The sequence below is a fragment of the Thalassovita mediterranea genome, assembly GCA_019448215.1.
Classification (GTDB): Bacteria; Pseudomonadota; Alphaproteobacteria; order Caulobacterales; family Hyphomonadaceae; genus Henriciella.
The window spans coordinates 1967888-2083230 of record CP080408.1 but is presented as its reverse complement, the minus strand read 5'-3'; the positions used below and the strand labels follow the sequence as shown (position 1 = coordinate 2083230).

Annotated in this window: 96 protein-coding genes, 3 tRNA genes and 3 rRNA genes (2 of these 102 running past the window's edge); 52 read left to right on the top strand and 50 right to left on the bottom strand. The window is 60.3% G+C overall.

Annotated elements, in window-relative coordinates:
- From KUV46_10385 to KUV46_10370, 4 genes are all read right to left on the bottom strand, one after another.
- Positions 1–393: the 5' portion of an acyl-CoA dehydrogenase family protein gene (locus KUV46_10385; GenBank protein ID QYI99753.1), read on the bottom strand. The gene continues 765 nt to the left of window position 1, outside the view; only the first 393 of its 1158 coding nucleotides appear in the window; the start codon lies at positions 391–393; the stop codon falls past the left edge of the window.
- 33 nt (positions 394–426) lie between these two features.
- On the bottom strand, positions 427–1071 hold the full coding sequence (locus KUV46_10380) for a hypothetical protein (protein ID QYI99752.1): 645 nt from the start codon (positions 1069–1071) through the stop codon (positions 427–429).
- 2 nt (positions 1072–1073) lie between these two features.
- Positions 1074–2270 carry an acyl-CoA dehydrogenase family protein gene (locus KUV46_10375; GenBank protein ID QYI99751.1) on the bottom strand — a complete coding sequence of 399 codons (1197 nt, stop codon included), beginning with the start codon at positions 2268–2270 and terminating at the stop codon, positions 1074–1076.
- Positions 2271–2385: 115 nt separating this feature from the next.
- On the bottom strand, positions 2386–3399 hold the full coding sequence (locus KUV46_10370; GenBank protein ID QYI99750.1) for a nicotinate-nucleotide--dimethylbenzimidazole phosphoribosyltransferase: 1014 nt from the start codon (positions 3397–3399) through the stop codon (positions 2386–2388).
- 112 nt (positions 3400–3511) lie between these two features.
- On the opposite strand from KUV46_10370, the gene KUV46_10365 reads away from it, so the two are divergent.
- Both KUV46_10365 and KUV46_10360 read left to right on the top strand, forming a co-directional pair.
- Entirely contained in the window at positions 3512–3718 is a 207-nt protein-coding gene (locus tag KUV46_10365) for a DUF1289 domain-containing protein (protein ID QYI99749.1), read from the top strand.
- A gap of 19 nt (positions 3719–3737) precedes the next feature.
- Positions 3738–4268, top strand: coding sequence for a TIGR02281 family clan AA aspartic protease (locus tag KUV46_10360; protein ID QYI99748.1), 531 nt, complete (start codon positions 3738–3740; stop codon positions 4266–4268).
- Here the strand turns inward: KUV46_10360 and KUV46_10355 are convergent.
- The 5 genes from KUV46_10355 to KUV46_10335 all read right to left on the bottom strand — a co-directional run bounded on the left by KUV46_10355 (position 4255) and on the right by KUV46_10335 (position 9853).
- Positions 4255–5079 (bottom strand): sulfite exporter TauE/SafE family protein, encoded by an 825-nt coding sequence (locus KUV46_10355; protein QYI99747.1) that lies wholly within the window; start codon positions 5077–5079, stop codon positions 4255–4257. The genes KUV46_10360 and KUV46_10355 overlap by 14 nt on opposite strands.
- Positions 5079–6074, bottom strand: coding sequence for a tRNA dihydrouridine(20/20a) synthase DusA (gene dusA / locus KUV46_10350; GenBank protein ID QYI99746.1), 996 nt, complete (start codon positions 6072–6074; stop codon positions 5079–5081). Before dusA ends, KUV46_10355 begins: the two co-directional genes overlap by 1 nt.
- An 83-nt stretch (positions 6075–6157) precedes the next feature.
- Positions 6158–7684, bottom strand: a complete 1527-nt coding sequence (locus KUV46_10345; protein QYI99745.1) for a leucyl aminopeptidase — start codon at positions 7682–7684, stop codon at positions 6158–6160.
- Positions 7685–7882: 198 nt separating this feature from the next.
- Positions 7883–8569, bottom strand: a complete 687-nt coding sequence (locus KUV46_10340) for a protein-L-isoaspartate(D-aspartate) O-methyltransferase (protein QYI99744.1) — start codon at positions 8567–8569, stop codon at positions 7883–7885.
- Between the two features lie 105 nt (positions 8570–8674).
- Positions 8675–9853, bottom strand: coding sequence for an acyl-CoA dehydrogenase family protein (locus KUV46_10335; GenBank protein ID QYI99743.1), 1179 nt, complete (start codon positions 9851–9853; stop codon positions 8675–8677).
- 94 nt (positions 9854–9947) lie between these two features.
- Between KUV46_10335 and KUV46_10330 the strand changes: the two genes are divergently transcribed.
- Together KUV46_10330 and KUV46_10325 are read left to right on the top strand one after the other, a co-directional pair.
- Entirely contained in the window at positions 9948–10832 is an 885-nt protein-coding gene (locus KUV46_10330; protein QYI99742.1) for an ROK family protein, read from the top strand.
- A gap of 84 nt (positions 10833–10916) precedes the next feature.
- On the top strand, positions 10917–12092 hold the full coding sequence (locus KUV46_10325; GenBank protein QYI99741.1) for a CoA transferase: 1176 nt from the start codon (positions 10917–10919) through the stop codon (positions 12090–12092).
- A gap of 59 nt (positions 12093–12151) precedes the next feature.
- On the opposite strand, the gene KUV46_10320 is transcribed toward KUV46_10325, so the two are convergent.
- Complete coding sequence (locus KUV46_10320) at positions 12152–13132, bottom strand: nitronate monooxygenase family protein (protein ID QYI99740.1); 981 nt, start codon at positions 13130–13132, stop codon at positions 12152–12154.
- A 157-nt stretch (positions 13133–13289) separates the two neighbouring features.
- Here KUV46_10320 and KUV46_10315 point away from each other — a divergent pair, with 157 nt between their 5' ends.
- The 7 genes from KUV46_10315 (at position 13290) to KUV46_10285 (ending at position 32361) form a co-directional block, all read left to right on the top strand.
- Positions 13290–14372, top strand: coding sequence for a DUF2855 family protein (locus tag KUV46_10315; GenBank protein ID QYI99739.1), 1083 nt, complete (start codon positions 13290–13292; stop codon positions 14370–14372).
- A 140-nt stretch (positions 14373–14512) separates the two neighbouring features.
- Positions 14513–17332 (top strand): phosphoenolpyruvate carboxylase, encoded by a 2820-nt coding sequence (locus tag KUV46_10310; GenBank protein QYI99738.1) that lies wholly within the window; start codon positions 14513–14515, stop codon positions 17330–17332.
- Positions 17333–17573: 241 nt separating this feature from the next.
- Positions 17574–19037: a PfaD family polyunsaturated fatty acid/polyketide biosynthesis protein gene (locus KUV46_10305; protein QYI99737.1), complete on the top strand. Its 1464-nt coding sequence runs from the start codon at positions 17574–17576 to the stop codon at positions 19035–19037.
- 27 nt (positions 19038–19064) lie between these two features.
- Positions 19065–22973, top strand: a complete 3909-nt coding sequence (locus tag KUV46_10300) for an acyltransferase domain-containing protein (protein ID QYI99736.1) — start codon at positions 19065–19067, stop codon at positions 22971–22973.
- A 92-nt stretch (positions 22974–23065) separates the two neighbouring features.
- A complete protein-coding gene (locus KUV46_10295; GenBank protein ID QYI99735.1) occupies positions 23066–24475 on the top strand; it encodes an SDR family NAD(P)-dependent oxidoreductase in 1410 nt (469 codons plus the stop codon).
- Positions 24468–31787, top strand: coding sequence for a polyketide synthase dehydratase domain-containing protein (locus tag KUV46_10290; protein ID QYI99734.1), 7320 nt, complete (start codon positions 24468–24470; stop codon positions 31785–31787). Before KUV46_10295 ends, KUV46_10290 begins: the two co-directional genes overlap by 8 nt.
- Positions 31780–32361, top strand: coding sequence for a GNAT family N-acetyltransferase (locus KUV46_10285; GenBank protein QYI99733.1), 582 nt, complete (start codon positions 31780–31782; stop codon positions 32359–32361). Before KUV46_10290 ends, KUV46_10285 begins: the two co-directional genes overlap by 8 nt.
- On the opposite strand, the gene KUV46_10280 is transcribed toward KUV46_10285, so the two are convergent.
- From KUV46_10280 to KUV46_10270, 3 genes are all read right to left on the bottom strand, one after another.
- Positions 32339–32839, bottom strand: coding sequence for a 4'-phosphopantetheinyl transferase superfamily protein (locus tag KUV46_10280; GenBank protein QYI99732.1), 501 nt, complete (start codon positions 32837–32839; stop codon positions 32339–32341). The genes KUV46_10285 and KUV46_10280 overlap by 23 nt on opposite strands.
- Positions 32840–33000: 161 nt before the next feature.
- Positions 33001–33594 carry a sigma-70 family RNA polymerase sigma factor gene (locus tag KUV46_10275; protein ID QYI99731.1) on the bottom strand — a complete coding sequence of 198 codons (594 nt, stop codon included), beginning with the start codon at positions 33592–33594 and terminating at the stop codon, positions 33001–33003.
- 41 nt (positions 33595–33635) lie between these two features.
- A complete protein-coding gene (locus KUV46_10270) occupies positions 33636–33761 on the bottom strand; it encodes a hypothetical protein (protein ID QYJ02390.1) in 126 nt (41 codons plus the stop codon).
- 393 nt (positions 33762–34154) lie between these two features.
- On the opposite strand from KUV46_10270, the gene KUV46_10265 reads away from it, so the two are divergent.
- Positions 34155–35921, top strand: coding sequence for an autotransporter assembly complex protein TamA (locus KUV46_10265; protein ID QYI99730.1), 1767 nt, complete (start codon positions 34155–34157; stop codon positions 35919–35921).
- Complete coding sequence (locus KUV46_10260) at positions 35921–40123, top strand: translocation/assembly module TamB domain-containing protein (protein ID QYI99729.1); 4203 nt, start codon at positions 35921–35923, stop codon at positions 40121–40123. Before KUV46_10265 ends, KUV46_10260 begins: the two co-directional genes overlap by 1 nt.
- Here the strand turns inward: KUV46_10260 and mmsB are convergent.
- From mmsB to KUV46_10235, 5 genes are read right to left on the bottom strand one after another with little or no spacing between them, the layout of a single operon-like run.
- The gene (gene mmsB / locus KUV46_10255; GenBank protein QYI99728.1) at positions 40120–41010 is read right to left on the bottom strand and encodes a 3-hydroxyisobutyrate dehydrogenase; all 891 of its coding nucleotides are present in this window, start codon (positions 41008–41010) and stop codon (positions 40120–40122) included. The genes KUV46_10260 and mmsB overlap by 4 nt on opposite strands.
- 15 nt (positions 41011–41025) lie before the next feature.
- Complete coding sequence (locus KUV46_10250; protein QYI99727.1) at positions 41026–42051, bottom strand: enoyl-CoA hydratase/isomerase family protein; 1026 nt, start codon at positions 42049–42051, stop codon at positions 41026–41028.
- Positions 42048–43163, bottom strand: coding sequence for an acyl-CoA dehydrogenase family protein (locus KUV46_10245; protein QYJ02389.1), 1116 nt, complete (start codon positions 43161–43163; stop codon positions 42048–42050). The genes KUV46_10250 and KUV46_10245 overlap by 4 nt, the downstream gene beginning before the upstream one ends.
- A gap of 33 nt (positions 43164–43196) precedes the next feature.
- Entirely contained in the window at positions 43197–43949 is a 753-nt protein-coding gene (locus KUV46_10240; protein QYI99726.1) for a hypothetical protein, read from the bottom strand.
- A gap of 9 nt (positions 43950–43958) precedes the next feature.
- A complete protein-coding gene (locus KUV46_10235) occupies positions 43959–45455 on the bottom strand; it encodes a CoA-acylating methylmalonate-semialdehyde dehydrogenase (protein QYI99725.1) in 1497 nt (498 codons plus the stop codon).
- 110 nt (positions 45456–45565) lie between these two features.
- Here KUV46_10235 and KUV46_10230 point away from each other — a divergent pair, with 110 nt between their 5' ends.
- Positions 45566–46462, top strand: a complete 897-nt coding sequence (locus KUV46_10230) for a LysR family transcriptional regulator (GenBank protein ID QYI99724.1) — start codon at positions 45566–45568, stop codon at positions 46460–46462.
- A gap of 5 nt (positions 46463–46467) precedes the next feature.
- Here KUV46_10230 and KUV46_10225 read toward each other — a convergent pair whose 3' ends face one another.
- Complete coding sequence (locus KUV46_10225) at positions 46468–47661, bottom strand: acyl-CoA dehydrogenase family protein (protein ID QYI99723.1); 1194 nt, start codon at positions 47659–47661, stop codon at positions 46468–46470.
- Between the two features lie 84 nt (positions 47662–47745).
- Complete coding sequence (locus KUV46_10220) at positions 47746–48987, bottom strand: MFS transporter (GenBank protein ID QYI99722.1); 1242 nt, start codon at positions 48985–48987, stop codon at positions 47746–47748.
- A 342-nt stretch (positions 48988–49329) separates the two neighbouring features.
- On the opposite strand from KUV46_10220, the gene KUV46_10215 reads away from it, so the two are divergent.
- The 9 genes from KUV46_10215 to KUV46_10175 all read left to right on the top strand — a co-directional run bounded on the left by KUV46_10215 (position 49330) and on the right by KUV46_10175 (position 57828).
- Positions 49330–50526, top strand: a complete 1197-nt coding sequence (locus tag KUV46_10215) for a tyrosine-type recombinase/integrase (GenBank protein QYI99721.1) — start codon at positions 49330–49332, stop codon at positions 50524–50526.
- Between the two features lie 3 nt (positions 50527–50529).
- Complete coding sequence (locus tag KUV46_10210; GenBank protein QYI99720.1) at positions 50530–51291, top strand: hypothetical protein; 762 nt, start codon at positions 50530–50532, stop codon at positions 51289–51291.
- A gap of 131 nt (positions 51292–51422) precedes the next feature.
- Positions 51423–51650, top strand: a complete 228-nt coding sequence (locus tag KUV46_10205; protein QYI99719.1) for a helix-turn-helix domain-containing protein — start codon at positions 51423–51425, stop codon at positions 51648–51650.
- A gap of 184 nt (positions 51651–51834) precedes the next feature.
- Positions 51835–52185 carry a DUF736 domain-containing protein gene (locus KUV46_10200; protein ID QYI99718.1) on the top strand — a complete coding sequence of 117 codons (351 nt, stop codon included), beginning with the start codon at positions 51835–51837 and terminating at the stop codon, positions 52183–52185.
- 60 nt (positions 52186–52245) lie between these two features.
- On the top strand, positions 52246–53379 hold the full coding sequence (locus KUV46_10195; GenBank protein QYI99717.1) for a hypothetical protein: 1134 nt from the start codon (positions 52246–52248) through the stop codon (positions 53377–53379).
- Positions 53380–53521: 142 nt separating this feature from the next.
- A complete protein-coding gene (locus KUV46_10190) occupies positions 53522–55231 on the top strand; it encodes a hypothetical protein (GenBank protein QYI99716.1) in 1710 nt (569 codons plus the stop codon).
- Positions 55232–55260: 29 nt separating this feature from the next.
- Entirely contained in the window at positions 55261–56271 is a 1011-nt protein-coding gene (locus KUV46_10185) for a hypothetical protein (GenBank protein ID QYI99715.1), read from the top strand.
- 136 nt (positions 56272–56407) lie between these two features.
- Entirely contained in the window at positions 56408–56725 is a 318-nt protein-coding gene (locus tag KUV46_10180; GenBank protein ID QYI99714.1) for a thermonuclease family protein, read from the top strand.
- A gap of 149 nt (positions 56726–56874) precedes the next feature.
- Entirely contained in the window at positions 56875–57828 is a 954-nt protein-coding gene (locus tag KUV46_10175; protein QYI99713.1) for an HNH endonuclease, read from the top strand.
- Positions 57829–57927: 99 nt separating this feature from the next.
- Here KUV46_10175 and KUV46_10170 read toward each other — a convergent pair.
- From KUV46_10170 to KUV46_10140, 7 genes are all read right to left on the bottom strand, one after another.
- Positions 57928–58004, bottom strand: a tRNA-Met gene (locus KUV46_10170).
- Positions 58005–58183: 179 nt separating this feature from the next.
- Positions 58184–58298 (bottom strand): 5S ribosomal RNA (gene rrf, locus KUV46_10165).
- Positions 58299–58440: 142 nt separating this feature from the next.
- Positions 58441–61218 (bottom strand): 23S ribosomal RNA (locus KUV46_10160).
- 287 nt (positions 61219–61505) lie between these two features.
- Positions 61506–61581: transfer RNA gene (locus tag KUV46_10155), tRNA-Ala, on the bottom strand.
- A 53-nt stretch (positions 61582–61634) separates the two neighbouring features.
- Positions 61635–61711: transfer RNA gene (locus KUV46_10150), tRNA-Ile, on the bottom strand.
- A gap of 183 nt (positions 61712–61894) precedes the next feature.
- A 16S ribosomal RNA gene (locus tag KUV46_10145) occupies positions 61895–63348 on the bottom strand.
- The 16S, 23S and 5S rRNA genes sit together here with 3 tRNA genes alongside, the layout of an rRNA operon.
- A 1143-nt stretch (positions 63349–64491) precedes the next feature.
- Entirely contained in the window at positions 64492–64920 is a 429-nt protein-coding gene (locus KUV46_10140; GenBank protein ID QYI99712.1) for a CBS domain-containing protein, read from the bottom strand.
- Positions 64921–65189: 269 nt separating this feature from the next.
- Here KUV46_10140 and hfaA point away from each other — a divergent pair, with 269 nt between their 5' ends.
- The 4 genes from hfaA to KUV46_10120 all read left to right on the top strand — a co-directional run bounded on the left by hfaA (position 65190) and on the right by KUV46_10120 (position 68427).
- A complete protein-coding gene (gene hfaA / locus KUV46_10135) occupies positions 65190–65606 on the top strand; it encodes a holdfast anchoring protein HfaA (protein ID QYI99711.1) in 417 nt (138 codons plus the stop codon).
- The gene (gene hfaB / locus KUV46_10130; protein ID QYI99710.1) at positions 65603–66601 is read left to right on the top strand and encodes a holdfast anchoring protein HfaB; all 999 of its coding nucleotides are present in this window, start codon (positions 65603–65605) and stop codon (positions 66599–66601) included. Before hfaA ends, hfaB begins: the two co-directional genes overlap by 4 nt.
- Before the next feature lie 41 nt (positions 66602–66642).
- Entirely contained in the window at positions 66643–67941 is a 1299-nt protein-coding gene (gene hfaD, locus KUV46_10125) for a holdfast anchor protein HfaD (protein ID QYI99709.1), read from the top strand.
- 102 nt (positions 67942–68043) lie between these two features.
- Positions 68044–68427 (top strand): DUF4345 family protein, encoded by a 384-nt coding sequence (locus KUV46_10120; protein ID QYI99708.1) that lies wholly within the window; start codon positions 68044–68046, stop codon positions 68425–68427.
- Between the two features lie 60 nt (positions 68428–68487).
- On the opposite strand, the gene KUV46_10115 is transcribed toward KUV46_10120, so the two are convergent.
- On the bottom strand, positions 68488–71019 hold the full coding sequence (locus KUV46_10115) for a TonB-dependent receptor (protein ID QYI99707.1): 2532 nt from the start codon (positions 71017–71019) through the stop codon (positions 68488–68490).
- 230 nt (positions 71020–71249) lie between these two features.
- A complete protein-coding gene (locus KUV46_10110) occupies positions 71250–72218 on the bottom strand; it encodes a hypothetical protein (GenBank protein QYI99706.1) in 969 nt (322 codons plus the stop codon).
- A 205-nt stretch (positions 72219–72423) separates the two neighbouring features.
- Between KUV46_10110 and KUV46_10105 the strand changes: the two genes are divergently transcribed.
- Positions 72424–72972 (top strand): PAS domain-containing protein, encoded by a 549-nt coding sequence (locus tag KUV46_10105; protein QYI99705.1) that lies wholly within the window; start codon positions 72424–72426, stop codon positions 72970–72972.
- A gap of 4 nt (positions 72973–72976) precedes the next feature.
- Here the strand turns inward: KUV46_10105 and KUV46_10100 are convergent, their stop codons facing one another.
- Complete coding sequence (locus tag KUV46_10100; GenBank protein QYI99704.1) at positions 72977–73510, bottom strand: gamma carbonic anhydrase family protein; 534 nt, start codon at positions 73508–73510, stop codon at positions 72977–72979.
- Between the two features lie 241 nt (positions 73511–73751).
- Between KUV46_10100 and KUV46_10095 the strand changes: the two genes are divergently transcribed.
- Positions 73752–74552, top strand: a complete 801-nt coding sequence (locus KUV46_10095) for a PhoH family protein (GenBank protein ID QYI99703.1) — start codon at positions 73752–73754, stop codon at positions 74550–74552.
- A 64-nt stretch (positions 74553–74616) separates the two neighbouring features.
- Here KUV46_10095 and KUV46_10090 read toward each other — a convergent pair whose 3' ends face one another.
- From KUV46_10090 to KUV46_10065, 6 genes are all read right to left on the bottom strand, one after another.
- On the bottom strand, positions 74617–76185 hold the full coding sequence (locus KUV46_10090) for an ABC transporter permease/substrate-binding protein (protein QYI99702.1): 1569 nt from the start codon (positions 76183–76185) through the stop codon (positions 74617–74619).
- Complete coding sequence (locus KUV46_10085; GenBank protein QYI99701.1) at positions 76182–76904, bottom strand: ATP-binding cassette domain-containing protein; 723 nt, start codon at positions 76902–76904, stop codon at positions 76182–76184. The genes KUV46_10090 and KUV46_10085 overlap by 4 nt, the downstream gene beginning before the upstream one ends.
- A gap of 53 nt (positions 76905–76957) precedes the next feature.
- The gene (locus KUV46_10080) at positions 76958–77179 is read right to left on the bottom strand and encodes a DUF3126 family protein (GenBank protein QYI99700.1); all 222 of its coding nucleotides are present in this window, start codon (positions 77177–77179) and stop codon (positions 76958–76960) included.
- 73 nt (positions 77180–77252) lie between these two features.
- A complete protein-coding gene (locus tag KUV46_10075) occupies positions 77253–77642 on the bottom strand; it encodes a hypothetical protein (protein ID QYI99699.1) in 390 nt (129 codons plus the stop codon).
- 63 nt (positions 77643–77705) lie between these two features.
- Positions 77706–78509, bottom strand: coding sequence for a serine O-acetyltransferase (gene cysE / locus KUV46_10070; GenBank protein ID QYI99698.1), 804 nt, complete (start codon positions 78507–78509; stop codon positions 77706–77708).
- A 77-nt stretch (positions 78510–78586) separates the two neighbouring features.
- Positions 78587–79189, bottom strand: coding sequence for a PilZ domain-containing protein (locus KUV46_10065; protein QYI99697.1), 603 nt, complete (start codon positions 79187–79189; stop codon positions 78587–78589).
- Between the two features lie 150 nt (positions 79190–79339).
- Between KUV46_10065 and KUV46_10060 the strand changes: the two genes are divergently transcribed.
- Complete coding sequence (locus KUV46_10060) at positions 79340–80983, top strand: choline dehydrogenase (GenBank protein QYI99696.1); 1644 nt, start codon at positions 79340–79342, stop codon at positions 80981–80983.
- On the opposite strand, the gene KUV46_10055 is transcribed toward KUV46_10060, so the two are convergent.
- From KUV46_10055 to KUV46_10040, 4 genes are all read right to left on the bottom strand, one after another.
- Complete coding sequence (locus KUV46_10055; GenBank protein QYI99695.1) at positions 80980–81516, bottom strand: hypothetical protein; 537 nt, start codon at positions 81514–81516, stop codon at positions 80980–80982. The two genes, KUV46_10060 and KUV46_10055, sit on opposite strands and share 4 nt — an antisense overlap.
- Positions 81517–81607: 91 nt before the next feature.
- On the bottom strand, positions 81608–84739 hold the full coding sequence (locus KUV46_10050) for an efflux RND transporter permease subunit (GenBank protein QYI99694.1): 3132 nt from the start codon (positions 84737–84739) through the stop codon (positions 81608–81610).
- An 18-nt stretch (positions 84740–84757) separates the two neighbouring features.
- Positions 84758–85924 (bottom strand): efflux RND transporter periplasmic adaptor subunit, encoded by a 1167-nt coding sequence (locus KUV46_10045; GenBank protein QYI99693.1) that lies wholly within the window; start codon positions 85922–85924, stop codon positions 84758–84760.
- A complete protein-coding gene (locus KUV46_10040) occupies positions 85921–86583 on the bottom strand; it encodes a TetR/AcrR family transcriptional regulator (protein QYI99692.1) in 663 nt (220 codons plus the stop codon). The genes KUV46_10045 and KUV46_10040 overlap by 4 nt, the downstream gene beginning before the upstream one ends.
- A 161-nt stretch (positions 86584–86744) precedes the next feature.
- Here KUV46_10040 and KUV46_10035 point away from each other — a divergent pair, with 161 nt between their 5' ends.
- Positions 86745–87374: a nitroreductase gene (locus KUV46_10035; protein ID QYI99691.1), complete on the top strand. Its 630-nt coding sequence runs from the start codon at positions 86745–86747 to the stop codon at positions 87372–87374.
- Here KUV46_10035 and KUV46_10030 read toward each other — a convergent pair.
- Positions 87371–89137 (bottom strand): acyl-CoA dehydrogenase, encoded by a 1767-nt coding sequence (locus KUV46_10030; protein ID QYI99690.1) that lies wholly within the window; start codon positions 89135–89137, stop codon positions 87371–87373. The two genes, KUV46_10035 and KUV46_10030, sit on opposite strands and share 4 nt — an antisense overlap.
- 119 nt (positions 89138–89256) lie before the next feature.
- On the opposite strand from KUV46_10030, the gene KUV46_10025 reads away from it, so the two are divergent.
- From KUV46_10025 to KUV46_09985, 9 genes are all read left to right on the top strand, one after another.
- Positions 89257–89898: a YceI family protein gene (locus tag KUV46_10025; GenBank protein QYI99689.1), complete on the top strand. Its 642-nt coding sequence runs from the start codon at positions 89257–89259 to the stop codon at positions 89896–89898.
- Between the two features lie 28 nt (positions 89899–89926).
- A complete protein-coding gene (locus KUV46_10020) occupies positions 89927–90682 on the top strand; it encodes a YceI family protein (protein QYI99688.1) in 756 nt (251 codons plus the stop codon).
- 6 nt (positions 90683–90688) lie between these two features.
- Positions 90689–91891 (top strand): cytochrome b/b6 domain-containing protein, encoded by a 1203-nt coding sequence (locus KUV46_10015; protein ID QYI99687.1) that lies wholly within the window; start codon positions 90689–90691, stop codon positions 91889–91891.
- A 22-nt stretch (positions 91892–91913) separates the two neighbouring features.
- Complete coding sequence (locus tag KUV46_10010) at positions 91914–92849, top strand: threonylcarbamoyl-AMP synthase (GenBank protein ID QYI99686.1); 936 nt, start codon at positions 91914–91916, stop codon at positions 92847–92849.
- A gap of 9 nt (positions 92850–92858) precedes the next feature.
- Entirely contained in the window at positions 92859–93464 is a 606-nt protein-coding gene (locus tag KUV46_10005) for an FMN-binding negative transcriptional regulator (GenBank protein ID QYI99685.1), read from the top strand.
- Positions 93461–94870, top strand: coding sequence for an FAD-binding oxidoreductase (locus KUV46_10000; GenBank protein ID QYI99684.1), 1410 nt, complete (start codon positions 93461–93463; stop codon positions 94868–94870). Before KUV46_10005 ends, KUV46_10000 begins: the two co-directional genes overlap by 4 nt.
- 125 nt (positions 94871–94995) lie before the next feature.
- Positions 94996–95274, top strand: a complete 279-nt coding sequence (locus KUV46_09995; protein QYI99683.1) for a DUF2218 domain-containing protein — start codon at positions 94996–94998, stop codon at positions 95272–95274.
- 182 nt (positions 95275–95456) lie between these two features.
- Positions 95457–96353, top strand: a complete 897-nt coding sequence (locus KUV46_09990) for a hypothetical protein (GenBank protein ID QYI99682.1) — start codon at positions 95457–95459, stop codon at positions 96351–96353.
- Positions 96350–96934, top strand: a complete 585-nt coding sequence (locus tag KUV46_09985; GenBank protein QYI99681.1) for an NUDIX domain-containing protein — start codon at positions 96350–96352, stop codon at positions 96932–96934. The genes KUV46_09990 and KUV46_09985 overlap by 4 nt, the downstream gene beginning before the upstream one ends.
- A gap of 65 nt (positions 96935–96999) precedes the next feature.
- Here KUV46_09985 and KUV46_09980 read toward each other — a convergent pair whose 3' ends face one another.
- The 4 genes from KUV46_09980 to KUV46_09965 all read right to left on the bottom strand — a co-directional run bounded on the left by KUV46_09980 (position 97000) and on the right by KUV46_09965 (position 100064).
- Positions 97000–97335, bottom strand: a complete 336-nt coding sequence (locus tag KUV46_09980) for a YegP family protein (GenBank protein ID QYI99680.1) — start codon at positions 97333–97335, stop codon at positions 97000–97002.
- A gap of 104 nt (positions 97336–97439) precedes the next feature.
- A complete protein-coding gene (locus tag KUV46_09975; GenBank protein ID QYI99679.1) occupies positions 97440–97598 on the bottom strand; it encodes a hypothetical protein in 159 nt (52 codons plus the stop codon).
- Entirely contained in the window at positions 97591–98631 is a 1041-nt protein-coding gene (gene cydB / locus KUV46_09970) for a cytochrome d ubiquinol oxidase subunit II (protein QYI99678.1), read from the bottom strand. Before cydB ends, KUV46_09975 begins: the two co-directional genes overlap by 8 nt.
- Positions 98632–98645: 14 nt before the next feature.
- Positions 98646–100064 (bottom strand): cytochrome ubiquinol oxidase subunit I, encoded by a 1419-nt coding sequence (locus KUV46_09965; GenBank protein QYI99677.1) that lies wholly within the window; start codon positions 100062–100064, stop codon positions 98646–98648.
- A 135-nt stretch (positions 100065–100199) separates the two neighbouring features.
- On the opposite strand from KUV46_09965, the gene KUV46_09960 reads away from it, so the two are divergent.
- Both KUV46_09960 and KUV46_09955 read left to right on the top strand, forming a co-directional pair.
- Positions 100200–101000, top strand: coding sequence for a hypothetical protein (locus KUV46_09960; GenBank protein ID QYI99676.1), 801 nt, complete (start codon positions 100200–100202; stop codon positions 100998–101000).
- Positions 100997–101620 (top strand): HAD-IA family hydrolase, encoded by a 624-nt coding sequence (locus KUV46_09955; protein ID QYI99675.1) that lies wholly within the window; start codon positions 100997–100999, stop codon positions 101618–101620. Before KUV46_09960 ends, KUV46_09955 begins: the two co-directional genes overlap by 4 nt.
- On the opposite strand, the gene KUV46_09950 is transcribed toward KUV46_09955, so the two are convergent.
- Together KUV46_09950 and KUV46_09945 are read right to left on the bottom strand one after the other, a co-directional pair.
- Positions 101617–102108: an MgtC/SapB family protein gene (locus KUV46_09950; protein QYI99674.1), complete on the bottom strand. Its 492-nt coding sequence runs from the start codon at positions 102106–102108 to the stop codon at positions 101617–101619. The two genes, KUV46_09955 and KUV46_09950, sit on opposite strands and share 4 nt — an antisense overlap.
- Positions 102109–102149: 41 nt before the next feature.
- Positions 102150–104273 carry a TonB-dependent siderophore receptor gene (locus KUV46_09945; GenBank protein ID QYI99673.1) on the bottom strand — a complete coding sequence of 708 codons (2124 nt, stop codon included), beginning with the start codon at positions 104271–104273 and terminating at the stop codon, positions 102150–102152.
- 158 nt (positions 104274–104431) lie between these two features.
- Here KUV46_09945 and KUV46_09940 point away from each other — a divergent pair, with 158 nt between their 5' ends.
- The 10 genes from KUV46_09940 to KUV46_09895 all read left to right on the top strand — a co-directional run bounded on the left by KUV46_09940 (position 104432) and on the right by KUV46_09895 (position 112866).
- Positions 104432–105811 (top strand): sel1 repeat family protein, encoded by a 1380-nt coding sequence (locus KUV46_09940; protein ID QYI99672.1) that lies wholly within the window; start codon positions 104432–104434, stop codon positions 105809–105811.
- A gap of 93 nt (positions 105812–105904) precedes the next feature.
- Positions 105905–107083 carry a tRNA 2-thiouridine(34) synthase MnmA gene (mnmA, locus tag KUV46_09935; GenBank protein QYI99671.1) on the top strand — a complete coding sequence of 393 codons (1179 nt, stop codon included), beginning with the start codon at positions 105905–105907 and terminating at the stop codon, positions 107081–107083.
- Between the two features lie 211 nt (positions 107084–107294).
- Complete coding sequence (locus KUV46_09930) at positions 107295–107573, top strand: DUF1153 domain-containing protein (GenBank protein QYI99670.1); 279 nt, start codon at positions 107295–107297, stop codon at positions 107571–107573.
- 122 nt (positions 107574–107695) lie between these two features.
- On the top strand, positions 107696–108361 hold the full coding sequence (locus KUV46_09925) for a hypothetical protein (protein ID QYI99669.1): 666 nt from the start codon (positions 107696–107698) through the stop codon (positions 108359–108361).
- Positions 108358–109299 carry a hypothetical protein gene (locus KUV46_09920; GenBank protein ID QYI99668.1) on the top strand — a complete coding sequence of 314 codons (942 nt, stop codon included), beginning with the start codon at positions 108358–108360 and terminating at the stop codon, positions 109297–109299. Before KUV46_09925 ends, KUV46_09920 begins: the two co-directional genes overlap by 4 nt.
- Positions 109296–109664: a hypothetical protein gene (locus tag KUV46_09915; GenBank protein ID QYI99667.1), complete on the top strand. Its 369-nt coding sequence runs from the start codon at positions 109296–109298 to the stop codon at positions 109662–109664. Before KUV46_09920 ends, KUV46_09915 begins: the two co-directional genes overlap by 4 nt.
- Before the next feature lie 95 nt (positions 109665–109759).
- Positions 109760–110017 (top strand): FliM/FliN family flagellar motor switch protein, encoded by a 258-nt coding sequence (locus KUV46_09910; GenBank protein QYI99666.1) that lies wholly within the window; start codon positions 109760–109762, stop codon positions 110015–110017.
- Between the two features lie 144 nt (positions 110018–110161).
- The gene (locus KUV46_09905; GenBank protein ID QYI99665.1) at positions 110162–111169 is read left to right on the top strand and encodes a hypothetical protein; all 1008 of its coding nucleotides are present in this window, start codon (positions 110162–110164) and stop codon (positions 111167–111169) included.
- Between the two features lies 1 nt (position 111170).
- On the top strand, positions 111171–112022 hold the full coding sequence (locus KUV46_09900; GenBank protein ID QYI99664.1) for an AAA family ATPase: 852 nt from the start codon (positions 111171–111173) through the stop codon (positions 112020–112022).
- Positions 112023–112146: 124 nt separating this feature from the next.
- Positions 112147–112866 carry a response regulator transcription factor gene (locus KUV46_09895; GenBank protein ID QYI99663.1) on the top strand — a complete coding sequence of 240 codons (720 nt, stop codon included), beginning with the start codon at positions 112147–112149 and terminating at the stop codon, positions 112864–112866.
- Between the two features lie 77 nt (positions 112867–112943).
- On the opposite strand, the gene KUV46_09890 is transcribed toward KUV46_09895, so the two are convergent.
- The 3 genes from KUV46_09890 to KUV46_09880 all read right to left on the bottom strand — a co-directional run.
- A complete protein-coding gene (locus tag KUV46_09890) occupies positions 112944–114425 on the bottom strand; it encodes an aldehyde dehydrogenase family protein (protein ID QYI99662.1) in 1482 nt (493 codons plus the stop codon).
- A gap of 94 nt (positions 114426–114519) precedes the next feature.
- Positions 114520–115032, bottom strand: a complete 513-nt coding sequence (locus KUV46_09885; protein ID QYI99661.1) for a hypothetical protein — start codon at positions 115030–115032, stop codon at positions 114520–114522.
- Positions 115029–115343: the final stretch of a mechanosensitive ion channel family protein gene (locus KUV46_09880; protein QYI99660.1), read on the bottom strand. Its footprint extends 1023 nt past the window's final position; only the last 315 of its 1338 coding nucleotides appear in the window; its start codon lies beyond the right edge, outside the window; it ends in the stop codon at positions 115029–115031. Before KUV46_09880 ends, KUV46_09885 begins: the two co-directional genes overlap by 4 nt.

Sequence of the window (115343 nt, the reverse complement as noted above, 5' to 3'; positions counted from 1 at the left end):
GCGGCCGCGCGGCTCTGCATAGGCGAAGGCGAACACGCGCTCGCCGCCAATGATGGCTTCGAGGTGCTCGGACTTCTGCTCTGGCGTGCCGGCATGCTTCAGGAAACCGCCAGCGCAGACAATGGTCGGCACATATGGCTCAACGACGAGCGCCTTGCCGAACTCTTCCATGATGACCATGGAGTCGATCGAACCGCCCCCAAGGCCGCCATCTTCCTCGGAGAAAGGCGCTGCGAGCAGGCCGAGCTCTGCGAACTGCTGCCACATTTCCGGACGCCAGCCGCTTTCGCTGCCGACAACCTTGCGGCGCGTGTCGAAATCGTACTGGTCGCGCAGCAGCCTTGCGAGGCTGTCGCGGATCATTGTCTGTTCGTCTGAGAAATTGAAATCCATTACGGTCTCCTCCGGGAATTTCTTTGGTTTTGTCTAGTTCAGAAGCGCCGCGCAATTCCCGAGCATATCGGGTGAGGGCACATCTTGTGTTTCGTCTGACTGCGCGATCAGCGTAACGCGGTCCTTACCGCTTTCACCCCAATCGAGCGCCACTGTGTAAGGTTTGTCGGTGAGCACGAACACCGTTTCGTCTTCGCGCTCCTCGTCATTTTCCGGAAAGTCGAACACGACCTTGTTGGCGCTGACCGTCTCTCCCATCAGGAAGAAGTCCTCGCTTGCGCCGATCCGGATAATAGGGCTGCCGGTATAGGTCGTATCTTCCAGGGTGCTGCCCTCTTTGAGGGGGAAGAGCGCGGCAAGACGGCCCCTCTCGGCCTGATCTGGCATCGCGTCTTCGCTGCAGTCGCGATAGTCGATGCCTGAGAAAAGCGCATAGAAGTCATCTGGACCGACTTCGTCGCTCTCAGAAATCCCGTCATCAGCCAGGAGCTGATAGATCGCCCAATCCTCATCTGCTGCCACGATGCGTTCCCGATAGCTTGAATCGTAGCCGTCATAATGGCTGACCCAGAAAAGGGATACGCCTGCCTCCACGTCAGGAATGTCCTGACCTGCAGCGGGAAGAGCCGGGGCAGCAATTGCGATGACAAGTGAAGCGATTGCTGCCCGGGCCATCATGTCTAGAGCCCCAGGATCATCTTGGTGATGATGTTGCGCTGGATCTCGTTAGAGCCGCCATAGATCGACGTCTTGCGCATGTTGAAATAGCTCGGCGCTGCCTGGTGGGCATAGTCCGGGCCAATCGGGAACTCGTTGGAGCCGTCTTCCGGGAATCCGCGGAAGTATGGGTGGCCGTAGTGGCCGACAGCTTCAAGCGTGAGCTCGGTCAGGCGCTGCTGGATCTCGGTGCCCTTCACCTTGAGGATGGAGCTTTCCGGACCAGGACCCTTGCCCTGTGCTTCACCGGCCAGCGTGCGCAGCTCGGTGAATTCCAGCGCCGTGAGGTCGATCTCCAGCTGCGAGATCTTGCGCAGGAAATCGTCGTCATTGATCAGCGGCTTGCCTTCGAGAAGCTCGGTCGAAGCAATCTGGCGAAGCTTTTCAACACCGCGCTTGGAACGGGCGACGCCAGCAATGCCGGAGCGCTCGTGAGCGAGCAGGAACTTGGCGTAGGTCCAGCCTTCGTTTTCCTTGCCGACAAGGTTCTCTACAGGCACGCGAACGTCGGTCAGCCAGGTCTCGTTGACCTCATGGCCGCCATCGATCGTCTTGATCGGCTTCACCTCGATGCCCGGGGTGCGCATGTCAGCCAGGATGAAGGAAATACCTTCCTGCGGCTTGGACGCAGTCGGGTCCGTGCGGCAGAGGAAGAAGCCCCAGTCAGCGTGCTGGGCGAGCGTGGTCCAGGTCTTCTGACCGTTGATCACATAATGGTCGCCGTCGCGGACAGCCGTCGTCTTGAGCGAGGCAAGGTCAGAACCGGCACCCGGCTCGGAATAGCCCTGACACCACCAGACAGACCCGTCGCGGATACCCGGCAGGTGCTTGGCTTTGATTTCCTCAGAGCCAAACGTGTAGATCACCGGGCCGACCATGGAGACGCCGAAAGGCAGCGGCATGATCGTGTCCATGCGGGCGTTCTCTTCCGACCAGATGTATTTCTGGGTCGGGGTCCAGCCGGTGCCGCCATACTTTTCTGGCCAGGCAGGAACGGACCAGCCTTTTTTGCCAAGGATCTGGTGCCAGGCCAGCATGTCTTCCTTGCTGAGGTCCTCGCGCGCGCCAACGCCGCGGAGATGCTCAGGATAATTGTTCTCGATGAATTCGCGGACTTCCTTGCGGAAGGCCACTTCTTCGGGCGTGAATTCCAGATTCATGTGCGCGCTCCTCTAGTGTTTTTTGGTCTTACGCAGGTCTTCTGCCTCTCGCCTTCCACGAAAGCAAGGTGACGCGAACGTCAACGTAAATCATGTCGCACCTAAAACGCAGCGATTAGCTGCCCGGCTGCTCCGGTTTTCCCAGGAATGGTGCGCAAGCTGTCCGCAGCAGCCCGATCGCAGCGACCGATCCCATGCCGCCGCCTGTATTGAATTCCATCGGCAGCAGCGGCGTCATGTCGAGACGGTCCAGCGCGGCCTGATGGGCCGGGCGGCGCGTGACATGGCCCGCCAGCACGTGCTCAACAGCGCTCGGGTTCATCGCATGCACAATACCGGCAGCGATCGTCGTCGCGAATCCATCGAGCACGACCGGCACAGACTGGATGCGCGCGGCCAGAATCGCACCGACGCAAGCGGCAAGCTCTCGCCCGCCAAGACAACGCAGCGCCTCGAGCGGATCGTCCAGATGACCGCGGTGGCGCGCAAGGCCGGCATTTACCGTCTCAATACGGGCTGCGCTTATTTCCTTCGGTGTCGATGGTCCGGGCCTCACCCAGTATTCCGGCGTGCCACCATACAGGCCGCAGGCCACGGCCGCAGCCGCCGTACCGATACCAGCCCCAACAACGCCGAGGGCCAGAAGGTCTGGTTTGCCCTCGAGCGCTTCAAAGCCGTAAGCGATGGTCGCGGCGCATTCGCGCTCGCTCATGGCGGCGCCGTCGGTAAAGTTCGCTGTGGGTTGCTCGATGGCCAGTTCGAAGATGCGGATATTCGCCTGATTGGCGGCGGCGATGGCCGAAAGCGGCGCCCTACCGGCGCGCAGATCCTCGACCCGCGTCTTGGTGTTCTCATCCGACGACAGCGACACAGCACCATCAATCGCGGTTACGCCATGAGAGCCTGCAAAGACTGCCAGTGTCGCGTTTTCAATGCGCGGCGGATAGCGGCGCTGCCAGCCGGCCAGCCATTCGGCCGCCTTGCCAAGCTTGCCGAAGTCGCCCTGACGCCCCATGCCGAGCAGCGCGTTGTGCACCTGTTCACTGCAGGACGCATCCGGAGCGATATCGCGCATGGCGAGCTCGCGGACGTCACTGAAAGGTGTAGAAGATTCAAGCGCCTTGCTCACACGATTCCCTCTCACTGGATTTAACGGGAAACCGCATGATCCAGCCGTCGAAGTCAACGAAACTTTCGTGAATTTTTGACATAGTCCTTTTGCTGCTGAAGAACAGGCCCTGATGACCACACCCCGCCCCACCCCTATTGTCTCGCCCTGCAAGAAGGTTTGCGCCGTAGACGGACAGACCGGACTTTGCCTCGGCTGCGGACGCACCTTGCGTGAAATCGGTGGCTGGTCGAGCTTCACCCCCGATCAACGCGATCAGGTTATGAGCGAGCTCGATGAGCGGATGGAGCGCCTCAAGTCGCTCGGAAAACTCGGCTGAGACGAGGACGCAAGGGCGAATGAACCATAAATTCTTCAGTCTGATGGCAAGCGCTGGCGCAATTGCGGCGGCGCTGGTGCTCATCCTCATCCCGAAGATTGAGAAGGCCGAAGCTGCGTCCGAGAGCCAGGCCGTCGAGACGGTGAATGTTGTCGACACGGAAGACCCCGGCGAAATGCGCCGCACCGCCGTCATGCTCATCAAGTCAGACGGCCATTATTGGGCGCGCACTCTCGTCAATCGGAAGGCCAGCGTCGACTTCATGGTCGATACGGGCGCGAGCACTGTCGCGCTGACGCAGGAAGATGCCCAAAAAATGGGTCTGCGCCCGCGCGACCTCACCTATGACATCGAGATCCGTACTGCTGGTGGCATCACCTATGGCGCAGATGTGATGATCGATTCGATCAGGATTGGCGAAGTGGAAATCCGCGATGTGCGCGGCGTCGTCATGCAGGATGTGCTGACCCAATCCCTGCTCGGCATGAGCTTCCTGCGCGAGCTTTATTCCTATGAGTTTCGCAGCGACCGGCTGATCATCCGGCAATAGTCTTCCAGATCATCCGCACCGAAACGAGCACGAGCAGAACGCCGAACAGCTTCCGCAGCAGTCCTGCATCGAGCTTGTGGGCCAGCGCTGCGCCAATCGGTGCCATCGTGACCGTACAGACAGAAATCAGTGCGAAGGCCGGCAGATTCACATGGCCGAGCGAGAATGGCGGCAGGCCTTCGCGGCCAAGCCCGTTGAGGATCGCAACGATTGCGCCCGGCAAGCCAATGGCGACACCGAAGCCTGCAGCTGTGCCGACCGCCTGATGGATCGGGCGGCCACAAATCGTCATCAGGCTGACACCGAACGTGCCCCCGCCAATGCCCATGATTGCTGACAGCGCACCAAGCCCGGTGCCAAGCCCTGCACGCGGCGCACCGCCCGGAAGGTCATCTGCCAGCTTCCAGGTCGGCCGCCCGAAATAGAGCTGCAGCGCAAGGATCAGCAGGAGCGAGCCAAAGGTCAGCGTCATTGCATCCTTGGAGACAAACCCCGCCACCAGCTGCCCAAGGCAAGCCCCGATCACGATCCATGGGGCCCAGCCCTTCAGCACAGCCCAGTCCACCGCGCCGCGCTGATTGTGCGACATGACAGAGCGGATCGATGTCAGGATGATTGTGGCAAGCGAAGTCGCTACGGCGACATGCATGGCCGTCTCGCCATAGCCGAGCGCCGTCAGCAGGAAATAGAGAACCGGCACGATGACCGCGCCGCCCCCAATGCCGAACAAGCCTGCCGCCAGCCCGGCGACGATCCCGGCAGCAATCAGAGAAATTGTGAGCACACCATACTCGGCGAGAAACGCGTCCATCAGGCATCAACCTCTACGCCGGCAACATGCGACAGGGCTTCGTCCAGCACGTCGAGGTCAGCGCCTTCCTTGACGGCTTTCTCAGAAAGTGTACGGCGCCAGGCACGCGCGCCCGGCTGGCCAGCAAATAGCCCCAGCATGTGCCGTGTCATGGATGAGAGCTTCACGCCCTCTTCGAGCCGAGCCGCCATATATGGCCGATAGCGTTCAAGAGCTGCGAGCGCGCCGTCCATGTTGAAGCTGTCATCGCCGATGCCCTCATGGATCAGCTTGTCGGCCGCCAGCAGGCAGGCCGGCGTCTGATAGGCCGCCCGGCCCAACATTACGCCATCAAATGTCTCAAGATGGCTGGCTGCATCCGCCATTGTCTTGATCCCGCCATTGAGGATGAGCGTCAGGTCAGGCTGCTCGGCTTTGAGGTCTGCGACAAGGCCATAGTCGAGCGGCGGGATATCGCGGTTTTCCTTCGGACTGAGGCCAGACAGCCAGGCCTTGCGCGCATGGACAGTGAAGACTTCGCAGCCAGCATCCGCAACCTGGTCGACAAAACCGAACAGCGTCTCACGCGGCGGGTCATCATCGACCGCGACCCGGCATTTCACCGTGACCGGGATTGAGACTGCCGCACGCATTGCCGCGACGCAGGCAGCAACTGTCGCAGGCTCCTGCATCAGGCAGGCGCCAAACCGCCCCGACTGGACACGGTCTGATGGGCAGCCGCAATTGATGTTTACCTCATCATAGCCGAACTCTTCGGCGATGCGGCTCGCCTCGGCGAGCTTGGCAGGATCAGACCCGCCCAGCTGCAGCACGACAGGGTGTTCTGCGTCACTGAAACCGATCAACCGCTCGCGGTCACCATGGATGACGGCGTCCGCGGTCACCATCTCCGTCCAGAGCAGCGCTTCTTTTGACAAGGCACGGTGAAACATCCGGCAATGCCGGTCCGTCCAGTCCATCATCGGCGCGACGCTGAAAGAGTAGTTCAATGACATGCGCCGTTGCGTACGGCCCGGCTCACATCAGATCAAGCGCCGAAGTCGTAGCGATGCCGAGGTTTGAGACTGGATATGCGGTCTCAGTTGGCTTCGCGGCGGACGAGTTCATCGAGAAACCGAACGCCCCAGCCAGCATGACCAACTGGCGCCGTTGGCGTGGCCTCATCACGCCAGTCTACACCCGCAATATCAAGATGCACCCATTCCAGGTCTTCATCGATGAACGTGCCGATGACAGCCGCGCCTATAGACGCGCCAGGTATGCCGGCGACATTCTTGATGTCCGCGATCTTGCTTTCGATTTGCTTGAAGTGGTTGGCATGAAGCGGCAGCGGCCAGACGTCTTCGCCAGCATCTTTGCCGACTTCCATCATTTCGAGGCTCAGCGCGATATCACGCGTGATGACTGCAGCATACTCGGCGCCTGTTGCCCGCACGGCAGAACCGGTCAACGTGGCGATATTCACCAGCATGCGGGGCGCGTGCACTTCCTGCGCATATTGAACGGCATCGAGAAGAAGGAGGCGCCCTTCCGCGTCCGTATTCAGGACTTCAACGGTCTTGCCGGACATTGAAGTCAGGACGTCGCCGGGACGAATTGCGTCCTGCGAGGGCATGTTCTCGGCAAGCGGCATGACCCCGACGAGATTGATCGGCTCTCCACGTTTTGCTGCCGCTAGGACGGTACCGGCCACTGCTGCCGCACCGGACATGTCGGCCTTCATGTACCACATGTTCTCGCTGGGCTTGATGGAGATGCCGCCCGTATCAAAAGTGATCCCCTTGCCGACGAGAGCGATGGGCGCCTCCCCGTCAGCACCGCCAGAATACTCAACGACCATGAGGCGGGGGTCGTGGATTGATCCCTGACCGACGCCCATGAGCGCGCCCATGCCCCGCTCGCGGATTCCATCTGCGTCAAGCACAGTAACGTTCACATTCGCCGCGCCTTCAAACGCAGTCTGCACGCGATCAACAAAAGCTTGCGGCCACAGGGCGTTGCCAGGCTCTGAACCAAGGTCACGAACAAGCTCGATGCTGCTGGCCAGATGTTTCAGGTCATTCTCGAACAGCGAAGCGGCGTTCGGCTGCGAGGCGATAAGCGTCACCTCGCCGTCTTCTTCCATATCGGGATCGGTCTTGTACGTCGTGAAGCTGTAGTCCCCGAGCGCGTAGCCAAAGGCGATCTGCGCCGCCGCATTCTCAACCCCGTCGAAGCCGTCTGCGAGGATGCTGAGACCTTTTTCGTCATCTGCCGCCATCGCCGCGTGGCCGCCGAGATCGTGCAGCTGGCGGGCCTCCAGGGCTTCATCTCCCTTACCGATCACGACGATCTGCGCGTAGGGCGCAAGACCGGCGAGGCTCAGCGTTTCGCCAAACTCACCTTTCATCTCCATCTCGCGGATTGCCGTCGATAGCCGCCCGCCCGTTGCGGCGTCCATTTCAGCACCTAAAGTGCTTAGCGCGCCGTCAGGCCCCACATAGATGACGACCCGGCCATCATCTGGGGCGGTCGCGTCGACAAAACTGAAATCGGGCATGGCCATAGCAGGCGCGCCGAGGGTGAGCGTTGCAGCAGCAGCGGCGAGGAGGCGGGATTTGAGCATGATTGATTTCCGGGAAGCTGTGTTCAGTGGACAGAGTTAAGTCTGTCTGTCACCCCGATCCACGTCGACCGCGACACATTCCTTGAATGAGATTGATAGCTTAAACCTATCAAACCTGCGCGCTCGGACGCCGACTCACAATTTTTCGGCTGCCATCAAATTGGCGGTCACGGGGCCACGCGATTTGAAAAGCACCACCTACTCTGCAGGCGCGAACGCTTCTTCGCCAATCAGCGGTACGAAGTGAACGCCGCCCAGATCTTCTTCTGAGAAGTCGTCTTCACCCCGCCGTGTGACCCTGATCAGTCGTTGATCGTCAGCCCCACGCGCCACCGGCACGATGAGCCGGCCATCAGGTGCCAGCTGGCTTAGCAAAGGCTCGGCGATGTGCGGTGCAACGGCCGACACGATGATTGCATCGAAAGGCGCTTCATCAACCCAGCCAGCAGAGCCGTCGCCCGCGCGGATTTCGGTGTTCTCGCAACCAAGTTCGGCAAGCCGGACAGGCAGCTCGCTCGCCAGGGCTTCATTTCTCTCTATGGCAAACACCTTGCCGGCGAGCCGGGACATGATTGCAACGCAGTAGCCAGACCCCGCGCCAATTTCGAGCACGCGCGACTGCGGCGTCAGTCCGGCGGCCTCGATCATCAAGGCGACGACATAGGGCTGAGAGATGGTCTGCGCCTCGCCGATCGGAAGCGGACCATCATCATAGGAAAACTCTCTCAGATTCTCTGGCACGAAACGCTCGCGCGGAACGGCTTTCATTGCGCGCAGCACTGCCTTGTCGCGTATCCCGCGACCTTTCAGCTGGCGCCGCACCATTCTGTGTCTCTCGGAGGCAAAGAGCTTCTCATTTTTAGCCTCTGTTTTCGAACGTTTCATGCCAGACAAACGGCCGTTCACGAGACAGCGTTCCTCTGTCTCGCCATCCAGCAAGGCGAAAGAAGGCGCTAATACATTGTTTTAAAGAGGCTAAGTAAGGCGCTTTTATTTCACGCCAGTCCTGGCCAATTCAGCTTTCTTGATCTTTTTCGCCAGCGACCATTTGTGCACTTCGGTCGGTCCGTCATAGATGCGGAAGGCGCGAACTTCGCGGAAAAGCTGCTCGACAATCGTGTCCCGGCTGACGCCCATACCGCCCATGACCTGGACGCAGCGGTCGGCCACGCGGAACAGCGCTTCGGACACAGCAACCTTTGCCATAGAGCTTTCGACATTGCCGTTCTCACCGCGGTCGAGCGCATCGGCGCACCAGTCGATCATCAGCGAGGATTGCTGCAGGTCGATCTGGTTTTCGGCCAGCATGAAGCCGACGCCCTCATGGTCGACCAGCAGCTTGCCGAACGCCTGGCGCTTGCACGCATATTCGGTCGCGATTTCCTGCGCCCGGGTCGCCACGCCGTGCCAGCGCATGCAGTGCGACAGGCGCGCGGGCGCAAGGCGGATCTGCGCATAGCGAAAGCCCTCGCCCGGATTGCCCAGCATGTCAGTCGCCGGCACGCGCAGATTATCGATAATGACTTCGGAATGGCCGCCCGGCATGGAGCTGTCGATCGTGTCGAGCACGCGCTCAATCCGGATCGCGTCATTCGGCAAATCGACAAGGAACATGCATGCGCCCTCATCAGACTTCGCCATTACAATGCCGACCTTTGCGCCCTCAGCGCCCGTAATGAAGGTCTTGCGGCCATTGATGACCCAGTGATTGCCGTCCTGCTTTGCGGTCGTCTTCATCATGGACGGGTCAGACCCGGCGCCGCCATCCTCGGCTGGCTCGGTCATGAAGAAGGCAGAGCGCGCCTCACCAGAGACAAGCGGCTTCAGGAAGCGCTCATGCTGTTCTGGCGTCGCGACCTTGCCGAGCAGGAACATGTTCCCCTCATCCGGCGCGCCGGTATTGCATGCCACGGGGCCGAGCGGCGACAGGCCTGTCTTCTGCAGCACATAGGCGGTGCCGCGTTGCGAAAGGTGGCTGCCATCTTTCAGGATATGCGGCGTCATCACGCCAGCCTCGCGGGCTTTCGCCCGAATCTCGACGACCAGATCTTCCGATGGGCCATGGTCGCCAAGGCGCGGGTCGCGCTCATATGGCGCCACGACATCGCGCACAAAGGCTTCCACACGTGCGCCAATTTCCTCGGCAAGTTTCTGGTCGGGATAGGTCATGGGGTCTGTCTCCTTGAAGCGGACAAAGACCTATCCATTGAAGCGCGGGCTGCATAGTCTGGCAGGTCTGATAGGGTAAAAGGTCACAAGGCAGATGTCGGATAACGCGCTTCATGGCGGCATTGACGCAGGCGGCACGACCTTCAAATGCGGTCTTGCTGATGCGTCAGGTGCGCTGGTCGCGACACACCGTGTGCCCGTGACCACGCCGCAAGAGACGCTGGCTACCGCCGCAGGCTGGTTCATCGAACAGACTGGGCCCGGCAGTCTGAAGAGCTTCGGCATTGCCAGTTTCGGCCCGATAGATGTCGACCCAAGCTCGGCGAGCTATGGCACAATCACCGGGTCGGCAAAGCCGGGCTGGTCCGGCACGAACCTCCGCGTTCATTTTGCCGAAACGCTCGGCCTGCCAGTCACCCTGGATACGGACGTGAACGGCGCCCTCCTCGCAGAGATGAGCCACGGCGCCGCGCGAGGCTGCGCCTCAGCCGCCTATGTCACGGTCGGGACAGGCATCGGGGCCGGGCTCTATGCCAATGGCGATTTTCTGGGGCGGCCATCACACCCCGAATTTGGCCATATCGCGCTGCGCCGTCGTCCTGGCGACGAAGACTTTGAGAGCGTCTGCCCCTTCCATGGCGACTGTCTTGAAGGCCTCGCATCCGTGCGCGCCATTCGTGCGCGGGCCGGTGCGCCGGAAGACCTCCCTGCCGATCACCCCGTCTGGGATATCGTGGCCGACTATCTCGCGCAGGCCGCCCGCGCCCTCACCCTCACCTTCCGGCCAGAGCGGATCATCCTTGGCGGCGGGCTTATGCTCACGCCACACCTGATTTTCCGCATCCGTAAGTCCTTCGACCAGCAAATGGGCGGCTATCTCGAACACGCCCCCTCAAGCGAACTGATCAGCACGCCGGGCCTTGGCGACAATGCCGGGCTCATCGGCGCCATCCTGCTCGGTCAGCAAGGCGCGCAGTGAGCGGACGCGGGGTCAGCCTGTGCTGGAATGAACTCCCGGTCTAGAACGCTTGCAGCAAAAAAAGACCAAGAGGGAGCATGCATCATGGACATAAAGGGATTTCCACTCGAAGGACTGAAAGTCCTTGATCTTTCACGTGTTCTGGCCGGCCCTTTTGCGACGCGGATGCTTTCTGACCTCGGCGCGGACGTCCTCAAGATCGAGCCGCCCGAAGGCGATGTCACCCGCCATTTCGGCAAGTCGGATGAGGGCGTCGCTGGCTTTTACCTTCAGCAGAACATCGGCAAGCGGAATATCTGCATCGACCTCAAGGCCGAAGGCGCACATGAGCTGGTGCTGGAGCTTTGCAAACAAGCCGACATGCTGGTGGAGAATTTCCGCCCCGGCGTGATGAAGCGCTTTGGTCTCGACTGGGAGAGCGTGCACGCGGTCAATCCGAAGCTCGTCATGCTGTCCATTTCTGGCTTTGGCCAGACGGGGCCGGAGGCAAAGCGCGCCGCCTATGCGCCGGTCGTACATGCAGAAGCGGGGCTTATCGCCCGTCAGGCAGAGATTAGCAGCGGACAGCCGACTGACCTTCAATACTCTCTCGCCGACAGCTATAGCTCGCTGCACGGCCTCGTCGGTCTGCTCGCCGCCCTGCGCGTCGCCGAGAAGACGGGCGAGGGCCAGCATGTCGATATCGCCATGATCAACGTGATTCATGCGACGGACGACTACGCCCACTGGGCGCTTGACGGCGTCTGGCCGAAACCGAAGGAGAACCAAGTCTGGGACGCGCCGGAAGGCAAGCGCATCCTGATCGCGTCTGACATGAAATGGATCTGGATCGTGCTGTCCGAAAAGGCGGGCCTCGTCGACCCAACCCCGAAAGGCGCGGACCTCGAAGCGAAAGTCGCTGCCCGCCACAAGGCGGTCACCGAACACATCCTCTCCTATCCAAGCTTTGAGGCACTGACCAAGGCGCTGGACGGAATGAACCTCGCCTGGGGTCTGGTACGCAAGTTCGGCGAGGAGTCCTTCTCGCAGACCAGTGTTGGGCCGAATGGCATTCTGGTCGATGTCGAGGACGACAAGGGCAATGCGCGACGCACGGTTCAGTCACCCTACAAGTTCTCTCAGTCGAAGAGCGGCATCACCGCAGGCATGCGACCACCACGCCGGGGCGAGCACAATGTCGATGCCCTGAAAGACTGGATCGGTGCTGATGAAGCCCGCGTGTCTGAGCTGACGGAAAAAGGCGTCCTGCTCAGCGAATAAAGAAAAAGGGCGCCGGGTTGAAACAATCCGGCGCCCTTCAGCAATCAGTCTATTCTGGCTTAGCTGACGACGAAATTCGCCATCCGCTTTTTGATGATCTCTTCAGCGTCGGAAACGATCCGGTCGATCAGTTCCTGCACGCTTGGAATGTCGTGGATGAGACCCTGGATCATGCCGGCCGACCAGATGCCATCATCTGCATTTCCCTCTTCCATCGCCTTGCGGCCACGGACACCTGCAACGAGGTGCTGGACGTCCTCGAACTTGGCGCCGCCCTTGGATTCGATCGCGACGACCTCTTCCGACACCTTGTTCTTCATCACGCGGGCCGTGTTGTGTAGCGTGCGGAAGATGAGCTTGGTGTCGCGCTCATCATTCTCGACCATCTGCTTCTTGAAGTTTTCGTGGATCGGCGCCTCTTTGGTGACGCAGAAACGCGTCCCCATATTGATGCCGTCAGCGCCGAGCGCCAGAGCCGCAGCAAGACCACGGCCATCGCCGATACCGCCAGAAGCCAGCATCGGGATCTTCACCTTGTCGGCAGCCGCCGGGATCAGGATGAGGCCTGGAATGTCGTCCTCACCCGGGTGACCGGCGCACTCGAAACCGTCGATCGAGATCGCGTCGACGCCCATACGCTCAGCCGAGAGCGCGTGGCGCACAGCGGTACATTTGTGGATGACCTTGATGCCGTGCTTCTTGAACTCGTCGACATGCTCCTGCGGCTTGTAGCCAGCGGTCTCGACGATCTTGATACCGCCCTCGATGATCGCCTGGCGATACTCTGCATATGGCGGAGGCTTGATGGCCGGCAGGATGGTGAGGTTCACACCGAACGGCTTGTCGGTCATGTCCTTGGTGCGCTGGATTTCCTTGGCGAGGTCTTCCGGCGTTGGCTGCGTCAGCGCGGTCAGAAGGCCAAGGCCGCCAGCGTTCGAAACAGGCGCTGCCATTTCGGCATAACCGACCCACTGCATACCGCCCTGAACGATCGGATGCTCAATGCCGAGCAGTTCGGTGATCCGTGTCTTGATGGCCATGTCGTCTCCTCAAATCATGTTTTCCCGCCCTTGATAGGACAATCATTCGCCCCTGCGAAGGATTGCCCTCGCGGCAGCAAATCACCCGCCCCTTGCACTCGCCTTCAGACAGTTCATTCTTGCGCCAGATAAAAGATTTAAGGGAAGGACCGACCCGATGGCTGATGTCAGCGAGCTCTGGATAAATCGCAGCGACTACCGGAAGACGAAACCTGTCACCCGGCCACAAGCCCCACTCGAGGACGGACAGGTCCGGGTCGCCATCGACAAGTTCGCGATCACCTCGAACAATGTGAGTTATGCGATCTCTGGTGACGCCATTGGCTATTGGCGCTTCTTTCCGGCCGAAGACGGCTGGGGCAAGGTCACCGTCTGGGGCTTTGGCGACGTCGTTGAATCGCGCAGTCCGGACATTGCGGTGGGTGAACGGCTCTATGGCTTCTTCCCGATGGCGAACGAAACAGTGCTCAACGTCGGGAGCGTTAAGGACGACTATTTCATGGACGCCGCCCCGCACCGTGCGGACCTCGCTGCGGTCTACAACCAGTACCGCCGCCTGTCCGGAGAGCCGGAAGCCCTGCGAACTATGGAAGATGAGCGCAGCCTCTATTTCCCGCTCTTCATCACCTCCTTCGTTCTCTACGACTATCTGACCGACAATGATTATTTCGGAGCGGAGCAGGTCGTGATCGGCTCGGTTTCATCGAAGACGGGCTTTGGCCTTGCCCAGTTCATCAAGGAGGATGGCAAGGCGGGCAAACGCGTCATCGGGCTGACTTCGGCGGGCAACAAGGCGTTCGTGGAAAACCTCGGCTGCTGCGATGAGGTCCTCCTCTATGGCGAGGAAGAGAAGATCGATCAGTCGGTAAAGACCGCCTATGTCGACATGTCCGGCAACCGCGACCTCACCGTGACGCTTCACAACCATCTTCAGGAAAACATGGTCGAGAGCTGCATGGTTGGCGCGACCCATTGGGAGAGCGCAGGCCGGGCGAGCGGCCTCCCTGGGGCAGAGCCGCGCTTCTTCTTTGCGCCGTCGCAGATTGCCAAGCGCAACAAGGATTGGGGCCCCGGCGTGCTCTATATGAGAGCCAGCGAGGCGAGCGCGCGCCTTGCCCGCGAGGCGTCGAAAGAGATCGAGGTTGAACGGGTAAAGGGCGCCGATGCGGTCGCCGCCATCTGGCGCGACTTCCTCGACAACAAGGTCGCCCCGAGCCGCGGCATCATGGCGTCGCTCTAGTGAGTTCTGCGCTGTCGGCAGGCAGATGCGGGATCGGTCCCGCGCCTGCCCGCCCTCAGCCTTGACCGGCACTGGTCAGACCGTCCTGCTGAACAAGATGAGCGTTCAGACGCTATCTTGCTTTCAGGGAGACCGATCACATGCCGACCAGAAAGACGCCGCTTGACCCGGCCCGCATCCGCAAATTCCTGCGCGACCATGCCGAGGGCATTGATCGCGACCCGCTGACCAATTCGGTTTTCTCCTTCGCACTCCAGCTTTTTCAGGACCTTGAGGCCGGTCGCACCAGCCTCTCTAGCGTCGCAGAAACGGTGGACGTGCTGCACTTTGACCTACTGCAGGCGCGCGCCGACCAGTTCAGGGCCCAGCACACCGAGATCGGCAAACCGAAAGATGCGTTCGCCGGGGTGAGCGCGCAGCTCTCGGCTCTCGCGAAGTCGGACCCAGAGCGGTTTCGCGAAATCGTGACACGCAATGCGGGCGGCATCGTCTTCACAGCTCACCCGACCTTCGCGCTCTCCCAGCGTCTGCGGCGTGCCTTCGCGGACTATGCAAGCCAGCCCGGCAAGAGCGAACTCGCCACCCTCAAATCTGTCGCCAGCGACCCGCAGCCGGACTGGCCGGACCAGATCACGCTGACCCATGAGCATGAAGAGGCGCAGGACGCGATCGCGAATGCGCAGGACGCCGCCGGTCATTATGCCAGCCTCGTCGTGCACACGGCCCGAAAGTCCCTCGACGATTGGCGTAGCTTGCGCCCGGTCCTCCCCACACTCGCAAGCTGGGTCGGCTATGACCTTGATGGACGCACGGATATTCACTGGTCCCAATCGATCACGCTGCGCCTGCGCGAGAAGGCAGCCCAGCTCGCCTATTATCGCGGACGTCTCTCCAACTTCGCAGAATTCGAGACGCTGGCCGCGCTCGAGAAGAAACTAGCCGCTGCGCAGGCCCATACCGAAGCAGCCGCCGAAAAGTTCGGCCAGGACCTGTCAGACCCGGACGTTCTCAGCGACGCGGCCAATTTCCTGACCGCCGCCTCCGACGCAAAGATCACAGACGCGGCCATCCTGACCGATCCGCTGACGTCCTTGATCGAAAATACGGAAACACCTGACGAGACAGCCGCCGCCCTGATGATCCTGCGCGCCGAAATTGACGCGCTCCAGCTTGGCACGGCCCGCATCCATCTTCGCGTGAACGCCGCGCAAGTGCGCACCGTCCTTCAGCGCGACCTCGACCTCGAAACCGAAGACAGCGAGCTTGGCCGCCTTGCCCTCAGCAAGCTTTCTGAGATGGCCGGAAAGACCGAGGTGCGCCCTGTAAACTTCGCGGACCTCTTCCTCGAACAGTCCACCGCGCGGCGCCAGTTCATGATGTGCGCGCAGATCCTGAAACACATCGATGCGGGCTCACCGATCCGCTTCCTCATCGCAGAGAGCGAGAACCCCGCTACAGTGATGGGGGCGTTGCACCTTACCCGCCAGTACGGCGTCGACCACGCCCTCGATATCTCACCCCTGTTCGAAACACCGGAAGCGCTGGAAACTGGTGGGCGTTTCGTCGAGCGGCTGCTCGAGGAAGCCTCCTTCAGGGACTATGTCAGAACCCGCGGCTATCTCTCTATCCAGCTTGGTTTTTCAGACTCAGGCCGCTTCATCGGACAGGTCGCCGGCAATATGGCGATCGAGCGGATACACAGCCTGATCGGACGCGCGCTGGGCGACGTCCTGCCCGGCACGGGCCTCCTCGTTTTCAATACGCACGGCGAGTCGATCGGACGCGGCGCCTATCCCGGAACCTTCCAGCAGCGCCACGATCATCTGTTGACGCCATGGACACGCGGCGAACTTTTCGCCCGAGACATCCAGCCCATCCACGAAGTGAGCTTCCAGGGCGGCGACGGCTTCCTGCATTTTGCAACGCCAGAGCTTTCGCGCGCCACCTATGCCGCCTTCTGCGAACACATCCTGTCAGAGCCACCATCCACTGAGGATGACGCCTTCTACACACAGACAGACTTTGTCTGGGACGCCTACCGCGCGCTCCGAAACTGGCATGAGACGCTGTTTGTCGACCACGACTATGAGGAAATGCTGGGCGGTTTCACCTCTGGCTTCCTGGTCAAGGCAGGCTCGCGTCCGGTCAAACGCGCGGGCGGGCCAAGCGGGCCGTCTGCCATCCGCGCCATCTCCCACAATGCCATGCTCCAGCAGCTTGGCGTGCCGCTGAATTCCGCCTGCGGGATTGGCTCTGCCATGCCGCGCGAGAAAGAGCGGATGCGCGACATCATCAATGCCTCGCCGCGCCTCCATGCTCTCATCATGCTGGCCACCCGCGCCCGGATGCTGACCAGCCTGCCCGTCCTGCGTGGTTATGCCAGTGTCTTCGATCCGCATGTCTGGCTCGCAGTGTCGCGGCATGGCGATGTCTCACAGGCGGGCGCCCTTCGCCGTGTCGCAGATACGCTCGGCGAAAACCATACTGCCGCCAGCCTGCAGAAGATCGCCAACCGCCTCAGCGTAGACCTGATTGAGTTCGATGCACTGATCGCGTCGCTCGACGATGCGCCGAGTGTTGAGAGCCGGCATGAGAACCGGCTCGACTTCCATGCCCTGCACGCCATCCGTCAGGCGTTGATGCTGTACGCGCTCAGCCTCACGGGCCGCCTCAGTGACCTCTCTGCCCGCCACGACACCAGCCGCAGCGACATCATCTCGCTCGTTCTCGCCATGCGGATCGATGAAGCCGCTGATCTGCTGGAGGAAATCTATCCGCCGTCACGCGGCGAAGCTGACCTGTTCCAGCACATCAATGAGCCCGGCCATGAAAGCGGCGCGCAAAGCCGGGCGGGCTATGACAGAATCCACCAGGAATTGATAGAACCGCTGCGCCTCTGCAGCGGCCTCATATCGCGGCTATCAATCGCGACAAGTCATGCCTTCGGCGCATGGGGATAGGGCACAACCTGTCCCATATATAGACATTTATACTTCGGCGTTATCTGTTGCATTTGCAACAGCTTAGCCCGCATCATGGTATTCGCGCCACGCCTCCATCGAACTTTTGCTGCATCTGCGAAAAATGGTGGCTTGTACATTGCAACTCCCCCCGAAACAGGGTCTAATCCACAACCTGTAGGGGAATAGCTGACGGATGCGGATTCAGCATTGGGAACCTAGTCAACATAGCGGCCCGGCCATGAAGGTTGAGACGCGACAGCCCCCCTTAACCAAACAAGACGATCAGAACGACGCTGCAGCGGTCTACGCAGACTGGCTGGGCGATCATGCCTTTACCAAGACGCATGGCAGCCGCTTTGCCTATATCGTCGGCGAAATGGCGCGCGGCATTGCGACCCCGCGCATGGTCATTGCCGCGGTGCAGGCCGGGCTTGTCGGCTTTTACGGCAGCGCGGGCCTCAAGCCGGAAACGATTGCCGCAGGTCTTGATGAGATCGAGGCTGCCCTCGGCAAAGGCGCGCCCGCCTGGGGTGCCAACCTCATCCATACGCCGCAGCAGCCGGGCTATGAACGCGCCGTCGTCGACCTCTTCCTTTCGCGCGGTGTGGCCCGCGTCTCGGCCTCTGCCTTCATGCAGCTATCGCCTGAGATCGTCCGCTACAGTGCAGCAGGCCTGTCACGCGCCGCCGATGGCAGCATCAAGCGTAGCACGCACGTCTTCGCCAAGGTCTCGCGCGCCGAAGTTGCGCGCCAGTTCATGGCCCCTGCCCCCGATGCCATTCTGAAACAGCTTGTCTCCCGGGGGGACATCACACCCGAGCAGGCAGAGATCGCCGCCACCGTTCCGGTCGCGCTCGACATCACTGCTGAAGCCGATAGCGGCGGGCATACTGATAACCGCGCCGCTGGTCCGCTTTTTTCCTCGCTGGTTCAGGCGCGCCGCCAGGTCTGCGAAGAGCATGGCCTCAACGCCGACGATATCCGCATCGGCCTTGGCGGCGGTATCGGCACGCCCTGGGCCGCCGCCGCCGCTTTCCAGATGGGCGCAGCCTACATCATCACCGGCTCGGTCAATCAGGCTGCCGTGGAATCCGGTCTCTCTCTCGCCGGGCGCAAACTGCTCGCCGAAGCAGGCCCGGCAGATATCGCCATGGCTCCCGCCGCCGACATGTTCGAACAGGGTGTAGAGGTGCAGGTTCTCAAGCGCGGGACGCTGTTCGCCATGCGCGGCAAGCGGATGCGCGAGATTCACAAGACACGCGCCAGCTTTGCCGACTGTACGGCGCAGGAGCAGGCCTTCATCGAAACTGCGCTCGGTGAGCCCTATGCCACCGCTTGGGAGAAGACCCGCGCCTATATGAGCGGCACCAATCCCAAAGAGCTCGCAAAGGCCGAAGCCGACCCGCACCACCAGCTGGCGCTCGTCTTCCGGCGCTATCTGTTCTTCGGCGCGCAATGGGCGCGCGAGGGCGATGAGAGCCGGCTGCGCGACTATCAGATCTGGTGCGGCCCGGCGATGGGCGCCTTCAATGAATGGGTAAAGGGAAGCCCCCTTGAAGCGCTCGAGACGCGCACCGTGAAACAGATTGCGCTCAACCTGCTCGACGGGGCCGCGCATCTCACAAGGCTCCAGGCGCGGCGCGCGTGCGGAGAGAACATTCCACAATCTGCTTTCGACTACAGGGCGGGGCTTTTCGAGTAATCTCTGGCTGAGGGGCTGAGACACAAAATGGCAGACAGAACGTCAGGACCAGCAGACATCGCAATCGTGGGCTATGGCGCCATGTTCCCGGGCCGCGGGGACACGCCGGGCTTCTGGCGTGATATCGCAGAAGGCGTCGATACGCTGGGGCCGGTCCCACCGACCCATTGGCTGATCGAGGACTATTACGATGCCAACCCGCGCGCCCGCGACAAGACCTATGGCGAGCGCGGCGGCTTTCTCTCGCCGAAGGGCTTCGACCCGCTCTCCTTTGGAATCCCGCCGAACCAGATCGACGCGACTGACAGCGCCCAGCTGCTCGCCCTCATGGTCGCCCAGACCGCACTGGATGAGGCTGAGAAGGCGACCAATGGCACGATCGACCGTAAGCGTACCTCTTGCATCCTCGGCGTTGCATCCGCGACCGAACTCGTCGGCCATATGTCAGGCCGCCTTCAGCGCCCCTCATGGGTAAAGGGCCTGCGCGAGGCCGGCCTGCCAGAAACGCAGGTGCAGGCAATCGCCGACAGGATTTCAGAGAATTTCTCCGAATGGAAGGAAAGCACCTTCCCCGGCCTTCTCGGCAATGTCGTTGCCGGGCGGATCGCCAACCGGATGGACCTTGGCGGCTCGAATTATGTGACCGATGCGGCCTGCGCCTCATCCCTCTCCGCGCTGCACGGCGCCATTCATGAGCTTCGCGCTGGCGACAGCGACCTTGTCCTGACGGGCGGTGTCGACGCGCTGAACGACATCCTCATGTATATGTGCTTCTCCAAGACGCCGGCCCTGTCGCCGACGGGCGATTGCCGTCCCTTCTCCGACAAGGCCGACGGCACCATGCTTGGCGAAGGGATCGGCATACTGGCGCTCCGCCGCCTCGCCGATGCTGAACGGGATGGCAACCGTATCCACGCTGTCATCAAAGGTATTGGCGCAGGTTCTGATGGCCGCGCCACGGCGATCTATGCGCCGCTGCCTGATGGGCAGGCCCGCGCGCTTGAGCGCGCCTATGAACAGGCGGGCTATGACCCGCGCTCCGTCGAACTGGTCGAAGCACACGGCACCGGCACGAAGGCTGGCGACGCCGCCGAAATCTCCGGCCTCAAGCTCGTCTTCTGCGAGGAAGGCGAAAGCGTCTCCGATCCGTGGTGCGCCATTGGCTCTGTGAAATCGCAGATCGGCCACACCAAGTCAGCTGCAGGCTCAGCCAGCCTCATCAAGACCGTCATGGCGCTTTCGCGCAAGGCGCTGCCGCCGACGCTGAAAGTCGACCAGCCCGCACCTGCGCTCGCTGGGTCACCTTTCTATGTAAACCGCGAGCTGCGCCCCTGGATCAGGGACAAATCGCATGCCCGCCGCGCCTCTGTCAGCTCCTTCGGCTTCGGCGGCTCAAACTTCCACGTCACGCTGGAAGAATATACCGGCAAGCTCGCCCCTCACCCCGACCGCATTTTGCCAGCCGAGCTGGTCATGGTTTCGGCCGATACGCCGGACAACCTCGCCAAGTCTATCGAGGCCATCGCTTCGAAGCTGGTGCATGAGGAAGACCTCGCCATCGCGGCCAGCGACAGCCACGCCTCATTTGCCGCTGACGCGGTCTGCCGCGCGGCCATTACGGCCAGCGACAATAAGGACTTCGCGACCAAGGCCGCAAAGCTTGCCTCGCTCATTCGCGCAGGCACAGCCGAAACTGCGCCCCTGCCGAAAGGCGCCAGCATCAGCCTCAGCAAGGCTGCGCCCGGAAAACTCGCCTATCTCATGCCCGGTCAGGGCAGCCAGTATGTCGGCATGGGCCGTGAGCTCGCGCTCGCTTTCCCTGAGGCGCGCGCCGCATGGGACTTTGCGGCAAGCCACAAGAAAGCGGGCAAGCTCGGCCTCCACCGGCTTGCCTTTCCACCATCTGCCTTCAATGACGCGGACGCCAAGGCGCAGGCAGATACGCTGACCGCGATGGAGAACGCACAGCCCGCGCTCGCAGCCGCGTCGCTGGCGGTTCTCGCTGTGCTGGAGAAGTCCGGCCTAAACGCCGACATGGCTGCGGGTCACAGCTTTGGTGAGATCATGGCGCTCAATGCCGCCGGCGTGCTCTCTGACAAGGACGCCCTCTCGACCGCCGTCAAACGCGCCAAGCTGATGAGCAAGGCCGCCGCCGACAATGAAGGCGCCATGCTGGCGACGCAGGCATCAAGCGAGCAACTAGCGCCAATTCTCAAGAACCACCCGGACGTCGTCATCGCCAATGACAATGCGCCGACCCAGACTGTGCTTTCCGGCCCAGTCGACGCCATCGAAACGGCCCGTCTCGCGATTGAAGCAGCAGGCATCAAGGCGCGCCGACTGCCGGTCGCCTCGGCTTTCCACTCGCCCATCGTCGCAGGGGCCGTTGCCCCGTTCCGCAAGGCGCTCGGCAAGACGGACTTTGCCAAGGCTGAATTCCCGGTCTTCGCCAATGCCTCGGCCAAACGCTACCCGCTTGCCTATGACAAGCAGCGCGACCTCCTCGCCGGACAGATCGAGAGCCCTGTGCGCTTCCGTGAGATCATTGAGGCGATGCATGAGGCCGGCGTCACCACCTTTGTTGAGGCTGGCCCCGGCACGGTGCTGACCGCGCTTGTCGGCCAGATTCTTCCCGGCAAGGCGACCGCCGTCGCGCTCGATGACAAGAAGGGCAGCGGCCTCGCCGCCTTCCTCGCTGGCATCGGCAAGCTGGCTGTGCTCGGCCATGAAGTCGACCTCGAAGCACTCTTTGCCAACATGCCAGCATCCGAACCGCGCAAACCCCGCTCCAAGCACGCGATCGATCTTACCGGCGCCAACTACAACAAGCCGTATCCGCCCAAAGGCGGCGCAGCGGCCCTCCCGCCGCCAAATGCAGAGAAGGTCCGGCCCAGGACTGTCGATACCTTATCAGCCCCTCCAGACCCGATTGCTTCAAAGCCAACGCCGCCAACACCTTCTTCTGTAAAGTCACCCCAGCCAGGACCTTCGCCCATGACTGAGCCCCGCCAGACCGCTCCCGCCTCCACCGCCGCGCAGATCCACGCGCAGATGACGGAGGCGCACAATGCCTACATGCAGACACTTCAGGCGGCGCATGCCCAGTATATGCAGGCAACGCAGGCGATGCTCGCCTCAGCCAGCGCCGTCCCTGCCGCCGCGCCGCAACCGCAGGCCGCGCCAGCGCCTCAGCCTGTGGCCCCGCCCGCGCCAGCACCAGTCGCAGCACCGCCTGCACCTCAACCTGCGCCAGCCCGCGCCCCGGCTGCGCCGGCACCTTCACCTGCACCGGTAATGGCAGCGCCTGCTCCCGCTCCAGCGCCAGCCCCTGCCGCGCCAGTGGCTCAGGATTTCACCGCGCTCGTAACCAGCCTGGTCGCTGAAAAGACCGGCTACCCGTCCGACATGCTCGAACCCGATATGGACCTTGAGGGGGAGCTCGGCGTCGACTCCATCAAACAGGTCGAGATCCTCTCTGCCCTGCGCGAAAAGATGCCGAGCCTGCCGGAAATCGAACCTGAACAGATCGCAGAGCTTCGCACGATCGCAAAGATCGCAGCCTTCCTCAGCCCATCGGCCAGCGCCGCGCCTGCTCCAGCGGCCCCGACCGTTCACGCCAATGGCAATGGCTATGCGAATGGCAACGGTCACCACGTCGCCGCGCCAGCGCCTGCCCCGGCAGCGCCACCCGCAGCAGGCCGGGCGGGCGTCAACATGACCGAACTTGTCCGCAATCTCATCGCTGACAAGACGGGCTATCCCCCTGAAATGCTTGAGGACGATATGGACCTTGAGGGCGAGCTTGGCGTCGACTCCATCAAGCAGGTCGAGATCCTCTCTGCCCTGCGTGAGCAGATGCCGAACCTGCCAGAGGTCGAACCGGAACAGATCGCAGAGCTGCGCTCCATCCGGAAGATCGCCGATTTTTTTGGCTAGGGGGCGCGCCGGCGTCGCCTGACGCTGCCCGCCCCGCTTCGCCAGCTCCCGGGCAGGAAGCCGCAACGCTTCCATCCCTGCCGCTCAAGGCTGTGGCCTATGTCAGCCAATCCGCCATCGGGCGGGTGACACCGGGCCTGCGCGAAGCGTCGCTGATTGAGTGGGTGACCCCGGACCTTGTGGCCGCGCAGCCTTTCGTCGCCGCGCTCAACGCATCGGGCTTCAGGGTCAACGCCGTCACCAGCCCCAGCGGGACAGCCAGCGCCCTCCTCCTCGCCCACGGCCTCGCCAGCTCGCGAGAGACTTTGCACGCAGACGCCGTCGCAGCGCTGAAAATCAACGCCTCGCAACTCGAGTCCCAGGGCGGCACCGTTATCCTGCTTCAGGACACAGGCGGGAGCTTCCAGCCGCACGACCATCGGGCATGGCGCGGCGGGCTTTCTGGGCTTGCCCGCACCGCCGCACGGGAATTCGCTGCCGCCACAATCCGCCTTATCGATATCGACGTGGCTGGCTTCGGCACAGCCCTCGCGGCCAGCCATCTCGCCGAAGAACTGCTCACGGGCGGCACCGCGCCCACCGCAGGCCTCAGCCCTGCCGGTCGATACGTGCCACAGGACACAGACTTCACCCTGCCTCGCAACCAGCCCGGACGGCTGGGCGCTCAGGACGTCATCCTCGTCACCGGGGGCGCACGCGGCGTCACAGCTGATTGCGTGATTGAGCTCGCCCGGCGCACAGGCGCGCGCTTCGCGCTGCTTGGCCGCTCAGAAATTACGCCATGGCCCGCAGGCCTTCCTGTCACCACAGATGAAAAGGCGCTGCGCGGCGCCCTCGCCAAGGCGGCCAAGGACGCTGGCGAAAAGATCACGCCCGCCGCCCTGAACAGCCGCGCTCGCGCCCTCCTGTCTGGCGCTCAAATCCGCGAAACGCTGGACGCAATCGCCCGCGCTGGTGGTGAGGCGCACTACATCCCTGCAGACGTTTCCGACCCCACCGCCCTTGGCGCTGCCCTCGCCAATATCCGCAGCCAGCTGGGTGAGATTACAGGTCTCGTGCATGGCGCAGGTGTCCTTGCCGACAAGCTGATCCGCGAGAAGACGCCCGAACAGATCGCTCGCGTCTTCGGTCCCAAGATTGGCGGCCTCGAAGCCCTCATCTCGCAGCTCGACACGAGCCAGCTAGAAACCGTTGTCTTCTTCTCATCGGTCGCCGCCCGCTATGGCAATGCAGGCCAGGTCGACTACGCCATGGCGAACGAAATCCTGAACCGCATGGCCTGGTGGCTGAAATCGACCAACCCGGCCGCCGCCATCACCTCCATAAACTGGGGCCCATGGGATGGCGGCATGGTGGATGACGGCCTGCGCGCAAAATTCGCAGAACTTGGCGTCCCGCTGATCTCCAAGGCCGCCGGGGCCAACGCTTTTGCTGACGCGGTTCTCGCGGGCGCCGCCTGCCCGGTTGAACTCGTTGCCGGTGCGGAGATCGCGCATGTCTGAGGCGAAATTCGACCCGATCGCCATTGTCGGACGTGGCTGCGTCCTCCCCGGCGCGTTGTCGCCTGCTGAGCTCTGGAAGGCCGTGCTTGAGGAAAAGTCCCTCATCACCGACGCCCCGCCCGGCAAATGGGGCGTCACCGACGCCGAGCAGGAAGCGATGGGCTACAAAGGCGCCTTCGTCAGCGGCTTCGACAAGGTCTTTGACCCTGCCGCCCATGATCTGGATGGCATTGATGCCGCAGACCTCGACCCTGTCTTTCAGTGGCTGCTGCATGCTGGCCGCGAAGCCTGGCGCGAAGCCGGACAGCCCAAGGCGCGCAAGAACCGGATCGGCGTCATCGCCGGCAATCTCGGCTATCCGAGCCGCGCCCTCTCTGACTATGCCGCAGACATCTGGCTGGACGGCACCTCAGACATAGACCCGCAGAACCGCTTCAACACAGGCGGCCCGGCGCAGCTTCTTGCCCGCTCGCTTGGCGCGGCAGGCCCAGCCTTCGCCATCGATGCCGCCTGCGCTTCTTCGCTCTATGCCATCAAGCTCGCCTGCGACCGCCTTCAGGACCACAGCCTCGATATCGTCGTCGCCGCGGCCGTGAACGGTGCAGACAATCTCATCCTCCATCAGGGCTTTTCCGCCCTCAACGCGCTCTCGCCGACAGGCCGCTCGCGGCCCTTCGTGGACGGTGCAGACGGCCTCGTCCCGGCAGAAGGCGCCGCCGCCATCGTCCTCAAACGCCTGTCAGACTGTGACCTTGCCGACCGCGTCTTCGGCGTCATTCGCGGCATCGGTCTTTCCAATGATGGCCGCCGCAAATCCCTGCTCGCGCCAGATGGCGATGGCCAGCGCGAAGCCATGGCCGCCGCATGGGCGGGCGCAGGCCTCGACCCGTCACGCGACATTGGCCTCGTCGAAGCGCACGCCACCGGCACACGCACGGGCGACGCCGTCGAACTGGCCGCGACCGCCGCCCATTTCGGAGGCGTGGACGGCCTGCCCATCGGGTCGCTCAAGGGCAATCTTGGCCACCTCATCACCGCAGCGGGCATGGCGAGCCTCATCAAGCTCACTTATGCCGTCAATCAAGGCATTATCCCGCCAACCCGTCTTGAAGGCGACGCCATCGCGGGCTTTGACGCAGGCGGCCTTACCCCCGCCCGGCAAGGCAAGTGGCCAGACGACCGCCCGCGCATCGCTGCCCTCTCCAATTTCGGTTTTGGCGGCAACAATGCCCATCTGATCCTCGCCGCCGATGACGGTCATCGCGCCCGCCGAAAGGCCGCGAAGCCCGATCAGAAGCCGCCCCATATCGCCGTCACCGCCACCGGCCTTTCCCTTGGCCCGGATCGCGGCGCCGCGCGTGTGCTTCAACGCCTGATGCGTCCGCCAAAGGATGCACGCGGTCCGATGACGGAAACCCATGCCAACCCGAAAGCCCTTCGCGCGCCGCCATCGGACCTGTCTTCCGCGCAGGGCCAGCAGGTCGCGCTATGGGACGCCGTCGACGAAGCGCTTGCCCGCACGTCCCTCCCGGAGGGCGCGCGTGTCGGCGTCTACACCGGTTTCAGCTGCGCCCCCGAAGCGACCCGCTGGATGCTCCGTGCACGGATTGCGGAGCGTTTTGGCCTCAGCCCGACATCGCCAGAGGCGGACGCTGCCCGCAACGCCATTGCCGCGCCGCTGAAAGCTGGCGACGTCCTCGGCGCCATGCCGAACGTCTCGGCAAACCGGCTGAATGTGCGCGGCGACTGGCGCGCGCTCGGTTTCGCCGTGATGGAGGAGGAAGCCTCCGGCCTTCGCGCCGTAGAGCTTGCCATCCGCGCGCTTCAGGCGGGCGAGATCGACGCCGCCATCGTCGCCGCCGCCGATCTTTCCAGCGATGTGGTTCACGCCGCCACGGGCAGTGCGCGCACAGGTGACGCCGCCGCCGCCCTTATCCTGCAGCGCAGCGCCGATGCGACGTCGGCAACAGAAATCCGCACGCTCCGCATTGAAGCGGGCCAGGCGCCAAACGCCCTCATCTCCCGCATCTATGGCCACGCCCATGCGGCGGGCAGCGTCGTCGAACTTGGCCTGCAGGCCGAAGCCGCCGCACACGGGCTGGAGCTTGCCGATACGGGTCTCGTGCCGCGCCTCGACAGCTCCGCCACTCACCCCGCCGTCGCAGGGGCCGCCGTCAAACTGAAGACGCGCCCGCACCCCTCGCCAGACCTGCTGCGCCCGCCGCCGCGGCTCGAAACCTATGGGGCAGACAGCCACGACGCGCTCATCACCTGTCTCGAAGCTCAGGAACAGGCAAGCGAAGGCAGCCACCGGGTCGCGCTGCTCGCCTCCCGGCCTGAGGAGATGACGGCACTCCGCCTCGAAGCGGCCTCGCGCCTTCGTTCAGGCAGGCTTGAAAGCGGCGACGGCATCCATTTCGGTGAGGGCACGCCGAAGGGCGATCTCGCCTTTGTCTTCACCGGAGCTGCAGCTGCCTATCCCGGCATGGGACGCGATCTATTTTCGGCCTTCCCGTCCCTTGGCAAGCTCGTCACCCAGCGTTTTCCGGCCGCTCAATCTGTGGCGGACACGCTCGCCACTGGCCTTGAAAGCGCCTTCAGCCAGCTGCGCGCCACGACGCTCATCTCGCAGGCCCAGCATCTCCTCCTGACGAAGAAACTTGGCCTCAGCCCGACCGTCGCCATGGGGCTTTCCTCCGGCGAGACCAATTCGCTCATCGCCTTTGGCGCATGGGTGGACGCTGACGGGCTGATGGGCACGATTGGCGAAAGCGGCATGTATGACCGCTACCTCGCAGGCGCGTTTGAAACCGCCCGCAAGGCCTGGGGCGAGAAGGCCCAGATCGAATGGGCGACATGGCGCCTGCGCACCAGCGAGGCCGCTGTCCGTGATGCCATCAAGCCAGAGCCGCGCTGCGACATCACCATCATCTATAGCGCCAGCGATGTCGTCATTTCCGGTGAGGCATCCGCCTGCCAGCGCGTCATAAGGCGGCTCGGCGCGGCGGCGATCCGCGTGCCGCACGATCTCACCGTGCACACCCCGGCCATGCTGCCCTATGAGAAGACCTGGCATCAGCTTCACTTCAGAAAGACGAAGGCACCGGCGGGCGTGCGCTTCTACGCCAACGCCATAAACGGCGCTTACGAAGTCTCCGCCGATAGCGCCGCCAATATGCTGACCGGGCAGGCCATCGCGCCAATCGATTTTCCGGCGACGCTCCGCGCCGCGCATGCCGACGGCGTGCAGACCTTCATCGAGATCGGCCCCCGCGACACGCTCACAGGCGCCATTCAGGAAACGCTGGGCGCTTCTATCACGGCGCTGCCAACAGACCGGTTCGGCACGCCCGCCCTCGACAGTATCGCGGCCCTCACCGCACGCCTCTTTGCCGAAGGGCACACCCTCAATGTCGACTGGCTGAAGGCACAGTTGGGTGAGGCCTCCGCCAACACGCTGCCTTTGCGAGTGAAGGACAAGAGCGCCGTTACCTTCAATGCACATGTCGAGCCGCCGCGCCTGCCACAGCTTCCATATGGCGCTCGGCAGACCGCTCGCCGCCGCCTCACTCCACCCAAACGGCCATCCTTCAAGCCCGGCCCGCTTCCAGCTGCAAAACCAGCGCGTGCGCGCACGCTACCCCTGCCGCCCGGCGCAAGCTGGGTCCCGCCCGTTGTGAAGACAGTGGGCACCGCCGTTCTTGAGCGGAGGCGTCCTACACCGGCCGCGACGCCTGCAGCCGCGATGACCTCCGCACCAAAACCGGCCCCGGCCAAGCGCATTTCGCCCGCGCCGGCAGAGGCCCGTAAATCCGTCACACCGCTTGAGCGTCGGTCGCCCACAGGCCCATCCTTCACCCGGGCCCAGATCGAAGAGGCCGCCGTCGGCAATATCTCCGAAGTCTTCGGCGAGGCTTTCGCCGCGCAGGACAAATACCGCCGTCAGGTGCGTATGCCGCGCCCGCCCATGCTGCTCTGTGACCGGATCACCGGCATCGACGCAGAGGCTCTCGTTCAGGGCAAAGGCACCATCTGGACCGAAACCGATGTGGCCGCCGACCTCTGGGCAGTCAGTGATGGCATGCTGCGCCCCGGCCCCCTGATTGAGGCGGGGCAGGCAGACCTTGCGCTCATCTCATGGATGGGCGCGGACATGCTGAACTGCTCGGACCGCGTCTACCGCCTGCTCGGCTGCGAGCTCACCTTCCACGAAGGCGGCCTGCCGCGTGTGGGAGAGACACTGCGCTTCCAGATCTCCATCAAGGGCCATGCGGAGCTGTCCGGCGTGCGCATGTTCTTCTTCGAATATGACTGCTACGCCGATGAGCGGCTGCTCCTGTCTGTCCGCAATGGTCAGGCAGGCTTCTTCACCGATGAGGAACTCGCCAACTCCAAAGGCGTGCTCTGGGATGCCAGCGAAGGCGCGCCGACCGCAGACCCGCGCCTCGACAAGACATCGCCGACCAGCAAACGCAGTTTCAGCGCCGCCGACGTCGCTGCCTTCCGCGCTGGCGACACGTATCGCTGTTTTGGCGAAGGGTTTGAGCGCGCGGCTCCGCACACACGACCTGCCCGCCTGCCAGCGGGCAAGCTGTCGCTATTCGATGACGTACCCGAGTTCGATCCTACCGGCGGCCCATGGGGGCGCGGTTATCTCAAAGCTCGCCACCGCGTCGCCAAAGACGCCTGGTTCTATGACGGCCATTTCCATGAAGACCCATGCATGCCCGGCACGCTCATGGCCGAAGCGGCGGTCCAGGCGCTCGAATTCACCGCCGCCGGGCTTGGCCTGACCATTGAGCGTGACAGCCATGTCTTTGAACCGGCACCGGGCGCGCCTGCGACCTTCTACTGCCGGGGTCAGGTCACGCCCGATGCGGACCACGATGTCACCTATGAGGTCTTCGTCGATGAGGTGATCGACGGCGAAGAACCAGTGGTGTTTGCCAGCCTGCTTGCCCGCTCTGATGGCCGAAAGGTCTTCTACTGTCCGCGCTTTGGCATCCGCCTTCGCCGCCAGTGGCCAGACCAGCCAAAAGCCGCCGCCCAGCCGCATTATGTGAACGCTGATTGCGACGTGCGCGGTGACGAAGCGGCCCTCATGGAATGTGGCTCTGGCGCGCCGAGCAACGCGTTTGGCAGCATGTATGCGCCCTTCGACACCAAAGGCGCCGTCCCGCGCCTCCCACAGCCGCCCTATCACATGGTCAGCCGTGTCCTCTCTGTCTCCGGCCCTGCTAGCCAGCAGTCGGCTGGCCTGAAAGCTGTCGCCGAATACGATGTCCCGAAAGACGCATGGTATTTCGAGGATGGCGGCACGGGCACGATGCCTTTCAGCGTGCTGACCGAAGTCATCCTTCAGCCCTGCGGCTGGCTCGCCTCCTATTCAGGCTTTGCCCTGTCCGGTGAAACGCGCTTCCGTAATCTCGATGGCAGCGGCAAGCTGCATCGCCAGGTCCGCCCCGGCGACGGCATGGTCCGCACGACGACCACGCTGACCCGTTGTTCGCGCGTGGGGCCGATGACCATCGTCTTTTTCGCGCTCGAAGCCACGCTCGCCGACGGCACCCCCATCATCACGCTGGAGACGAGCTTTGGCTTCTTCACCAAAGCCTCGCTCGCCGCGCAGGCCGGCCTCAAGCCAACAGACGCCGACCGCGACTTCGTCAACGCGCCAGCCGACCCACCGAGCGAGGACGGCACCCGCCTGCTGGCCTCCCGTAACCGATTGGCGCTGTTCGACGTCATCGACCGGTTCGAGCCAGAAGGCGGCAGCGCCGGTCTCGGCCAGATCCGGGCGCGGCAGGCCGTCGATCCTTATGCCTGGTACTTCAAGGCGCACTTCTTCTCTGACCCGGTCCAACCCGGCTCACTCGGCCTCGATATGCTGGTTCAGCTTCTCGCCCGCGCCGCCGACCTCAAAGGTTTCGCGGACCGGTTTGAGCATCCTGTCTGGGAGCCGATTGCCGAAACCAATGACGTGAACTGGACCTATCGCGGCCAAGTCATGCCAACGGCGAAACAGGCGACCCCGATGGTCGAGATTCTGGCCGTCGAAGAGGGCGATGACGCAACCATCGTGGACGGGCGCGGCGTGCTCTGGGTCGATGGGCTGAAGATCTATGAGATGCGCGAACTGAGTGTCCGGATATGCACCGCCCATACACCGTCACTGCACCGCCACTGCACCGTGTTTTCTGCTGGAAACGAGGGCTGGCTACAGTCGCATCGTCCAACCCATACCCTCCCCTCTCTCCCCCTTCTGGCCCAAGCCGGCATGGCCCTGCAGCAGGCGAGAGCGGCAGGCTTTGAAGGCTATCCAATTGAACTGAAAGCGTTTTCTCCAAAGCGCTGGGGAAGCCTCAGCGGTGATGGCCTGAGCGTAGAGACGAGGGTAACACCAGACGGGAACGCGAGATTGCGCGGCCGCGATGCCGTCTCTGGCGACGCGCCATGGTACGAAATTTCCGCCGGAAAGATCAGCCAGCCGGTTCGCGGCCCGAAGCCGAAACTTGGGCCCGAAAAGCATGGAAAGAAGCGGGCTGATCCTTATTCATCCGGCGACCTTTTCCATGGGCCTGCCATGCAGCCTGTGGTCTCGATGCGCCGTGACGCAAAAGGTTTCGAAGCTGTTCTGGACCTCGCCGCCGCCATCAATCCCGGGGACCCGTTCGACCCGGTCATACTGGATGGCCTCGTCCATGGCCCGCCGCACGAAACGCCTGAAGAATGGTTCGAGGGTGCGGAAAACACCGCCATCTACCCGGTCCGCATCGACCGCTTCACTGTGCTCGGCCCGCTTCCGGAAAACGGTAAGCTGACCGTCAGAGGCCGCCCGCAACCCCGGCCTGAAGGCTCTGATGATCTGCCCGTCCTGATTGAGGCCTATCTCGAAGACGGCACGCTCTGGGCGAGGCTGGACCTCATCGAGAAGGCTTATCCGAAAGGCAAGCTCGGCGCGCTCAACCCATTGGCCAGAAAGGTTTTTCTGACAGGCACCAATGACGAGGTGGTCGCACCGCTTAGCTGGCAGGAAGGCGATCGCAGCCTTGTGGCGCCCGCCGATGTCATGGCTTGCGACTGGCTGCCCGGCACGGTCGCCGCCGCTTGGGGGCTGGAGGGGCTGACGGGGGCTGATCTCATCAAGGGCGTCGCCGTGAAGGAATTCTTCGCCCGCAAATGGGGCATTCATCCGCAAAAGCTGACGCTGGACCCGCCATTCGTCATCGGCCCGAACGCCCGCAGCCGTTACGATCTGCGCTTCGATACCGCAGCGCGCGCCTGGTCTGTGGGAGATGACCCCCATGGATAATTTTGAGATTATCCCCGTCACCGATGCCACCCTGCCCTTGGTCCAGCACCTGCGCTACCGCGTCTATTGCGCCGAGAAACAGTTCGCCATGAAAGGCGCCGATCATGAAAGCCGGCTGCTTCGCGATGAGGCGGATCTGCTGGGCGAGACGTTCGCTCTATTTGATGGGGCCAACCTTGTCTCCAGCACGCAGGTCATCCCTGTGCATGCAAACGAAGCATCTGAAAGATTTCAGGTTTTTGATCTTGGATCAGTCCTCGCCGAAGGGGAAAGCTGCGTCGTTGTATCGAAACTCGTCACCGCGCCAGAGCGGCGCGGCTCCAAAACGCTCGGCCCGGTGATGCGCGCCGTCCTCGACTATGTGGCCCGCAACAAACACCGCTATATCGCCATTCTGGCCGAAGCACAGATGCGTGAGTTTTATGGCTCGATGGGCTTTGACATCCGCAAGGAAGGCATCGACGCGCCGCCCTTCGGCACTGTTTCGCTTATGGTTTTTGACATGCAGGATGAGCGTCACACGAGCGGCAGGTCCCTCGCAGGCTGGATGTTCAAATCGATTTTTGCGCGCTGAACGCGGCCGTACAGACCGCGCCAGGGCCGGCGTCGATCACTGACAGCTTCAGCGACAAGCCGCGATCTTCGATGTCGGTTTCATCCACGCGCCCGAGAATGAAATCCGACAGTATTTCAACGCTCTTCGCGCCACCGCGTAGCCCCTCTCCCCGGCATTTGAGGACCGCTTCCTTGGCCGTCCATAGACGATAGAAGGCGACGAGACGCGCAGCTTCGTTGCCTGCCGAGGCAACCGTCTCAGCCTCGCTATCGCTCGCGGTCATGGAAAGGATCGCGCCTGTCTCACGCGGAATCAGGCGCTCGATATCGATACCAACCACGGCGTTCTCAATCAGCGCCGCCGCCGCGACGGGCCCAGACTTCGACCAGCTTATAGCTAGCTCAGGCGCGCCAATGATCTCCGGGCGGGCGTCGTTATAACTCTGAAGAACGGGCGTTCCAGCATGTGGCCGTCGCTGCTTAATAAGCTGCCGCATCAGCCATCTGCCATGCAGAAAGTCAGCAGCGTCGTCGCTACGTCTGAGCCTGGATGTGCGGGTTTTCTCGGCCTCGTCAGCAGGCTCGAAGCCATGCTGAACATCCCGCCTGTCGGAAATCGCCCAGACCGGGCCAGCAGCTATAGAGCCGCCGCGCATCGTCAAAGCGGGTGCCGGGCTGGCCCTGCCAATTCGTCGAGCCGGTGAAGCAGTGCAGGCAGCCCCTGCCCTTCGGGGCGTTTGACGGTGTAGGAGGAGCGCTCGCTCGACACGAAACGCCGTTTCACAGTCTCACGTGCGCGGCTGACGCGGCTCTTGATCGTGCCTGCAGAGCAGCCGCAGACTTCGCCCGCCTCATCATAGGTCATGCCCGCCGCCAGGATAAGGATAAGCGCATCGCGCTGGTCGTCTGGCAGCTGGCTGATCAGCCGCTCCATCCGCGCAAAATCCTTGGCCGTTTCTTGCTGGGCTTCAGCGACCAGCGTCGCTGCGATCACATCCGGCTCCAGATTGACCGAACGCCATGAGCGGCGCTTCTGCATGTAGAATTCGTTTCGCAGGATACGGAATAGCCAAGGACGCATGGGCTGGTCCGGCTCAAACATTTCCTGCGAGCTCCAGGCCTTCAGGCAGGTATCCTGTACAAGATCGTCAGCGAGCGCGGCATCGCGGCTCAGCCCCCTTGCGAACGCTCTAAGCTCTGGAATGAGAGCTTCGAGTCGAGCGACGAAGGACGCTTCTATTTTCTCAACCAAACCACCCAACTCCAACGCACGGGGCCGACTATTGCCGTGCCCTATCTTGTCTTGTTCTCCTGCTCGCGCAGGCGCCGGATCAGGTCCTGCAGACGCTCCGGGACTGGCTCTTCAGCCACGTCCCGATAAGCCTTTCGCAGGGCTTCACCGACAGGCGGTTCCTTCATCCAGGGTGATGGCGATTTGCGAACCGGCCGGGAGGGCGACTTCTTTTTGGTCACGGTTTCGTCCCGGGAATAGAAAATCAGGTCCGCTCTGGTGCCACACACCCCTTCAAGTCGCAACTATGCCTGTCGCCATCTAACACCTATTTTCCTAATCCCTTTCTAAATTCAGATGAAAACTTCCATCTTTGCTGCAAGTGGGCCCCGGTTCAGCAAGGTTGCGCACGCGCGGTGCCACATGTCCGAACTGTAAATTGCGCACCGAAAGCGGAAACATAACAACGTAAACGGCGTTGAATTGCGGTGCATTCAACATATCGCTTAAGGTAGTCGTCGGCGTCCCAAGGCAGCCGCTGTCGATAGCGGTGTAGAGTTGCCTGAAGAGCCAAGGAACTAATGATCAATCGACTTGTCTTCTTTCTTGTCGCCGCATTGGCGATGGCAGCATCTGCTGCCGCCGAGAAAGTCGACATCGAATTTGTCGGCGACAGGCCAAATGAGGAATTGCGGTCGACACTTCAGGACGCCCTCGCCGATGAGAGCACACCGCAAACAGCGCTGGAGGCGCGCCGGCAAGGCAGGCGCGCGGCCGATGCTGTCCGCAGCGCGCTGAACAGTGAAGGCTATTACGACCCGCAGATCGATCTTGCTGTGACCGGCACGGATGCACCCGAAGCGCGGCTTCGTATCGATACGGGCCCGCGCTTCGCGCTTGGCCGGGTGAAAGTCTCATTTGTCGGCACACGCCCGACCGAGGCCGATCAGGAGCTGATACGGGAGGGTCTTCCTGTTCGCGCTGGCCGCCCCGCTATTCCAGCAGATGTGATCGATGCGGAACGCTGGATCACGAACGAGCTGCGCAATGCCGGCTACCCCTATGCCGAAGTGGACGAACGCCGCGTCATTGGAGACCGCGATGCAGAAACGCTGAGCGTCACCTATGAGACAAGAAGCGGCCCCCGTGTCGTGTTCGGCGAGACCCGCTTCCCGAACGAGAAGATGAAGACCAAGGCAAGCTATCTCGACCGCCTAATCCCGTATGAAACCGGGGCTGTCTATGATCCTGCCGAACTCTCGCAGTTTAACACCCGTCTTGCCGAAACGCGCATGTTCAAGGTTGCCCGCGCCGACCTCGCAAACGAGCCGTCCGGGGAGACCGAAGACGGCCAGGAAATCCGCGATGTGGTCGTCACGCTTACCGAGCGGCCGCAGAACTCGATCGGGCTCGGCGGCAAGTACTCGACCAGCGAAGGCTTCGGTCTCAACGCGGAACTGACCCGCCGCAATCTGACCCGGCGCGGCGATGTATTAAGCGCAGACCTTACCGTGGCCGAGCTCGAGCAGTCTCTGGAAGTCATCTGGCGCCGCCCGAATGAGTTCGGCTATGGCCGCGGGCTCGTCCTGTCTGCGGGCGTCAGGAATGAGACGACAGACGCCTATGATCGGCAGTCCATATTTGCCGGTGTTGGCTTTGAAGTCGTCCGGAGCCCGGAGTTTACCTATTCCTATGGCGTTCAGGGCGAAATCGCGAAGGAAGAAGACGAATATGGCGAGCGCGATCTTCAGATCGTCTCCGTCTATGCCGACGCCCGCCTCGACAAGACTGACAGCCTGCTCGACCCGCGCTCAGGCTGGCGCGCCAATGCCCGGGTCGAACCAAGCTATGCATTCGGCGACGAGGTGAGCCCCTATGTGCGCTCGGTCGGACAGGTCAGCGCCTATGTGCCTTTCGATGAGGACAAGCGCTTTGTCCTGGCCGGACGTTTCAAGGCGGGCGCCGTCGTCGGGGCTGATGTCGAGAATCTGCCTGTCGATACGCGCTTCTATTCCGGTGGCGGCGGCAGCGTGCGCGGCTATGCCTATCAGGCGATTGGGCCACGCGCTGATGACGGCACGCCGCTTGGCGGAAGCTCGGTAATCGAAGCCTCGATTGAGGGCCGGTATGCGATCCGGCCGAACATCGGGGTGGTGGCCTTCGTCGACGCCGGCACGGTTTCGACCAGCCAGTTCTCCGATTTCAGCGATGCGCGCTATGGCGCAGGCGTCGGCGTACGCTACACCACGCCGGCAGGCCCAATCCGCCTTGATGTGGCGACACCGCTGAACCCCACAGACTTTGACGACCCGGTCCAGATCTACATCTCGATCGGTCAGGCGTTTTAATGAGCACCACTGACCCGACCCCGAGCCAGCCCGCCCAGAAGCGGAGCCTGACCCGCCGCCTACTGAAATGGACGGCGATCGTCCTCGGCGTGCTGCTGGCGCTGATTATTATCCTGATACTGGCAGCGAGATATGCGGCGCAGTCCGGCTTTGGCCGTGAATTCGTCGAGACGCGGATCGAAGCGGCTGAGCCGTCCGGGCAGGAAATCGAGGTCGAAGGCCTGTCAGGCGACCTTCTCGGCACATTCCGGATCGAGCGGCTTACCGTAGCCGATGAAGACGGTGTCTGGCTGATCGCGGAAAACCTGCTCGCCGACTGGAAGCCGTTTGACCTGCGCAGGCGCGCGCTGACGATCGAGGCGCTGGAAGCGGACCTTATTCACGTCCTGCGACGCCCTATCCTAGAGCCGTCCGAGCGCGAACCTTCGTCCGGTGGCTCCATGCCACTGCGCGCAGGTGAGCTTGGGCGCCTGCGGATTGAAGAGCTGCGAACCGACGAGGGCGTCATTCCGCGCGCTCTGTCGCTGAATATCGAAGCCCAAGGCCGTATTGGCCGCGATGGCGGTCGGACCGAAATGGCGGTCGTCCCGCTGGACGGCAATGGCGATGAGCTGCTCGCAGACCTCACCTGGTCGGACGACTTCCGGGTTCAGGGCAATCTGGCGCTCGAAGGCCCCGCAGGCGGCCTGTTCGCGAGCCTTGCCCGCCTCGACCCGGACCAGTCGATCTCTGCGACACTGGATACGCAAGGCGCGCTGAATGACTGGCAGGCCGATGCCGATGTCGAGATTGGCGGGTCGTCGCTCATCACGCTTGATGCAGAAGCACGCGATGAGATCATCAGCTTCCAGTCAGACATCCAGCCAGCGCTGCACCCGCTGACCCGGCAGATCTCAGACACGTTGGGTGATACACTCTCCATCGAGGGTGACCTGTCGCGCGGCGACGAAGGCCCGACGCTGGACGTCACGGCCATCGCCGAAGGCCTTGAGCTGAGCGCGATAGCGCAGCAGGCCGAAGATGGCGGCTACCGTGCTGACCTGCGGCTGACGGCGGATAATCCGACCCGCTATGCCAATGTCGAGAATGTAAACATCGGCGAAGCCATGCTGAACGGCGTGCTCGTCTATGCCGATGGCACGGCGCGCTTTGACGGTGATGTGCGGGCGTCGAACGTCGATGTGCCGTCCTTTGCCGCCGACACAGTGTCCGGCCCGATGACAGCCATCTATGGCGACAGCCGCGCGAGCGTGCGCACCACGCTGACCGCCGCAGGTGCGAACCTGCCGGGGATTAGCGGACAGATTGCCGGCCGCGCGCCGGTGCTCGTGCTGAACGGCGACTACAATATCGCAGACCGGACCATTGAGCTGCGAGAGACCGTCGTGCGCGGACGCGCGGGCCGTATCGCCGCCCAGGGCGATATCGCCCTGTCGCCATCGCTGAGCGCCAATGTCTCGGGCAGCTTCCAGCTTGATGGCGGCGCCGCCAACCTCGCCCGACCGGTAAACTTGCAAGGTAATTTCGAAGCCAGCCGCGCTGGCGCAGGCACGACCCGGTTCAATACGCAGATCAATGCGAGCGAGCTTGGCGCCCTGCCTGCCCCCTTGAGCGATTGGGCATCAGACGCAGCCCTGCTCAATGTGAACGGCGTGCTACAGCCAGATAATGCCGTGGACCTCAACCAGATTTCGCTGGAGAGCGGGACGCTGTCACTTAACGGTTCGGGCCGGCTCAGCAGCGAGCAGGCCATATCTGCGTCACTGCAGCTGCAGGCGGGCGAAGCGAATGTGGCAGGCTATGCGCTGGAGAGCGTGAGCGGGCGCGCGGACGTTTCCGGTACGCTCGACGCGATGGACTTTGTGGTGAACTTCAATGCGCCGCAGCTTGCGAGCGAGAGCCTGACCTTCACAGATATCGGCCTTGGCGCGGATGGCACCTATGGCGGCGGCGCGCTCAATGCCACCGTTTCGCTGGATGCCGGCACGACGAACGGCCCGCTTGATATCCAGACCGGTGTCGCCCTCGACGGGTCGGACTGGCAGGTTGAAGGGCTTGAGGCGAGCTGGGGTCCGCTTGCAGCGAACGCGACCGTCAGCGGCTCTGCCGGTGAGCTCGGCACGATCCGCGGCGAAGCGAACGTTCGCGGCGACCTGCCCGAAGGCCTGCCTGCCCGCCGCGTTGACGCCAGTGCCTTTATCGAGGGCGAAGCGCTAACCATAGATGCGACGCTGGAAGAGGTCGCCGCCGGGCCGACGCGTGCAGACGCGCTGGTCATCCGCGCGACGGGTACGCCAGACAATGCCGACTTCATCGTCGAAATGGATGGCAGCACCGAAGTCGACGGCCTCTCCTATCGCACGCTTTTGAATGTCGACGGCAATGTCAGCGGGCTGACCAGTGGGGCGATGGAGCTGACTGCAGGCCTCGATGCAAGCCTTGGCGACCTGACACTGGTGACGCAGGAACCGCTTCGCTACGCTTCGTTCGAAGACGGGATGGAAGTGTCGACAGAGCTTGCCGCACTTGGTGGTTCGCTGTCGGCCAGCCTTACGACACGCGGGGATACACAACTGCGCGCGTCAGCAGGCGGTCTAGAAGTGGCGCCACTCCTAGTCCTCCTGGGACGCCCGGCGCTTGATGGCGCACTGGACCTGTCGCTCGCCTTTGACGAGACGGCAGAAGGCGGACTGAGCGGCCCCATCGAAGCGGAGATGCGCGGTGTCGCGCGCCCGGGCTCAGATCTTCCACCGGTGGATTTGTTCGTCAGCGGCACGCTGCAGCCTGACCTCCTCGATCTGGCGCTACGTGCGCTCGATAATGAGACGCTGGAAGCGCGTGCGGCGATTGAAGTGCCAGTGAACACCTATGAAAGCGCGCCTTTCATTCAGCCGGTTGCGGGCGCGAGCATGCCGTTCTCGGCGAATGCCAGCGGTCAGATTGAGGCGATTGCTGCGCTGTTTATTCCGCCACAAATGGTGCTGCAGGGTGTGGTGAATGCCGATCTGTCTGGTGAGCTGCCATCCCTGAATGAGAGCTTCTCCGGCACGGTGCAATTCTCCGAAGGCGTCTTCGAGCATGGTGACCTCGGCATGGTCCTCAACCGGATTTCGGCCGATGCGCGCCTAGGCAGTGGCACAGTCACGCTGGACAGCTTTGCGGCGCGTGGCCGGTCTGGAGGTACGCTTGAGGGCAGCGGCTCGATGGCGGTGGATGGGTCTGGCCGCAGCGATGTCGAAATCCGCGCCAATCGCCTCGTCGTCACAGAGCGTCGTGAAGGCTCCGCCACGGTGAGCGGGACACTGTCGCTGAACCAGCAGCCGGACCTGTTTGAGATCACTGGTGACCTCACGGTCGACGAAGGCTCTATCAACCTCGCAAATCTGCCGCAGGGCGGCCCGCCGACGCTGGACGTCACTTTCCGCGAGCCTGATGAGGATGAAGAGGAAGAAGAAGCCGAGGAGGCCGCGACGCGGCTCGACATCAGCCTCAACGCGCCTGGCCGCATCGATATTAGTGGGCGCGGCGTCAATGCGGAGCTTGCCCTCGACGCCGACATTGAAGGCCCGATTGGCAGCCCAGTCATCACAGGCGAGGCGGAGATTGTGCGCGGCCGGTTTGACCTTATCGGCAAGCGGTTCGAGTTCGGGGAGAGCACGGTGCGCCTGTCGCCAGACCTTGGTGAAAGCCGTCTGGCTGTGCGCGCCGAACATGAGACGCGCGACGACATCACCGCCATCCTGAACGTGGTCGGCACGGTTTCACGGCCCGAGATCGAGCTGACCTCTGAGCCTGTCCTGCCGGAAGACGAAGTTCTTTCGCGCGTGCTGTTCGGGCGCTCACCAACGCAGCTGACGGCGCTGGAAACCGCGCGTCTGGCAGCGGCGCTCGCCCAGCTATCCGGCGGCGGCGGCTTTGATTTACTCGGCGGCATCGAAACCGCACTCGGCCTCGACACATTCGATGTCGGCAGCGGCGCGAGCGGCGGCGTGGAAGTCACCAGCGGCAAGTACCTTACCGACAATGTCTATCTTGAAGTGCGCTCAGGCGCGACCGGCGCGCCTGGTATCGCTATTGAGTGGGAGCCGATCGAGAATATCGAGGTCGAGGCCGCCACGAACACGGGCGAGGACCAGGGTCAGGAACTCTCGATCCAGTGGACGCGCGACTTCGATGACCCCGGCAGCGGTGACGACGACTAGAGCTCGCCCTTGAGACGGCGCATCACGCCGGAAAAGTCGATATCGCCGAAGCCGTCCTCGTCCAGCTTCGCGTAGATTTGCTGGGCGTGATTGCCGAGCGGCGTGTCAGCGCCGACATCATCGCCCGCACCCATGGCAAGGCGAAGGTCCTTCAGCATCATCGCCACGGCAAAGCCCGGCTTGTAGTCGCGGTTGGACGGCGCGGTCGGCACTGGCCCCGGCGCCGGGCAATAGCTGGTCATGGACCAGCACTGGCCAGACGCGGTCGACGAGATGTCGTAGAAGGTCTGCGCATCGAGACCGAGCTTTTCAGCAAGGTTGAACGCTTCGCAGGTGCCGATCATTGAGATGCCAAGCAGCATATTGTTGGCGATCTTCGCGACCTGCCCATTGCCCGGGTCGCCCGCATGGAAGACGTTCTTGCCCATGACATCGAGGATCGGCTTTGCCTTCTCGAACCCGTCCTTCGGGCCGCCCACCATGAAGGTCAACGTGCCTGCTTCGGCAGCTGCAACACCGCCTGATACCGGCGCATCCATATAGGAGAAGCCTGCTTCGGCGGCTTTCCCGGCTGCATCGCGCGCCTCTTCAACGGCGATGGTCGAACAGTCGAGGAAAAGCGTGCCCGGCTTTGCGTGGGCTGTGACCCCACCCTCACCGAAATAGACCTGATGGACGTGCTTGCCGGCAGGCAGCATGGACACCACGACGTCGACATCGCTCACCGCCTCGCCGACCGTGGCAGCAGCTTTAGCGCCTGCCGCGACAGCGGCCTTTACCGCGTCGGCATTGAGGTCAAAGGCGTGCACGTCATGTCCCGCCTTGGCGAGGTTCGCGCACATGCCGGAGCCCATATTGCCAAGGCCAATGAATGCAATCTTCGTCATGGTGAGGTCTCCTCCCTAGAGAAATGTAAGCTCGTCCGCCCCTAGTGGCGCAAAGAAGCTGTCGACCAGCTTCTCATCCACGGAGGCTAGATCGGCCGGGACCCATTTCGGGTCATTATCGCGGTCCACGAGGACGGCGCGCACGCCTTCGATGAAGTTCTCGGTACAGACCATGCGGGCCCCGATCCGGTACTCCATCTTCATGTTCTCGCGGAAATCGTTCAGTTTGCCGCCTTCGCGAAGCTGGCGATGCGCGACTTTCAGCGTAAGCGGTGATTTGGTCTTCAGCGTCTCGGCCTGTTTTCGGGCCCAATCGCTGCCCCCTTCGAGGCAGGCGATGATCTCTTCGACCGTGTCCTTGCCAAAGCAGTCATCGATCTCGGACTGATGTTCGGCGAAGCTGCCTTCTGCCGACTGATCCAGCCCATCGAGAGCGGAAAGTCCCTCATCTGCGAGCTTCACAGCAAGGCCCGTGGCATCTTCGATGAAGTGCGTCGCGACGCCTGCGGCGAGGACATCCTTGCCCTTGAGGCGCGCGCCCGTAAGGGCCAGCCACTGGCCAAGCTCACCGTTCAGACGCGGCAGGAACCAACCGCCGCCGACATCCGGAAAAAGGCCAATGCCGCTTTCAGGCATGGCAAAAGTCGTGTTCGCTGTGGCAACGCGCACATAGCCGTGCACGGAGATGCCGACGCCGCCGCCCATGGTGACGCCATCAATGATAGCCACGTAAGGCTTTGGATATTCCTCGATCAGTGTGTTGAGGCGGTATTCGGCCGCGAAGAAAGCCTGCGCCTCCTTGCCGTCGGACTTGCCGGAATCCTGCAGCATGCGGATGTCGCCGCCTGCGCAGAAGCCGCGCGTATCTTCAAGATGATCGACAATGACAAGCTCAACCGCATCATCATCCCGCCAGGCCAGAAGCGCCTCGATCATCAGGTCGCACATTTCCTGATTGAGGGAATGGAGCGCTTTAGGACGGTTCAGCGTGATCCGACCGGCGCGGCCTTCCTTGCGGGCGATAACGGGTAGATCGGTCATACCTGGCCTTTCATCATTTCACGCGCGACGATGACGCGCATGATTTCATTCGTACCTTCAAGGATCTGGTGGACGCGAAGGTCGCGCACGATGCGCTCGACTTCATAGTCGCCGAGATAGCCATAACCGCCATGCAGCTGGAGCGCGTCATTGGCGACCTTGGAGGAAGTGTCCGTCACGAAGCGCTTTGCCATGGCACAGAACTTGGTCGCGTCAGGCGTCTTCTTGTCGAGCTTGGATGCGGCCTCATAGAGAAGCGCGCGGGCAGCCGCGAGTTCGGTTTCCATATCGGCCAGCTTGAACTGCGTCGCCTGGAAATCGATGATGGCGCGGCCGAACTGCTGGCGCTCCTGCACATAGGCGAAGGCGCGGTCCAGCGCGTCCTGCGCGCCGCCAAGGGCACAGGCAGCGATGTTGAGGCGCCCGCCATCAAGGCCAGCCATGGCGAACTTGAAGCCATTTCCTTCGTCGCCAACGCGGTTCGTCGCTGGGATGCGGCAATCATCGAAATTGACCATGGCGGTCGGCTGGGCGCGCCAGCCCATCTTGTCTTCGTGCTTGCCAAAGGAAAGACCCGGCGCGTCCTTGTCGACGATAAAGGTCGACACGCCTTTCGCCCCGCCATCATCGGTGCGGGCCATGACGACGTAGACGTCAGAGAAACCCGCGCCGGAGATGAAGACCTTGGCGCCGTTGAGGACATACTCATCCCCGTCGAGCCTGGCCGTCGTCTTGAGGCTCGCCGCATCAGAGCCTGCGCCCGGCTCTGTCAGGCAGTAGGATGCGATGAGTTCGGTGGCCGTCAGGCGGGGGACATATTTCGCGCGAAGCTGGTCATGCGCGAAGCTGTCGATCATCCATGTCGCCATATTGTGGATCGACAGGAAGGCCGCGTGACTGATGTCACCGCGTGAGAGCTGCTCGAAGATCAGGGCCGCATCAAGCCGCGTGAGGCCAGAGCCGCCATGCTCCTCAGTCGTGTAAATGCCACCAAAGCCAAGCTCACCCAGCGCTTCCAGTTTGGAGCGATCGAGAAAGCCTTCCTTGTCCCACTTGGCCGCGTTCGGCCGCAGCTCATTCACGGCGAAATTCTTCGCCATGTCGGAAATCATCGTCTGTTCTTCAGTGAGGATCATCTTGCGTCCCTATAGTATCGAGTATCGCTGCTTAAGTGCCGATGCGTGCGCGTGTAGTTCCGCATCTATCTCAGGCCATGTCTTCAACCAATCCGAATAGCTCGCGGCGGCGAAGTCCACCTCGTCGCCCGCGACCCTACTGGCGAAATCGCTAACTTCATCGCGGTGCCGTTTGAGGTCGGACGGTGGGATTGCTTTGCCTGACCGTTCAGTCGGCTCCAAAAAAATGTAGAAGAGAGCTGGCTTTAATTGATGCCGTGCGGCCTCGGTGACCAAGCCGAAGGCGTGTTTTACGAGCTGAGCCGCATCGAGGTGGCGATAGGTAAGTGAACCTTCGCGAAGGGCATCTCTGACCGTTTCGTACCTTCCCATGTTGTCGCCCCAGACTGGCCGATCGTAGGCATCGGACAAGGACGCAATTTTGCGATCGCGGAAAGGCTCGAATCTCTTGGACTCAATCCCTACAAGGACATCCGAGGTGAATGCTGCCGCGTCCAGCCAAGGATGTCTCCCCCCGCTCCACGGAAAGCGTGCCTGATATTCAATCTCCACTCTGTTCCAAGAAGACAACGGGAAAATTGATGGCAGGGTGGGGAGCCGCTCCGGTCTATCGAGAAACCAACCAAAACAATCCACAGCCAGAGCAGACGAACTCTCCGGACTATTGAACTTGCCAGTCGCTAGTTCCTTTCCGTCAGCCGCTTCCAAACGTGCGCGGACGCGTTGCGTGGGAACACCAGGTAACAGATTGAGGTCGGTCATCCCGAAAACTTATTGCATAGTCGGGATGATGAAAGCCTGATCGCCGACATCGCCTTCCGGCCAACGCTGGGTGACGGTCTTGATCTTGGTCCAAAACTTCACGCCTTCCGGGCCGTGCTGGTTCGTGTCGCCAAAGGCAGACCGCTTCCAGCCGCCGAAAGTGTGGTAGCTCACCGGCACCGGGATCGGCACATTGATACCGACCATGCCGACATTGACCTGTGAGGCAAATTCACGGGCGGCGCGGCCGTCAGAGGTAAAGATCGCAACGCCATTGCCGTACTGGTGGTTGGACGGCAGGGCGGCAGCTTCTTCGAGCGTTTCGGCGCGCACGACCTGAAGGACGGGACCGAAGATTTCTTCCTTATAGCTGCGCATGTTCGGCTTCACATGGTCGAACAGGGACGGGCCAACAAAGAAGCCGTTCTCATGGCCCTGCAGCGTGTGGCCGCGGCCATCGAGGCGAAGGTCTGCGCCTTCCTCCACACCCATGCGGATATAATCCTCGACCTTCGCCTTGTGGGCAGCAGAGACGACCGGGCCGTAATGGGCGTCAGCGTCGGTGGAGATACCGACTTTCAGGTTCTGGGCCGCTTCCAGCATACGCTCAACGAACTCGTCGCCGGTCTTCTTGCCAACGGTGACAGCAACAGGCAGCGCCATGCAGCGCTCGCCAGCTGAGCCATAAGCCGCGCCGACAATGTCCTTGACCGCCTGCTCCATATTACAGTCCGGCATGATGATGCCGTGGTTTTTTGCGCCGCCCATCGCCTGAACGCGTTTCCCGTGCGCCGTGCCGGTGGCGTAGACATATTGGGCAATATCGGACGAACCGACAAAGCTGACAGCCTTAACGTCCGGGTGCTTCAGGATCGCATCGACGGACGTCTTGTCGCCGTGCACCACGTTGAGCACGCCTTCCGGGGCACCAGCTTCGAGGAAAAGCTCTGCCAGGCGGACCGGAACGGACGGGTCCTTCTCGGATGGTTTCAGCACGAAGGTGTTGCCGCAAGCGACAGCGACCGCGAACATCCAGCACGGGATCATGGCCGGGAAGTTGAACGGCGTGATACCCGCGCAAACGCCGAGCGGCTGGCGCATCGAGTAAACATCGATGCCGGGGCCTGCGCCTTCAGTGTACTCGCCCTTCTGAAGGTGCGGGATGCCGCAGGCAAATTCGACCACGTCGATGCCGCGCTGTACGTCGCCCTTGGAGTCGGCAACGACCTTGCCGTGCTCAGAGGAGAGGAGCTCTGCGAGCTCGTCGATATTCTGCTCGAGCAGATCCTTGAACTTGAACAGGATGCGCGCGCGGCGTTGCGGGTTGGTCGCCATCCAGCCCGGCAGTGCAGCCTTGGCCGACTCGACAGCCATATCGACTTCAGCATCAAGCGCGAGGCCGACCTGAGCCTGAACTTCACCGGTGTTCGGATTGTAGATGTCACCGAAACGGCCAGAGGCGGTTTCGACGGATTTACCCGAAATGAAATGATGAACGCTGCGCATACGGCTTTCTCCCATATCTATCTGGCGGCAGTTTATCTTTGGCGCACACGCAGTTAAACACGCACATATGCAGGTTTAACCTGCATGATTGCAGCCAAGGACAAGCCCCCGTGAACTGGGACGACCTCAAACTCCTCCTTGAAATCAGCCGTCACGCGAAACTGTCTGACGCGGCGGCGCGTACAGGTCTGGACGCGACCACAGTCGGGCGGCGGCTTAGGCGGCTGGAGGCCGATCTCGGCCTGTCCCTGTTTGAACGGACACGGCGCGGCCACATCCTGACATCGGCGGGCGAAGCGATTGTCGCCAAGGCCGAGGCGATTGAGCAGTCTGCACTCGAAATCTCTGCGCAGGCCGACATAGGCGGGACGGAGGCCAGCGGCCGGGTGCGGCTGGGCGTCACTGAAGGGCTAGGAAATGCGCTGATCGCCCCTGCCCTTGCGGGCTTTCGCGACCGCTATCCATCAATCGCACTGGATCTTATCGCCATGTCCGGCTTTGCGAGCGTGCCGAAGCGCGAGGCCGATATGGCCGTCATGCTCGCGCGGCCGACATCGGGCCGGCTGAAAGTCCGCAAGCTCTCAGACTATGCGCTGCACCTGTTCGCGAGCCGGGATTACCTCTCGCGCTGGGGCGCGCCGCATTCGCCCGCAGATCTCTCGCGCCACACGCTGATCGGTTATGTAGACGATCTCATCTACTCCCCGCAGCTTCGCTATCATGCCGAAATTGCGCCGGACCTGACGCTGCAATTCTGCAGCCCGTCGATCATTGCGCAATTGCAGATGGCGCGGGCGGGGCTTGGCATCGCCGTCCTGCCGAACTTCATGGCGGCGCGCGATGAGGCGCTTCAGCCTGTCTTGAAGGATGAGGTTCGCGTCGAGCGGAGTTTCTGGCTGACGACGCATGAGGATCTGGCCCCCCTCGCCAGGATCCGCGCTTTGAGCGACTTTCTCGCCGAGCTCTTCGATACGCACCGGGACATTGTGCTGCCAGAAGGCGGCTGACGCCACTACAGCATCGCCGTGTCGGCAGGCTGGCCGAGATAGAGGCGGCCAGTGGTTTCCCACGTCGACGCACCAACCATGATGTGCTGGGTCGCGACGTGAATATCGCGGAAACGGCGCTGGATGGGCGACTGGCTATAGACCGCTGTGCCCCCGGCCAACTCGTAGACCCGGTCCACGGCACGCTTGGCTGACTGAACGGCGCTTGTTGTGGCGAGGCGAAGGTCGCGGCGAAGCTCCAGCGGTACCGGTCCGTCCTGTGCCGCCTGCCAGGCAGCCTCTATCGCTTCAAAGAAGAAGGCACGGCCCTGCCGGATATCTGCTTCGCTCATCGCCACATCGCGATGTGTGAGCGCCTTCTCAGACAGTGTCTTGCTGCTGCCTGACGGCTTTTTCGCGCCCGCAAGTTCATAGAAATCATCCATCGCGCCCCGCGCCGCGCCGAGTGCGACCGCAGCAATACCGATGGCGAGCAGGCCGAATGCCGGGAAGCGGAAAGCGGCTTCATCCTGTCGCGTGCGGCCAAATCCGCTGGTCACCCGGTCAGCCGGGACGAACACGTCTTTCACTTCGAAATCGGTAGAGCCCGTGCCTTTCAAGCCCGTGACATGCCAGGTGTCCACGAAACTGATCTGGTCGGCCGCAAAGACCGGGGCGATCTGGATGGGCCCGCCCTTGGGCGACATGATGAGCTGGCCGGCCGCATCGGCGAGGAAGCAGCCACCGCTGACCCAGTCGGCATTCTGGCTGCCAGACCCCCAGGCCCAGCGTCCTGTGACGCGGTAGCCCTTCTGGCCATCCTGTGCTGCCTCTACGGCGCGGCCCATTGGGGCGAAAACGCCAGCCGTCTTGACGCCAGACCGGCAAAGCAGCTCGCGCACAGTCGCATTGTCAGCGAAGGCCATGCCAAAGGCGGCAGTCGAGGCGATGAAGGCGCACCAGGCAGGCGCGGCGTCGCCGCGCGCTAGTGTTTCGATCAGTTCGGCGTATTCAATGGGCGTCGTGCCGGAGCCGCCATCGCTTTCAGGATGGCAAAGGCCATAGAGGCCATCGCGCGCGAGACCATCGGCGATATCCTGCGGCAGCTTTCGGCCCGCTTCGGCTTCATCTGCGCGCGCGGCAAGGATGGGACGCCAGGCTTCGGCCCGCTCAAAAAGGTCTGCCTTCATATCAAGCGAGTTGATCGTATCTGCCGGCATGGCGCGCCTCCCATTCTTCCTGCAGTATCAGAGCCTGCTTTGCCGGAAGGGTAGCACAGGAGCGGCGGCGTTGTCGCCGATCGCTCAAGTCTCGGCCGTCGCTTCTTCGCTCTGATGATGCGTTCTAAGATAGAGCGCACCGATGATGGCGGCCGAGAAGCCCGCAGCTGCGCCAGCGCCCAATCCCCAACGGGGGCCAAGCACATCCGCAATCCAGCCAATGATCGGCGCACCTAGAGGCGCACCGCCCAAGGCGACAGCGATACGCAGCGCCATGACACGGCCACGCATTTCCGGCGCGGTGGTAAGCTGCATCATGCTGTTCGTGGTGGTCATGAAGGTGAGGGCCGCCATCCCGGTGACCACAAGCGCAGCCGCAAACGTCCAGTAGCCGGGCGCAAGCGCGGCGCCGAGACAGCCAACGCCGAAGAAGGTTGCCCCCGTCACCATCAGGCCCATACTGTGAGTGCGGCGCCGTGCGGCGAGGAAGGCACCGGCAACCGTACCCACAGCAATGAAGGAGGATAGGACGCCAAAGCCCTGCGCATCAGTCTGGAAGACTTTCGCCGCCATCGTCGCAACAAAAATCGAGAACTTGAAGCCGAACGTCCCGATCAGGAAGAGCATGATAAGCGTGATGCGAAGATCCGGCCTCCGCCACACATAGATGAATCCCGCGGTGAAATTACCACGCTGACGCTCTGCCCGTTTCGCCTTGTGCAGCTCTCGCACCCTCAGAAAGAAGAGCGACAGAAGGACCGCGAAATAGGAAGCGCCATTGATAAGGAAGGCCCAGCCTGTACCGAAGGCAGCGATAAGGAAACCCGCGACGGCCGGGCCTGCAAGACGTGCGCTATTGAAGGAAGCAGAATTCAGCGCAACCGCATTTGGCAGGTCCGTATCGCCGACAAGGTCGCTTACAAATGTCTGCCTGACGGGCGCATCGATTGCGGCCGCGCAGCCGAACAGAAACGAAAAAACGTAGACATGCCAGAGCTCTACCAGCCCGGTCACCGTCAACAGGCCCAGCAGTAGGGCAAGAACGCCCATGGAGACTTGTGTGAAGACCAGCAGCTTTCGCCGGTCAAAGTAGTCTGCGGCAAAGCCGCTCCATGGCAACAGGAGAAGCTGCGGGGCGAACTGGCAGGCGACAACGAAGCCGAGCGCGGTCGCGTTGTGATCTGTCAGCTGGGTCAGGACGAGCCAGTCCTGCGCCGTACGCTGGATCCAGGTGCCGAAGTTCGAAACGACTGAACCACTCGCCCAGACGCGGTAATTAAAGCTCCGAAAAGAGCGGAGCGCACCGTCTGCCGAGATCCGTGTCATGAAGAGTGCGCCGCCATAGCCTGTGACTTAGACCAAACGACAGAGTCGGAAAACGGCTGGAAGCTGCCACGCCGGGACCAAAGCCCGAGCACAAACAAAAAAAGCCCCCGATCCTAAGATCAGGGGCTTATTTGGGTGCGGGAGTAGGATTTGAACCTACGACCTTCAGGTTATGAGATAGAGTCCGGCCATATCTCTTGTCGTCCCGCGTTGACGCTATGACGCCAAAAATAACAAAAATACAAAGCATTGCATTGACGCGCCCGACTCTATGCGTCACCAAGCCAACACGCGAAAGCGCTGCATCCTGCTTCCAATATGCTTCCAAATGGAATTGGCGCCATGGGAAAGATCACGAAACGTTCTGTCGACGCACTCGCTGCGAAGGACCGCGACTACTTTCTTTGGGACACGCAAATCCCAGGCTTCGGGGTCCGGGTTTCACCAAAGGGACGCAAGACGTACACGGTTCAGTATCGCCTCGGCGGCCGGACCAAGCGGGTCAGCCTTGGCGTCCACGGCGCAATCACGCCGGACGAAGCACGCGACCTTGCAAGACGCACTTTAGGCGATGTTTCGCGCGGCGCCGATCCATCCGGTCAAAAGCGTATCGAACGCCGTGCCCCGACCGTTTCCGCCCTGTGTGATCGCTTTCTGGATGAGTATGTGCCAGTGCGCTGTAAGCCGTCGACTGAGAAGGAATATAGGCGCTGCTGCGACCTTTTTATCCGGCCAAAAATCGGAGCAATGCGCGTTCAAGATATTGCCCGGCCAGATATCGCGACACTCCATCACGAGCTCCGAGACAAGCCCTATCAAGCTAATCGCGTCCTAGGCGTCCTATCCAAGATATTCAATCTAGCCGAAGTTTGGGGTCTTAGACCGGACGGATCGAACCCAACCCGCCACGTGCAGAAATACAAAGAGCAAAAGCGTGAGCGCTATCTTGATCCCGACGAGATTGACCGGCTTTGGCGTGTTCTCGACAGCAGCGTCGCGGCTGGGACTGAAACCGTTCACGTGGCCGGCGCCTTCAAACTCTTGCTTTTGACCGGCTGCCGCCTGTCAGAAATTCAGAAAGCAAAATGGTCCTGGGTCCGCGGCAACATTCTGCTTCTACCGGATGCAAAGACGGGCCCGCGACGCGTGATGCTCTCAAAGTCGGCTTTAGAGGTTCTGAGTGCCCTGCCCCGCTTGCCAGACAATCCTCATATCATTGCAGGCAAAGTTGAGGGACAGTTCGCAACTGATCTTCAAAAGCCATGGCGGCGCATCCGAAAGACTGCAAAGTTAGAAGACGTTCGCATCCACGATTTGCGGCACACTTATGCGTCCCTGGCGGCTGCGGCCGGACACTCTCTTCCTGTGATCGGAAAACTCCTGGGCCATACACAGGCCCAAACAACGGCCCGTTACGCGCACTTGGCAGATACAGTAACCCGCAACGCCGCCGATGATGTCGACGGGCTCATTTCCGGCTTTACAGGTCATGCGCCGGCTAGCCCCAATAATGTCATACCGATCAGCAGGGATGGATAGCCCATGCCTTCGAAAAAGCGAGCCAAGGGATACTCCGCTAATCTGTTAGATATGAGCGTGGCTCAAACGCTTTCGGACGAAGATGCTAAACGGCTTACCGACAGTTACGCTCTGCCAAGCTCCGAGACCCTCAAAGACGAATTCGCGCATTGGTCCCGTTCATATCGAAACGACCGCGCCATGTATGATGAGGCGCCATCCACTGCGACGGTGAGAGACACTGCACGAGAGCTTGCGAAACGCGCGGCCGCTCTTGCCGATGAGCTCAATGGATTGGATGGCAGAACGGCTTTTGCCGTGGCTTCGGTAAAGTTTGACGACACCACGCCAGCATACCTCTATGAGGATTTCGCGAAACTGAAAGCTCATCGCGCCGCAGTGGAGATAGCAGCTATCGACCAGCGTCACTTGGATTTAGAAGTTATCGCCGCAGGCGTCCGCGTCTTGCAGGACCAAGCCCAACGAACTGCAAGCCGTCTTGAGGCAATCATGGAGCAAACCGGACAACGCGAAGCCAAGCCGTTCAACTCAGCCTGGGCACTCATCGGGTTGATCGGCAATATCAAACGGTTTTGGGAACACAACGGACGGACGTATTCGCGATACTTCGATGATTTTGACGACGAGACCGGCGGACCAGCCGCGACCCCTAAAAACGACGCTACGAAGTTCACCGTCGAGCTTGCGTGTCTTATCGACCCAATCCTTTCCGCACATAAGATCGATCGTGCGATGAAAGAACACAGCCAACATTTCGACTCGTAGCCTCAAACCACTGGGCAATAAAACTCCCGGATCGGGATTTTTTCTGCCCTGTGACGGCTGAGCCAATAGGCGCGATTGTGACCTCAAGAGAGGCGCAAAGGGTGCGTCTCCATTGTCCTAGGAGACTCGCCATGAGTTCGAAATTGCCAACCGATCCCAATCAGCTTCTGGGCGAGTCCCAGGCCGCCAATTACCTCGCAGTATCGCCGCGAACGCTTCGGAATTGGCGCACGCGCGGCGGTGGACCCAAATTCGTGAAAGTGTCCGCACGGTGCATCCGCTATCGGCTTAAAGACCTTGTTGATTGGGCAGACAAGCGGACCCGTCGATCCACGTCGGACATGGGCTTTTTCCGGTAATCCCAGTTTTTGCCCGCGACGGAGTTAACCGCGCCTCGCGGGATTTTTGGAGAGCATAGCTCCTGAAAATGGGCTGAGCTTCAAGCTCAGCCCGCCAGGCGCGGCTTGCCTGCTCTCTAAAAACCAATGCGGTTTCTGCGCGAAGCGCCCCTCCAACCATCGCCACTTCAAGAAAGGAAATTCGATGAGCGAAATAGGAAAACTACGACCCGCGAATTCGGCCGACCCGCTTTCAAAGCTGACCGGGCATATTCACACTCTCAAACTCAATACGAAAATCACGATCGAACGGGATTACAATTCGACCAATCCCGATGCTCCATCGCATCGCGTCTACGTTGGTTCAGACGACACTTCGCCCGTCGAAGTCGGCGCCGCTTGGGCCCGAGAAATCAAACGCGGTCCGCGACAGGGGCAGACGTTTTTATCCGTCACGATCGATGACCCTTCATTCGACTCCGCCCTCAGTTTCGCGGTCTTTGAAGACGACGAGAACTCGTGGGTCGCCACATGGCGCCGTCGCCAAGCGGCATGAATTGTAATCCTAGGGGGGCGTCTCTGTACCACGCCCCCCTACATCTACATCGACCAATCAATGACCGATTTCATGTTTCTTCGAAGCGGCTTCGATACGCTCGAACTTGCGTATCAAGGTAAGGTGCCACCAACTTTCCTGGACGAGCTCGCGGACGCCAAAAAGCGTGCTGCTGAGACTCGCCAAGCAGAGCCGATTACCTTCAACGGCCTCACTATGATTGTCGAAGGGAGCGGCGGCCAAGGCGGGTATGCGTACCGCGTGAATACAGGCCCGTTTGGCGCCATCTGGAAATTTCGCGATCGGTCGTCCCATAATCAGTGGGATATTCACGTCAAAATTCGCGCATACGCCTTGGCGACGAAAGGCCTTCAAGCGGCGAAATCAGAATGCGATGAATTCCTGAAAAGAGTTGGCGCGATCTTTGACCCAATGAATGCGCGGGTCGGCCGGGCTGATTTTGCTTTTGATTTTCTGGCTCCCAATTTGGAGCTTAATTCGAATGAATTTGTAAGCCACGCGAGAACGACAAAAGCAGACCAAATTGACCGTGAAATCCACGGCGATCGAATTTCCTATCTGCGTATTGGAAAATTACCCGGAAAGCAGGTGTGCATTTACGATAAATCCAAAGCGATATCCGACAAGCACGATATTATTTGGGAAGAAATATTCAAAGCAACGTTTTCCGAATTGGGAATTTCGACAATCGATCGGAAGTCGCCAAAAGGAATTTGGCGGATCGAATTGCGTGCTGGGAAAAATCAAATTGAAAAGCTCATCAAGCCGCGGCGCTGGGATCAGTTCTTATCGAAGAATACAGAGCTCTTTAGAGATATCGCTACAACGATCAGCTGGCGACGCGCCGTATCCGATTCAAATCGATCTCGATGGCCATTGCGGAAGATATGGTTGCGGCTGTTCGAAGAGCTGGACCGCGCCCCAAAAGTGGCGAACTCAGATTTGAGCGAACAAGTTTTGTCGCGGCTTAGAATGGATTGCTTAGCTGGCCTGCAAGCTCAATTCAGAGGTGTCATGGCGACGATCGCGGCGCTAAACAACGTCGAAGCGAATAATCTTTCAATATTCCTCAACGAGCTTTCTTTAGCAGCCGCGCAAGAAATCAGTGACAACGATGACTGGGATTTAGAAAGCTCGCGGCGCCGGCTTCGTACTGGCCTTTATGGAAACTGACATTCCAATATTTAAGCAATGAAATCAGGAAGCTCTAACACTGAATGCGAACGCGACATTAATCTCAAAATTTAAATAGGCGTTCGATGAAGTGACCTTTACGCTGCGCTTGTCTGAAAATTCAAGCCACCGTGGGCAATGAATGCATAAGTATGAACACAAAAATATCGCCACCAAAATCATCGATCTCGACAGTGTCCCGGAAGAGCCAGGCGAATTTTCGAAGTGGATTCAAGCGAAAAGCCACCTTAAATTCTTGCAGGCAAATGCTGGCGACGACGAATTCATCGTCTACGCAAGCGGGCCGGCTACGTACATCAATACAATTCTCATCCCGCGAAGCACTGTTGAGCCTCCAGACATTAAAGATTTGATGCGCTGGAATGGCTGCAATCCATTCAGAAGTCGCAGCTCCTACGTTTCAGGTGGGGATATCAAAGGCACGACGATTGAAGACGGGCTTTGGGGCTCTGGCACTCGGTCTTTGGACTGCGGAAAGCTGCTTTTCTACATACGTTCGTTTAATGGCTGGACAGGGCTCAAAAATACCTCCGTCGAAGCTTTGCAGGAATTCATTCATATTCAAGGGCTCCACTGGGTCGAGGAGCAATCCGCCTATTGCAGACTCGATGACCAAGGCGAATTGGAGCCTGTGTTCTCGATTACCACGCGCTCGCGAGCGCAAGATGTGTCTCTAGCTTCTTTAGACCGCGAAACCCTTGATGAGTATCTATCCATTGCGAACTTGGCTGCGGTCCGAGTCTTCGAGTTCATGCTTGTTGGCGGCGCTTTCACTTATTGGACCGACTACGACACAAATGAGTACACCGATTACCAAGGCAGTTGGTATCGCCAGAAGCTAATGCCAGGACACGCCGGCCTCACTCGTGGTATTCAAATTGTGCAACCTTTCGACAATTACGCACCGCGTTCGCTTTGGTATTCCGATCGCAAAAAGTCGTCGAAAAACGATTTTGTAGACTTCCTCATCTTCGACTGGCGAAACGAGCGTATGGTTCAGGTCAGTACCGATCCAGCAGAGACCACCAATTATTTTGAAGCTGAAGGCAACAACCTGCCATTCGACATATCACCCGTGTTCTTCGATCCCGAGGTACTGTCAAAATATAAAGCCGACAAAGACAGGTATGAGATCGAAACTCGGAGATTGACTTGCAGGGGGGCCTGGGAACTGCGCACCTATGACGTTAATGAAGCTGGACAAGTTCACACATACATTTGCTACCTGCGCGATCTGCCCATTAGGGAACAGCTTCATTGGGCGCAATTCAACGAAAAACCCAAAGCATCTATTTCAGAACGTGCGTACACGACTGACATCGAGGGAAAATTCAGCGATATTATAGACCCATTAGATCAGCTGCGGGGTTTATTGAGGCGGTGGTATGAGGGTGAGGTTTCCTGGTGGAAATTGGCTGACGAGGAGTCGATACGCCGTGTTTGCACGCCGCTGACCTCTAGCCGAGATGAGTGGGCTGAGGCTTTTCTTGATCTTAACAAGCTAGTGAACGAAGGCTTTGTGGTGAAGGCTATTCGTAGCGAGCTAAATCGCCGCGGCATTGATTTTGATAAAAAAGACCGAAGTCTGAACTTGTTAGAGCGTCTCTGGGCAGCCGACGATCCAGCGGATCACGGAGTCTTTTCTAACTTGAAAAGCATTGCTCACATTCGATCGAAGACTAAAGGGCACGCCGGAACTAAGGATGCGAAAGTTCTCGCAGCAGCAGCAATTCAGGAGCACGGCAGCTTTCGACAGCACTTTAATGCGGTCTGCATCGCAACGGTTTCTGAGCTAGAACTCATCGAACGGCTTTTCAAAGATGGCTCTTAGAAAAACTGACATGGAAATGGTGGGCATAAATGTCAGTTAAAATGGAAGATGGACGGATCTTTATTCTCGGGGCCGGATTCTCGGCTTCGGCCGGCATCCACATGACCAATACGCTGCTTCCCGAAGCGCTGAATCTCATGCGCCGAGATATTCCAGGCATCTATGAAAGAATATCCGAGTACGCAAAAGCTGCTGGAATCAAATCGCTCAATGCAAGCTCTGCAGCAGACTTTGCGCGGTTGTGCACGCTTTTAGACTTCATCGAGCTGAGGGAGCATGGCGGAAACGAAAGATATAGCGAGCACGGAAGCAGAGAGCGCGTTCCTCTAAAGCGCTGTCTTGCACAAGCTATTGCGCTTTCAACCCCCGAAATTGCCGACACGCCACAGCTATACCTGAACTTCGCAGCCAACTTGGACAGCAATGATATCGTTCTTACGTTCAATTGGGACTGCCTATTAGAGAATGCCCTCGAACAAATTGGAAAACCTTTCTCTTATCTGTTTGAGGAGAACGCCATTCCGATCATTAAACTGCATGGCTCCATAAATTGGCATCGAACCCAACCAGAAGAAAAGCCGCCGGCTTCCACTAAAATTGACAACAACAAAATCGGTTTTGTCGCAGAAGGTTCAGAATACGAATTTTACGCCTCGAACAATTTGAGGAAACGTGTCACTTGGGAACAAAATCTCTTCAATTCACCAGCCGTACGTCCATTTCTCGTGCTTCCGGGTTTTGGTAAGGCCTACGACGTTAGATCGCTGGCGACGCTTTGGTATAGATTGGAATTCATAAATCTTCGGCGTGGCGGGGTTTCAATCATCGGACTCAACGTGTCCGAGGACGATTTTTTAGTAGAGGGTATGTTCCGTTATCTGCTCCAGCAGGTCTTTCCCTCCGATAGGGAAATCCGAATTCTAAATCCTGCACAGCATGTAAAAACGAAATTCGAGAATCTTGCAGGCGGAGAGGTCAAAATTGATTTCAACCAATCGCGTTTTGAAGATCGGACTCTAAACTATGCATTGCTGGTTTAGAACGAACAGGGCAACACCGCTGAGAGTGGGCGCTCTCGCGGTTATTGTGCTAACCGCGTGCGGCTCAGAATATCATACTGCAGACCGGGTTAGCAAAATCTATTGGTCGGACGGTGATAGCGGCCGTATCGACGGAATGGAATTCAGACTGGCGGATGTGGATGCACCAGAGACCGGCGGCGTCGGAGCTGCCATTGGCGGCGCGGAGTGCGAGCGAGAACGAGAGCTGGGATATGAAGCTAAACAGTTCATGGTCCAGCTTACAAATGACGCAGAACTCGCAATTACCGATCGCGACGCTACAGATCGTTACGGGCGCCTAGTGCTGTCATTGTCCGCTAATGGAGAGGACGTAGCTCAAGCGGGGATAAACGCCGGATACCTTGCGCCTTGGCCTCACGACGGAAGCCGAGCCCTCTCAGATAAGCCCAATTGGTGCGCGGGGACGGACTAGGCGAATTCACGAACTGCCTAGAGTCATTCGAGGCCGCGCCCTAAAGAATTAGAAGCTTAATTCCTCCCTATTGTGGGTTGGAATCTCAAGCGCGTTCATACATCAATGCAAGCCTGCAACAACGACCATTAAAGTTGAGGGCAATACGTTTGAGCGTTTGGTGGGTAAATCATAAATCTAAGTACAAATTCGAACGTAACGGCGGCTATCTCTGGTCACCAAAACGAAAAACGAATGGTAGCGCCAATCGGTTTTACTCGAATATGACGCTTGCCAGGCCTGGCGATTTCGTAATTTCTTTCGCAAGTACGGAAATTAAAGATATTGGTGTTGTCCGGTCTGAAGCGACGACCGCAGCAAAGCCGGCGGAGTATGACGACGACGGCAACGACTGGAATAATATTGGCTGGATGCTTCCAGTACGATGGCACTCACTGGGTGCGCCTGTGCGGCCACAAAACATTATTGCTGAACTAGCGCCAGAACTCCCTGAAAAGTACTCACCCATACGAGCGGTGAACGGCCACGGTAATCAAGCAGCATATTTGGCGAGCGTTTCAGAAGGCCTTTTGAGCGTCATCCTAAAGCATTGCTCTACGCAAGACGTAACAGCCCTCCAGAAATTGCAACAACAAACGTATCCATCCGACCCAATCGACACGACTGAGGATGTGATCGAAAATGCAATTACCGATGATGACGATCTAAGCACCTTGGAGAAAGAGAGCCTGGTTAAGGCTCGGCGCGGGCAAGGACAGTTCAAACAGAACGTGATTGAGACAGAAGGACGTTGCCGGCTGTCAGGCGTTGAGGACGTTAGGTATCTGATTGGTAGTCACATCTTGCCATGGCGCGCCTGCCGGACTGCTAGTGAGCGCCTAGACGGCAACAATGGGCTTCTGCTTTGTCCGAATGCCGATCGGCTTTTCGACCGCGGGCTCATATCTTTCGAAGACGACGGCACAGTGCTTGTTAAAGCTGAGGTCTCTGACGAGATACTAGATCAGCTTGGCTTTCCAGGTCTTAGAAGCCGTAATGTCGGTAGTTTCTCAGAGGGACAAAAAAAGTATCTCGCGTTTCACCGCGAGCTCTACGAATTTTGAAACGTATCCGACTGCTTCCAATATGCTTCCAAACTTTCCAGCCCGGTAAGCCACAAAAGAAAAAGCCCCCGAAATCCGTCAGGAAATCAGGGGCTTATTTGGGTGCGGGAGTAGGATTTGAACCTACGACCTTCAGGTTATGAGCCTGACGAGCTACCGGACTGCTCCATCCCGCGTCAGCTTTTTGTCAGCACCGGATTTCTCCAGCCCTGAAACATGAAATCCGGCCACTGGGGCCGGACTGCATCGCGGTCCGGCTTTAGGCGGCCGGCCACGCTCCGCCCGTAAGGCGGTAAATTGTAAGGAAAAGACTTGTCTGCAAGTGTCTAGTTTTGCGCATCGCCCGTTTCGGCGGACCCGGCAGCGACTTACTCTCCCACGTCTTAAGACGCAGTACCATCAGCGCGAGGGGACTTAACGACCGAGTTCGGAATGGGATCGGGTGGGGAACCCCTGCCATAACCACCGGGTCGGCGGAAACGGGCAATGGCGCAAATTCCAACATGTCACTCATGCTCATTCTCGAGCATGTACCACTTATATTTTATCAGAGGTGTTTTTGATCTGAAACTTCAAGCGGTGGTGCATTCACCACCGCACACGAAGCTTCGCAAGATCAAGCCTATCGAGCAATTAGTACTGGTTAGCTCCACGCCTCGCGGCGCGTCCACACCCAGCCTATCGACGTCGTCGTCTACGACGGCTCTCAAGGGAAACCTGGTTTTGAGGTGGGTTTCTCGCTTAGATGCATTCAGCGATTATCCCGTCCATACATAGCTACCCTGCTGCGCGGCTGGCGCCACGACAGGTCCACCAGAGGTATGTCCATCCCGGTCCTCTCGTACTAAGGACAGATCCTCTCAAGTTTCCAACACCCACGGCAGATAGGGACCAAACTGTCTCACGACGTTCTGAACCCAGCTCACGTACCACTTTAATCGGCGAACAGCCGAACCCTTGGGACCTGCTCCAGCCCCAGGATGTGATGAGCCGACATCGAGGTGCCAAACGATGCCGTCGATATGGACTCTTGGGCATCATCAGCCTGTTATCCCCGGAGTACCTTTTATTCGTTGAGCGATGGCCCTTCCACTCGGGACCACCGGATCACTATGACCGACTTTCGTCTCTGCTCGAGTTGTCACTCTCGCAGTCAGGCAAGCTTATGCCATTGCACTCAACAGACGATGTCCGACCGTCTTGAGCTTACCATCGCGCGCCTCCGTTACTCTTTGGGAGGCGACCGCCCCAGTCAAACTGCCCACCATGCTGGGTCCCGTCCCCATCCAGGGGAGCGGTTAGACATCACAAAGAATAAGGGTGGTATTTCAAGGACGGCTCCACTCAGACTGGCGCCCAAGCTTCAAAGCCTCCCACCTATCCTACACATACACTTTATGATGCCACAGCAAAGCTGCAGTAAAGGTTCACAGGGTCTTTCCGTCTGACCGCGGGTACCCCGCATCTTCACGGGGAATTCAATTTCGCTGAGTCGATGCTGGAGACAGTGGGGAAGTCGTTACGCCATTCGTGCAGGTCGGAACTTACCCGACAAGGAATTTCGCTACCTTAGGACCGTTATAGTTACGGCCGCCGTTCACCGGGGCTTCAATTCGGAGCTTGCACTCCTCCTTTTAACCTTCCGGCACCGGGCAGGCGTCAGACTGTATACGTCGCCTTACGGCTTCGCACAGCCCTGTGTTTTTGATAAACAGTCGCAACCCCCTGGTCTGTGCCCCTCATAGCTGGTTGCCCAGTATGAGGCCTCCTTCTCCCGAAGTTACGGAGGTAATTTGCCGAGTTCCTTCAGCATCGTTCTCTCAAGCGCCTTGGCATGCTCTGCCAGTCCACCTGTGTCGGTTTAGGGTACGGTCTATACGGGAGGGCTATTTCCAGGAACTCCCAGGCTGCCTATCCAATCCAATAAGGACAGACAACTTTCGGAATTCGTCACACACTCCCAGGCCACAGAATATTAACTGTGTTCCCATCGACTACGCCTTTCGGCCTCGCCTTAGGGGCCGGCTAACCCTGCGCAGATTAGCTTTACGCAGGAACCCTTGGACTTTCGGCGAGCGGGTCTCTCACCCGCTTTATCGCTACTCATGTCAGCATTCTCACTTCTGATACCTCCAGCACACCTCACAGTGCACCTTCACAGGCTTACAGAACGCTCCGCTACCGCTCCAATGGAGCCCACGATTTCGGTATATAGCTTTAGCCCCGTTACATTTTCGGCGCAGGGTCGCTTGATGAGTGAGCTGTTACGCTTTCTTTAAAGGATGGCTGCTTCTAAGCCAACCTCCTCATTGTCTAAGCAACCCCACATCCTTTCACACTTAGCTATAATTTGGGGACCTTAATCGGTGGTCAGGGTTGTTTCCCTCTTCACGACGGACGTTAGCACCCGCCGTGTGTCTGCCAGATATTACTTCCAGGTATTCGGAGTTTGGTAAGGTTTGGTAAGACGGTGAGTCCCCCTAGCCCATCCAGTGCTCTACCCCCTGGAGTATTCATCTGACGCTCTACCTAAATAGATTTCGCGGAGAACCAGCTATCAGCAGATTTGATTGGCCTTTCACCCCTAGGCACAAGTCATCCGAGCACTTTTCAACGTGCAACGGTTCGGCCCTCCAGTGGGTGTTACCCCACCTTCAGCCTGCTCATGCATAGATCAACTGCCTTCGGGTCTAATGCTACGTACTCAGTCGCCCTATTCAGACTCGCTTTCGCTACGCCTACACCTAACGGCTTAAGCTTGCACGCAACACTAAGTCGCTGACCCATTATACAAAAGGTACGGTGTCACTCCGAAGAGCTCCACCTGCTTGTAAGCATCCGGTTTCAGGTACTGTTTCACTCCCCTCGTCGGGGTGCTTTTCATCTTTCCCTCACGGTACTGGTTCACTATCGGTCGGTAAGGAGTACTTAGGCTTGGAGGGTGGTCCCCCCATGTTCAGACAGGATTTCACGTGTCCCGCCCTACTCTAAACGGTCTTCATTTTACGGATACGGGACTATCACCCACTACGGTTGAGCTTCCCAGCTCATTCTCCTTATTTCAGACCAGGCCTGGTCCGCGTTCGCTCGCCACTACTAACGGAGTCTCAATTGATGTCCTTTCCTCCGGGTACTTAGATGTTTCAATTCCCCGGGTTTGCTTTTCAACACCTATGTATTCAGTGTGAAATACCTCTCTAGTGAAATGAAAGACCAAGGGCTGACACGGATGCCAGCCTGCAGTCTCTCATCTCGGAGGTGGGTTTCCCCATTCGGAAATCACGGGATCAAAGGGTGCTCTCGCCTCCCCCGTGCTTATCGCAGAGTGCCACGTCCTTCATCGCCTCTTACCGCCAAGACATCCCCCGGATGCCCTTTTGACGCTTGATCTCATTCGAAACTCGTGTGCGGAGGTGAATGCACTTTGCAGTACATCACTAATCCGCTCACAATTTCAGATCAGACATGTTGGTTTCTTGCAGACTGACCCTTTGGCGCAAGCTGTGTTGCCATACTCCTATGGCACTTGCGTTATCGGCTATAAGCAGACACAGCGATCACGAGGATCGGCATGTCGGCCGGATCAGTCTTTCCCTTACGATTTACAAACATCCCGGACCGCAGTCCGGAAACTTATGACTTCTTTCATTCGCAACTTACGCACACCATTCAAGGAATGGTGGAGCCTAGCGGGATCGAACCGCTGACCTCCTGAATGCAAATCAGGCGCTCTCCCAGCTGAGCTAAGGCCCCAAAAGTACCAGTATCAAGCTGCAGCATAGGGCCCGGCGCACTCCCTTGGGTCGTGGTGGGCCGAGATGGAGTTGAACCATCGACCTCACGCTTATCAGGCGTGCGCTCTAACCACCTGAGCTACCGGCCCTTATACCAGGACCCGGGGGCTCGCTGAACTATGCCGTCCAGCTGGCCGGCACGGCGAATGAAGGAAGAGAAACGAAGACGGCACAAACAGCCGCATATGTTTTGCTGTCAGAGCAAGCTCTGCAGCTATGTCTATCAGAGCTTTCGAAGCCTGCGTGAGCAGACAATCAGAAAGCATCCTTAGAAAGGAGGTGATCCAGCCGCAGGTTCCCCTACGGCTACCTTGTTACGACTTCATCCCAGTCGCTGAACCTACCGTGGCCTGCTGCCTCCGAAGTTAGCGCACAGTCTTCGGGTAGATCCAACTCCCATGATGTGACGGGCGGTGTGTACAAGGCCCGGGAACGTATTCACCGTGGCATGCTGATCCACGATTACTAGCGATTCCAACTTCATGCCCTCGAGTTGCAGAGGACAATCTGAACTGAGACAGCTTTTTGGGATTATCCCATTGTCACTGCCATTGTAGCACGTGTGTAGCCCCGCGTGTAAGGGCCATGAGGACTTGACGTCATCCCCGCCTTCCTCCGGCTTAGCACCGGCAGTTTCCTTAGAGTGCCCACCCAAACGTGCTGGCAACTAAGGATAAGGGTTGCGCTCGTTGCGGGACTTAACCCAACATCTCACGACACGAGCTGACGACAGCCATGCAGCACCTGTGCACCTGCCAACTAAATGAAGGAAACCATCTCTGGTAACCAAACAGGGCATGTCAAACGCGGGTAAGGTTCTGCGCGTTGCTTCGAATTAAACCACATGCTCCACCGCTTGTGCGGGCCCCCGTCAATTTCTTTGAGTTTTAACCTTGCGGCCGTACTCCCCAGGCGGAATGCTTAATGCGTTAGCTGCGTCACCTGCACGCATGCGCGCAGACAACTAGCATTCATCGTTTACGGTGTGGACTACCAGGGTATCTAATCCTGTTTGCTCCCCACACTTTCGCGCCTCAGCGTCAGTACCAGTCCAGTTAGCCGCCTTCGCCACTGGTGTTCCACCGAATATCTACGAATTTCACCTCTACACTCGGTATTCCGCTAACCTCTCCTGGTCTCTAGGCTACCAGTTCCAAATGCAATTCCGAGGTTGAGCCCCGGGCTTTCACATCTGGCTTAATAGCCCGCCTACGCGCGCTTTACGCCCAGTAATTCCGAACAACGCTAGCCCCCTTCGTATTACCGCGGCTGCTGGCACGAAGTTAGCCGGGGCTTCTTTACCAGGTACTGTCATTATCATCCCTGGCGAAAGAATTTTACAACCCTAAGGCCTTCATCATTCACGCGGCATGGCTGCATCAGGCTTTCGCCCATTGTGCAAGATTCCCCACTGCTGCCTCCCGTAGGAGTCTGGGCCGTGTCTCAGTCCCAGTGTGGCTGATCATCCTCTCAGACCAGCTATAGATCGTAGTCTTGGTAGGCCATTACCCCACCAACAAACTAATCTAACGCGGGCCGATCCTTCACCGATAAATCTTTCCCCCGGAGGGCGTATACGGTATTACCTTCCGTTTCCAGAAGCTATTCCGTAGTGAAGGGTACGTTCCCACGCGTTACTCACCCGTCTGCCACTATGTCGTTCGACTTGCATGTGTTAAGCCTGCCGCCAGCGTTCGTTCTGAGCCAGAATCAAACTCTCAGGTTGAGTGCTCGATCTCTGACGTACTCGACCTCTTGGAATAGAGGCCGGAAATTGCTGATTGCAATTTTGCGTTTTGACGGGAAACCCTTTTCACAAAATCACTGGCCGAAACCAATAATAGTGAAAGGTATTTCCTTGAAACGCATCGTCATGATCGCATTGGAGCCCCTGAGGGCTCCGCAAGCTATTCATGCCGCCTGCGTTTCTCTTCCATAATCCTACGATGTCAAACAACCAGGGCCGGAGCCCGCTTCCCTCGGCTGGAGCAGTCTGCCCCGCTTCGGAAGTGGCGGCTTATATGAGCCACCGAATTCCCCGTCAACACCCTTTTTTGCGCTTTCTGCAGAACTTCGCAGTGACCCGCGAAACCTGCAATTTGAAGCGCGAAACCCGGCTTTCGATCTGTGCCGTGAGGCACCGTCTCAACCAGTTGAGCGTCTCAGGAGAGGGCGGCATATATGAGGCCGTCCAAACTCCGTCAACACCCTTTTTCGCACCCTCTGCAGTTCGCGGCACAAGGCCAGAAAACCGCAGAAACATAAGCGCTTACCGTCCGTCCAGAACCCCGAAAGGTCCCTTCAGTCTGGCAGGTCGTCTCCAAGAGAAGGGCGGCTCTTAAAGACCGGCCCGACCCCCGTCAACAACCTTTTCAGCACCCTCTGCAGTTCTCGGCACAAGGCCCAAAATCCGCAGAAACAAAAGCGCTTGCCGTCCGTCCAGAACCCCGAAAGGTCCCTTCCGTCTGGCAGGTCGTCTCCAAGAGAAGGGCGGCTCTTAAAGACCGGCCCAACCCCCGTCAACAACCCTTTTGCACTCTTCTGCAGCGACTGGCTGAAAGCCGGAAACTGCAGTGTTTGAAGCACAACCCGGATCCCGCGAAGTTCATGAGAACCTCGTTTTCACCGGAAGGTCTTTCCAGAAGAAGGGCGGCTTCTATTTGCCGGTCCGTCCTCCGTCAACAACCCTTCTGCACTTCTTTGACAGGCTTGGCAGTTCGCACCGCCACCCTGCCTTTTTGGCGCAAAACGCTGCCTTGCTGAGCCGACTATTCACCGGCCCCACATAGACAGAGGCGTTTCAGATGGAACCGATCATATAGAATCTGTTCGTCGTTCTTGGCAAGCCTTAATATCACCTGACAGGTGATTATTGCCCTTTGATATAGTCAGCCATGGCGTCGGCTTCGGCGCGCGTTTCCTCGATCTTCCATTTCACGAGGTCACCGATCGACACGATGCCAGCAAGACGTCCGTCCCGCATGACGGGCAGATGGCGCACGCGCCGGTCAGTCATACGGGCAAGGCACTGGTCGAGGCTTTCGGTCGGATTGGCTGTGATAACGCCGCGGGTCATCGACTCTTCGACTGTCATCTGCAGCGCATCCGCGCCGTGCCGTGCGACCTGGCGAAGAATGTCCCGCTCAGAGAGAACACCTGCAAGGCCCGAGTCATTAACGGCAACGACAGCCCCGATTTTCGCATCATCCAGAAATCTCGCTGCATCGCCCAGTGAACTTTGCGCGTCGATTGTAAGGACTTCGCCGCCCTTCGTTTTCAAGATCTGCTCAATCAGCATGTTCATCCTCCCTGTTCTCTCTGGCCAGTTTTCTGGCTCCGGTTTCGTCCTTCTATAACACACGCACACGTGCGCGCGAAGGAATCACTCGTTTTCCGCAAGCGTCAGTCTGATGCAAATCGGCACAATTTCCCCCGTCAGTTGCGCCCTGATGGCGCTAAAAGCCGGTGACGTGTTCCCCAAGGAGGCGAAAATAACTCTCGCCGCTCCCGCAAACTGGCACACCCATTGCAACCGATCCCTGCATCAACCCCAAAAGGGATCGGCAGATGAAACACACGACGCAAATTCTTACCGGCCTGGCAGGCCTTGTAATCGCAGCTGGTGCGGGCTTCGCGCAGCCAGCAGCCGCGCAAGCTGCCTCCAGCGCTTCGCAATTTGAGCGCCCGTACGGCTTCGCTCCTGGACAAGAAAGCCAGCCGTTTACCGCAACTTCACGTGATGCGAGCAATAATCGCGTCGTTATCAATGGCTTGATCAATGGCGGCACCGGACTCGGCACCGGCCTCTACACAAGCTGGGGTCAGACGGAAGGTGCACCGGGCATGCTCGGATCAGGAACAGCAATCGGCAATCAGCTCAACGTGGTCACGAACGGAAACTACAACACCGTGATCATTGATTCCACGCAGATCAACAATGGCGACCAGACGGTCGTTCTCAATGGGGAGCTCGACCTGCAATGATCAATCTCGGCAAGACAAAATCGACCGCAACCAAGCGGCTCTCCGGTGCAGTCCTGGCAGGCGCCATGCTCGCAACCGGCTGTGTCTCTCCGGTAGCAGGCCCGGGCGGCAACTATGCTGACCCGATTGGCAACGCCCCGGTGACCGCCAACCCGACGCCTTATTCCGACGGTCTCGTCTGCATGGGCCACTATGCCCGTCAGAGCGGATACGCCGCCCCGCGAATCGCGGTCGGCCGCATCCTCGACTATACCGGCAAGGCAGACTTTGAAGGTGGCCGCCGCGTGACCCAGGGCGCCTCGCTCATGGCAATCTCCGCTTTTGCGAAAGCCGGTGCCCGCCTGGTCGAACGATTCGATACCTCTGTTTCAGAGCTCGAGCTTAAATACGCCAATAACCGCCTGATCGGCGACGATGTGGCCCAGGACTTCCGCCGCATCAATGCCGGCTCCATCCCGGGTTCGGACTATTACCTGATCGGCGGCATCACCGAGCTGAACTACAATATCCGTTCGGTTGGCGGTGAAGCTTTTGTCGGCGACACCGACGCGATGGACACCAAAGGCTCCATCGGCGCCAAGCTCTATGTCATCAATGTGGGCCTCGACCTGCGTCTCGTTGAAACCGAGAGCCTCGAGGTTGTCGATGTCATTTCCTACCAGAAGCAGATCATTGGCCGCGAAGTTTCGCTCGGCGTGTTCGACTTCGCCAATGGCAATGTGTTCGACATCGGTATCGGTGGCCGCGCGCAGGAGCCTATCCAGCTTGCGATTCGCTCAGTTCTCGAGCGTGCCGTTCTGGAAATGATGGCGAATCTCTACGCTGCACCGACCTCTGACGTCTGTGCCCTGACGGCTGGCGGCATCTCGACCAACAGCGTCACCGGCGACTTCCGCCCGGCAGGTGCTCCGCTCGAGGAATATAACGGCCCATCGCGTCAGTCCGTCTCGGCCTGGCACAACCGCCGTGACCCTGTCCTTCGCGGCCGCAACTAGTCGCCCGCACGGATACAGATAACTGCTTCATGGAGGCCAGAATGCCCAAGACAGCAATCAGATTTTCGGCTCTTCTCGCGATCGCCGCCTCGACGACGGCCATCGCAGCCGCCCAGGACTGGGAATACATTCCTTATATGGGCGACGAGGCGACCGAATCGGAAGCTGAAAGCACGGCCAACGTCGCTTCCGGCACGATCGACCAGGTCCAGTTCGGCAATGTCTGGGCTGATATGGATGTCCAGCTGGACGATCACACGCCGAACGGCGTCTCCACCTCGACAACTGTCGGCAATCTCGCAAGCGCTACCCGCCATGCAGGTGATATCGATGCTGAGGTCCGCCAAAGCTTCGATGCGGCGGCAGTCGCGACGAATCGCCTACGCGGTTACTCGGCTGGCACAGCTGTCTCAACAACGACGGCCTATGCCAACGCGTCTTCGGGCGGCACGAATTACGGCTCGAACGGCTATTATGCGCAGCAGCAGGCCGCTGGCTCTGTCGATGCGTACAGCCGACTGGACCTTTATCAGGCTGATCAGGTAGCGAGCGCCACGACAGCGGTCGCGAACGTGTCGACCAATGACAATAATGAAGGCTTCAGCATTGCCGACCAGACGCAGTACAGCGCTGCGAATGTCACTGCAGAAACCGACGCTGACATGTGCTGCGATGGCACATCGGCCTCTTTTGCAACGACTGCTGGCGCAAATGCCTCGTCCTCGACCGGCTATTCGACCACGAATTATAACCGCGCCCTGCAGAAAACCGAGAGCGGCACCCGCGTTTCTGCGTCGACCGATGTCTATATGGGCAATGGCACGAACGTCATTGCAGCAACAAACAGCTTCGGTAACTCTGCCACGGTCCATAATGAGTGGGGCTATGCGACGCTTGGCGTTGATGGCGCGCCGACTCAGCAGGAAAACAATGCTGATATCGACGCACAGACCTATGTGACCCTTGATCACTGGAATGGCTATGCGAATGCAAGCTCCTACGGTGTCGGTAACTCCGCGCTGATCTCGAATGTCGGATCTGACACTGTTCTTTATGCCGACCAGTACAATAGCGGTACGGTTTACAGCTATGCAGACCTCAATGGCGCATCCTGGACCGGCGGTACGGGCATCGTGACCTCAACCGCTATCGGTAACGCCGCAACGGCTACGGTCTGTAATTTCTGCAGCGATGGCGCCGTCGGCGGCCGGATCAACCAGCACAATGCGGCCAATATCATCGCGCAAGGCCAGGCCAGCATCAGCTATGGCGGAAGCGTCTACGGCTCTGCCAGCGCTGTCGGCAATGCCGCAACCATTCAGTCGCTCGGCGAGCAGTAGCGCGCAAAACGACTGAGGATCTGCCGATCCAAGGCCCCTGCCCTCGCAAGATGGCAGGGGTTTTTGATTCGCCGCCGCAAATTCCGGCCTATATCGCCTTGCATGCTTACACGTATCTTTCTCGGCGCGATCGCCATTCTCTTCGTCGGCTTCGGCCTCTGGTCCATTATTGACCCAATCGGAATGACAGCCCGGCTGGATGTAACCGTCACCGGCTCCAATGCCGCGTTCGAGATGCGCGGCATATTTGGCGGGGTGAGCCTTGCAGCTGCAGGCCTCACCGGTGCCGGCGCGCTGATGCCAGCCCGATTTGAGCGCCCAGCGCTCTGGTTCCTGATTGTCTATATGGGCGGCTACACGCTCGCTCGGCTGGTATCGCTGATTATCGGCGACAGCCCGACCTTCAATGGCTGGGCCTTCGCCAGTTTCGAAGTGCTGAGCTTTATTCTGGCGTCTATCGCCCTCATCAAGCGCCCGAAACCATAAAAAAAGCCCCGCCAGTCAGGCTGGCGGGGCTTTCCCATTTCAGTTCGGAACGCTTGAGCCCTAGAAGTTCACCTTCAGCTCTGCGCCATACATGGCCGGAGTGCCTGGATAGACGGCATTGGTGCCGGTCTGCTCAGGAACACCAAAGGCGAGGAAGTTGTAGTACTCGTCGGTAATGTTCTCACCAAACACCGAAAGCTCCCACTGACCGTCGCGTGACTGGATGCCAACGCGCGCACCAAAGAGCGCGTAAGCGTCATTATCGGTCAGCCCAGCTGATGTCACAGACAGGGCGGTCTCGGAGTTGTAGCGCGCATTCACGTGGAACAGTGCTTCGAGATTATCGGAGACCGGGTAGAGATAGGTGCCCGATGCCGTCACCACGTGCTCTGGCACGTTGACGAGCTGCTCGCCGCCGGGGGCCAGCAGTGTCAGCGTCCCGGTGCCGGATGGCACGAGGATATCGCCCTGGCGCTCAGCCTTGGTGTACGCATAGCCACCCTGGAAGGTCAGCCCGTCAGCCGGTGCGATCGAGGTGTCGAGTTCCAGACCATAGCTTTCAACATCAGAGTTGAAGGTCCGGAAGTTCGTGCCCGTGAACAGGTTCTCCTGGAAGTCGGTCACATCCTGATAGAATATCGCGCCATTCATCGTCGCATTCAGGTTCGGAAAGCTCGATTTCCAGCCGATTTCATAGGCGTCGACCGTTTCGGAATCGAATTGCAGGTCGGATGGCTGTGGGCCATTTCCGCCAAACAGCACGCTGTCGAAACCAGAGCGGTCAAGATTGTAACCGCCGGCCTTGTAGCCGCGTGAGTAAGACGCGTAGGTCATGAAGTCTGGCGAGAACTCATAGGCGAGTTTCGCGGTACCGCTGACCGTGGTTTCGTCAAACTTGTCAGAATCCGAGACGCTGAACTCACTATTCACGGCCGGGTTACAGACGAGAAGCGCAAGCTGGCCGAGAGCGGCTGCGACACCCGGCTGGGCTGCGAAGAAGTTACATGGCGTGACGTTGCCATCGAGATCGTACTCGACCTCTTTCTCTTCATAGTTGCCGCGAACACCCACGGTCGCCGTCAGGCGATCCGTGATTTCGATTTCATTATGCGTGAAGAGCGCGAAAGCGTTCGTCGTCTGCTTGAAATCGTCGGTGTCCTGGCCCTGACCCGGCTGGAAGCCAGGAATGAAGAATGGCACCGTACCCGGCGTGCCCGGTGCAGCAGGTGCGCCAGTCAGCGGGTTGATATTGCCAAGAAGGGACGGGACGACCGTGCCCGTTGGGTCGAGGCTGCCAAAGATCTGGCCGCCAGCGGCACCGAACGCAACAAGGTCGGTGTAGAGGTTAGCCTGCGTCCCGACGCGGATCGTGTCGGTATAGGTCGTTTCCTGGTTCATGTAGAACGCGCCGACCAGCCAGTCGAGCCGGCCATAGGTGTCCTGCAGGCGAACTTCCTGCGTGAACGTCTTGTCGCCGATCGTCGTGCCATCGCGATAGGCGCGATCGATGCCCGAGAAGTCGATATCCTGATCGCGCAGGGCGTCCCAGTCACGGTACGACGTGATCGTCGTCAGGTTGGCATCGCCAAAGACGCGGTTGCGGTATTCAGCAGAGATGCCCCATTCCTCGACGTCGTCAGAGACATCACGGTTTGGAGAAATTGCGACTTTCAGATCTTCAGGGTCGGCGGACGGAATGCCGACCAGGCCGAGACGCGCAGCACCTGCATTGACGGCTGCGCCAAGCGGACCTGGGTTGAAGTTCACTGCGACACAGCAGTCTTCATTGGTCTTGCCGAAGTCGCCGATGACCCGGAGGCTGGCATCGCCTTCTTCAAACAGCATCTGCCCGCGCATAAGGAAACGGTCGAGATTGTTGAACTCGCGGCCGCTGTTTACGTCTTCGATATAGCCGTCGCGCGAACGCTTGAGCAGGTCGACGCGTACGGCGACATTGTCCGAAATCGGACCGGTAACCATCGCTTCGCCGCTATACATATTGTAGTTGCCAAAACCTGCCTTCAGATAGGCATCAGGCTCGAATTGCGGCTTGGCGGTATTGATCGAGACGACACCAGCCGACGTGTTGCGGCCATAAAGCGTGCCCTGTGGTCCGCGCAGCACTTCGATGCTGGCCAGTTCAGGCATTTCGGAAAGGGCGATACCCGTCTTTGTACGAACCACGCCATCGATCAGGACGCCGACGGCAGGCTCAAAGCCCGGATTGTTCGAACCGGTACCAACGCCGCGGATCGAAATGCTCGTGCCCGATGCTGCAGATTCAGACTGCGAAATCTGGACCGAAGGTGCGATCTGCTCAATGTCATTGAGACGCGCAACGCCAGTGTCTTCCAGGAGCGACGCGTCGAACGCCGTAACAGACACAGGCACATCCTGCACGGTTGTGCCGGCGCGGCGGGTTGCCTCAACAACCACAGCGTTCAGGCGGCGCTGGCCTTCTTCGGCCTGTTCGCCTTCCTGGGCGGAAGCAGCAAGCACCTGCGTGCTCATTAGTGCCGCAAGACCAACGCTGGCGCAGAGCGACAATTTTATCACCTTCGAGTTGACCGAAGGCTTGGGAAGAAACCTCATCTAACGTCTCCAAACTGTATGATTTATTATTTGAGCAAGCCTCTAACGGACTCTCCGCCTGATTAGCAGCGCTATGCAGAGATGCAACCCGCAATGCCAGAGCCGCGACATTTCAGCGGGTAGATTGTTCAAAATCAAAAAAAGAAACGCCGTGCAGCCACAGCACGGCGTTTCTCCCCCCACAAAGCGCGCAAAGAATACGCGTCCCTGCCTTTTAAATTACTGGTAGCCTAATAGACGCCCTGGCCAACGCCGCCATCGAACACCATCGGCTTGCCTTCAGCCTGGCGCACGCGCTGGACCTGACGGGTCACTTCGCGCATCACCGTGCGGGTCTGTGGCACGCAGACTTCCTGGGCAACGCGGGCTTCAACCACCTTGATACCCGGGCCGTAACGTCGAAGGAGCGAACGCTCATTGCAGTCGCGCTGCGGCGTCTGCGGGGCGCACATCAGGTCGCCGCCCGGACGGTGAACCAGCGCTTCGCCTTTGGCACAGGCCATGGTCTGGCCGCGGTTGAAGTCGGCGCGGCCATTCGAGATCTCGCCAAGCGTGACCTGAAGACGCGAACCAGCGACACAGCGGAAAACTTCGCCGTTATAATTGCCTGCGATATCGCGGCCACCATCAACCTGCGAAGCAGGATGCGGTGAGCCGGTGTCATCGATGCAGACAGCCTGAACGGCACGGTAAGCCATGCGATAGCTGACCTCGTCGACACAGTATTCTTCGGTCTCAGGGACCTGCTCGGTCACGGTGTCGGTATAGGTCTCTTCAGCGCCGCTCACATTGAGCTGGCCGATCGAGGTCACGCCAACCGGAGCCGGGCCGCCGAAACCGCCGCCGCCACCTGCATAGGCGATCACTTCGCTGGAAGACGATGCACCTGCGGTGACATTGAGATAGCTCTGCGCCGACACATTCAGGCTGCCGCCATGCACGTTCACATTCGTGCCGCCGATGGAAATGTTCGGACCTGCCACGTTCACGCCCGGCACGCGCAGGGCATGCTGCTTGCCACCGTCACAGCAGCCCGAACGGCCGCCATTATAAGTCGGAGGGGAAACCGGCTTTGCGGTACACGTATTGCAACCGCCATTACCGCCATTTCCACCGCCAGCCCAGGCGAGGCCTGACAGGGTTATGATGACTGCTGCACCAGCGCCGGCAAACAGGGTGTGTCGTGATGAAACGCGCATAAGGGGTCTCCGTGGCTCTTCCCCTCAGGAGATGCACACCGCGTGCCAGTTCTCGCCTGATCCGCGAAAAATGTTCCGATGGCGGAAAATCTGTCCCGCAGCGGAGCGAACTGAACTGGCCCGCGCCTTGCGATGAGGGGTGGGCGACAGCCTGCGGGCCGTCGAACGCTTTAGAGAAAACGCCAGAATATAGAAGCAGGTCAAAATGCTCGACAGAACCCTACATCCGAACAGCCAGACCCTGCTGTCTGCCTGGCAGCGCATGTCTATTGCTGCGTCGGACGTCCCGGCTGGGCCAACAACGAAGGACCATCCGGACCTGATCGAGCGACTTTTCGTGATCCAGCAGGAAGGTGACGACCAGTGGCTCTTCCGGACCGCTGGCATCCAGCTTCAGTCCTGTCTTGGCCGCGAACTGGCAGACCATGACTTTCTCGGCGTATGGACCGGCCATGACCGCGATATGCTGTCGAGCCTCCTGAAGATCATCTCACGTGAAAAGCTGCCCGGCATCGTTCGCGCACGAGGCGAATCCCTCACCGGGGAGCGCGTTGATATCGAAATGACACTCGCACCGCTGGCAAAACCGCCTCATATCGAGACAGGCGCGCGCATCCTTGGCCTTTATCAGGCCCTCGGCGGTGAGACCTTCCTGCGTGGTCGTCCCGTCTGGCGTCACCGCCTGACGGCAATCTACCCGCCAGACGCGCGCACCAAGGAACCACGCCTCAAACTCGTGGCCAGCAACGACTAGGCGACTAGCCGTCTATGCGGGTCAGTCCTGATTTGAACCGCTTCCAGTTTTCGACATAGACCTTGGCGGACGCTGCGATCATCTGCGCAGCGCCGTCGTCGAGCTCGCGCACCACCTTGCCTGGCGCGCCCATGACCAACGAATTGTCCGGGATCTCCTTGCCTTCGGGAATGAGCGAATGTGCCCCGATGATGCAATTCTTGCCGATTTTTGCGCGGTTCAGGATTGTTGAACCAATCCCGATCAGGGTCCCATCGCCAATCGTGCAGCCATGAAGCATGACCATGTGGCCGACAGTGACGTTCTTGCCGATGGTCAGCGGCACGCCGTGATCGGTATGCAGCACGCTGCCATCCTGGATGTTGGAATTCTCGCCGATCTCGATCGGGTCATTGTCCCCCCGCAGCACAGCATTGAACCAGACGCTGGCATTCTCCTTCAGAATCACGCGGCCAAGAACGGTCGCATTCTCGGCCACCCAGTAGTTGCCGCTGTCCGGTGTGACTGGTTTCACGCCATCGAGGTCAAATAGTGCCATATTGGAGGGCTCCCTTCTCATAAAACTTTATTGGCCCAAACCGACTGGTTAACCGGGCCTTAATACTGGTAATCTCTAATGGTGTTGAGATTCGCGAGGCAAGTGCTGATGGTCCAGAGACCATTCCTGACACCCACCCCGCCCGGCCCCTCTCTCGGGTCCGGAGCCAGTCACTCCCCGTTCTTCGTCGCCGCCCGGCATTCCGCCCGGCGGTTTTTTTGTGCCCGAAAAGGAGATCCTCATGGGTAAGCGTGCTGTGTCCAAGCGTCAGAAAGCCAGGAACGAGATTGAAGCCATGGGCTTCCTCGAAGAGATGGGCGGCAAGTCCAGACAGGAAGCACGCCTCTACGCGATCAATGGCGGATGGCACCCCGACGATGCGGACAAGGTCCGCAACCCGAACACGCCGCGCGATCAGCGCTATCAGAAGAATGTAAAGCCACGCTCTGAAAACCAGGCGCGTCTGATGAAGGCGCTCGAAACCAAATCGCTCGTCTGCGCCCTCGGCCCGGCAGGCACGGGCAAGACCTATCTTGCGATCTGCAAGGCCGTCGAAGCGCTACAATCCGGCAAGGTTGCGCGCATCATTCTCTCCCGCCCGGCCGTCGAAGCCGGGGAGCAGATCGGCTTCCTGCCCGGCGCCATGGAAGACAAGCTCGCGCCCTACCTGCGCCCCCTCTATGACGCCCTCGCCGACCGGCTCTCGCCGCAGCAGCTCAAACACATGATGAGCGAAGGCCTGATCGAGATCGCCCCGATCGGCTTCATGCGCGGGCGCACTCTGAACAATGCCTTTGTTGTCATCGATGAAGCCCAGAACTGCACCTACACCCAGCTCAAGATGCTGCTGACCCGGCTTGGCTGGCACTCCACCATGGCGGTGACGGGCGATCCGCAGCAGTCGGACCTCCTGCCATCCCTTTCGGGTCTCGCCCAGGCCGCCGAAAAGCTCGCCGGACTGTCAGACGCCGAAGTCATATATCTCGAGGGCCAGGACATCGTGCGCCATCCGCTCGTCGCGGAAATGCTCGGCGTTCTTTAGCGGTCAGAACATCTGAGGATAAAGACAGGCGGTCCGTGCGGGCCGCCTGTTTTCTTGTGCGTCTTTAGTCCGCCGGGAATATCTGCTCGTACAGCCACGCGCCAGCCTCTGTCGTGCTCTGGCGTTCCAGATCGACACGTGAGTTTGCCTTGCGCATCAGCGCTGTCGAGATCTCACCTTCCAGCGAGCCGAGAACATTCAGAAGCGCCGTGTTTTCGCGCGCTTCAGGCCCAACCAGCATGAAGGCGTCATAAGGCGGCAACACCGAAAAAGTGTCCTCCAGCAGGACAAGATTGAAAGCGTCGATACGGCCATCAGTTGTGTAGGCCGTGATCAGACCGACCTCGCCGCGCCGGACCGCATCATACATGAAAGCCGAATCCATGCTTCGCGGAGAAAGGCTCTCGAGCCCGTATGTGTCCCGCGTCCGCGTCCATTCAGGGCGGCCAAAGAATTCAGGATCGCTCGCTATCGATAGCGGCGTGCCCGGCAGGTCCCCGATTGTCTCAAGATCATACGTCTCGGCTGTCTCGGGACTGGTCGCGAACGCGTAGGCATTCTCAAAACCCAGCTTTCCGGCGCTGAGAACGCCGTGCTCTTCCAGCAGCCAGGCTGAAACCTGTGCATACATGTCGGCGCGCTGGGCGGGTTCTTCCCGCCCCATCAGGCTCGCCCAGACAGTCCCCGTGTAGTCGACATAGATATCGACCGAGTTCGCCGCGAGCGCGTCGAAGGCCACCGTTGTTCCGAGACCTTCCCGGATACGGACCTCAGCGCCCTGCGCTTCAAGAGTCCGGCGCAACAGGTCGGCGAGGATGTATTGCTCGGTAAACCCCTTGCTGGCGACAGTTATCGTTTGCCCTTCAAGCGGCAGGGCATTGCCGCTGTCAGCGACCTCGGCAGCAGGCGAAGAGGACGAAGCTGGCCCAGCGCGCTGTGGACTGAGGACAAGCAGCGCCGGAAGGATGATGAGGACGAGGCCCACCACCCCGGCAATCGCATGTGAGCGCTTGCGCTCGCTCGCAGATTTCTCGAACTGCGCGATGATCTGGTCCAGCGCGAGCGCCAGCGCAGCTGAGACGAGGCATCCGAACAGCACCGCTGTCCAGTTACGGGTCTGCAGACCCTGAAAGATATAATTGCCGAGGCTGCGCGCCCCGACCGGCGTCGAGAGGGTCGCCGTCCCGACCACCCAGGCTGATGCGGTACGCAAACCTGCAACAATAACTGGCGCCGCCAGAGGCAGATCCACTTCGCGCAGGCGCTGGCGCGCCGTCATCCCGACCGCCAAGGCTGCCTCACGCACGTCTTCATCCACACCGCGCAGCCCGACAATCGTGTTCCGAAGCATCGGCAGAATGGAATAAAGCGAGAGCGCAACGAAAGCTGGCCAGAAGCCGATCATCCCGCCCATCAGCGGCACCATGAGCGCCAGAAGCGCGATGCCCGGTATCGTCTGGATCACGCTCGCGGTGGCGAGCGCGGGACCTGCCACATATTTCTGACGCGCAGCGAGGATGCCGGCCGGGATCGACACCAGAAGACCCGTTGCGAGTGCGCCAAGCGCAAGCTTCAGGTGGCCCGAATAGTTGGCCGGGAACGCGGCAAGCTCTTCTGCCAGGAAGCCGCTCATGTCTCTTGCCCGGCAAAGGCGCGCCCGACCGTTTCAGCCAGCCGACGCGGCGCGGCCAACAGGTCGCGAACCGTATCCGTCGCGGGATTTGCGATCAGTTCTGCAGGCGTGCCCTTCTGCACGATCTGCCCACCATCCATGACGGCCACGCGGTCGCTGAGGCGCAGCGCCTCTGCAAAATCATGCGTCACCAGCACAGAGGCAAAGCCGAGCTCTTTCTTCAGGCGCACCATATCGTCGATGAGGCTGGTTCGCGTGATCGGGTCGAGGGCCGCAAATGGCTCATCCATCAGGATGATTTCAGGCTCACCGGCAAGGGCGCGCGCAAGACCTACCCTCTGACGCTCACCGCCCGACAGCGCCGTCGGATAGCGCTCTGCATATCGCTCGGCGGGAAGGCCGACCATGGAGAGAAGCTCATCTAGCTTTTTCTTCTGGCGCGCCCCATCCCAGCCGAGGAGGCGGGGCGTGACGAGAACATTTTCTGCCACGCTGCGGTGCGGGAAAAGCCCCGCACTCTGGATAACGAAGCCGATCCGGCGGCGCCATTCATGCGCAGGCATGTCATGGGCGCGTGTTCCGCCAAGCCAGACTTCGCCCGCGTCCGGCTCTACCAGCCGGTTCAGCATTTTCAGTGTCGTGGTCTTTCCACACCCCGAATGGCCGATCAGGGCGAGCGTTTCGCCTGCGGCCAGATCGAGGCTGACGCCATCCACCACGACCGTCTCACCAAATCTCTTGCTGAGGCGGTCGGCAGATAGCAGCGGGGGGCTCAGTCGCCCAGATCCTCTGAAAGGACCGTCATCTGGAACTGGTAGGATGTCTCGCCTTCATCGACGTCCTTGTAGATCACCGCGATGAACTCCGAGCCGAGATAGACTTCGACGGAATCATCGGTCTGCGACCGGCTAACAAGGCGGATGTCCGGGTTCAGCTTGCCTTTGAGATAGGCTTCGAGCAGCTGGGTTTCGTTCTTCTTCAGATCTTCGCTCATCATCGTCTCCTGTATTCGCGCAGAGAGCTATATCAATTGGCGAAGCGCTGAAACGGCTGAACGCGCCTTTTCTTCAGTTGCGTGAATAGGTCGGCGGGACGTCTTCGCTGGGGTCGAAGCTGCGGCGCTTGAAACCATCCTCATCTTCGCGCGGGTTCGCGACCCGCCAGAGAATAGCGCAGAGCCAGAAAATGAACTCGACAAACGCACGCGCAATCAGCGTCATCAGAATGCCGAAGATCGTGGTTTCATTCACGAAATTACGAAAAACGGCGACCGCAGTCTGGGGAATGTCAGGATTGCGCACGAAGTCGATATTCGCGATCCAGTTGGCGACATCATTGATCTGATTGAGCTGGCGCGGGAAGAAAACGATGCCCAGCAGCATCAGTATGATGACCATGAAGAAGGTCGCGACAATCTTCGTGGAGGCGATTGAAAACCCGCCAAGCAATCTAAGCATGAGAAACCACCCCTGTGCCCTTACGGGATGTTCTATGCGAGTCTTGTGCCGATATCCAGCTGCCTAGGAGGATTCAGGAAGCGTCTGGTCCATATTCCTGGCTGGGGCTTCTCCGCCGCCGCCGACAACACGGGCCGGTACGCCCGCCACCGTGGTGCGCGGCGCAACGTCTTTCAGGACGACACTGCCCGCAGCAATCTTGGCTTCATCGCCGACCTGGATATTGCCGAGAACCTTGGCACCGACAGACACCAGAACACCGCGGCCAATCTTGGGATGACGGTCTCCGACTTCCTTGCCGGTACCGCCAAGCGTGACGCCTTGCAGAATAGAGCAGTCGTCGCCGACCACGGCCGTCTCACCGATGGTAATGTTCGTTGCGTGGTCCAGCATGACACCGGTGCCCATCTTCACAGCGGGGTGGATGTCGACGCCGAAACGCTCGCTGGCGCGTGACTGGAAATGGAAGGCCAGCGTCTCACGGCCATCGCGCCACAGGCGGTTTGCAACGCGCTGGGTCTGCAGGGCCAGAAACCCTTTGAAGAACAGGAAAGGCTGCAGCAGGCCGCGGCAGGCAGGGTCGCGCTCGAGAACAGCCTGAAGGTCGCGCTCGGCCGCTTCGATCATCCAGTGGTTCTCGTCATAGCAATGCGCGATGACGTGGCGCACCTGCTGCGCACCGATCTCAGGCCCCGCTAGCTTCTCTGCCAGATGAAAGGACAGCGCCTGACAGATCGTGTCATGCGACAGGATCGCTGCATCGATATAGCTCGCAAGCGTCGGCTCATCGGCAGCCGCAGCTTTCGCTTCGAAGCGCAGTCTGCGCCATGGTGGCGGCGGTGCGCCAATGTCTGGATTATCGACCATGGGCCTTATCCTTCAAGCCTTGCGTCTTTTTGTGCAGATGGATCGCCTGAGCTGATGCTTCAAGGCTCGCGCAGCGTTCAGCCGCCGTCCTGCTTGCCGACATAACGGATGGCAAACCCGTTTCGCAGCGTACGCACGACCTCACCGACGAGATTGCCTACCGTCACGCGCTCGCCGACGAAAGGCGCAGGGCCATCGGTCTCGAAAGCAGCACCAGACAGCGAGATATCGATCGTCCGGCATTGCAGGACACGGCCATCCGCGCGGGTCACCAGCGCCGGTCCACCTGAGGCATAGCGCGGGGCCTCGCGCTCATCTGTCAGCCCCAACGCCTTTACGTTCGCAAGCCAGGTCAGCCGGTCGGCGATCTTTTCCTTCTTGCGCATGGTCACGCTGAACTGGACGGCAAATCCCGCATCAGTATGGCGCACGACATCGGTTTCGATGCGGCCGAGATCATCAAGGTAACAGACGACACGGCTACCGATCGCGGGCTTCTGGCGAGACATGAAGGCAGCGCCGCCGCACGAAATATTCTCTGTCAGGAGCGTGTGGTCATCGCCGCTTTCAGCAAGGAAGCGGCCATTCAGCTGGACGTTGACGCGCCTGTTGCGGCGCCTGTCTTTGCGAAGGTCGAGCGCTGGGCGCAGTCCTGCTGCCCTTGGTTTGACGGCTTCCATGCGGCCTCCTGCCTGACGGACCCTGGCAAAGATCAGTTGCCGGTCCATCCCCGATGTTAAGAAACCTATGTTCACAAATGGTTGATGGCCGATCAAAAGTTGACACCGCCGTCAACAATCAGGAAACCTCCCCGCCAAGGGAGAAATCAAATGCCAGAAACTGCAAACTTCGACTATGTGATCGTCGGCGCAGGCAGCGCCGGATGTGTGCTCGCAAACCGCCTCAGCGCCGATCCAGACGTAAATGTCTGCCTCGTTGAAGCTGGCGGTCAGGACAAGAGCCTGATGATCCGCATGCCGGCAGGCGTCGGCGGCCTGATCAAGGATGCAGGCCCTCACAATTGGGGCTTCTACACAGAAGCCCAGAAGCATATGGACGGTCGCAAGCTCTGGTGGCCGCGCGGCAAGGGCTGGGGCGGCTCATCTTCCATCAATGGTATGGTCTATATCCGCGGCCATGCGCGCGATTACGACCAGTGGCGCCAGTCCGGCCTCACTGGCTGGAGCTATGCTGACGTTCTCCCCTATTTCCGCCGCTCTGAAGGCTATCGCGGCAAGGATGAGACCTTTCACGGCCAGGACGGCCCGCTCGTCGTAGAGGACAGCCCTCTCGACTCCGTGGCCTATGACAGCTTCATCAAATCCGGTGAGCAGGCAGGCTACCCCTATACGCCAGACTTCAACGGGGCACAGCAGGAAGGCGTCGGCCCCTATCAGCGCACCATCAATGACGGCGAACGCTGGAGCACGGCGCGTGCCTTCCTCCATCCTGTCCTGAAAGACAGGCCAAACCTTACCGTCATGTCGACTGCGCTCGTCTCGAAGATCCGGTTTGAGGGCAAGCGCGCCATTGGCGTCGAAACGCTATCCGGTCGCGGCGCTGAACCGACACTCGTGCGCGCGGACCGCGAAGTGCTCATCTGCGCAGGTGCCGTCCAGTCGCCGCAGATCCTGAAGCTCTCAGGCCTCGGCCCGGCCGCTGAACTTCGCAAACACTCTATCGACGTCGTGCAGGACATGCCCGGGATTGGTGAGAACCTGCAGGACCATCTCGACGTCACCGTCATTCACAAGATGACCCAGAAACTGTCTGCCTATTCGCGTCAGGCGGGTCTCAAGAAGATCGCCGTCGGTCTCAACTATCTGTTGCGCAAGCAGGGTGCTGGCCGCGACAACTTCCTGCAGGCGGGCGGCTTCCTGAAATCGCGCGAAGGCCTCGACCGGCCTGACCTGCAGCTTCACTTCGTAAACGCCATCATGATCGATCATGCCCGCACGCAAGTGAAAGCGGATGGCTTTACCATCCATGCCTGCCAACTTCGCCCCGAAAGCCGCGGCAGCGTGACCCTCGCCAGCGCCGACCCGTTCGATCATCCGCTGATCGACCCGAACTATCTCGCCACCGAAGAAGACCGCCGCGCCATGCGCGAAGGCGTCAAGATCTGCCGAGAGATTGCAGGCCAGAATGCCTTCGATGCCCTGCGCGGTGAAGAGATCATGCCCGGCCAGGATGTGCGCACCGATGCAGAGATCGACGCCTTCATCCGCAAATCCGGCGAGACCATCTATCACCCGGTCGGCACAGTCCGCATGGGTGTCGATGATGCCGCCCCGCTCGACGGTGAACTTCGCGTGCGCGGTATCGAAGGCCTTCGCGTCGTCGATGCGTCCGTGATGCCAACGCTGGTTAGCGGGAATACGAATGCGCCGACAATCATGGTCGCGGAAAAGGCCGCTGACATGATCCGGGGCCTCTCCGCCCCGGCCCCAGCTGAGGTCGCAGAACCTGCCTAGTCGAGATCGGCGTTCCACACCCTGCGGATGTGGACGTCGGCCTCTGGCCCGAGATTGAGCCAGGCGAGCCGGCCTGTAGAGGCATTGGCAATCATGACCTGATCGGCAGAGGTCACCGTCTGGTTCAGCTGATCGCGCAGCCGCGCCTGCTTCACACTCGACCGCAGCGCCCAGACGCCCGGCATGATCTCGGCAAACTTGCCAAGGCGGTTCAGCACGCTGACGAGCTGGATTTCGCCTGTCCCTGTCAGCTTGGCGATGATGAGGTAGTTGGAGACTTCCTCCACCGCTTCCTGCTGACCGGATGGGCGAAGCGCTTCTTTCAGATGAGCGATTAGCGGGTGGTGCTGCTGGGCTGGCAGGAACGCCCCGCCATCGCCTTCGGCGACCTGCGTGCCCGGGCCAACTCGCTTTTCAGCGATAAAGCCAACCATCTGGCCCAGCGTGTACGGGCCATAAACAACCTCATTCACCAGCACCCGCCATTCTGCCGGGTCCATTTCAGAAAGATCGAGTGCCTGTTCCGATGACATGCTTGCAGCGCTCAGTTTCGTTGTAGCCGTAACCTCAGTTCAGACCGCGATTATCCCCGCAAAAGTAAGCAGCAGGTTACGCCGGATGCATTCATTCTGCCTGCGAAGCCTGCAAGGACGGGTCGTAGCGCCGCCCTCTCAGGCGCGCAAACAGGCGCCGTCCGGGCTTCATCGTCATCAGCCTGTAGGCCGCCGGCGTGAAGTAAAGCGCCAGTAGCGCTGAGCCTGCCACGCCGCCCGCAATCGCGGTGGCCAGCGGCAGCCAGAACACATCGCCCGTGAGGATGATCGGCACGAAGCCGCCCATCGTTGTCAGCGTGGTCGCCACGATATGGCGCGTTGCATCGACGACGATTTCACGCTGGGCAAGGACATTGTCGGCACGCGCCGCCGCGTTCCCCTGCAGCAAGGACAGCACCACAATCGAACTGTTGATCGAAATGCCAAGCAGGCCAAGCGAGCCGACGATCGCGTTAAATCCCAGCGGCAGATTGAACATCCACACCCCGCCAAAGGCGAGCCCGACAGACAGGAAACCCGTCAGCAGGATCAGCATCGACAGCCGGAAGGAGTTGAACACCAGCGTCACGGCGCCCGCCATGATGATAATGAGTGGCACGGCGAGCGACAGAAGATTGGTCGTCGCCTCGGCCCGCGTTTCCGCTTCTCCGCCTATGAGAATGTCATAGCCGGGCGGCGTCTCGAAATCGGAAGCTTCCAGCAGCTCCTGAAAACTCTCCAGCACAGGCGACGGCAATGAGAAGGGCTCGGTGAAACCGAAGATCTGGTTCACCCGCCGCCCGTCAAACCTCGTAATTACTGCGGTTTGAGGGTCGAGCGTCATCTCACCGAGCGTCGCCAGCGGCGCCCCCTCGCGGCCAGCATTGGTGCCGACCGACATGGCGCGAAGGTCTGAAAGCTGCGACCGGCGCGCTTGCGGCGCGATCACGCGAACCGGGATTTCCTCGATGCCTTCCAGGATCGACCCGGCCGGCACGCCTTCCAGCTCGGCGCGAACATCCTGCGCGAGACCGGCCAGCCGCTCTCCGGTCATCGCCGTCGCGGCTTCATCAGCCCGGATCGTAACCGTCGGGGCACCAAGCTGCAGGCTCGCCTGCGTATAGGTGACGCCCGGCGTCGCAGACAGGACCCGCCGCGTCTCGTTGCCAAGACGGTTCAGCGTTTCAAGGCTGTCGCCGCGAATGTAGAACTCGATTGGCGCAGGCACGGGCGGCCCTTGCTCGAACGGCAGCGCCAGGAACTGCGCGCCCGGAAACTCCATCCGCAGATCGTCCTGTATCCGGCGAACGAGACGGCGCGTCGAAAGATTATCGGTCAGCTGCACCCAGCCTGCCGCAAAGCCCGGTACGCCCTGCGTATTGTTGAACGCATTGTAGTAGACGCGCGGCGCGGACTCCCCGAGCGTGAAATTGACAAGCTCGACCTCTGAATATTCGCGCAGAAGCTCTGTCGCGCGCATGGCGGCGCGCTCGGCCTCATAGATCGTCGCGGTCGGTGGCAGGCTGATTTCGACCTGGAACTGATCGCGTTCGGTCTGCGGGAAAAACTGGAGCGGCAGGCTGCCGCCAAGCGCAAAGCCGATCAGGGCGGGGACGAGGCCGATGGCGAGACCAAGCGGCGGAAACTTCAGCACAGCGCCCACCGTCCAGCGATAGCCGTCGGTCACCGCATCAATGGAAATCCCGTCGCGCAGCCAGTTCTTGCGCTCGCCGATGATGCGCTTGCGGTCAAAGCGCCCCGCTAAGAACGGAATGATCGTCATCGACAGAACGAAAGATGCGATAACCGAGAAGATCACCGAGACGCCGAGCATACCGATGAACTCACCTGCCGCGCCGGGCATGAGTGCAATCGGCGCGAAGGCCAGCGCTGTCGTCAGCGTCGAGGCGAAAAGCGGGCCGAACAGCTTCGACAGCGCAATATCGATGGCTTCAATGATGCCATGTCCACGCGCGCGCTCCTGATCATACTCGTCATAAACGACGATCGCATTGTCGATGAGAAGACCGAGCGAGATGACGAGGCCGGTCACCGACATCTGGTGCAGCGGGTAGCCGAAGACGTTGAACAGGATGAGGACCAGCGCGATGGTCAGCGGCAGCGCGGCGCCGACGACAAAAGCCGCCCGCCACCCCATCACCAGAAACAGCGCAAGGAAAACGATCACCGAAGAGAAGGCGAGGTTCTGCGCAAGACCGTTGAGGCGCGCATTCGTATATTCGCTCTGGTCAAAGACGAGCTGGACATCGATGGCCGCAGGGGACGCCGCGTCGAACTCCGCCACCAGTGCACGCGCACGCTCGGCCCATTGGTCGACACGTTGATTGGGCTGGATGAAGGCGCTCACCACGATCGAGCGCTGGCCATTGGTGAAGTTCATCACCGTCGCCGGGTCCTCAATGCCTTTTCGCACCTCTGCTATATCACCGACCCGCAGGGCGCTGCCGTCCGGGCGTTGGACCAGTGGCACTGAGCGGATCCGCGCAATCCCGTCGAATGAGCCGCCAATCTCTACACCTACATCGGCGCGGTCGCCGCGCACCTGACCGGCGGGGGCCTTGGCATCCGATGCCGCGACCAGCTGGGCGGCATCACTCATGCTCAGGCCAGCAGCAGACAGCGCGTCAGGGTCGATGACCACCCGCACTTCCTCACGCGGCAGACCGTAAATCTCTGTCTCTTCCGTGCCTGGCAGGTTCTGGAACCGGTCTGACAGGTTGCGGGCAAAGCGCGACATGACGGCAAGCTCGGCCTCGCCTTCACCGCTCCAGACCAGCGAGACAAGCATGGTCGACGCACCGACATACTGGCGCTCAATGCGTGGAAAGCTTGTCCCCGGCGGAAGGTTGGCGCGTGCGCCATCCACTTTTGCTCGCACCAGCGTCCAGGCATCGTCGACTTCAGCCTCAGTCAGCCCTTCATCCATCGAGATATTGATCTGCGAGACGTTCTGGCGCGAGCTCGACCGGACTTCATCAACTTCCGGCAGTTCGCGGATCGCGCTTTCGATCGGGTCAGTGATCGTCGCTTCAATACGCTCGGCGTCGGCACCCGGCAGTGTGGTCAGCACATAGCCGAAGCGTTCAACCAGCGTCGGATCTTCCTGCCGTCCAAGCGTCAGGAGAGAGCCGATCGCGCCAGCCACAATAACGAGAACGGCGAGGATGCTGAGCCGCGGGAGCCGGTAGAAAAGCGTACGCATCGCGGGTTTCCCCCTCCCCTAGCCTTCGGCTGAATACGACGCAGCGATTGGCGCAGGACGCGGCGCAACCGCCTGTCCGGGCGCAACACGCTGCAACCCGTCCACAATTATGCGGTCACCATTGGAGATCGCACCGCGGACAAAGGCCCGCTCGCCATCGCTCTGGACCACTTCGACCAGTCCCGGACGCGCAACCCAGCCACCTTCCTGCGGAACGGCAATATAGAGAGACCAGAGCCCGCGCTGGCCCTCAGCGAGCGCGGACACCGGCAACCACAAGCCGTTCTCTTCAACATCGCGCGAGAGAGACAGGCGCACGACAGCCCCGACAGAAGCGGTGGCTGCATCCGTGATATCGAACACCGTCGTTACACTCCGCTGTCCGGCCTCAATGACACCCGTGACAGAGCGCAGCCGCGCATCAATCGGCCCATTATCGCTTTGCAGCGTATAGACCTGTCCCGCCTCAAGCGTGGAGGCAAGGTTTGCGGGCAAACCGATCCGCGCCTCGAGAGCCCCTGTTTCCACCAGCGCGAAGACCGGCGCGCCCTGCGGGGCAATGGCGCCCTCATCATAATTGCGAGCGGTAATCACACCGGGATAAGGCGCCGTGATGCTCGCAAGGTCGATCTGTACGCGCAGCGTATCGGCCTGCGCTTTCGCCGCTTCGATCCGCGCATCAGCGGTCGCAGCCTGCGCCAGCGCTTCATCAACCCGCTGTTGCGAGACATGGCCACGCGCCATCAGCGTCTGCTGACGCTCAACCGTATTCATCGCAAGGGCATGAGAGGCGCGCGCTTCATTCACCCGTGCCTCAGCCGAGGCCAGCTGCGAGCGAAGCGCCCTTGTGTCCAGCACGGCCAGAATCTGCCCATCGGTGACCCGGTCGCCAACATCAACGTTCAGCGCAGCGATACGGCCCCCATCGGCAAAACCAAGGTCACTGGAACGGCGCGGCTGGACAATACCGGTGAACTTCTCATCAAGCGCCAGCGATGACTGCACATCCGCCACGACCACATCGACGGCGAGCGGCGTCGGCTTCTCGCTGATGACGAGCGGCCCTTCGCTGGAGCGTTGGCTTAGGACAAACATGGCAAGCAGCGCGACGCCAACGGCGATCACCGCAATGAAAAGCAGGCCCTTCAGGAAGCTTGGCCGGGGTGTGCGTTCATAGTCGCTCATGCGGCACCTCCACTCGTTTTCTCGAGGCTGCGGACAATTAGGTCGGAATGAAAATCGATGAACTCAGCCTGATCCATGCCGCCCGGCATTGACGCTGTCGCCGGAAAGTCAGGCAGATGAGCGATCATCATGGCGAGCCCGTGAATGGAGGCCCAGACGGACTTGGCTGTGTTGACCGGATCGAGCTCTGCGCGGAAAAACCCGCTTTCGATGCCCTCAGTGACCATATCAGTCAGCACGCTGAAGGCCTGGCCCTTATTTGTGTCGTCAAAGCTGTGGGCGTCGAAAGAAGTTTCGCTGTCCAGGCGCACGCCGGAAAAAGCCGCTACATAGTGATGGGGTTTCTCTATGGCGACGCGGACATAGCCCGTCATGCAACGACGCGCGCGGACGCTGAACGGGTCGCGCCGGTCTGCGATCTCATGCACCGTGCCAAGAAGCCGTCCGAAAAAGGATTCCTTCAGCTCATCGACGAGGTCGTCCTTGGAGCTGAAATATTTGTAGATGGCGGCTGGTGAATAATCGATCTCATCGGCAATCCGGCGGATGGAAAGACCGGCTTCGCCCTCTTCGGCGAAGACTTTCTCGGCCGCGTCCAGTATCGCCCCGCGTACCCGCAACCGGCGCCGCTCTGCTGGCGAAATCTCGCTATCCTGCATGTCGCGCCACCCTCAGCTGCACCCGTGGGAACCTAGCCGAACCCATGTCACTAAGCAATAGGCGTTCAATTTGTGAACACCGTTCACTTCGAGCTGTAGAGTGCGCTATTATTTCCGCCCGGCGAGGTTTGAATCGGCCGTCTCGCTCCTATTTCTTGGGCATGACCAAGCTCTTTCCTGACGCCCCATCGGTGGGCACCGCCATGCAGGCCACGCGCGAAAGCGAGACGGCCCGCGAATTCCTTGCGCTGCGCCGGTCTGCCAACAAGGCCTTCATCGGTAGCCCGGGGCCAGACCCTGACACGCTCGACGCCATTCTTACGGCGGCAACGCGCGTGCCAGATCACCGGCGCCTCTCGCCCTGGCGGTTCATCGTGCTGGAAGGCGATGCACGGATGGCCTTCGGTGAAAAGGCGGCAGAGGTCCACAAGCAGGAAAACGAGTTTGCCTCCGAAGCAGACCTCGAAGCCACAAAGGCCCTGCCCCTGCGTGCCCCCTGCGTGGTGGTGCTGATTTCAAGCCCGAAGGACGACAACAAGACCCCCGTCTGGGAACAGGAACTATCGGCCGGCGCACTCGGCTACAATCTGCTCCTCAGCGCCAATGCCGCTGGCTATGCCGGTGTCTGGCTGACGGAATGGATCAGCTTTTCAAGATGCATCAACCAGGTGCTCGGCCTCTCAAGCCGTGAGCGCATTGCTGGCTACTTCTATCTCGGCAAGGCAACTGCAGACCCGCAGGAACGCGCGCGCCCCGATCCAGACGAGCTAATCTCCCGCTGGCAGGGCTAGCTCAGCCCGAACAGGGCCTCACTCTCGGCAAGGAAGCTATCGCCACCTCTGGTGATACCTGAAACGCGGCCCGGTGCTTCGGCCAGCGACGTCTCGGCGAAGAAGCCTGCAAGTGCCGTCATCCGGCCCCGCAGCGCCGAATTGTCCGCCCGCGCCGATAGCGCGCCCTTGGTCAGGAAGTGACCGCCGATGACATCGCCTGCAAGCTCCAGATAGGCCGTGGCGCCAGAGAGGCCTTTCTCGCGCTCATCCTTCATGGCGGCTTTCATCCAGTCGGTCGCCTCGCCGAGCGCATCTGCGGCCGCGACCAGCCTGTCGGCAATGTGCCCCAGCTGCGGGTCATTCGTCTCACGCGCCGCGCGCGCCGTTTCACGCACTTCGTCGATCATGTCGCTCATTGCACGCCCGCCCGCCATGGAGAGTTTGCGCCCGACAAGGTCGATGGCCTGAATGCCGTTCGTGCCTTCATAGATCGGGGCGATCCGTGCATCGCGGTAGAGCTGCGCGGCCAGCGTCTCATTCATGAAGCCCATGCCGCCATGGATCTGCACGCCAAGGCTCGCCATCTCGACCCCGGTATCAGTCGACCAAGCCTTTGCGATTGGCGTCAGGAGTTCCTCGCGCAGGCGCGCAGCCTCACGGGTCGCCTCGTCTTCAGCGGCATCCGAAAGATCAGCGGCGACCCCGCAAGCATAACAGATGGCGCGCGCCGCCATCGTGTGGGCGCGCATCGTCGTCAGTGTGCGGCGAATGTCAGCATGGTGCAGGATGGGTGCAGGCCCGTCGACGCCGTCCACTTTGCCCTGCTTGCGCTCATTCGCATAGGCATAGGCGGTCTGGTACGCTGCTTCTGAGACGCCGACGCCTTCAAGCCCGACATTGAGGCGCGCCGCATTCATCATCGTGAACATGCAGGCAAGGCCCTTATTCTCCTCACCGACCAGCCAGCCGGTCGCGCCGTCATATTCCATGACGCAGGTCGGGCTCGCATGAATGCCGATCTTCTTCTCAAGGCCGATACACTGGACGGCGTTGCGCTCACCGAGCGAGCCATCCTCATTCACCAGCACTTTTGGCACGACAAAGAGCGAGATACCGCGCGAGCCTTCCGGCGCATCCGGCAGGCGGGCGAGGACGAGATGGATAATATTATCCGTCATGTCGTGGTCGCCCCAGGTGATGTAGATCTTCTGGCCGGAGATCTTGTAGGAGCCATCTTCCTGCGGCACGGCCTTGGTCTTCAGCGCGCCGACATCAGAGCCTGCCTGAGGCTCTGTCAGGTTCATCGTGCCCGTCCACTCGCCAGAGATCAGCTTGGGCAGGTATTTCTTCTTCTCTGCCTCGCCGCCATGCGCCAGCAGTGCCTCGATCGCGCCTGCGCTCAGCATTGGGCAGAGACCGAAACTCATATTCGACCCGTGCAGCATTTCGAGCACCGCATTCGACAGCGTACGTGGCAGGCCCTGCCCGCCCCATTCGACAGGCGCGGCAAGCCCCATCCAGCCACCTTCCGCAAACTGGCGGTAAGCCTCGGCAAAGCCGTGCGGCGCGACGACCCCGTCGCCCGTCAGCTGCGCGCCCTGCTCATCGCCTGGCTGGTTCAGCGGCGCCAGCACATCACTGGCAAGCTTTCCCGCCTCTTCGAGGATCGGATCGATCAGCTCATCGTCGAACGCTTCGAAGTGCGCGCCCGCCAGGCGGCCGATTCCGGCAAGCTGCCTCAAGGCGAAAGCCATGTCCTCAACGGGTGCCCGATAGCTCATATGATGCATCTCCCGGATAAGTACTATTCTCTACAAGGTCTAAAGCCGGACTGGTCAGGTTGAACGGCGAGTATATTTAGTCTGCACGCATTCTTGACCATGTATGAGGAGGTCCGTCCATGCGCCGTATCGTAACAACAGCAGTGCTCGCAGCGCTTACCGCTGCACCTGCACTCGCAGAACAAACCCTGGAAGGTGTCGCCAATGCCACCTACCAGCTCGACCCGAACCATTCCTTCCTGACATTCAACGTCACCCATAACGGTATTTCGACCTACACGGTCTACTTCACCGACTTCGACGCGACGCTCGACTTCAACTCCGAAGACCCGACCGCTTCGACGCTGAACCTGACCATCAATCCAGCCGCGCTGGAATCCAATTATCCCGCCGATTACAAGGCAGGTCACCCAAACAGTGAATTCGAAAGCTGGAACGAAGCGCTCGCCAATGACGACCGCTTTCTGCAGGCCGACGAGTATGGCGAGATCACCTTCACCTCAACGAGCGCCGAACTGACCGGCGACTTCACCGGCACGGTGACCGGCGATCTCAGCTTCCGCGGTGAAACCCGCCCGGTCACGCTCGATGTCACATATAACGGCGTCGCAAACCCGCCATGGATGGGCGAACGCGACACGATCGGCTTCACCGCCCGCACCGTTATCGACCGGACTGAATTCGGCATGGATGCGCTCCAAGGCGTGATCTCGAATGACGTCGCGATCGAGTTCTCCGGCGAATTCATCGAGACCGAATAGACCTCCAGACAATCAGGGCTGATACAAGATGAAACTCACAACGACCTTTCTTGCGGCTTCGAGCCTTCTGGTTCTGGCGGCATGCTCCGGCGCCGAAACGGACACGTCCGGCACCGCCGAAACAGAGACGACTGAAACCGTAGAGACCGAAACCGACGCCGCTGCTGGCGAAGGCGTTCTGGCCGAAGTCGCCACCGCGACCTATTCCATCGAACCGACGCACGCCTTCCTGACCGCCAAGGTCATGCATATGGGCCTGTCGGAGTACACGCTCAGCTTTACCAGCTTTGACGGCACGCTGGATTTCGACGCTGCAGATCCAGCAAGCTCCAGCCTGACGCTCACCATCGACCCGACTTCGGTCTGGACGCACTTCCCTGGTGACTACAAGGCGGGCCACCCGGACAGCCCTCATGACAGCTGGACCGAAGCGCTGGCCCAGGATGAGGGCTTCATGAATGCTGGCGCCTATCCTGAAATCACCTTTACCTCCACCGAAGTGACCCGCACGGGCGACACGACGGGAACGGTTACGGGCGACCTTACCTTCCTCGGCCAAACCCAGCCTGCCACACTCGATGTCACCTTCAACGGTGTCGCCAATGTGCCCTGGTTTGGCACCCGTGACATTATCGGTTTCGATGCTGTCACGACGATCAATCGCTCAGAGTTCGGTCAGGATGCTCTTCAGGGCATGATCTCTGATGAAGTCGTCGTCGAGTTCTCAGGCGAATTCCTGCAGCAAGAAGCCGCAGAGACGGATGCCGAAACAGACGGCAATTAAGTCTTCATGACACGATCACCGCGCTACTCCGCCGTTGCAATCGCCCTTCACTGGGCGATTGCATTAGGCATCCTGTTCATGATCTGGCTTGGCTGGAACATGGACGGCAAGGAATCCTGGTTCCAGTTCCACAAATCGGTCGGCATCACGATCCTGATCCTGACAGTTGCGCGGATCATCTGGCGGGTGATGAACCCGCCGCCTCCATTGCCCACGGACATGAAGCCTTGGGAGAGCAAGGCCAGCCATGCTGTCCATATCGGCTTCTATGCCCTGATGGTCATCATGCCGCTGACCGGGTGGCTCACCGTTTCGATTTCCTATGATTTCGATATTCCAACCGTGATCTTCGGCCTGTTCAGCTGGCCGGATATCCCGGGTGTCGGCTTCCTGGAAAATGAAACCGCCTATGCGATCATCTCCAACATCCACTCCAAGCTTGCCTATGTCGCTTTCGCGCTGCTTGCCCTGCATGTCGGCGGCGCCCTGAAGCATGAGTTCGGACCTGAAGAAGGCGTGCTGAAACGCATGCTGCCGGGCCTCTTCGGCAAGACTGACAGGCCAAGCCCTCCGCCGCGCGGCTTCTTCGCCGCTTTCGGCGCAGCCATCGCCCTCTTTCTGATTATCGCTTTCGTCCCGCAGCTTTTCTCCAGCAGCGGAAACGAAAACGGCTCGGGCGACGCCCCGGCCGATGTGAGCGAGATCTCAGTCGAGCCGAACTGGACGGTCGATTACGATCAGTCCTCAATCGCTTTCACATTCACCCATGAAGGCCAGACCTATGAGGGCAGCTTCAGCGACTGGAACGCCGATATCGACTTCGACGCGGATAATCTTGCTGCCTCAGAGGTGCTCGTCACGGTGAATACTGGCTCGGCCGCCACGCCGAAGAAGCTCTACACAGACAGCCTCAAATCGGCCGAATGGTTTGGCGTCTCCGCCTTTCCGCAGGCCACAGTTCAGCTCACCGGCTTCGAAGAAGCTGGCACAGGCTATACCGCCGACGCGGCGCTCTCCATCAAGGGCAGCGAAGTCACCGTGCCATTCGCCTTCACGCTTGAAGAGGACGGCGCCTCAACGGTGATGACGGGCGACACGACCGTGGAGCGCACGCCGCTCGACCTCGGCCAGACCTCTGACGCGAGCGCCGCCTATGTCTCCGAAACTGTCCGCATTGATGTGCGTGTCGTAGCCTCGCCTGCTGGCTGATTGAGTGCTAGGCGACTGAGCCATGACGGCCCCAGTCCTGAAACCGGATTCCGCCGCCCTTGATCGGGCGGCACGCATTCTCAAAGAAGGCGGCCTCGTCGCCATGCCGACAGAGACGGTGTACGGGCTCGCGGCAGACGCAGCGAATGCTGACGCCGTCGCACGCCTCTACGCCGCCAAGGGCCGGCCAGCTTTCAACCCGCTGATCGCCCATTGCGCTTCTGCAGAGGCGGCGTTTGAGCAGGGGCGGTTTTCCGGGAAGGCACGGGCGCTTGCCGCCAAATTCTGGCCGGGACCGCTTACCTTTGTGGTCGACGCCATCGACACGACCACGGTGTGTTCGCTCGCCCGCGCCGGTCTCGACACGCTGGCCCTGCGCGTGCCCGCCCACCCGGCAGCGCGCGCATTGCTGGAGGCGTTTGGTGGCCCGCTGGTCGCGCCATCCGCCAATCCGTCTGGGCGTATCAGCCCAACGACTGCACAGCATGTCTCCGGCGATATGGGAGACAAGGTCGACCTCATTCTTGATGGGGGGCCGTGCAGCGAAGGCATCGAGTCGACCGTGATCGATGCGCGCGGCGAGACGCCAGTCCTTTTGCGTCAGGGCACAGTCCTGCCGGAGGCGATCGAAGCCGTCTGGCCCGGTATTGAGATGAGCGGCAGCGTCGACAAACCGACATCGCCCGGCCAGCTCCTGCGCCACTATGCACCGAATGCGCGGCTGCGGCTGAACGTAGAGACGCCCGAACCGGGCGAGGCCTTTCTGGGCTTCGGGCCAGGTGAAGCGACGCTGAACCTGTCGCCGGGCGAGAGCCTCATTGAGGCCGCCGCGAACCTCTTCTCCATGATGCGTCAGCTCGATGAGACGCATGACCGTATCGCCGTTGCTCCGATCCCGGCCGATGGCCTTGGGGCAGCAATCAATGACCGGCTGGTTCGCGCCGCTGATCGCGGCTAGACAGGCAGGATGCACCCCGCTCCCGCCTATCTCGAAACAGACCGCGCCACCCTCCTGAAGCGCATCGGCGACTGGCCTTTTGCGCTGGCAATCGGCCTTCACCAAGGGCGCCCTTGCACCGCGCATACGCCTGTTCTGGCAGAGGCAAACGGCACGCTGCGGTTTCACCTGTCGAAGGCGAACCCTGCCGCGCAGGGCATAGCAGGCACCGGCCACGCGCTGATCGTCCTCTCCGGCCCTCACGATTATATTTCGCCTGACTGGTATGGCATGGAGAAGCAGGTGCCGACCTGGAATTACCTCTCCGTCGAAGCTGAAGGCACTGTCAGCATCTGTGACGAAGCTGATGCCGAGCAGTTTCTCGAAGACCTCTCCACCCGGTTCGAAGCGCGCCTTTCGCCAAAGCCTGCATGGACCGTCGCATCGATGGACCGGGCCCAGCTGAAGCGGATGCTGACCTCGATCGTGACCTTCAAACTCACGCCGCAACGGCTCGAAGGGATCACCAAGATCGGCCAGTATAAGCCTGAAGAGGCGCGCATCCGGGCGGGTCAGGCCTTGAAAGCTGCAGGCGGAGACCCAACCATTGCGACCATGATGGAGCGTCGCTCATGAACCGTCCGAACGAAGAATTCCTGACCGCTGCCAAGGCCTTGCTCGGCCCGTCTGGCTGGAGCGAAGACCCCGACAAGCTTGAAGAGGTCGCCTCCCCATGGCGCGGCACCAATAAGGGCGAGACGCCATTTCTGGCGATGCCAGCCTCTACCAAAGAAGCTGCGAGCCTCGTCAAACTCTGCGCTGAACATCGCGTCGCGCTGGTCCCGCAAGGCGGCAATACGGGCCTTGTCGATGGTGGCACGCCGCATGGTGAGATCACCGTTTCCATGCGCCGCATGACCAAGCTTCGCGGCGTCGATACCCGCAACAACTCGATGACCATTGAAGCTGGCGCGACGCTTGTGAGCGCGCAGCAGGCCGCTGAAGAGGCTGGCCGCTTTTTCCCGCTCTCGCTTGGCTCTGAAGGTCAGGCGAGCATTGGCGGGCTGATCTCGACCAATGCAGGTGGTGTCGCCGTGCTTCGCTATGGGATGATGCGTGACCTTATTCTTGGGCTCGAAGTTGTGCTGCCTTCCGGCGAGATCTGGGACGGGCTGTCTGGCCTTCGAAAGAACAATACCGGCTATGATCTGAAGCACCTTTTTGCGGGCGCCGAGGGCACGCTGGGCCTTATCACGGCGGCGACGCTCAAACTTTTCCCAAAGGTTTCAAAGGCGACTGCCTGGGTCACCTGCGAAACGTCTGCCAATGTCGTCGACCTTCTGGCGCTGGTTCGCGACCATGCCGGCGACACGGTGACCAGCTTTGAAATTATCCCGGCCAATGCCATCGAGATGGTGAAGGCCGACGTGCCTGACACGCGGGATCCAGCGCCGTCCGACCTGCCCTGGAGGGTCCTGGTTGAGGTTTCAATGTCGCGGGAAGATCAGGCGCGCGAAACGCTGATGGCGGCCCTTGCCGACGGGATGGAGCGCGAGCTTGCCGCCGACGTCCTCATCGCTGAGAGCGGCCAGCAGGCGTCGAGCTTCTGGCACATCCGCGAGACGATCCCCCTGTCTAAGCGCGCCTATGGCACGGCCCTCAACCATGATGTGTCGGTCCCGGTTTCGGCCATTCCAGACTTCCTCACCGCGACTGAAGACGCGATCCAGAAGCTGGTGCCGGAAGCAGAGATCGTCGCCTTCGGTCATGTTGGTGACGGCAACCTCCACTATTCGGCCTGCGCCCCCAAGAACCCTGAAAACTCAGCGCTTTCTGACAATGCCGAAGAGGTCACCCGCATCGTTCATGCGCATGCCATGAAGTTTGGCGGGTCGATCAGCGCAGAGCATGGGGTTGGCCGGTTGAAGCGCGATGAGCTCGCTGAAATCAGGCCGAAAGCAGCGACAGAGACGATGCGGGCCATCAAGCTGGCGCTTGATCCGCTCGGAATCATGAACCCCGGCCGGGTCGTGTCGGTCTAGGGCGGCGGCCTGCCCCCACCGACACCATTTCCATCCGCACTTGGCATAACAACCATTCCGCATGAGCGCCTTCAGTTGCGAGTGCATCGCATTTACGTCTTCAGGATCATACCGGAGAAAATGCAATGAAAAGAACGACCCTCGTGGCGACAGAGAATGCCAGCCGCTACCTCCAACAGCTCAGTAAACACTGGGCACACAAGTTTGACGTCGACTATTCAGAGACGAAAAGCCGGATCGATCTGCCGCTTGGCGAACTGAATATGCAGGCCAATGAGACCGCTCTCGGTCTCGAGGTCACAGCCGACAATTCCGAATCGCTGGATCAGCTTTGCGACGTCATTGAGCGTCATCTTGACCGGTTTGCGCATCGGGAAAGTGCATTCGTCTATGAATGGCGATAGGGGCAAAAACACGGTGCAGTGGCGGTGTACTGGTGGTGTTTCTGGCGGTGTGCGCAAACATAGATTGCAATGCAGTAATTCGCGGCGATTTTTCCTTTGCGAAAATGCGATTGGTTCTTAACATCGTGTCAGGCAGTCTGGTTCAGACTGCGCGTGATCGCCTGCCGACCCCGGAGTAATGAATGACCAAAATTCCACGTTCGCTTGCCATTCCAAAATCCTGGAAGACAATCGATATGCCGAGCCTGTTTTCGGCCTTCATCTATCCGGCACTCGGCATCGCGCTGCTGACCACGATGGTCGCGCTGGGATTTGCGCTGACACAGATCGAACTCAAGCTCTGGTACATTCCGCTTTCGCTGGGCGTCATCGCCTTCACGATTTTCGTCTGCAATGCCGGCATCGGCCCGCTTCACCGCATCATGCAGCACCGGGCTGGCGAGCTGGCCTGGCCGGCGCAGGTCCTGACCATGGTCAATCTGATGATCGCCATGCAGGGCAATGTGAAGGACTGGGTGAACTATCACTCCCAGCATCACCGCTTTGCCGACGGTCCGGGCGACCCGCATAACCCGTTCGAGAGCAAGCGCTGGGCCTGGGTTGGCTGGATCCTTTTCCGTGACCCGAAAGACGTCATGCGCCCAATGCCGATCTGGCTGAAGAACCACCCGATCATTGTCTGGATGGACGGCTTCTACAATTCGATCTCTCTGGTCATTCACCTCTTCATCCCGGCTGCGATCTACCTGATCGTCTGGGCAGCAGGCGGCTCGCTGGTCCTGACCGGCATCATCCATGCCAGCGTCGTGATCGGTCGTGCGATTCAGTTCCACGCGACGACCTATGGCATCAACGTCCTTGGTCACCTCAAGACTCCGGCCTGGGCTGACCATGCCATGGCGCTTCTGACCGGCGGTGAGGCCTTCCACGACCATCACCATGACGAGCCTGTCTCGGCGCTTCATCGTCCGCGCAAGGGCGTCTGGAACCGTATCGTCGACTATAATGGCACCATGCTGCTGATCTATGAGAAGCTTGGCTGGGTCAAAGGACTGAAGATCGCCCCACGCTTCGCATGAGCGTCAAGCCGCTCAAGCACCGCGTGACCCTTGTCTCCAGCGAAGTGCTCGCTGATGACTGGGTCCCGCTGGTCAAACACACGATTGACTATGAACGCCGCGACGGGCGCCGGGAGCGCCTGACCCGCGAAGTCTATAATCGCCCCGACGCCTGCGCCGTTCTCCCCTATGACAGCGCGCGCGGCACGATCCTCCTCATCCGCCAGCTACGCCTGCCCGTCTTCATGAAAGGCGATGAAGAGCCGATGTGGGAGGCTTGTGCCGGCGTTATCGAAGACGAGGACCCGCAAGAGGCCACGCGCCGCGAAGCCCTGGAAGAGCTCGGCTATCAGGTGCATAATCTGCATCTGGTAACGGCGATGTATGCAAGCCCGGCCAGCTTTGGTGAGCGCGTCTGGTGTTATACGGCGAGCTACACCCCGTCAGACAAGGTCGCGGCCGGTGGCGGCGCCAAGGATGAGGGCGAGGACATTGAAGTCGTCGAGCTCGCCTTTGAAGATGCCTATGGTCGCATCGCCACCGGCGAAATCACCGACGCCAAGACAGTCCTCCTGCTCCAGCATCTCAAACTGTCGCTCTAACGAAAAAGGGCGCCCTCAGTGAGACCTGCGCGCGCCCTTCTGGAAATTATGAACGTCAAAAAGCCTTACGCCGTCAGATCTTCGACACGCGCGTCTGGCGCGTTTTTCTTGACCGACTCAATGCCGTTGTCGCGGCCCGAAGCGCTCTCATAGGATTGCGAGGTCCCGACGACCTGGCCGTTGGTGGATTTCAGATTGAACATGTGCTTGCCGGACGCGGTCTCTTTCTTCTCGTAGCGCGCGTCATCGCTGGCATTCTTCTTCACAGACTCGATCCCGTTCTCTGCGCTCGACTTGGCCTTGTAGCCTTCGCTCGCAAGGATGTTCTCGCCATTACTGGCCTTGAGCCGAAAGCGGAATTCGCCAGCATTGTCTTTGTAGAGTTCAAATTTCGCAGCCATTTGGCGCTCCTTTCCATTGGGAATCGGTCGGTTGATGGTGGCTGAAAGCGTGGCCGCAGCGCCGGATGGGGTCAAGCAGGTTCAACCCCGCCGATAGTGGCCACTCAACCGATAAAAAGGAAACCGCGCAGGATATAGGCCGTCGCAGCCACCACGGTAACGCTGACAATTGCGATGCCCCAGAACCAGGCGAGCCTTTTCCAGAGCGGGCCAGCAGAGCCGCCCGTCTCATCGGGGCCTTGAGGTTCGATCAGGTCAGTCATGATAGGCCTCATCCGGGTCCACCTTGCCCCAGAAGAGGGAGTAGACATAGCCGGTATAGATCAGGATGACCGGCAGCATCACCGCCGCGCCAACGAACATCAGCATCAGGGCATTGTCGCGGGCAGCGGCCTGCCAGATGTCGATCTCGAATGGCACGATATTCGGAAACAGGCTGACGGCGAGGCCGAGATAACCGGACAGGAAGATGCCTGCCGACAGGACATAGGGACGCCAGTCGGGCGCTGAGACCTTGCCGGAGAGGTCACGCCAGACAAGCACGGTCAGGACCAGACCGATGAGCGGAATTGGCGAGAGCGGCAGGATCTTGGCGAACTCAATCTCAGTCATGGAGAAGCCCCAGCGCTCTGTTACGCGCGGATCGATGGAGAGCGTGGCGAGGCTGACGGCGGCGAAGCAGATCGCGACGCCGACAAGCGCAATCTTGCCGCGATTGCGTGCGCGGCGCTGGACGTCGCCTTCGGTCTTGAGCACGAGCCAACAAGCGCCGAGCAGGACGTAGCCGATAGCAACAGAGACAGCGACGAGCAGCGAGAACGGGGTCAGCCAGTCGAAGGCGCCGCCAGCAAAGCTGCGGCCCTCAACCGTGACACCCTGAATAAAGCCGCCGAGGATCAGTCCCTGCGCCAGCGCGGCAGTCAGCGAACCATAGAAGAAGGCCCCGTTCCAGAAGAGCTTGGTCGGTTTGCGCACCGCCTTGTGCCGGAACTCAAAGGCCACACCGCGAAAGATGAGGGCGGCCAGCATGAGGAGGACAGGCAGGTAGAAGGCCGGCATCAGGATGGCATAGGCGAGCGGGAAGGCGGCAAAGAGGCCGCCGCCGCCGAGGATCAGCCAGGTTTCGTTCCCGTCCCAGACAGGTTCGATCGTGGCGGTCATCAGATTGCGTTCGTCGTCATCCTTGGCGAGGCCCGTCAGCATGCCGATGCCGAGGTCCATGCCATCGAGAAGGACGTAGAGCATGACCGCCGTCGCGATCAGCAAGCCCCAGATCAGTGGAAGATCGAGTTCCATAGCCCTGCCCTTCTCTATTCAGCCGGTTTGCGGCCACGTGGGCCGGTTTCAGCGGGGTCATCGACAGCGCCAAGCGGAGACCCTGGGGCGCGGTGTTCGCGCTCTGGCGGCTCTGGTGCATCCTCCTGGAAGCCGCGTGTCGCGATGCGAGCCATATAGATCGTGCCCGCGGTAAAGATGATCGCATAGACGACCATGAAGATGATCAGCGAGGTGGCGACCTGTTCGGTCGAGACCGGCGCAAGGCTGTCTTCGGTACGCAGGTGCCCATAGACCGTAAAGGGCTGGCGGCCGACCTCGGCGACCACCCAGCCGGTGATCACTGCGATGAAGCCCAGCGCGCCGCCCGGTATGGCGAGGAGATGGAACAGGCCGGGCTTGTCCATACGTTTGCGCCACCAGAGCACGCAGCCCCAGATGCCAAGAACGAGCATCGCCATGCCCGCGCCAACCATGATGCGGAAGGCCCAGAAGACGATTGCGACCGGCGGGCGGTCTTCCTCAGCGAAGGCGTCGAGGCCTTCCAGCTCTCCCTCGGCATGGGGGAAAAGGTATGGGCTTGTGCCCGGAATGGCGATCTCAGCGATGTTGCGCTCATTTTTCTCATCGGGAAAACCGAACAGGATCGTGGGCTGGACCTCACGCGTCTCCCACCAGCCTTCAATCGCGGCGACCTTTGCAGGCTGATACTCATGGGCGACTTCGCCCGACCAGTGACCGGCCCAGATCTGCAGCGGCATCAGGACCGCCAGCGTGCCAGCGGCCATGCGCATCTGCCAGCGTGTCGGCTCTTCCTCATGGTGGCGGACAACCTGCCAGGCGCCTGCCGCAAGGATGACAGCAGCGGTCGTGATGAAGGCCGCCAGCATCATATGGACATAGCGCGACGGGAAGCTTGGATTGAAGACGACGTCCCAGAAGTTCGTCGCGTAGAAATTGCCGGTCTCCGCGTCGATGGCGAAGCCTGCCGGGGTCTGCATCCAGCTGTTTGCCGACAGGATCCAGAAGGCCGAAATCGTCGTGCCGATGGCAACGGCGCAAGTCGCGATGAAGTGGAGCTTGTTGCCCACCCGCTTCCAGCCAAACAGCATCACACCGAGGAAAGTCGCCTCCAGGAAGAAGGCGGTGAGCACTTCATAACCAAGCAGCGGGCCGATGACGCTGCCGGTCTTGTCTGCAAAGACCGACCAGTTCGTGCCGAACTGGTATGACATGACGACGCCGGAGACGACGCCCATGGCAAAGGCGAGCGCGAATATCTTGATCCAGTGCAAGTAGAGACGCTTGAAGACATCCCGCTTGGTCCACAGCCAGAGGCCCTCACAGACCGCGAGGAAAGCCGCGAGACCAATCGTGAAAGCTGGAAAGATGATGTGGAACGCAATCACGAATGCGAACTGGAGCCGGGAAAGGATCAGGGCGTCTAGTTCCATCAGAGCACTCCTTGGCGCAGCATATCTCAGCCAAGCATAGTTTGATGTCACTGCAATGAACAGGCGTGCATCCTGACGCGCGGCAGGATAGCGCGGGGGTGACGGGCGCGGCGATCTGGTCCATGAGGTTGCCCCATGTCAAAGATCCCAGCCTCGTCCAGTAAAGACAGCAAGAAGAAAGAGCCGCTTCACGAGCGGCTCAATATCTATCAGTGGTCAGTGGTCGCCATAGCGCTCTGGCTATTCTTCGGGCTCGTGCCGATTGCAATGATGCAGCTGGTCAGGCTGGAAGACATTGCGGCCACGCGTGTCTCACAGTTCGGTGCAATGTTCGGGGCCGCCAGTGCGTTCTTTTCCGGCTTTGCCCTGATCGGCATCATGCTGACCAATAGCGCGCAGAAGAAGGCGCTGGAGCTTCAGAAGCTTGAGCTGGAGGAGGTCGCCGACAATCAGCGCAAGGCACTCAACCTTCAGATCATCCTGGCTTTCATGGACGATATAGCCGCCGATGAATTTCGCCAGGCTTCGGGCATTCTGTTCGAATATGAGCGGGCGGGTGCGCTCGGCCGGTATGGCGTCCTGCGCCACAAGACCGATCGCACGCCTGAGGAAGAAGCCGAGTTTCAGCGCTTCGATTCTGCGCGCCGCCGGTTCGTTCACGTCTTCCACAAGATGAAACGCCTGCATGCGGGCGGCGCGGTGGACCTGTCGACTGTGCGTACCGTCTTCTCGCCAGACCTTGTCTGGACGCTGCTCCTCCTCGATGAACCGATGGAGGAAGCGATCCGCGCAAACTACAACCACGAGACTTTTGTCTTCTTCCAGGAGCTCTATGAGCCTGAGGAGATACTGGGCCAATGGCCAAGGACGCCCGGCAATCCGCTGCCGACCCGCCTGAGAGGCACAGCATTCGACCTGGATACGAGCACGCAATGACCGCACCACGCTACAAACTGATCGCCTGGGACTTTGACGGGGTCCTCAATGCCAATGTCCAGAACGGCGTCTTCAAATGGATGACGACGTTTGAAGAGGACACAGGTTTGCCAATCGACTCGCTGGCGAGCTATCTCTTCTCTGGCCGGTTCCAGCGCGCCATGGTCGGCGAGGCGGACCTGCACGAGCTGGTCGGCGACTGGGCCGCAGAGCATGGCGTGCCGCACCGGGCAGGCGAGGTCATCGACTACTGGTTCGACAAGGACCACATCCCTGATGAGAAGACGCTGGATATCGTCCAGCGGGCGCGCGCCGCCGGTATGACCAATGTCATCGCGACCAATAATGAGGTCTACCGCGCCGACTGGATCGAGGCGCAGGGCTTTGGTGAGCATATGCATACCGTGTTCGCCGCTGGCCGTATGCGCCTCGCAAAGCCGGACCTTGCCTATTTCGCGCATATCGAAGACGCGCTGAAGGTGACGGGCACGGACGTTATCCTGGTCGATGACATGGCAGAGAATGTCGAAGCGGCCCGCCAGCATGGCTGGGACGCGTTTCATTTCGTGCCGGGCTGCCATGATGCGCTGGCGGCAAAACTGGGGCTGAGTGAAGGCTAGTCGCCATCCTCATCGTTGACGGGCAGATACTGCTCCAGCCATTTGAATAGCACCATTATGATCAGGGCGAGCAGCGTGACCAGCGCGGCGATGGCCATGAAGCCAGCGCCGCAAGCAAGACCGATCGCACCTGCAAGCCAAAGCCCGGCGCCCGTCGTCAGTCCTTCAAGCCTTCCGCTGTGCCGGATGATCGCGCCAGCCGCGATGAAGGCCACACCAGCGGTCACGGCTTCCACGATACGAAGAGGGTCAGGCCGGATGCTGGACTGGTCCTGCGAGGTCTCGACCAGATAGCTCACTTCGAGTGCGATGATCGTAAACAGGCAGGCCGCGAGCGACACGAGCATGAAAGTGCGAAGGCCCGCCGGGCGGTCACGGATCTCCCGCTCGGCGCCGATGAGCGCGCCAAAGAGGCAGGCCGCTGCGATACGCACAACGACCTGCCCTGTCCCGATCTCGGTCGCAAAGAAGTTGTCGAGCATTTCCATGCTCGAACAAACGTGCAGGCCTTGCGGGCCGTTCCGATCGCCTAGAAGCGGCCGCTAATGGTCAACCTTGCATTGAGCGGCGCGCCGACAGTTGCCTGATGGGTCGCGTGCGCGTTCGGGAAATAGAGCTCATCGGTGACATTCTCGATGTTGAGCTGAACGCGGACAGCGTCCGAGACATCATAGAAGGCGGCCGCATCGACGCGCGTATAGGCCGGCAGGATCGCCGTGTTGCCATTGTCGATGAAGCTTTCGTCCTGATAGGTCACGCCAAGCCCGATGCCGAAACGGTCTGTCAGGCGGTAGGTGTTCCAGAGCGAGGCCATGTTTTCTGGCAGCTCACGCGGGCGATTGCCGGTCGGGCCGGTACGGTTGACGATCTCGCCGTCGAGATAGGAATAGCCGGCCGAGATGAACCAGCGGTCGCTGACCTCACCCTGCACCTGAACCTCAAAACCCTGTGTTTCGGACTCGATCACTTCAAGCGTGGACGGGTCATTGTCAGCGACTTGCGGTGAGCGCTGTTCGATCTCGAAGATGGCCGTCGTCAGGCTGACCCCGCCGGTGAGGTCCCATTTGAGGCCCGCTTCCAGATTGGTGAACTCATCAGGATCGAGCTGATTGGCGTCGCCATTGATGTCAGAGAACTGCTCACCGCTGCGCGGCAGGAAGGTCTCGCTATAGCTCGCATAGAGGGAGACGTTCTCCTGCGGCTTGTAGACAAGGCCGAGACGCGGAGAGACTTCCTCATCCTTGCGGCTGCGGGTCTCGTTGGCGAGGACGTTCAGGACTTCGATGTCGAAACTGTCGAAGCGCAGACCAAGGATCACGTCGAGCTTGTCCGAAATCTCGATCTCATCCTGGATGTAGGCGGAGAAGACATCGACTTCGGCTTTGGTGAAGTCATTGATGTCGACGGTGTAGTCATTGGTCGTCAGCTGGCCAGCAGCGTTGATGCCAACCCCGCCGCGCAGAATGAGTGGACGGCGGATATCGAAGACTTCATTGTCGTCAGCGGTCGTGTCCCAGAAGGCGTTGAACCGGTCATTGTCATTCGACGTGTCGATATATTCGCCGCCGAGGATGACCGTGTGCTCAAGGCCCCAGGTCGCTGGCTCCCAGACGATATTGCCCGACAGGATCGTGTTCTGGCGCTTGGTCGAGTCGTCATAACCATCCAGCGTGACGAGGTTCGGCGTCGCGGCCTCATTATAGCCGGACGCGTAGAAGTTCAGGTAGCGCTTGTCATAGTCGCCGTAGAACAGGCTGACATTGGCTTTCAGCGTTTCGGAGAAGCGATGCTGGAGCGATGAGCGCAGCAGGTGCGCCTCAAGGAAGGTGCGGTTCAGCTCCGGATCGCCAAACACGATCTTGCGGAAGGCTTCGACCGGGCGGCCATCGGCGCCGGTCGGGATGCCCCGGTCGATAAAGCGCTCATGGTCGAGATACTCATAGGAGAGATCGAGCGTCGTCGCGGGGGTCAGCTCAAAGCGGGCCGTCGGATTGATGCCGATCCGCTCGCCGTCATAGAAGTCACGGTGATTGTCGAGGCTCTCATACATCGCATTGATGCGAAGCGCGGATGTCTCTGACATGGCGATATTCTGGTCGATCTGGGCGCTATAACCGCCGAACGTGTCGATGCCGGCCTTGTAGCCCGTGAAGGTTTCGCCGAGGACACCTTTCTTGGTGACGCGGTTGAGGATGCCGCCTGTGCCGCCACGGCCGAACAGGAGCGCGTTCGGGCCGCGCAGGATCTCGATCTGCTCGAGATTATAGAGCGGGCGGTAGTACTGCACGTCGTCGCGCACGCCATCGATGAAGAAGTCGGCCGTGGAGCGCACACCTCGAAACACGACAGAGTCGCGGTGGCCTTCGCCCTGCGAGGTGTTCACGCCGGGCGTATAATCGATGATGTCGCCAATGCTGTCGAAGCCCTGCTGCTCGATCTGGTCAGCGGTAATGATGGATAGGCTCTGCGGCACATCGATGATCGGCGTCGGCGATTTCAGTGCGTTGACCTCATCGGCATAGAGGTACTTGCCGGTGACCAGGATAGAGTCCAGCACCTGGTCCTTTTCAGCTTCCTGTGCGCCAGCAATCGGCGCGGCCAGCAGCAGTGTCAGCGCGCTCGCACCCAGAAGAGTTTTGTGCAGATGTGTCATGGATTTTCGGGCCCCTCTAAACAGTGAGGGTCCGCCTACTGCAAATGCGAATGATTGGCAAACTCATAATCGCAGTCGGTTGCAGCAGGTGGCGGAAGCCTGGTTTTGTCCTTTAGTGTTCATCCGCTAGACTGTTCGCATCACGGTAAGGGGACACCATGATGCGTATCCGGATACTCGTCGCCGCTTTCATCAGCGCGCTTGTTTGCCTTCTCGCGGCTGCACAATCTGATGTGGCTTCGCAGATCGAAGAGGCTCAGCAGCTTGCAAATGAGGGGAAGTATCAGGAGGCGCGCGCCATTCTTGAACCGCTAGCCCGAGAGGGGCAGGCAGCGGCGCAATATGCAATGGGGATCGTTTACGCCAACGGCTTTGGCGTGCCTGAGTCCAAGTCTACCGCGCTGGACTGGTTCAAACAGGCCGCAAGCCAGGACCATGGCCGCGCGCTCTATCATGTCGGCCTCTATTATGATCGTGGCATCGGCGTAGCGCCGAACAGCTTTCTCGCACTCGAGAACTATAAACGCGGCGGCGAGGCTGGTGATGGAGAGGCAGCCTACAATGCCGGTCAGATTCTCCTGACCAGAGAGAACCGTTCCGCCGAAGATGAAGCGCTGGGCACACGCTACATCCTGCTCTCTGCCCGGGAAGAGACGCCGCGCGCGCTGATCGCGGCTGGGTGGGTCTCAGAAAACGGTATCGGGGTGGACCGCAACCTCACGGCAGCTTTGGGATATTACCAACGTGCTGACAGAGCCGAACACGCCATGGCAGAGTACTTTCTGCACGATCTGCTCGACCTGATGAGCGCTGAGGCCAAAACGTATTTGCAAGCTGGCAACCCAGAGGACGCCATGCGCCTCTATGATGCCATGTGCGAAGGGACAGTTTTTGAGGGGTGCTATCAAGCTGGGTATCACCGGCTTCGCGGCAATTCGGGGGTCCAACGAAACAGAACGCGGGCGCTTCGTGATCTGCGATTGCCTTGCAAGCACCTCTACAAGAATGCCTGCGCCTATCTGAGCGAAGCTGTTCTGTTCTCCAATGGTCCCTACGAGCAGTCCGATATCACTGTCACCCGTGAACGGCTGGAAGATGCCTGCAACACCGGCGATCAGAGCCAGTGTTACAACCTCGCCTATATGAAGGCCGATTACCGCTTCAGGATGTATGATCTGGATGGCGCGATGGCGCTTCTGAAGACAGCCTGCTGGGATGAAAACTATTCAAAGGCCTGCGGCCCCTATGCCGAGCTGTTTAACCGGCGCTATCCCGCACAGGCGCCGTCCGGCGGGTCTTCATCCTCCGGCGGCAACTTCTGGTCGGCGCTAGCGGGCGCGATCTCCGGATATTCTTCTGCGGTGAGCGGCGCTTCCTATCAGTCCAGCTATGGCAGCTACAGCTCTGGCGGACAGAGCTATGGGCAACAGGCGCGAAGCAATGCCTATGCGCGGAACCTTCAGTTCAACGAGATGACCAGAAGGATCGAACAATACGGTTCGACGGCTGGCTGCAGCCAGGGCAACCAGTATTGCTGACACCCTGCTCCTGACATCCCCGCCAGGATCGACTATGTAGCGCGCTTCAAATTGATGTTTCTGCTGCGGGCCTTGAACCCGCTGGAGGATGAGATGACTGATACGAAGATCGCCCCTGCGGGCGAGCTCAACTCGCTTGGGCTGCCAAAACCCCCGTCTGAAACCCGCGTCGTGGCCGCCATGTCTGGCGGTGTCGACAGCTCTGTCGTTGCCGCAATGCTGGCCGATGAGGGCTATGATGTCGTGGGCATCACGCTGCAACTCTACGATCATGGCGCCGCCATCGAGAAGAAAGGCGCCTGCTGTGCAGGTCAGGACATCCATGATGCGCGCAATGTCGCCGATCAGGTCGGCATCCCGCATTATGTCCTCGACTATGAAAGTCGGTTCAAGGAACAGGTGATGGAAGATTTTGCCGACACCTATATGGCCGGCTCCACACCCATTCCCTGCATCCGCTGCAACCAGACCGTGAAGTTCAAGGACCTCCTCGCCACAGCGAAGGAGCTTGGCGCCGACTGTCTGGCGACGGGGCACTATATCCGCCGCACCGACGGGCGGGACGGGTCAGAGTTACACCGCGCCGAGGATGCCTCACGCGATCAGTCCTATTTCCTGTTTGCGACGACCCGCGAGCAGCTCGACTATCTGCGCTTCCCGCTGGGCGGCCTGCCCAAGACGCGCGTGCGCGAGCTGGCGGAGAAGTACAACCTGCCCGTGGCGTCCAAGCCGGACAGCCAGGACATCTGCTTCGTGCCGCAAGGCTCCTATGCCGATGTGGTCAAGAAACTGCGCCCGGCGGCCGGTCGCGGCGGTGAGATCGTGCATCTCGACGGCCGTGTCCTCGGCGAGCATTACGGCGTCATCCATTACACGATTGGCCAGCGCCGCGGCCTTGGCGTTGCGACGGGTGAGCCGCTCTTCGTGGTCAAGATCGATGCGGCGACGCGCCGGGTCATTGTCGGCCCGCGCGAGGCGCTGCTGACGGCTGGCCTGACAATGGAAGAGCTGAACTGGCTGGGCGATGGGAGCCTTGAGGCGGCCTGCGACCAAGGCCTGCCCGTGCTGGCGCGCGTGCGCTCGACCCGTGAACCGCTTCCCGCGCATCTTGGTTGGTCAGGCGATGAGCCTGCCGTCTTCTTTGACATCCCGGAAGAAGGGGTCGCGAAGGGCCAAGCCTGCGTCCTGTACGATTTTTCATCAAAAAGTCGCGTGCTTGGCGGAGGCTTTATTGCCTCCACAATCGCCGCAGATGAACGATTGAGCGCCTAAAAATAAAGGAAGTTGTCCGGTTCCGGCACACCTGACCCAGCCGGGGACAGGTTTGCAAAGCCTTGCTTAATGGGGCCTGCGAGAACGTATCGAATTTTCATGAAAACTCACAGGCTTCGCTGAAAGGTCATTTAAGTCCCCCGCGCTAGAGCAGAGTTCGGGGCGCAAAACGCGCCTTCAGGACTTCAACCGCTAAGAAATGGTGGATCTCATGGCGCAGCAGCACGCAGCAAGAACTCTGAGCATTAAAGGGCCGGATGGCCAGGTCATGACCAGGGAGGATCTGCCGCCGCCAGGTATCCGGCGATGGGTCACGCGTCGCAAGGCACAAGTGGTTGCTGCCGTTCGCGGAGGTCTGCTTTCCAAGAATGAAGCGTGTGAACGCTACGCCCTGTCCGAGGAAGAGCTGGCCGGCTGGTCGCGCCTCTATGACGAGTTCGGCACCAAGGGTCTGCGCACCACGCGCCTGCAGCAGTACCGCGCCAACTAGGTCTGGCACTCCATCATCCCTGCCGAACCGCTTTGATCCGTTAAAGCGCCGTTTACGCTGACAGGCCTAGCCTTGCGGGAGTTTTCCCGAGGGGCTGATCCATGACAGCAGGCAGGTCAATCATGCCAGGAGGCACGCGGCTGGTGGCGCTCATTGCGATCGCCATCACTGCGTGCCTTTTCGCATGGCGCGCCAATACGCTGCTATCGGATGGTGCCCCGCCGCCCAATTCGCAGACCTTTGAGCAGCGCCAGCTGACGAGCCTGCTGGAGCCGGTTTTCGGTGCGCAGAATGTGCGTGTCGCCACGCACACAGGCAGCGATGGCAACCAGCAATTCCTGCTTCTGGTCAATTCCACTGAGCGCAGCGTGCCTGTCGACCGGATAGTCTTTGACCGCGTTGTCACCATCCTTGAAACGACCGCCGGATATGACCGGGCCGCTGACAGCCTGCATATCCAGCCCTTCGCCTTTGCGCCGGGCACCGCTGGCGGCCTCCGGACGGTTGAGATGTATGAGCTGGGCGCGCTTGGTGCGGTCGCTGTTCTCATCCTGATCTTCATGCTGTTTCCAGCGCGGATGCGTGAAGAGGCCTCTGATCCCTTCCCGCGTGCGGATGGCCCGCTCGAGCTGAAGCCCGCAAGCAAGGTGATGCACGCATCTGCTGAGCCCGGCGAGCCTGCGAACGAGGATGAGTTCATCGACGTGAAGGAAGCTGCGCTTCGGGACCCCAAGGCCGTGGCGCGCGTCGTTCGCGGCTGGCTTTCATCAGATGAGGGCGAGAAATGAGCCTTCCAGCCCTTCAGCAGACTGAAACCGTTCCGCAGATCGCAGGCCAACCTGGCCTCAACCGGGCTGCACGCCTGATGCGCCTGCTTGGGCCCGCAGCCGCTGGTGTCTGGAATGAGCTTTCGGCCGGTGAAACCGCCAACCTCCGACAGGCCATGACGGCAGGCCCGATCCGGCCGCAGGCAGAAGACGCGGCCGCGCTTCGCCGTGCCCTCTCGCGCCAGCCTGAACTTCCCGCCGGCGAGCCACAGAACATCTGGCAGCGCCTTTGTGACATCGACGCAGACACACTGGCCGACATGCTGGAAGGGGAGCACCCGCAGACGCTGTCGCTGATCCTGTCGCAGATGCCAGCGCCTGGCGCCGCGAAACTTGTCCACGCCCTGCCCCGACCCGCTGCGATCAAGGCGATGCGCGGACTGATGCTTCTTGGCCCGGTGCACCCGGCGACACTGAAGACGATCGAGGGACAACTTGAGGGACTGGCTGCGAGCCGCGCCGATGGCCTAAAGGCCGCGGGCGCGGTTGGCGTTGCCCGCATCTTTGACCGGCTGAGCAATGGGCTGGAGACGTCTTTCCTCAAGGCGCTTGAGACTTCAGACCCCGGCTGCGGCGAACGTATCCGTGCGCACATGTTCACCTTTGACGACCTTGCCGCGCTGGAGCCTGCCGCAATCCAGACGGTTCTTTCGCAGATCGACCGCGCTGTCCTGGCGCTGGCGCTCAAGGGCGCCGGCAAACCTGTGCGGGACGTCTTCCTGCGCAACATGACCAAGCGCGCTGGTGAGCTTCTGGTCTCTGAAATCGAGGCGACCGGTCCGGTAAAACGCTCGCGCGTCGAAGCGGCTCGTACCGAGATTACCGACATTGCCCGTCATCTGGCGCGCCAGGGCGACATCCTCGCGCATGACGACATTGACGATGAGCTGATCGAATGAGCGCCGCCCGCCAGCTGACCGTGACCCCGTTCGAATTTCGCAGCGACTTCAGCGCGCCTGCCCCTGCCCCTGCCCCGATCGGGCCAGAGAAGATCTCTATCAGCATCTCCGAACTGGCTGCTCTTCTCGAAGATACACGGCGCAGCACGATGGACATGGTTCGTGACCGCGAAGCCAAGGCACGCAATGCGGCCATCGAGCGTTCATCCGACGCGCTTCGGATTGCCCTCCTGCAAATCGTCGAACTGGCGAATGCCCTTGAAAAGGCGTCGGTTTCAGAAGCCGTCCGCCAGGATGCCAAGGCACGGATTCGCAAGATTGCATCCGAGCTCGTTGACGGACAGGGCAATCTCTTCCAGAGGTGATTCGAACCTGAAAATTCGAGGGGCGAGCTCGCGCGGTAACCCGCGTGAAACCATTTCAGCCAACCCTTGATGCCGAAACTGGGAGGAGCGACACGATGAGCGGGCGTGCGTCTGGATCAAATCTGCTGGATGTGCCTGTGCGTGTCGACGTCATTCTCGGCGAGGCGCGAATCCCGATCGAGAAGCTGAGCGCGATGCGCGGCGGCGAGGTCATCGCGTTGCAGAAATCCATTAATGAACCTGTGGACATCTACGTTTCCGACCAGCTTCTCGCGCGCGGACGCCTGATTATCAGCAATGGCCAGCTGGGCGTGAAACTCTCTGAAATCCTTGACGAAAAGCAGGCCGCCTGAGCCAGGCTCGCATCTTCTTCGCCTGAAGGTTGAGATGCAGAAACGGCTGAAAGTCTGGGGATAACTCTGCCAGTCCTAACGAATTGACAGAATTCGTTAACCTTTCTCGCCGACAACCGATCTCCAGAATGGAGTGATTTGCTCATGCGCATGAAAATGTTCGCAGCCGAGAGTCTGGAAGCGGCAAAGGCCATGATCTTTGCCGAGATGGGCGACGACGCCATCATTCTCTCGGAGCGCGAAGTCCCTGGCGGCGTTGAAGTCCGTGCTGCGACCGACAAGCTTGGCGGCGGCATGGTTCCGAGCGAGCCACGCTTTGTGACCCGTATTGACCGTACCGGCGTCATGGGACGTCCGCAGGAAAATCCACTGCGCAACCGCGTGCGCGACGCACTGCTCTGGCATGGCGCCCCGCCGCGCTTTGCTGACCGCGTTGCAGATGCCGGTATTCCGGCGAGCGCCAAGTCCAGCGACCCGGCAGATATCCTCGCCTGCGGCCTCGACGCGCTTATCAGCTGCCAGCCGATTGCCGCCCGCCCGGTGCGTGACATCATCCTTGTTGGCCCGCCAGGACATGGCCGCACGGCGACCGCCGCGAAACTGACCCGCAGGGCCGCCGTTGCTGACACGCGTATCCTTCCTGTGGCTGCCGACCTCGACGCCACCGCTGGCGGGGCGCAACTCGCAGCCTATCTCGAGCTTGAACAGGACCAGATCCGCGTCGCCCGCACGCCAGACGACCTCTTCGAATTGCTGCGCACCGCGCGCGAAGAAGGCGACCGCTGCGTGATCGACCTTCCGGCCATCGTTCCCTTCGACCGGGAAGACATGGCCAGCCTGAAAGACCTTATTGCCGTCATCGATGCTGAACCTGTTCTCGTCATGTCGGCCGAGGGCCACCCCGATGATCTTGCCGACGCTGCGCACGCCTTTGCCGATGCCGGTGTGAAGCGCGCGATCGTCTCCAAGCTGGATGTGACACGCAGGCGCGGCGGTATCGTCGCTGCACTTAGCGGCGCTGGCATATCCTTCGCCCAACTCGGGATCACCCCGTTTATTGGCGGCGGGCTCACCCCCGCAACACCGGCCCGGCTATCAAAGATACTGCTGGAAGAAGCTTCAGCAGATTTCGCACTGAGAGGAGCTGCATGAGATGAGCTTCATGCTTCCAAAATCGATGGACAGACCAAAAGCGCCGCAAGGCAAGTCTCATCACAGACGTGTTGAACCGGGTTCGATCATTGCGGTCGCATCCGGGAAAGGCGGTGTGGGAAAGACGTTCATGTCGATCACACTGGCCAGTGCCTTTGCCCAGCAGGGGCAGAGGACGCTTCTTGTTGATGGCGACCTTGGTCTTGCAAACGTAGACGTACAGCTCGGCATTGAGCCGATTACCGACATTGCTGCGGTGATCGCTGGCTGGGTTGAGCTTGAAGATGCGGTGACGCCGGTTGATGGCGGCGCTGGCGACGGCGGCTTTGACGTTCTTCCGGGCCGCTCTGGCTCCGGCGCGCTCGCAGAGCTCTCCACTGACGAGGTGTCCCGCCTCGCCGCTGGCCTGACGACGCTGTCGCTGCAATACGACAAGATCGTTCTCGACCTTGGCGCCGGTATCGAAGCCAACTGCATGCGTCTTGCGCGCGCCGCCGACAAGGCTCTGATCGTTATCACGGACGACCCGTCCTCCATGACTGACGGCTATGCCTTCATGAAGGTGCTTCGTGGCTACGCCCCGGATGTCGACCAGCATGTCGCGATCAACCAGGCGGCAAACCGCGCCATGGGTCAGCAGACCTATGAGGCGATCGCCATGGCCTGCCGCAAGTTCCAGGGCTATCGCCCGCCGCTCGCCGGCATCGTCCACCGCGACGAGAAAGTGCGTGAAGCGGTGCGTTGCCAGCGGACACTGATTTCGACCGATCCGACGGCACAGCCGATCCAGGATGCGATCGCCATCGCACAGACATTCATCGCCCGCTCGGGCGGACGGGACCTGCATTATTAAGAGGTGTGAACAAATTGGGGCGTTTTATTACCAGTGTTAAACTCTTGGTAATTCTCGCTCCATAGATTCACATTGGTTAACGGGGCGGCTACTGTGTCGCTAGACTGATTCGGGAGAGTGACACATGCGAGTGCTTCTAATTGAGGACGACAGCTCCGTCGCACGCAGCATCGAACTGATGCTCAAGGCGGCTGGCTTCAATATCTACACCACCGACCTCGGTGAAGAGGGCGTGGACCTTGGCAAGGTGTATGAATACGACATCATCGTGCTCGACCTCGACCTGCCAGACATCTCTGGCTACGACGTGCTCAAGCAGCTGCGCATGGCCCGCATCAATACGCCGGTCCTGATCCTGTCCGGCAATCCAGACATCGAAGCCAAGGTGAAGACCCTCGGCTACGGCGCTGACGATTACCTCACCAAGCCATTCAACAAGGATGAGCTGATTGCCCGCATCACGGCGATTGTCCGCCGCTCCAAGGGCCACGCCGAGAGCGTCATTCGCACCGGCGAGATTGTCGTCAATCTCGACTCCAAGACGGTTGAGGTCGAAGGCGACCGCGTGCACCTCACCGGCAAGGAATACCAGATGTTCGAGCTGCTCTCGCTCCGCAAGGGCGTGACGCTCACCAAGGAAATGTTCCTGAACCACCTCTATGGCGGCATGGACGAGCCTGAACTCAAGATCATCGACGTCTTCATCTGTAAGCTCCGCAAGAAGCTCGCAAAAGCGACCGCCACCTCCGACAATCCGGACGGCGAGCATTACATCGAAACCGTCTGGGGCCGCGGCTATGTGCTGCGCGACCCGAAGAAGAAAGAAGACGCGATCGCTGCCTAGCGGACGCCTTCAAACCGAACAGTCAGGAAGCCCCGGCCCAAGTGCCGGGGTTTTTCTTTAGTCGCAGCCTCCCTGCCCTAACCAAGATCATCAAGTGAGTATGGATACTGGCGAGGCTCCCGCTGGATGGTGATCCAGTGGTCGGTGGTGAACGCGTCGACTGCCCAGCGGCCATTGAAGCGGCCGATGCCCGAATTCTTCTCGCCGCCAAACGGACTGAACGGAGAGTCGTTGACCGGCTGATCGTTCACATGGGTCATGCCCGCCTCGACCTGCTTGGCGAAAGCGACGCCGCGTTCAATGTCACCAGTGAAGACCGAACTTGAGAGGCCGTATTCCGTCTTGTTTGCGAGACGGAGCGCATCTGCCTCATCCTTTGCCCGCACAATCGGGGCAACAGGGCCAAAGATCTCATTGGTGCAAAGGCAGGAGTCCTCATCGACGTCGACGAAGACGTGCGGTGGGATGAGGAGACCATCGCGGTCTCCGCCCAGACGGCAATCAGCGCCTTCCGATTTTGCCTTCTCGATCAGCTCCATTACGCCATCGGCCTGGTCTTCGTTGACGAGCGGCCCGACAAAAGTGTCAGGCTTCGATGGGTCGCCGACCTTCAACGCCTTGGCGCGTTCCACGAATTTGTCCGTGAACTCATCAAAGATACTGTCATCGACGATGATGCGATTGATCGCCATGCAGATCTGTCCGGCATGCATGAACTTGCCCCAGATGGCGGCATCGACAGCCGCCTCGATATCTGCGTCATCCAGAACGACGATCGGTCCATTGCCGCCAAGCTCAAGCTCCAGCGGTTTCAGGATGGCCGATTTCGCGACCGTTTCGGCGATGCCCCGGCCGACCGGGGTGGAGCCCGTAAAGGAAACGAGACGCGGTATTTCATGCTCGATCAGCGCTGTTCCTATATCAGAGCCACCGCCGGGCAGGACGCTGACGAGGCCTTCTGGGAAGCCCGCTTCTTCCAGCAGCTTCGCAAAGATCGTCCCGCCAGTGACGATTGAATCGCTGGCAGGTTTCAGCACGACGCCATTGCCGACCGCCAGTGCCGGCGCGAGCGTGCGGGCGGTAAGCTGCAATGGGAAATTCCAAGGGCTGATGAGGGCGATGACGCCGACAGGTTGGCGATAGGATCGGGACTCCTTGCCGGGAATATCCTCTGGCAGGATACGGCCTTCCACCATGAAGGGCAGGACGGCCGCTTCGCGCAGGACGCCAAGGACGAGTTGCACTTCAAGCGCCGCTTTAACCTGCGTGCCGCCAATCTCTCGCGTGATCCAGCCCATGACTTCCTCGCGCCGCGCTTCGAGCGCGTCAGCGAACGCTGACATCTTGGCAGACCGCGCGGACGGCGGCAGGGCCGCCCATTCCTTCTGCGCTTTCCTGGCGGACTTGCATGCCTCATCAACGTCATCCGGCGTGGCCGCCTTCATTTCGAAGATGGCTTCACCAGAATAGGGATTGGTGTTGGTCAGCGTCTCGCCGGAACCCTTGCGCCATTTGCCGGCGAGGAAAATCTGATCGAGATCGGTGAAGGCTTCGGCCATGGGGCGCTCCTGTAACTGGGACAGAAACAGGAATTCCCGGCTGCGCCGACATGTTCCCCGGGTGCGACACGCTGGCCTGAGCTTACCGCCTTTCTCAGGCGGCGACGATATCGCGGAGACCGGAGAGAAAATGCCTGACGTCGGCTTCCGCCCCCGCGAGGTCGAAGGCATTCAGACTGTTTTCGGTCCAGCCTTCTTCCGGCTGCAGCACGCTTAACAGATCAGCATGTGTGCTTCGCTGGCTGCCCGAAAGCGGCAGTCGGTCGGCTTCTCGCAGGAGCAGCAGCAGGTCGTGGACTCGCCGCATCCGGTAAAAGACCGGTCCCATACGGGTCATCAGCTCTGGGTCGTCCCGCCAGGTGCGACCCGCGAAAACCTCCTGGACGACACGCTGCCCCGCCCCGTGGCAATCAAAAGCGACACAGCCTTTGAAGCCGCGATCCGAGAGCTGCTCGTGGATGCTGCAGGCATTGCACCCGTCGAGGTGTTTACACGGCTCGCCGCCTGCCTTGTCGAAAGCAAAAGCGTCGGACTTATCGAACGGCAAAAGCACGCAGCAGAGCGCGGCGCACTGGCTGCAATCTGCCTCAAGCGATGGAAGGCTCACTCGCCCTCCTCGCCGTCGCCAGCTTCGGTGCCCTTGTCACCGCCATCACCGTCAACGGCGCGCCCTTTCGGCTGCGGACCCCTGGTCGAGCGGCCACGGCCCTTGGCAGAGCCCTTGACGCTCTTGCTGCGGTTCTTGGACGGGACGTCGTTGTCACCTTCCTCCTCATCTTCATCATCGCCCGGCGGGCTGAAGGTTTCGGGTGCAAAACCGTCCGGCAGCTTCTCGAAATAGAGAGAGCGGCTTGGGAAGGCGAAGCTCGCTTCGTGCTCCTCGACCGTCTTCTTGATGAAGAAGGCGAGCTGTTCCTT

Excerpts from the sequence above, each read along its gene's own strand:
- KUV46_10380 (QYI99752.1), bottom strand. The coding sequence starts at position 1,071 with ATGATGGCCCGGGCAGCAATCGCTTCACTTGTCATCGCAATTGCTGCC.
- KUV46_10375 (QYI99751.1), bottom strand. The coding sequence starts at position 2,270 with ATGAATCTGGAATTCACGCCCGAAGAAGTGGCCTTCCGCAAGGAAGTC.
- KUV46_10365 (QYI99749.1), top strand. The coding sequence starts at position 3,512 with ATGACCACACCCCGCCCCACCCCTATTGTCTCGCCCTGCAAGAAGGTT.
- KUV46_10360 (QYI99748.1), top strand. The coding sequence starts at position 3,738 with ATGAACCATAAATTCTTCAGTCTGATGGCAAGCGCTGGCGCAATTGCG.
- KUV46_10355 (QYI99747.1), bottom strand. The coding sequence starts at position 5,079 with ATGGACGCGTTTCTCGCCGAGTATGGTGTGCTCACAATTTCTCTGATT.
- dusA (QYI99746.1), bottom strand. The coding sequence starts at position 6,074 with ATGTCATTGAACTACTCTTTCAGCGTCGCGCCGATGATGGACTGGACG.
- KUV46_10345 (QYI99745.1), bottom strand. The coding sequence starts at position 7,684 with ATGCTCAAATCCCGCCTCCTCGCCGCTGCTGCTGCAACGCTCACCCTC.
- KUV46_10340 (QYI99744.1), bottom strand. The coding sequence starts at position 8,569 with ATGAAACGTTCGAAAACAGAGGCTAAAAATGAGAAGCTCTTTGCCTCC.
- KUV46_10335 (QYI99743.1), bottom strand. The coding sequence starts at position 9,853 with ATGACCTATCCCGACCAGAAACTTGCCGAGGAAATTGGCGCACGTGTG.
- KUV46_10330 (QYI99742.1), top strand. The coding sequence starts at position 9,948 with ATGTCGGATAACGCGCTTCATGGCGGCATTGACGCAGGCGGCACGACC.
- KUV46_10325 (QYI99741.1), top strand. The coding sequence starts at position 10,917 with ATGGACATAAAGGGATTTCCACTCGAAGGACTGAAAGTCCTTGATCTT.
- KUV46_10320 (QYI99740.1), bottom strand. The coding sequence starts at position 13,132 with ATGGCCATCAAGACACGGATCACCGAACTGCTCGGCATTGAGCATCCG.
- KUV46_10315 (QYI99739.1), top strand. The coding sequence starts at position 13,290 with ATGGCTGATGTCAGCGAGCTCTGGATAAATCGCAGCGACTACCGGAAG.
- KUV46_10310 (QYI99738.1), top strand. The coding sequence starts at position 14,513 with ATGCCGACCAGAAAGACGCCGCTTGACCCGGCCCGCATCCGCAAATTC.
- KUV46_10305 (QYI99737.1), top strand. The coding sequence starts at position 17,574 with ATGAAGGTTGAGACGCGACAGCCCCCCTTAACCAAACAAGACGATCAG.
- KUV46_10300 (QYI99736.1), top strand. The coding sequence starts at position 19,065 with ATGGCAGACAGAACGTCAGGACCAGCAGACATCGCAATCGTGGGCTAT.
- KUV46_10290 (QYI99734.1), top strand. The coding sequence starts at position 24,468 with ATGTCTGAGGCGAAATTCGACCCGATCGCCATTGTCGGACGTGGCTGC.
- KUV46_10285 (QYI99733.1), top strand. The coding sequence starts at position 31,780 with ATGGATAATTTTGAGATTATCCCCGTCACCGATGCCACCCTGCCCTTG.
- KUV46_10280 (QYI99732.1), bottom strand. The coding sequence starts at position 32,839 with ATGCGGCAGCTTATTAAGCAGCGACGGCCACATGCTGGAACGCCCGTT.
- KUV46_10270 (QYJ02390.1), bottom strand. The coding sequence starts at position 33,761 with ATGAAGGAACCGCCTGTCGGTGAAGCCCTGCGAAAGGCTTATCGGGAC.
- KUV46_10265 (QYI99730.1), top strand. The coding sequence starts at position 34,155 with ATGATCAATCGACTTGTCTTCTTTCTTGTCGCCGCATTGGCGATGGCA.
- KUV46_10260 (QYI99729.1), top strand. The coding sequence starts at position 35,921 with ATGAGCACCACTGACCCGACCCCGAGCCAGCCCGCCCAGAAGCGGAGC.
- mmsB (QYI99728.1), bottom strand. The coding sequence starts at position 41,010 with ATGACGAAGATTGCATTCATTGGCCTTGGCAATATGGGCTCCGGCATG.
- KUV46_10250 (QYI99727.1), bottom strand. The coding sequence starts at position 42,051 with ATGACCGATCTACCCGTTATCGCCCGCAAGGAAGGCCGCGCCGGTCGG.
- KUV46_10245 (QYJ02389.1), bottom strand. The coding sequence starts at position 43,163 with ATGATTTCCGACATGGCGAAGAATTTCGCCGTGAATGAGCTGCGGCCG.
- KUV46_10240 (QYI99726.1), bottom strand. The coding sequence starts at position 43,949 with ATGACCGACCTCAATCTGTTACCTGGTGTTCCCACGCAACGCGTCCGC.
- KUV46_10235 (QYI99725.1), bottom strand. The coding sequence starts at position 45,455 with ATGCGCAGCGTTCATCATTTCATTTCGGGTAAATCCGTCGAAACCGCC.
- KUV46_10225 (QYI99723.1), bottom strand. The coding sequence starts at position 47,661 with ATGCCGGCAGATACGATCAACTCGCTTGATATGAAGGCAGACCTTTTT.
- KUV46_10220 (QYI99722.1), bottom strand. The coding sequence starts at position 48,987 with ATGACACGGATCTCGGCAGACGGTGCGCTCCGCTCTTTTCGGAGCTTT.
- KUV46_10215 (QYI99721.1), top strand. The coding sequence starts at position 49,330 with ATGGGAAAGATCACGAAACGTTCTGTCGACGCACTCGCTGCGAAGGAC.
- KUV46_10210 (QYI99720.1), top strand. The coding sequence starts at position 50,530 with ATGCCTTCGAAAAAGCGAGCCAAGGGATACTCCGCTAATCTGTTAGAT.
- KUV46_10205 (QYI99719.1), top strand. The coding sequence starts at position 51,423 with ATGAGTTCGAAATTGCCAACCGATCCCAATCAGCTTCTGGGCGAGTCC.
- KUV46_10200 (QYI99718.1), top strand. The coding sequence starts at position 51,835 with ATGAGCGAAATAGGAAAACTACGACCCGCGAATTCGGCCGACCCGCTT.
- KUV46_10195 (QYI99717.1), top strand. The coding sequence starts at position 52,246 with ATGACCGATTTCATGTTTCTTCGAAGCGGCTTCGATACGCTCGAACTT.
- KUV46_10190 (QYI99716.1), top strand. The coding sequence starts at position 53,522 with ATGCATAAGTATGAACACAAAAATATCGCCACCAAAATCATCGATCTC.
- KUV46_10185 (QYI99715.1), top strand. The coding sequence starts at position 55,261 with ATGTCAGTTAAAATGGAAGATGGACGGATCTTTATTCTCGGGGCCGGA.
- KUV46_10180 (QYI99714.1), top strand. The coding sequence starts at position 56,408 with ATGGAATTCAGACTGGCGGATGTGGATGCACCAGAGACCGGCGGCGTC.
- KUV46_10140 (QYI99712.1), bottom strand. The coding sequence starts at position 64,920 with ATGCTGATTGAGCAGATCTTGAAAACGAAGGGCGGCGAAGTCCTTACA.
- hfaA (QYI99711.1), top strand. The coding sequence starts at position 65,190 with ATGAAACACACGACGCAAATTCTTACCGGCCTGGCAGGCCTTGTAATC.
- hfaB (QYI99710.1), top strand. The coding sequence starts at position 65,603 with ATGATCAATCTCGGCAAGACAAAATCGACCGCAACCAAGCGGCTCTCC.
- hfaD (QYI99709.1), top strand. The coding sequence starts at position 66,643 with ATGCCCAAGACAGCAATCAGATTTTCGGCTCTTCTCGCGATCGCCGCC.
- KUV46_10120 (QYI99708.1), top strand. The coding sequence starts at position 68,044 with ATGCTTACACGTATCTTTCTCGGCGCGATCGCCATTCTCTTCGTCGGC.
- KUV46_10115 (QYI99707.1), bottom strand. The coding sequence starts at position 71,019 with ATGAGGTTTCTTCCCAAGCCTTCGGTCAACTCGAAGGTGATAAAATTG.
- KUV46_10110 (QYI99706.1), bottom strand. The coding sequence starts at position 72,218 with ATGCGCGTTTCATCACGACACACCCTGTTTGCCGGCGCTGGTGCAGCA.
- KUV46_10105 (QYI99705.1), top strand. The coding sequence starts at position 72,424 with ATGCTCGACAGAACCCTACATCCGAACAGCCAGACCCTGCTGTCTGCC.
- KUV46_10100 (QYI99704.1), bottom strand. The coding sequence starts at position 73,510 with ATGGCACTATTTGACCTCGATGGCGTGAAACCAGTCACACCGGACAGC.
- KUV46_10095 (QYI99703.1), top strand. The coding sequence starts at position 73,752 with ATGGGTAAGCGTGCTGTGTCCAAGCGTCAGAAAGCCAGGAACGAGATT.
- KUV46_10090 (QYI99702.1), bottom strand. The coding sequence starts at position 76,185 with ATGAGCGGCTTCCTGGCAGAAGAGCTTGCCGCGTTCCCGGCCAACTAT.
- KUV46_10080 (QYI99700.1), bottom strand. The coding sequence starts at position 77,179 with ATGAGCGAAGATCTGAAGAAGAACGAAACCCAGCTGCTCGAAGCCTAT.
- KUV46_10075 (QYI99699.1), bottom strand. The coding sequence starts at position 77,642 with ATGCTTAGATTGCTTGGCGGGTTTTCAATCGCCTCCACGAAGATTGTC.
- cysE (QYI99698.1), bottom strand. The coding sequence starts at position 78,509 with ATGGTCGATAATCCAGACATTGGCGCACCGCCGCCACCATGGCGCAGA.
- KUV46_10065 (QYI99697.1), bottom strand. The coding sequence starts at position 79,189 with ATGGAAGCCGTCAAACCAAGGGCAGCAGGACTGCGCCCAGCGCTCGAC.
- KUV46_10060 (QYI99696.1), top strand. The coding sequence starts at position 79,340 with ATGCCAGAAACTGCAAACTTCGACTATGTGATCGTCGGCGCAGGCAGC.
- KUV46_10055 (QYI99695.1), bottom strand. The coding sequence starts at position 81,516 with ATGTCATCGGAACAGGCACTCGATCTTTCTGAAATGGACCCGGCAGAA.
- KUV46_10050 (QYI99694.1), bottom strand. The coding sequence starts at position 84,739 with ATGCGTACGCTTTTCTACCGGCTCCCGCGGCTCAGCATCCTCGCCGTT.
- KUV46_10045 (QYI99693.1), bottom strand. The coding sequence starts at position 85,924 with ATGAGCGACTATGAACGCACACCCCGGCCAAGCTTCCTGAAGGGCCTG.
- KUV46_10040 (QYI99692.1), bottom strand. The coding sequence starts at position 86,583 with ATGCAGGATAGCGAGATTTCGCCAGCAGAGCGGCGCCGGTTGCGGGTA.
- KUV46_10035 (QYI99691.1), top strand. The coding sequence starts at position 86,745 with ATGACCAAGCTCTTTCCTGACGCCCCATCGGTGGGCACCGCCATGCAG.
- KUV46_10030 (QYI99690.1), bottom strand. The coding sequence starts at position 89,137 with ATGAGCTATCGGGCACCCGTTGAGGACATGGCTTTCGCCTTGAGGCAG.
- KUV46_10025 (QYI99689.1), top strand. The coding sequence starts at position 89,257 with ATGCGCCGTATCGTAACAACAGCAGTGCTCGCAGCGCTTACCGCTGCA.
- KUV46_10020 (QYI99688.1), top strand. The coding sequence starts at position 89,927 with ATGAAACTCACAACGACCTTTCTTGCGGCTTCGAGCCTTCTGGTTCTG.
- KUV46_10015 (QYI99687.1), top strand. The coding sequence starts at position 90,689 with ATGACACGATCACCGCGCTACTCCGCCGTTGCAATCGCCCTTCACTGG.
- KUV46_10010 (QYI99686.1), top strand. The coding sequence starts at position 91,914 with ATGACGGCCCCAGTCCTGAAACCGGATTCCGCCGCCCTTGATCGGGCG.
- KUV46_10005 (QYI99685.1), top strand. The coding sequence starts at position 92,859 with ATGCACCCCGCTCCCGCCTATCTCGAAACAGACCGCGCCACCCTCCTG.
- KUV46_10000 (QYI99684.1), top strand. The coding sequence starts at position 93,461 with ATGAACCGTCCGAACGAAGAATTCCTGACCGCTGCCAAGGCCTTGCTC.
- KUV46_09995 (QYI99683.1), top strand. The coding sequence starts at position 94,996 with ATGAAAAGAACGACCCTCGTGGCGACAGAGAATGCCAGCCGCTACCTC.
- KUV46_09990 (QYI99682.1), top strand. The coding sequence starts at position 95,457 with ATGACCAAAATTCCACGTTCGCTTGCCATTCCAAAATCCTGGAAGACA.
- KUV46_09985 (QYI99681.1), top strand. The coding sequence starts at position 96,350 with ATGAGCGTCAAGCCGCTCAAGCACCGCGTGACCCTTGTCTCCAGCGAA.
- KUV46_09980 (QYI99680.1), bottom strand. The coding sequence starts at position 97,335 with ATGGCTGCGAAATTTGAACTCTACAAAGACAATGCTGGCGAATTCCGC.
- KUV46_09975 (QYI99679.1), bottom strand. The coding sequence starts at position 97,598 with ATGACTGACCTGATCGAACCTCAAGGCCCCGATGAGACGGGCGGCTCT.
- cydB (QYI99678.1), bottom strand. The coding sequence starts at position 98,631 with ATGGAACTCGATCTTCCACTGATCTGGGGCTTGCTGATCGCGACGGCG.
- KUV46_09965 (QYI99677.1), bottom strand. The coding sequence starts at position 100,064 with ATGGAACTAGACGCCCTGATCCTTTCCCGGCTCCAGTTCGCATTCGTG.
- KUV46_09960 (QYI99676.1), top strand. The coding sequence starts at position 100,200 with ATGTCAAAGATCCCAGCCTCGTCCAGTAAAGACAGCAAGAAGAAAGAG.
- KUV46_09955 (QYI99675.1), top strand. The coding sequence starts at position 100,997 with ATGACCGCACCACGCTACAAACTGATCGCCTGGGACTTTGACGGGGTC.
- KUV46_09950 (QYI99674.1), bottom strand. The coding sequence starts at position 102,108 with ATGGAAATGCTCGACAACTTCTTTGCGACCGAGATCGGGACAGGGCAG.
- KUV46_09945 (QYI99673.1), bottom strand. The coding sequence starts at position 104,273 with ATGACACATCTGCACAAAACTCTTCTGGGTGCGAGCGCGCTGACACTG.
- KUV46_09940 (QYI99672.1), top strand. The coding sequence starts at position 104,432 with ATGATGCGTATCCGGATACTCGTCGCCGCTTTCATCAGCGCGCTTGTT.
- mnmA (QYI99671.1), top strand. The coding sequence starts at position 105,905 with ATGACTGATACGAAGATCGCCCCTGCGGGCGAGCTCAACTCGCTTGGG.
- KUV46_09930 (QYI99670.1), top strand. The coding sequence starts at position 107,295 with ATGGCGCAGCAGCACGCAGCAAGAACTCTGAGCATTAAAGGGCCGGAT.
- KUV46_09925 (QYI99669.1), top strand. The coding sequence starts at position 107,696 with ATGCCAGGAGGCACGCGGCTGGTGGCGCTCATTGCGATCGCCATCACT.
- KUV46_09920 (QYI99668.1), top strand. The coding sequence starts at position 108,358 with ATGAGCCTTCCAGCCCTTCAGCAGACTGAAACCGTTCCGCAGATCGCA.
- KUV46_09915 (QYI99667.1), top strand. The coding sequence starts at position 109,296 with ATGAGCGCCGCCCGCCAGCTGACCGTGACCCCGTTCGAATTTCGCAGC.
- KUV46_09910 (QYI99666.1), top strand. The coding sequence starts at position 109,760 with ATGAGCGGGCGTGCGTCTGGATCAAATCTGCTGGATGTGCCTGTGCGT.
- KUV46_09905 (QYI99665.1), top strand. The coding sequence starts at position 110,162 with ATGCGCATGAAAATGTTCGCAGCCGAGAGTCTGGAAGCGGCAAAGGCC.
- KUV46_09900 (QYI99664.1), top strand. The coding sequence starts at position 111,171 with ATGAGCTTCATGCTTCCAAAATCGATGGACAGACCAAAAGCGCCGCAA.
- KUV46_09895 (QYI99663.1), top strand. The coding sequence starts at position 112,147 with ATGCGAGTGCTTCTAATTGAGGACGACAGCTCCGTCGCACGCAGCATC.
- KUV46_09890 (QYI99662.1), bottom strand. The coding sequence starts at position 114,425 with ATGGCCGAAGCCTTCACCGATCTCGATCAGATTTTCCTCGCCGGCAAA.